At 64.3% G+C, this 112,453-nt stretch carries 103 protein-coding genes, 1 tRNA gene, 4 pseudogenes and 1 other annotated feature (2 of these 109 running past the window's edge); of the genes and pseudogenes, 43 read left to right on the top strand and 65 right to left on the bottom strand.

The features are described 5' to 3' along the window. A protein-coding gene (hrpA, locus tag ACWV14_RS18285; RefSeq protein ID WP_454906012.1) for an ATP-dependent RNA helicase HrpA crosses the window boundary here: on the top strand, positions 1–2,964 show its 3' portion. The gene continues 822 nt to the left of window position 1, outside the view; only the last 2,964 of its 3,786 coding nucleotides appear in the window; its start codon lies beyond the left edge, outside the window; it ends in the stop codon at positions 2,962–2,964. Between the two features lie 68 nt (positions 2,965–3,032). Here the strand turns inward: hrpA and ACWV14_RS18280 are convergent, their stop codons facing one another. From ACWV14_RS18280 to lptF, 6 genes are all read right to left on the bottom strand, one after another. Then, a complete protein-coding gene (locus ACWV14_RS18280; RefSeq protein WP_013541242.1) occupies positions 3,033–3,191 on the bottom strand; it encodes a DUF3309 family protein in 159 nt (52 codons plus the stop codon). A 162-nt stretch (positions 3,192–3,353) separates the two neighbouring features. Beyond that, on the bottom strand, positions 3,354–4,520 hold the full coding sequence (locus tag ACWV14_RS18275; RefSeq protein ID WP_454902948.1) for a pyridoxal phosphate-dependent aminotransferase: 1,167 nt from the start codon (positions 4,518–4,520) through the stop codon (positions 3,354–3,356). Positions 4,521–4,680: 160 nt separating this feature from the next. Further along, a complete protein-coding gene (locus tag ACWV14_RS18270; RefSeq protein WP_007832298.1) occupies positions 4,681–5,622 on the bottom strand; it encodes a CysB family HTH-type transcriptional regulator in 942 nt (313 codons plus the stop codon). Between the two features lie 63 nt (positions 5,623–5,685). Beyond that, the gene (locus tag ACWV14_RS18265) at positions 5,686–6,072 is read right to left on the bottom strand and encodes a sirohydrochlorin chelatase (protein WP_454902947.1); all 387 of its coding nucleotides are present in this window, start codon (positions 6,070–6,072) and stop codon (positions 5,686–5,688) included. After that, positions 6,069–7,181, bottom strand: coding sequence for an LPS export ABC transporter permease LptG (lptG, locus tag ACWV14_RS18260; protein WP_455342661.1), 1,113 nt, complete (start codon positions 7,179–7,181; stop codon positions 6,069–6,071). The genes ACWV14_RS18265 and lptG overlap by 4 nt, the downstream gene beginning before the upstream one ends. Beyond that, the gene (lptF, locus tag ACWV14_RS18255; RefSeq protein ID WP_454902945.1) at positions 7,178–8,302 is read right to left on the bottom strand and encodes an LPS export ABC transporter permease LptF; all 1,125 of its coding nucleotides are present in this window, start codon (positions 8,300–8,302) and stop codon (positions 7,178–7,180) included. The genes lptG and lptF overlap by 4 nt, the downstream gene beginning before the upstream one ends. Positions 8,303–8,323: 21 nt before the next feature. Here lptF and ACWV14_RS18250 point away from each other — a divergent pair, with 21 nt between their 5' ends. From ACWV14_RS18250 to ACWV14_RS18235, 4 genes are all read left to right on the top strand, one after another. Next, positions 8,324–9,826, top strand: a complete 1,503-nt coding sequence (locus ACWV14_RS18250) for a leucyl aminopeptidase (protein ID WP_454902944.1) — start codon at positions 8,324–8,326, stop codon at positions 9,824–9,826. After that, positions 9,823–10,263, top strand: coding sequence for a DNA polymerase III subunit chi (locus ACWV14_RS18245; RefSeq protein WP_454902943.1), 441 nt, complete (start codon positions 9,823–9,825; stop codon positions 10,261–10,263). Before ACWV14_RS18250 ends, ACWV14_RS18245 begins: the two co-directional genes overlap by 4 nt. 1 nt (position 10,264) lies before the next feature. Continuing rightward, positions 10,265–10,663, top strand: coding sequence for a hypothetical protein (locus ACWV14_RS18240; RefSeq protein ID WP_422086857.1), 399 nt, complete (start codon positions 10,265–10,267; stop codon positions 10,661–10,663). A gap of 136 nt (positions 10,664–10,799) precedes the next feature. Further along, on the top strand, positions 10,800–12,017 hold the full coding sequence (locus tag ACWV14_RS18235; protein ID WP_454902942.1) for a branched-chain amino acid ABC transporter substrate-binding protein: 1,218 nt from the start codon (positions 10,800–10,802) through the stop codon (positions 12,015–12,017). 67 nt (positions 12,018–12,084) lie between these two features. Here the strand turns inward: ACWV14_RS18235 and ACWV14_RS18230 are convergent, their stop codons facing one another. The 5 genes from ACWV14_RS18230 to ACWV14_RS18210 all read right to left on the bottom strand — a co-directional run bounded on the left by ACWV14_RS18230 (position 12,085) and on the right by ACWV14_RS18210 (position 14,635). Beyond that, a complete protein-coding gene (locus ACWV14_RS18230) occupies positions 12,085–12,474 on the bottom strand; it encodes a response regulator (protein ID WP_081270538.1) in 390 nt (129 codons plus the stop codon). A 100-nt stretch (positions 12,475–12,574) separates the two neighbouring features. Then, entirely contained in the window at positions 12,575–12,931 is a 357-nt protein-coding gene (locus ACWV14_RS18225; RefSeq protein ID WP_454902941.1) for a hypothetical protein, read from the bottom strand. A 195-nt stretch (positions 12,932–13,126) separates the two neighbouring features. Further along, positions 13,127–13,217: transfer RNA gene (locus ACWV14_RS18220), tRNA-Ser, on the bottom strand. Positions 13,218–13,242: 25 nt separating this feature from the next. After that, entirely contained in the window at positions 13,243–14,172 is a 930-nt protein-coding gene (locus tag ACWV14_RS18215; RefSeq protein ID WP_093054740.1) for an SPFH domain-containing protein, read from the bottom strand. A gap of 37 nt (positions 14,173–14,209) precedes the next feature. Next, complete coding sequence (locus ACWV14_RS18210) at positions 14,210–14,635, bottom strand: NfeD family protein (protein ID WP_422086854.1); 426 nt, start codon at positions 14,633–14,635, stop codon at positions 14,210–14,212. 206 nt (positions 14,636–14,841) lie between these two features. Here ACWV14_RS18210 and ACWV14_RS18205 point away from each other — a divergent pair, with 206 nt between their 5' ends. Beyond that, positions 14,842–17,145 carry an arginine/lysine/ornithine decarboxylase gene (locus ACWV14_RS18205; RefSeq protein WP_285410274.1) on the top strand — a complete coding sequence of 768 codons (2,304 nt, stop codon included), beginning with the start codon at positions 14,842–14,844 and terminating at the stop codon, positions 17,143–17,145. A gap of 37 nt (positions 17,146–17,182) precedes the next feature. Here ACWV14_RS18205 and ACWV14_RS18200 read toward each other — a convergent pair whose 3' ends face one another. Both ACWV14_RS18200 and fabI read right to left on the bottom strand, forming a co-directional pair. After that, the gene (locus ACWV14_RS18200; protein ID WP_454906010.1) at positions 17,183–18,025 is read right to left on the bottom strand and encodes a DNA ligase; all 843 of its coding nucleotides are present in this window, start codon (positions 18,023–18,025) and stop codon (positions 17,183–17,185) included. Positions 18,026–18,090: 65 nt separating this feature from the next. Further along, positions 18,091–18,873: an enoyl-ACP reductase FabI gene (fabI, locus tag ACWV14_RS18195; protein ID WP_130424770.1), complete on the bottom strand. Its 783-nt coding sequence runs from the start codon at positions 18,871–18,873 to the stop codon at positions 18,091–18,093. Between the two features lie 37 nt (positions 18,874–18,910). On the opposite strand from fabI, the gene ACWV14_RS18190 reads away from it, so the two are divergent. The 11 genes from ACWV14_RS18190 to typA all read left to right on the top strand — a co-directional run bounded on the left by ACWV14_RS18190 (position 18,911) and on the right by typA (position 34,391). Then, positions 18,911–20,734, top strand: coding sequence for an extracellular solute-binding protein (locus ACWV14_RS18190; RefSeq protein ID WP_454902940.1), 1,824 nt, complete (start codon positions 18,911–18,913; stop codon positions 20,732–20,734). Positions 20,735–20,752: 18 nt separating this feature from the next. Then, entirely contained in the window at positions 20,753–21,793 is a 1,041-nt protein-coding gene (locus ACWV14_RS18185) for a microcin C ABC transporter permease YejB (RefSeq protein WP_454902939.1), read from the top strand. Between the two features lie 156 nt (positions 21,794–21,949). Continuing rightward, positions 21,950–22,990 (top strand): ABC transporter permease, encoded by a 1,041-nt coding sequence (locus ACWV14_RS18180; RefSeq protein ID WP_454902938.1) that lies wholly within the window; start codon positions 21,950–21,952, stop codon positions 22,988–22,990. Then, a complete protein-coding gene (locus ACWV14_RS18175) occupies positions 22,990–24,630 on the top strand; it encodes an ABC transporter ATP-binding protein (protein WP_454902937.1) in 1,641 nt (546 codons plus the stop codon). Before ACWV14_RS18180 ends, ACWV14_RS18175 begins: the two co-directional genes overlap by 1 nt. 16 nt (positions 24,631–24,646) lie before the next feature. Next, positions 24,647–25,843 carry a YbfB/YjiJ family MFS transporter gene (locus ACWV14_RS18170; protein WP_454902936.1) on the top strand — a complete coding sequence of 399 codons (1,197 nt, stop codon included), beginning with the start codon at positions 24,647–24,649 and terminating at the stop codon, positions 25,841–25,843. Positions 25,844–26,032: 189 nt separating this feature from the next. After that, positions 26,033–26,680, top strand: a complete 648-nt coding sequence (gene rimP / locus ACWV14_RS18165) for a ribosome maturation factor RimP (protein ID WP_454902935.1) — start codon at positions 26,033–26,035, stop codon at positions 26,678–26,680. Positions 26,681–26,695: 15 nt separating this feature from the next. Further along, positions 26,696–28,189, top strand: a complete 1,494-nt coding sequence (gene nusA / locus ACWV14_RS18160) for a transcription termination factor NusA (protein ID WP_454902934.1) — start codon at positions 26,696–26,698, stop codon at positions 28,187–28,189. Between the two features lie 24 nt (positions 28,190–28,213). After that, positions 28,214–31,204, top strand: a complete 2,991-nt coding sequence (gene infB / locus ACWV14_RS18155) for a translation initiation factor IF-2 (protein ID WP_454902933.1) — start codon at positions 28,214–28,216, stop codon at positions 31,202–31,204. Positions 31,205–31,225: 21 nt separating this feature from the next. Beyond that, positions 31,226–31,597: a 30S ribosome-binding factor RbfA gene (gene rbfA / locus ACWV14_RS18150; protein WP_081270552.1), complete on the top strand. Its 372-nt coding sequence runs from the start codon at positions 31,226–31,228 to the stop codon at positions 31,595–31,597. A gap of 2 nt (positions 31,598–31,599) precedes the next feature. After that, on the top strand, positions 31,600–32,556 hold the full coding sequence (gene truB, locus ACWV14_RS18145) for a tRNA pseudouridine(55) synthase TruB (RefSeq protein ID WP_454902932.1): 957 nt from the start codon (positions 31,600–31,602) through the stop codon (positions 32,554–32,556). Continuing rightward, the gene (typA, locus tag ACWV14_RS18140) at positions 32,553–34,391 is read left to right on the top strand and encodes a translational GTPase TypA (protein ID WP_454902931.1); all 1,839 of its coding nucleotides are present in this window, start codon (positions 32,553–32,555) and stop codon (positions 34,389–34,391) included. The genes truB and typA overlap by 4 nt, the downstream gene beginning before the upstream one ends. Before the next feature lie 121 nt (positions 34,392–34,512). On the opposite strand, the gene ACWV14_RS18135 is transcribed toward typA, so the two are convergent. From ACWV14_RS18135 to smpB, 6 genes are all read right to left on the bottom strand, one after another. Beyond that, positions 34,513–35,985, bottom strand: coding sequence for a hypothetical protein (locus ACWV14_RS18135; RefSeq protein WP_454902930.1), 1,473 nt, complete (start codon positions 35,983–35,985; stop codon positions 34,513–34,515). Positions 35,986–36,086: 101 nt separating this feature from the next. Then, entirely contained in the window at positions 36,087–36,473 is a 387-nt protein-coding gene (locus tag ACWV14_RS18130) for a COG4315 family predicted lipoprotein (protein WP_422086842.1), read from the bottom strand. 88 nt (positions 36,474–36,561) lie between these two features. After that, entirely contained in the window at positions 36,562–37,389 is an 828-nt protein-coding gene (locus ACWV14_RS18125) for an anti-sigma factor family protein (RefSeq protein WP_454902929.1), read from the bottom strand. A gap of 13 nt (positions 37,390–37,402) precedes the next feature. Next, the gene (locus ACWV14_RS18120; protein WP_454902928.1) at positions 37,403–37,918 is read right to left on the bottom strand and encodes an RNA polymerase sigma factor; all 516 of its coding nucleotides are present in this window, start codon (positions 37,916–37,918) and stop codon (positions 37,403–37,405) included. Between the two features lie 12 nt (positions 37,919–37,930). Next, entirely contained in the window at positions 37,931–38,311 is a 381-nt protein-coding gene (locus tag ACWV14_RS18115) for a COG4315 family predicted lipoprotein (RefSeq protein WP_454902927.1), read from the bottom strand. 100 nt (positions 38,312–38,411) lie between these two features. Continuing rightward, positions 38,412–38,888, bottom strand: a complete 477-nt coding sequence (gene smpB, locus ACWV14_RS18110; RefSeq protein WP_422086838.1) for an SsrA-binding protein SmpB — start codon at positions 38,886–38,888, stop codon at positions 38,412–38,414. A gap of 63 nt (positions 38,889–38,951) precedes the next feature. Between smpB and ACWV14_RS18105 the strand changes: the two genes are divergently transcribed. Continuing rightward, positions 38,952–39,398: a type II toxin-antitoxin system RatA family toxin gene (locus ACWV14_RS18105; protein ID WP_422086837.1), complete on the top strand. Its 447-nt coding sequence runs from the start codon at positions 38,952–38,954 to the stop codon at positions 39,396–39,398. Beyond that, entirely contained in the window at positions 39,398–39,733 is a 336-nt protein-coding gene (locus tag ACWV14_RS18100; RefSeq protein WP_454902926.1) for an RnfH family protein, read from the top strand. Before ACWV14_RS18105 ends, ACWV14_RS18100 begins: the two co-directional genes overlap by 1 nt. Positions 39,734–39,752: 19 nt before the next feature. On the opposite strand, the gene ACWV14_RS18095 is transcribed toward ACWV14_RS18100, so the two are convergent. Further along, positions 39,753–40,286 (bottom strand): DUF4124 domain-containing protein, encoded by a 534-nt coding sequence (locus ACWV14_RS18095; RefSeq protein ID WP_422086835.1) that lies wholly within the window; start codon positions 40,284–40,286, stop codon positions 39,753–39,755. Between the two features lie 128 nt (positions 40,287–40,414). On the opposite strand from ACWV14_RS18095, the gene guaB reads away from it, so the two are divergent. From guaB to ACWV14_RS18070, 5 genes are all read left to right on the top strand, one after another. Next, entirely contained in the window at positions 40,415–41,884 is a 1,470-nt protein-coding gene (gene guaB, locus ACWV14_RS18090) for an IMP dehydrogenase (RefSeq protein WP_422086834.1), read from the top strand. Between the two features lie 77 nt (positions 41,885–41,961). Further along, positions 41,962–42,210 carry a type II toxin-antitoxin system Phd/YefM family antitoxin gene (locus ACWV14_RS18085; protein ID WP_454902925.1) on the top strand — a complete coding sequence of 83 codons (249 nt, stop codon included), beginning with the start codon at positions 41,962–41,964 and terminating at the stop codon, positions 42,208–42,210. After that, a complete protein-coding gene (locus ACWV14_RS18080) occupies positions 42,207–42,641 on the top strand; it encodes a type II toxin-antitoxin system VapC family toxin (RefSeq protein ID WP_172839940.1) in 435 nt (144 codons plus the stop codon). Before ACWV14_RS18085 ends, ACWV14_RS18080 begins: the two co-directional genes overlap by 4 nt. Before the next feature lie 11 nt (positions 42,642–42,652). Then, the gene (guaA, locus tag ACWV14_RS18075; protein WP_081270567.1) at positions 42,653–44,272 is read left to right on the top strand and encodes a glutamine-hydrolyzing GMP synthase; all 1,620 of its coding nucleotides are present in this window, start codon (positions 42,653–42,655) and stop codon (positions 44,270–44,272) included. A 293-nt stretch (positions 44,273–44,565) separates the two neighbouring features. Continuing rightward, complete coding sequence (locus tag ACWV14_RS18070) at positions 44,566–45,822, top strand: tyrosine-type recombinase/integrase (protein ID WP_454902924.1); 1,257 nt, start codon at positions 44,566–44,568, stop codon at positions 45,820–45,822. On the opposite strand, the gene ACWV14_RS18065 is transcribed toward ACWV14_RS18070, so the two are convergent. The 14 genes and pseudogenes from ACWV14_RS18065 to ACWV14_RS18000 form a co-directional block, all read right to left on the bottom strand. Continuing rightward, positions 45,800–46,171 (bottom strand): helix-turn-helix transcriptional regulator, encoded by a 372-nt coding sequence (locus tag ACWV14_RS18065; protein ID WP_454902923.1) that lies wholly within the window; start codon positions 46,169–46,171, stop codon positions 45,800–45,802. The two genes, ACWV14_RS18070 and ACWV14_RS18065, sit on opposite strands and share 23 nt — an antisense overlap. A 95-nt stretch (positions 46,172–46,266) precedes the next feature. After that, a complete protein-coding gene (locus ACWV14_RS18060) occupies positions 46,267–46,530 on the bottom strand; it encodes a DUF2274 domain-containing protein (RefSeq protein WP_454902922.1) in 264 nt (87 codons plus the stop codon). Then, entirely contained in the window at positions 46,527–47,813 is a 1,287-nt protein-coding gene (locus ACWV14_RS18055; RefSeq protein ID WP_454902921.1) for a TrbI/VirB10 family protein, read from the bottom strand. The genes ACWV14_RS18060 and ACWV14_RS18055 overlap by 4 nt, the downstream gene beginning before the upstream one ends. After that, a complete protein-coding gene (trbG, locus tag ACWV14_RS18050; protein WP_454902920.1) occupies positions 47,810–48,835 on the bottom strand; it encodes a P-type conjugative transfer protein TrbG in 1,026 nt (341 codons plus the stop codon). Before trbG ends, ACWV14_RS18055 begins: the two co-directional genes overlap by 4 nt. Further along, positions 48,832–49,536, bottom strand: coding sequence for a conjugal transfer protein TrbF (gene trbF, locus ACWV14_RS18045; protein WP_454902919.1), 705 nt, complete (start codon positions 49,534–49,536; stop codon positions 48,832–48,834). Before trbF ends, trbG begins: the two co-directional genes overlap by 4 nt. Positions 49,537–49,556: 20 nt before the next feature. Then, a complete protein-coding gene (gene trbL / locus ACWV14_RS18040; protein ID WP_454902918.1) occupies positions 49,557–50,939 on the bottom strand; it encodes a P-type conjugative transfer protein TrbL in 1,383 nt (460 codons plus the stop codon). Positions 50,940–50,941: 2 nt separating this feature from the next. Then, positions 50,942–51,214 (bottom strand): EexN family lipoprotein, encoded by a 273-nt coding sequence (locus ACWV14_RS18035; RefSeq protein ID WP_454902917.1) that lies wholly within the window; start codon positions 51,212–51,214, stop codon positions 50,942–50,944. Between the two features lie 10 nt (positions 51,215–51,224). Continuing rightward, complete coding sequence (trbJ, locus tag ACWV14_RS18030; protein WP_454902916.1) at positions 51,225–51,953, bottom strand: P-type conjugative transfer protein TrbJ; 729 nt, start codon at positions 51,951–51,953, stop codon at positions 51,225–51,227. Then, on the bottom strand, positions 51,950–54,388 hold the full coding sequence (gene trbE, locus ACWV14_RS18025; protein WP_454902915.1) for a conjugal transfer protein TrbE: 2,439 nt from the start codon (positions 54,386–54,388) through the stop codon (positions 51,950–51,952). The genes trbJ and trbE overlap by 4 nt, the downstream gene beginning before the upstream one ends. 10 nt (positions 54,389–54,398) lie before the next feature. Continuing rightward, entirely contained in the window at positions 54,399–54,662 is a 264-nt protein-coding gene (locus ACWV14_RS18020) for a VirB3 family type IV secretion system protein (protein ID WP_454906008.1), read from the bottom strand. A 14-nt stretch (positions 54,663–54,676) separates the two neighbouring features. Beyond that, the gene (locus ACWV14_RS18015; protein ID WP_319426046.1) at positions 54,677–55,009 is read right to left on the bottom strand and encodes a TrbC/VirB2 family protein; all 333 of its coding nucleotides are present in this window, start codon (positions 55,007–55,009) and stop codon (positions 54,677–54,679) included. Next, positions 55,006–56,040: a P-type conjugative transfer ATPase TrbB gene (gene trbB, locus ACWV14_RS18010; RefSeq protein ID WP_454902914.1), complete on the bottom strand. Its 1,035-nt coding sequence runs from the start codon at positions 56,038–56,040 to the stop codon at positions 55,006–55,008. The genes ACWV14_RS18015 and trbB overlap by 4 nt, the downstream gene beginning before the upstream one ends. Then, positions 56,037–56,546 carry a CopG family transcriptional regulator gene (locus ACWV14_RS18005; protein WP_454902913.1) on the bottom strand — a complete coding sequence of 170 codons (510 nt, stop codon included), beginning with the start codon at positions 56,544–56,546 and terminating at the stop codon, positions 56,037–56,039. The genes trbB and ACWV14_RS18005 overlap by 4 nt, the downstream gene beginning before the upstream one ends. Further along, a pseudogene (locus ACWV14_RS18000) lies at positions 56,543–57,439 on the bottom strand (type IV secretory system conjugative DNA transfer family protein); the annotation flags it as partial. The gene ACWV14_RS18005 and the pseudogene ACWV14_RS18000, both read right to left, overlap by 4 nt. A 64-nt stretch (positions 57,440–57,503) precedes the next feature. Here ACWV14_RS18000 and ACWV14_RS17995 point away from each other — a divergent pair. Continuing rightward, positions 57,504–58,702, top strand: a protein-coding gene (locus tag ACWV14_RS17995) for an IS3 family transposase (RefSeq protein ID WP_454902123.1) whose coding sequence is annotated in 2 segments (ribosomal slippage) — positions 57,504–57,771 and positions 57,771–58,702 — 1,200 coding nt in all. Because the reading frame shifts where the segments join, the coding sequence is not laid out codon by codon here. A 39-nt stretch (positions 58,703–58,741) separates the two neighbouring features. Here the strand turns inward: ACWV14_RS17995 and traG are convergent. The 4 genes and pseudogenes from traG to ACWV14_RS17975 all read right to left on the bottom strand — a co-directional run. Then, positions 58,742–59,851 (bottom strand): annotated as a pseudogene (gene traG, locus ACWV14_RS17990) (IncP-type conjugal transfer protein TraG); the annotation flags it as partial. Positions 59,852–60,132: 281 nt separating this feature from the next. Next, positions 60,133–61,020, bottom strand: coding sequence for a LysR family transcriptional regulator (locus ACWV14_RS17985; RefSeq protein WP_454902911.1), 888 nt, complete (start codon positions 61,018–61,020; stop codon positions 60,133–60,135). A 460-nt stretch (positions 61,021–61,480) separates the two neighbouring features. Then, complete coding sequence (locus ACWV14_RS17980; RefSeq protein WP_454902910.1) at positions 61,481–62,458, bottom strand: Bug family tripartite tricarboxylate transporter substrate binding protein; 978 nt, start codon at positions 62,456–62,458, stop codon at positions 61,481–61,483. Further along, entirely contained in the window at positions 62,455–63,705 is a 1,251-nt protein-coding gene (locus tag ACWV14_RS17975) for an amidase (RefSeq protein WP_454902909.1), read from the bottom strand. Before ACWV14_RS17975 ends, ACWV14_RS17980 begins: the two co-directional genes overlap by 4 nt. Before the next feature lie 126 nt (positions 63,706–63,831). Here ACWV14_RS17975 and ACWV14_RS17970 point away from each other — a divergent pair, with 126 nt between their 5' ends. Then, the gene (locus ACWV14_RS17970) at positions 63,832–64,728 is read left to right on the top strand and encodes a LysR family transcriptional regulator (protein ID WP_454902908.1); all 897 of its coding nucleotides are present in this window, start codon (positions 63,832–63,834) and stop codon (positions 64,726–64,728) included. 164 nt (positions 64,729–64,892) lie between these two features. Here ACWV14_RS17970 and ACWV14_RS17965 read toward each other — a convergent pair whose 3' ends face one another. From ACWV14_RS17965 to ACWV14_RS17920, 10 genes and pseudogenes are all read right to left on the bottom strand, one after another. Next, positions 64,893–66,836, bottom strand: a complete 1,944-nt coding sequence (locus ACWV14_RS17965) for a DUF3363 domain-containing protein (protein ID WP_454902907.1) — start codon at positions 66,834–66,836, stop codon at positions 64,893–64,895. A 387-nt stretch (positions 66,837–67,223) separates the two neighbouring features. Then, a complete protein-coding gene (locus ACWV14_RS17960; RefSeq protein WP_454902906.1) occupies positions 67,224–67,757 on the bottom strand; it encodes a S26 family signal peptidase in 534 nt (177 codons plus the stop codon). Next, a complete protein-coding gene (locus ACWV14_RS17955) occupies positions 67,754–68,272 on the bottom strand; it encodes a DUF2840 domain-containing protein (RefSeq protein ID WP_454902905.1) in 519 nt (172 codons plus the stop codon). Before ACWV14_RS17955 ends, ACWV14_RS17960 begins: the two co-directional genes overlap by 4 nt. Beyond that, positions 68,269–68,532 carry a ribbon-helix-helix protein gene (locus ACWV14_RS17950; RefSeq protein ID WP_454902904.1) on the bottom strand — a complete coding sequence of 88 codons (264 nt, stop codon included), beginning with the start codon at positions 68,530–68,532 and terminating at the stop codon, positions 68,269–68,271. The genes ACWV14_RS17955 and ACWV14_RS17950 overlap by 4 nt, the downstream gene beginning before the upstream one ends. Next, positions 68,529–69,278, bottom strand: coding sequence for a ParA family partition ATPase (parA, locus tag ACWV14_RS17945; RefSeq protein WP_454902903.1), 750 nt, complete (start codon positions 69,276–69,278; stop codon positions 68,529–68,531). Before parA ends, ACWV14_RS17950 begins: the two co-directional genes overlap by 4 nt. A 233-nt stretch (positions 69,279–69,511) precedes the next feature. Further along, positions 69,512–70,330 (bottom strand): annotated as a pseudogene (locus tag ACWV14_RS17940) (replication initiator protein A); the annotation flags it as partial. Positions 70,331–70,350: 20 nt separating this feature from the next. After that, the gene (locus ACWV14_RS17935; protein ID WP_454902902.1) at positions 70,351–70,647 is read right to left on the bottom strand and encodes a helix-turn-helix transcriptional regulator; all 297 of its coding nucleotides are present in this window, start codon (positions 70,645–70,647) and stop codon (positions 70,351–70,353) included. Between the two features lie 92 nt (positions 70,648–70,739). Next, positions 70,740–71,312 carry a DNA -binding domain-containing protein gene (locus tag ACWV14_RS17930; protein WP_454902901.1) on the bottom strand — a complete coding sequence of 191 codons (573 nt, stop codon included), beginning with the start codon at positions 71,310–71,312 and terminating at the stop codon, positions 70,740–70,742. Beyond that, the gene (locus ACWV14_RS17925) at positions 71,197–71,619 is read right to left on the bottom strand and encodes a transcriptional regulator domain-containing protein (RefSeq protein ID WP_454902900.1); all 423 of its coding nucleotides are present in this window, start codon (positions 71,617–71,619) and stop codon (positions 71,197–71,199) included. Before ACWV14_RS17925 ends, ACWV14_RS17930 begins: the two co-directional genes overlap by 116 nt. 20 nt (positions 71,620–71,639) lie before the next feature. Beyond that, positions 71,640–71,981 (bottom strand): DUF2958 domain-containing protein, encoded by a 342-nt coding sequence (locus tag ACWV14_RS17920; RefSeq protein ID WP_454902899.1) that lies wholly within the window; start codon positions 71,979–71,981, stop codon positions 71,640–71,642. Positions 71,982–72,157: 176 nt separating this feature from the next. Between ACWV14_RS17920 and ACWV14_RS17915 the strand changes: the two genes are divergently transcribed. After that, positions 72,158–72,448 carry a helix-turn-helix domain-containing protein gene (locus tag ACWV14_RS17915; protein ID WP_093303043.1) on the top strand — a complete coding sequence of 97 codons (291 nt, stop codon included), beginning with the start codon at positions 72,158–72,160 and terminating at the stop codon, positions 72,446–72,448. Positions 72,449–72,493: 45 nt separating this feature from the next. Here ACWV14_RS17915 and ACWV14_RS17910 read toward each other — a convergent pair whose 3' ends face one another. Beyond that, complete coding sequence (locus ACWV14_RS17910) at positions 72,494–72,841, bottom strand: DUF2958 domain-containing protein (RefSeq protein WP_454902898.1); 348 nt, start codon at positions 72,839–72,841, stop codon at positions 72,494–72,496. A gap of 581 nt (positions 72,842–73,422) precedes the next feature. Between ACWV14_RS17910 and ACWV14_RS17905 the strand changes: the two genes are divergently transcribed. Further along, on the top strand, positions 73,423–74,091 hold the full coding sequence (locus ACWV14_RS17905; RefSeq protein WP_454902897.1) for a DUF6988 family protein: 669 nt from the start codon (positions 73,423–73,425) through the stop codon (positions 74,089–74,091). A gap of 53 nt (positions 74,092–74,144) precedes the next feature. Here ACWV14_RS17905 and ACWV14_RS17900 read toward each other — a convergent pair whose 3' ends face one another. The 7 genes from ACWV14_RS17900 to ACWV14_RS17870 all read right to left on the bottom strand — a co-directional run bounded on the left by ACWV14_RS17900 (position 74,145) and on the right by ACWV14_RS17870 (position 81,741). Beyond that, positions 74,145–74,450 (bottom strand): DUF736 domain-containing protein, encoded by a 306-nt coding sequence (locus ACWV14_RS17900; RefSeq protein WP_076196773.1) that lies wholly within the window; start codon positions 74,448–74,450, stop codon positions 74,145–74,147. 589 nt (positions 74,451–75,039) lie between these two features. Then, entirely contained in the window at positions 75,040–75,489 is a 450-nt protein-coding gene (locus ACWV14_RS17895) for a thioesterase family protein (RefSeq protein ID WP_454902896.1), read from the bottom strand. A 240-nt stretch (positions 75,490–75,729) separates the two neighbouring features. Further along, on the bottom strand, positions 75,730–77,736 hold the full coding sequence (locus ACWV14_RS17890) for a ParB/RepB/Spo0J family partition protein (protein WP_454902895.1): 2,007 nt from the start codon (positions 77,734–77,736) through the stop codon (positions 75,730–75,732). 638 nt (positions 77,737–78,374) lie between these two features. Continuing rightward, positions 78,375–78,884, bottom strand: a complete 510-nt coding sequence (gene radC / locus ACWV14_RS17885; RefSeq protein WP_454902894.1) for a RadC family protein — start codon at positions 78,882–78,884, stop codon at positions 78,375–78,377. Between the two features lie 451 nt (positions 78,885–79,335). Beyond that, positions 79,336–80,109: a hypothetical protein gene (locus ACWV14_RS17880; protein ID WP_454902893.1), complete on the bottom strand. Its 774-nt coding sequence runs from the start codon at positions 80,107–80,109 to the stop codon at positions 79,336–79,338. Further along, complete coding sequence (locus tag ACWV14_RS17875; RefSeq protein ID WP_454902892.1) at positions 80,106–81,152, bottom strand: nucleotidyl transferase AbiEii/AbiGii toxin family protein; 1,047 nt, start codon at positions 81,150–81,152, stop codon at positions 80,106–80,108. Before ACWV14_RS17875 ends, ACWV14_RS17880 begins: the two co-directional genes overlap by 4 nt. Beyond that, complete coding sequence (locus tag ACWV14_RS17870; protein ID WP_454902891.1) at positions 81,145–81,741, bottom strand: DUF6088 family protein; 597 nt, start codon at positions 81,739–81,741, stop codon at positions 81,145–81,147. The genes ACWV14_RS17875 and ACWV14_RS17870 overlap by 8 nt, the downstream gene beginning before the upstream one ends. 124 nt (positions 81,742–81,865) lie before the next feature. Between ACWV14_RS17870 and ACWV14_RS17865 the strand changes: the two genes are divergently transcribed. The 3 genes from ACWV14_RS17865 (at position 81,866) to ACWV14_RS17855 (ending at position 84,703) form a co-directional block, all read left to right on the top strand. Further along, positions 81,866–82,114, top strand: a complete 249-nt coding sequence (locus ACWV14_RS17865) for a type II toxin-antitoxin system Phd/YefM family antitoxin (protein WP_454902890.1) — start codon at positions 81,866–81,868, stop codon at positions 82,112–82,114. Positions 82,115–82,272: 158 nt separating this feature from the next. Next, entirely contained in the window at positions 82,273–83,859 is a 1,587-nt protein-coding gene (locus ACWV14_RS17860) for a restriction endonuclease subunit S (RefSeq protein ID WP_454902889.1), read from the top strand. Next, positions 83,849–84,703, top strand: coding sequence for an AAA family ATPase (locus tag ACWV14_RS17855; protein WP_454902888.1), 855 nt, complete (start codon positions 83,849–83,851; stop codon positions 84,701–84,703). The genes ACWV14_RS17860 and ACWV14_RS17855 overlap by 11 nt, the downstream gene beginning before the upstream one ends. A 50-nt stretch (positions 84,704–84,753) precedes the next feature. Here ACWV14_RS17855 and istB read toward each other — a convergent pair whose 3' ends face one another. Continuing rightward, positions 84,754–85,557, bottom strand: coding sequence for an IS21-like element helper ATPase IstB (gene istB / locus ACWV14_RS17850; RefSeq protein WP_454901618.1), 804 nt, complete (start codon positions 85,555–85,557; stop codon positions 84,754–84,756). Beyond that, a complete protein-coding gene (gene istA / locus ACWV14_RS17845) occupies positions 85,547–87,136 on the bottom strand; it encodes an IS21 family transposase (protein ID WP_454901620.1) in 1,590 nt (529 codons plus the stop codon). The genes istB and istA overlap by 11 nt, the downstream gene beginning before the upstream one ends. A 58-nt stretch (positions 87,137–87,194) precedes the next feature. Here istA and ACWV14_RS17840 point away from each other — a divergent pair, with 58 nt between their 5' ends. Then, entirely contained in the window at positions 87,195–87,626 is a 432-nt protein-coding gene (locus ACWV14_RS17840; RefSeq protein WP_454902887.1) for a hypothetical protein, read from the top strand. A 146-nt stretch (positions 87,627–87,772) separates the two neighbouring features. Here ACWV14_RS17840 and ACWV14_RS17835 read toward each other — a convergent pair whose 3' ends face one another. The 3 genes from ACWV14_RS17835 to ACWV14_RS17825 all read right to left on the bottom strand — a co-directional run bounded on the left by ACWV14_RS17835 (position 87,773) and on the right by ACWV14_RS17825 (position 89,942). Continuing rightward, complete coding sequence (locus ACWV14_RS17835; protein WP_454902886.1) at positions 87,773–88,618, bottom strand: hypothetical protein; 846 nt, start codon at positions 88,616–88,618, stop codon at positions 87,773–87,775. Positions 88,619–88,639: 21 nt separating this feature from the next. Then, the gene (locus ACWV14_RS17830) at positions 88,640–89,095 is read right to left on the bottom strand and encodes a hypothetical protein (RefSeq protein WP_454902885.1); all 456 of its coding nucleotides are present in this window, start codon (positions 89,093–89,095) and stop codon (positions 88,640–88,642) included. Positions 89,096–89,357: 262 nt separating this feature from the next. Continuing rightward, positions 89,358–89,942 carry a hypothetical protein gene (locus tag ACWV14_RS17825; protein WP_454902884.1) on the bottom strand — a complete coding sequence of 195 codons (585 nt, stop codon included), beginning with the start codon at positions 89,940–89,942 and terminating at the stop codon, positions 89,358–89,360. Between the two features lie 383 nt (positions 89,943–90,325). Here ACWV14_RS17825 and ACWV14_RS17820 point away from each other — a divergent pair, with 383 nt between their 5' ends. Both ACWV14_RS17820 and ACWV14_RS17815 read left to right on the top strand, forming a co-directional pair. Then, positions 90,326–91,132 (top strand): hypothetical protein, encoded by an 807-nt coding sequence (locus ACWV14_RS17820; protein WP_454902883.1) that lies wholly within the window; start codon positions 90,326–90,328, stop codon positions 91,130–91,132. A 36-nt stretch (positions 91,133–91,168) separates the two neighbouring features. Continuing rightward, a complete protein-coding gene (locus tag ACWV14_RS17815; RefSeq protein WP_454902882.1) occupies positions 91,169–91,351 on the top strand; it encodes a hypothetical protein in 183 nt (60 codons plus the stop codon). A 232-nt stretch (positions 91,352–91,583) separates the two neighbouring features. On the opposite strand, the gene ACWV14_RS17810 is transcribed toward ACWV14_RS17815, so the two are convergent. Further along, positions 91,584–92,815, bottom strand: a protein-coding gene (locus tag ACWV14_RS17810) for an IS3 family transposase (RefSeq protein WP_454902881.1) whose coding sequence is annotated in 2 segments (ribosomal slippage) — positions 91,584–92,527 and positions 92,527–92,815 — 1,233 coding nt in all. Because the reading frame shifts where the segments join, the coding sequence is not laid out codon by codon here. Beyond that, positions 92,421–92,537: a sequence feature (AL1L pseudoknot), on the bottom strand. It overlaps the preceding gene by 117 nt. Before the next feature lie 463 nt (positions 92,816–93,278). Between ACWV14_RS17810 and ACWV14_RS17805 the strand changes: the two genes are divergently transcribed. From ACWV14_RS17805 to ACWV14_RS17765, 9 genes and pseudogenes are all read left to right on the top strand, one after another. Beyond that, the gene (locus ACWV14_RS17805) at positions 93,279–94,121 is read left to right on the top strand and encodes a hypothetical protein (protein WP_454902880.1); all 843 of its coding nucleotides are present in this window, start codon (positions 93,279–93,281) and stop codon (positions 94,119–94,121) included. Positions 94,122–94,332: 211 nt separating this feature from the next. Further along, a complete protein-coding gene (locus ACWV14_RS17800) occupies positions 94,333–100,284 on the top strand; it encodes a hypothetical protein (RefSeq protein WP_454902879.1) in 5,952 nt (1,983 codons plus the stop codon). Positions 100,285–100,295: 11 nt separating this feature from the next. After that, positions 100,296–105,077, top strand: a complete 4,782-nt coding sequence (locus ACWV14_RS17795; RefSeq protein ID WP_454902878.1) for a hypothetical protein — start codon at positions 100,296–100,298, stop codon at positions 105,075–105,077. Between the two features lie 862 nt (positions 105,078–105,939). Continuing rightward, on the top strand, positions 105,940–106,338 hold the full coding sequence (gene tnpA, locus ACWV14_RS17790; protein ID WP_454902877.1) for an IS66-like element accessory protein TnpA: 399 nt from the start codon (positions 105,940–105,942) through the stop codon (positions 106,336–106,338). Further along, positions 106,335–106,682, top strand: a complete 348-nt coding sequence (gene tnpB / locus ACWV14_RS17785) for an IS66 family insertion sequence element accessory protein TnpB (RefSeq protein ID WP_116914203.1) — start codon at positions 106,335–106,337, stop codon at positions 106,680–106,682. The genes tnpA and tnpB overlap by 4 nt, the downstream gene beginning before the upstream one ends. An 84-nt stretch (positions 106,683–106,766) precedes the next feature. After that, positions 106,767–108,347, top strand: coding sequence for an IS66 family transposase (tnpC, locus tag ACWV14_RS17780; protein ID WP_454906007.1), 1,581 nt, complete (start codon positions 106,767–106,769; stop codon positions 108,345–108,347). 56 nt (positions 108,348–108,403) lie between these two features. Further along, positions 108,404–108,901 carry a hypothetical protein gene (locus tag ACWV14_RS17775; protein WP_435497498.1) on the top strand — a complete coding sequence of 166 codons (498 nt, stop codon included), beginning with the start codon at positions 108,404–108,406 and terminating at the stop codon, positions 108,899–108,901. A gap of 363 nt (positions 108,902–109,264) precedes the next feature. Then, positions 109,265–109,432: pseudogene (gene mhpB / locus ACWV14_RS17770) on the top strand (3-carboxyethylcatechol 2,3-dioxygenase); the annotation flags it as partial. A 166-nt stretch (positions 109,433–109,598) separates the two neighbouring features. Continuing rightward, a complete protein-coding gene (locus ACWV14_RS17765; protein ID WP_454902876.1) occupies positions 109,599–110,624 on the top strand; it encodes a LysR family transcriptional regulator in 1,026 nt (341 codons plus the stop codon). On the opposite strand, the gene ACWV14_RS17760 is transcribed toward ACWV14_RS17765, so the two are convergent. The 3 genes in view from ACWV14_RS17760 to ACWV14_RS17750 are tightly spaced (at most 9 nt apart) and all read right to left on the bottom strand, a layout consistent with a single transcriptional unit that may run on beyond the window. Then, positions 110,515–111,048 (bottom strand): GAF domain-containing protein, encoded by a 534-nt coding sequence (locus ACWV14_RS17760; protein ID WP_454902875.1) that lies wholly within the window; start codon positions 111,046–111,048, stop codon positions 110,515–110,517. The genes ACWV14_RS17765 and ACWV14_RS17760 overlap by 110 nt on opposite strands. A 9-nt stretch (positions 111,049–111,057) precedes the next feature. Continuing rightward, on the bottom strand, positions 111,058–112,059 hold the full coding sequence (locus ACWV14_RS17755; RefSeq protein ID WP_454902874.1) for a Bug family tripartite tricarboxylate transporter substrate binding protein: 1,002 nt from the start codon (positions 112,057–112,059) through the stop codon (positions 111,058–111,060). Positions 112,060–112,061: 2 nt separating this feature from the next. After that, positions 112,062–112,453, bottom strand: partial view of a Bug family tripartite tricarboxylate transporter substrate binding protein gene (locus tag ACWV14_RS17750; RefSeq protein WP_454902873.1) — the 3' portion only. Its footprint extends 601 nt past the window's final position; 392 of the gene's 993 nt are visible here — the last part of the coding sequence; the start codon falls outside the window, past its right edge; it ends in the stop codon at positions 112,062–112,064.

The raw sequence follows: 112,453 nt of genomic DNA, 5'->3' as shown, positions 1-112,453 counted from the left end.
CTGGCCACCAACGTGGCCGAGACCTCGCTCACCGTGCCGGGCATCCGCTACGTGATCGACACCGGCACCGCGCGTGTCAAGCGCTACAGCTTCCGCAGCAAGGTCGAGCAGCTGCTGGTCGAGCCGATCAGCCAGGCCGCGGCCAACCAGCGCGCGGGCCGCTGCGGGCGGGTGGCGAACGGCATCTGCATCCGCCTGTACGACGAGAAAGACTTCGAAGGCCGCCCGCGCTTCACCGATCCGGAAATCCTGCGTTCGTCGCTGGCCGGCGTCATCCTGCGGATGAAGTCGCTGAGGCTGGGCGACGTGGCGCGCTTTCCGTTCCTCGAGGCACCGTCGCCGCGCGCGATTGCCGATGGCTATCAGTTGCTGAACGAGCTTGGCGCGGTCGATGACGCCAACGAACTCACGCACACCGGCGCCGAACTGTCGCGGCTGCCGCTCGATCCGCGCGTGGGCCGCATGATTCTGGAAGCCCGCGCGCGCGGCGCGCTCGAAGAAGTGCTGATCATCGCGTCGGCCCTCAGCGTGCAGGACGTGCGTGACCGCCCTATGGACGCCCAGCAGCAGGCCGACCAGGCGCACTCGAAATTCGACGACGAGAAAAGCGAGTTCAGCGGCTATCTGCGGCTGTGGAAATGGATCGCCGACGCGCGCGGCGGCCACGGCGACACCCACAAGCTCAGCAACCGCCAGTACGAGCAGTTGCTGCGCCAGAACTTCATCAACATCCGGCGCGTGCGCGAATGGCGCGACATCCACTCGCAGCTGCTCACGGTGGTCACCGAGCACAAGTGGCGCATCAATGCCGAGCCCGCGGGCTACGAGCCGCTGCACCTGTCGATGCTCGCCGGCCTGCTGGGCAACGTGGGCTGGAAGCTCGAGGACGACGAGGCGTACCTGGGCGCGCGGGGCATCAAGTTCTACAAGCACCCGGGCGCGCACCTGAAGAAGAAGCCGGGCCGCTGGATCGTGGCGGCCGAACTGGTCGAGACCACGCGGCTCTTCGGGCGCGGCATTGCCAACATCGAGCCGCAGTGGCTCGAGCAGGTGGCGGGCCACCTGCTGAAGAAGCAGCTGCTCGACCCGCACTGGGAGAAGAAGGGCGCGCAGGTCTCGGCGCTGGAGCGCGCCACGCTTTACGGCCTGGTGGTCTACAGCGGGCGGCGCGTCGACTTCACCAAGGTCGATCCGGTCGCGGCGCGAGAGATCTTCATCCGCGAGGCGCTGGTCGGCGGGCAGTGGGAGAGCAAGTTCCCGTTCCTCACGGCCAACCGCAAGCTGGTGCGCGAGGTCGAGGGGCTGGAGCACAAGTCGCGCCGGCAGGACGTGCTGGTCGACGACGAGCTGATCTTCGCCTTCTACGACGCGCAGTTGCCCGCCGACGTGGCGAGCGGCATCACTTTCGAGAACTGGTATCGCCATGCCTCGAAGGAGCAGCCGCGCCTGCTGTACCTGACGCGCGACGAGCTGATGCGCCATCAGGCGGCGGGCATCACCACCCAGTCGTTCCCGCCGACGCTGCGCCTGGGCGGCGTCGATTGCGCCGCGAGCTATCTGCACGAGCCGGGCGACGCAAAGGACGGCCTCACGGTCAGCGTGCCGCTGTTCGTGCTCAACCAGGTGAGCGAGGAGCGCTGCGAGTGGCTGGTGACGGGCATGCTCAAGGACAAGATCCAGGCGCTGCTCAAGAGCCTGCCGCAGCGCCCGCGTTCACGGCTGGTGCCGCTGCCCGAATCGGCCGGCAAGCTGGCGGAAGAGCTGTCGGTGCCCGAGCTGTTCGGCACCGGCTCGCTGACCGACGTGCTGCTCAAGCGCGTGCGCGACATGACCAGCATCGACGTCAAGCGCGCCGACTTCAAGCTCGACATGCTGCCGCCGCATCTGTTCATGAACCTGCGCGTGATCGACGAGCACGGGCGGCAGTTGGGCATGGGGCGCAATCTTGGTGCGCTGAAGGCCGAACTCGGTGCACAGGCGCGCGGAGCGTTCCAGGCGCTGGCGGGGCTCAACGTGAAGGCGTCGCCTGAGAAGAAAGACGGGGCCTCGTCGGACCAAGGCTCCAAGGCGCCTGCGAAAGCCGCCAGCGCACCCGCGCCCGCCGCATTGCCGGCCGGCCAGCGCTACACCAGCTGGACCTTCGGCGAGTTGCCCGAACTGATGGAAGTGCGGCGCGGCTCGCAGTCGCTGATCGGCTTTCCGGCGCTGCGCGACGAAGGGGACGCCGTGACCATCGAGGTGTTCGACGAGCCGGCCGTGGCCGCCGCCAAGCACCGCGCCGGCCTGCGCCGCCTGTTCGCGCTACAGCTGAAAGACGCGCTCAAGTACCTCGAGAAGAACATCCCCGACCTGCAGAAAATGTCGGTGGCCTACATGCCGCTCGGCACCTCGGAGGAGCTGCGCACCCAGATCATCGACGTGGCGATCGACCGCGCATTCCTGCAGGAGCCTCTGCCGACCGACGAATTCGCGTTCAGGAAGCGGCTGGACGAAGGCCGTGGCCGGCTCACGCTGATCGCGAACGAGGTGGCACGGCTGGCTTCGACGATCCTCGTCGAATACGCCGCCGCCGCACGCAAGATCAAGGACACGAAGATCCAGCCCGACGCGGTGCAGGACGCCGCGCAGCAACTGCAGCGCTTGGTCGGCAAGCGCTTCATCGCCGATGCGCCGTGGACGCAGCTGCAGCACTTCGCGCGCTACCTCAAGGCTATCGTGCTGCGGCTCGACAAGCTGCGCGCGGACCCCGCGCGAGACGCCGCGAAGCTCGCCGAACTCAAGCCGCAAGACCAGCGCTACTGGCGTCTGGTGGCCGAGCGCAAGGGCGTGGTGGACGACCGAATGCTCGAATTCCGGTGGCTGCTGGAGGAACTGCGCGTGAGCTTCTTCGCGCAGGAACTGCGCACGCCGCAGCCGGTAAGCGTGAAGCGGCTGGACAAGGCCTGGGCGCAGCTGCAGGCCTGAGCGCCAAGGGGCGCGGCGGACGAAAAAAAGCCCGCGGATGCGGGCTTTTTTTCATGGGCCGCTCGTGCCTATATGCGTCCCATGAGCACGAGGATGACGACGATCAGCACGATCAGGCCTACGCCGCCGCTGGGACCATAGCCCCAGGACCGGCTGTAGCCCCAGCTCGGCAGCGCGCCTATCAGTATCAGGATCAGAACGATCAGCAGAATGAACGAGAGCGACATGTTTTCTCCAGGGCGTTGTTGTGATGAGCTTTCATGCTCACCCCGCCATGTCGCGAGCAACGCCGGAGAGCCGCCCCTTCGGCGGTCAGCCAAAGTCCTACCGCCGGTGTCGGCGCCTTGCCGGTCAGGCGGCAGGCGACGGCACCGCGGGCCTTGCCGGCGTCAGAGGCGCGCGAGCCGCTCCAGGGCGCAGAGCAGGGTCTCGTCTTTCTTGGCGAAGCAGAAGCGCACCACGCGCTGGTCGAAACCGTTGCCGTAGAAGGCCGACAGCGGGATCGCCGCCACGCCGATCTCGCTCGTGAGCCAGAGGCAGAAGTCGGCTTCGGACAGGTCGCTCACCGCCGAGATGTCGACGCACTGGAAGTAGCTGCCTTCGCTGCGCAGCAGCCTGAAGCGCGTCTTCTCGGCCAGGCCGGCGGCGAACAGGTCGCGCTTGCGCTGGTAGAAGGCGGGCAGCTCCAGGTAAGGCGCGGGCTCGGCCATGTAGCGTGCGAGCGCGTGCTGCATCGGCGTGTTCACGGTGAACACGTTGAACTGGTGCACCTTGCGGAACTCGGCCATCAGCGGCGCGGGGGCCGCCACGAAGCCGACCTTCCAGCCGGTGACGTGGTAGGTCTTGCCGAAGCTGCTGACGATGAAGCTGCGCGCCGCCAGGCCCGGGAAGCGCGCCACGCTTTCATGGCGCGCGTCGTCGAACACCATGTGTTCGTAGACCTCGTCGCTGATCACGAACACGTCGGTGGGGGCGAGCAGTTCCTCGAGCTTGCGCATCTCGGCCTCGGTCCAGACCGTGGCGCTCGGGTTGTGCGGCGTATTGATGATGATGGCGCGCGTGCGCGGCGTGAGCGCGGCGGCGATCTTGTCGAAGTCGGGGCGGAAGGTGCCGGGCACGAGGGGCACGCGCACCACGCTGCCGCCGGCCAGCTCGATGTTGGGCACGTAGCTGTCGTAGCAGGGCTCCAGCACGATCACTTCGTCGCCCGGGCGCACCACGGCAAGGATGGCCGTGATGATGGCCTGCGTGGCACCGGCGGTGACGGTGATTTCCGTGGCCGCGCTGTAGCCGTGGCCGTACAGCGCCGAGATCTTGGCGGCGATGGCCTCGCGCAGCGCCGGAATGCCCGGCATCGGTGGGTACTGGTTGTGGCCCGCGGCCATGGCGGCCGTTACGTCCTCGAGCAGCTTCGGGTCGCAGTTGAAGTCCGGAAAGCCCTGGCCCAGGTTGACCGCGTTCTTCTCGGCCGCCAGGGTCGACATGACCGTGAAGATGGTGGTGCCGACGGAGGGCAGCTTGGTGCCCACTTCGGGCGTGCGCGGGGACGTGCTCATGATGTTCGTGATTTCTTCAACTGTTGTTCAGCATGCCACTTGCTCGTCGCTGCCCCTTCCGGAAACACCGCGGAACCGGCTTTGCCGGGCCGCCGGTGTTGCCCCCGGAAGGGGGATGGCGAAGCGACACGAAGTGCGCGAAGCCTGGGGGTGATCCTGTTTACAGCTCGTAGTCTTGTTGGTGGCCGCTGAGGGCTTTGGCGATCAGGTTGCGGTCCAGGCGATCGGAGAGCAGCTCGGCGAACTTGAAGACGAAGTTGCGCAGGTAGGCGCTGCGCTTGAAGGCGACGCGGGCAATATTCTGGCCGAACACATGGCCCATGGGGCGCACCACGAGGTCGGCGTTCGACTCGTCGCGCACGGCCATCTCCGCCACGATGCCCACTCCCAGGCCAAGGCGCACGTAGGTCTTGATCACGTCGGAGTCGATGGCCTCCAGCGCGATGCGCGGCGTGAGCTTCTTCTGTGCGAAGGCGTGGTCGATGCGCGTGCGGCCGGTGAACGACGGGTGGTAGGTGATGATCGGCTCGCTCGCCAGGTCTTCGAGCGAGATGCGCTCCTTGGCCGCCAGCGGATGGTCCTTGGGCAGCACCAGCACGTGCTGCCATTCGTAGCAGGGCAGGGTCACCAGTTCGGCGTAGCCGTCGAGCGATTCCGTGGCAATGCCGATTTCGGCGATCTCGTCGATCACCATGCGCGCCACCTGGTCGGGCGAGCCCTGGTGCAGGCTCACGTTGACCTTGGGGTAGGCCTCGCGCAGGTTGGCCACGGGCACCGGCAGCACGTAACGCGCCTGGGTGTGGGTGGTGGCGATGGAAAGGGTGCCGCTGTCCTGAGCGCTGAACTGCTCGCCGATGCGCTTGAGGTTGCCCACCTCGCGCATTATGAGTTCGATGCTGGCAATGACATGCTGGCCCGGCTCGGTGACGCGCTTGAGCCGCTTGCCGTGGCGCGCGAAGATTTCAACGCCCAGTTCTTCCTCGAGCTCGATGATGGCCTTGGAGACACCGGGCTGCGAGGTGTGGAGCGCCTTGGCTGCCTCGGTGAGGTTCAGGTTGCGCCGCACGGCTTCCTGAACAAACTTGAACTGATGCAGATTCATATCAAATTCCGTCTTATTGCGGAATTCATTATGCCTTCGGAATCTATCGAAATTGCTGGATCTTCAGTTTTTGATAGCAATTTTGGCCAGCAGGTCGACCAGTTCAGGCTCTTCGCCCACGATCCGGGCCAGCGAGATGTCGATGGCAGGCCAGCGCTGGCGAAGCTCTTCGACCTGCAGCGGCAGGTCTTCGCGTGCGTGCTTGCCCATGCCCAGGAAGAGTGGAACGAGCCTGATGGCCGTGGCGCCGGCGGTCACCAGGGCCGCTACTGCGGTGGGAAGGTCGGGGGCGGCCAGTTCCATGTAGGCGCAGGCCACCAGCGCGTCAGGCGTGCGGCTGGTCACGCGCGCGGCCACGGCCTCGATGGGTTCGCGCCAGCGCTCGTCACGCGAGCCGTGCGCCAGCAGGACGATGCCCTGGACCTGCCTGCCTCGTGCCGGCGCCGTCATCGCCGAAGCACCAGCCAGCTGAAGGCCGTCAAGGACATCACCGAGTAGATCAGCCCCGGCGCCGCCGCCGTGAGCCACGGCGACCAGTTGCCGAGGTTGCCGAGGTAGCCGAACACGTTGTTCAGCAGGAAGAAGCTGATGCCGATCATCACGCCGCCGAACACATAGGTCGTGATGCCGGCCTGGCGGAAGTGCAGGTAAGCGAAGGGCAGGGCGAGCACCACCATCACCAGGCACGACAGCGGATAGAACACCTTGCGCCAGAACTCGATCTCGTAGCGCTGGGCGGTCTGGCCGTTGGCGTCGAGGTGGCGGATGTAGTCGAACAGGTCGATCGTGCTCATGCGGTCGGGGCGCAGGAGGGCGACCGACACCATTTCGGCGGTCAGCGAGGTCGGCCAGTTCAGTTCGGGGATCTTGGTGCTGACGATATGGGCCTGGTCGGCCGAGCCCTGTGTGTCGTACTTCTGCTGGTCGACGTCGGTGAGGATCCAGTGGCCGTCGTCGCCGATGCGGGCGGAGGCCGCGAGCGTCTGCGTCTTGATGTAGCCCTTGTCGTCGAACTCGAAGATGCGCGGGCTCTTGAGCGAGCCGCCGCGGTCGATGGCCAGCACATTCACCGCGTACGAGACATCGCCGCGCTTTTCCATGAGCCACGCGCCGGTGTTGCCCGCCAGCGAATACGTGCCCTGGTAGCGCGCCTTGAGCAGTTGCCCGGTGCGCTCCGAGTTCGGCGCCACATAGTCGCCGACCGCGAAGGTCAGCACGACGAAGCTCAGGCCCAGCAGCAGCAGGGTGCGCAGCGCGCGCCACGGGCCCAGGCCGCTGGTGCGCAGGATGGTGTATTCGGAGCTTTGCGCGAGCCGCGCCATGACGAAGATGGAGCCGATCAGCACGGTGATCGGCAGCAGCTCGTACAGGTGGCTAGGGATCAGCAGGGCCACGTAGATCAGTGCCTGCACGGGCCCGTAGTCGAGGCTGTCCGGCTTGCCGATGGACTGCAGTTCATCGACGAAGTCGAAGAAGAAGAAGAGGCTCAGGAAGCCGAGCGTCACGAACGCGACGGACTTCAGCACCTCCACGTAGATCAGGCGTCTTATCGTTTTCACGCGGTGGGTTCGATCTTGGGAGTGGTCGCAGGCGTGGCGGCGCGGACTTTCTTCGCGCGGCGGCCCCAGTTGTTCTGGCGCGCGCTCAGCCATGCGAGGTTGATGAGGAGCACGCCGCCGTGCAGCACAAGCATGAAGCTGCCCATGCTGAAGCGGCCCGAGCTGATCCAGCTCTGGCCCAGGTTGAGCATGTTGTAGTAGACGACGAAGGCGAACAGCGCGAGCAGCATGTTGCCGCTGCGGCCGACGCGGGGATTGGCGCTCGATACGTTCAGCGCCAGCAGCACGAAGTTGATGGCGGTCAGCAGCATGCCGATGCGCCAGGCCAGTTCGCCCCGGCTCATGTCGCTCGGGTCGGTCAGCAGCGACAGCGTGGTGCGGGCGCGCGAAGGCGTGGCGTCGTTGGTGAGCCCGTCGCTGCCGCCGGCGCGGGTGCCGTAGGTCTTGAATTCGCTGATCTTCAGCCCGGTGTTGACCATCGGCTGCTCCAGGCGCTGGCCGTTGTTGAGCAGCAGGTAGCGGGAGTTTCCGATGTTCTCGATGCTGCCGCTGCGCGCCGAGGTGGTGATCTGCATGTTGCGCTCGACCGACCAGATGAAGACGTTGGTGGCCTTGGAGTTGTCCGGCGTTTCCTTGTCGATGAAGAACACCCGCACCCGGCCCGCGGATTCGCGGAATTCACCGGGCGACACGCGCTCGATGTCGCTGCGCTGCTCGTACTGCTTGCGCATGCCGATGGTCTGCGAGTTGGCCCACGGCCAGCCCACCAGCGCCATCACCGCGATCAGGATCAGCACCGGCCAGGCGAAGCGGAACAGCGGCTGCACGAAGTCCATGAGGCCGCGGCCGCTGGAGAACCAGATGATCATTTCGCTGTCGCGGTACATGCGCGAGAGCGTGCCGACGATGGCGATGAACAGGCTCAGGCTCAGGATGGTCGGCATGTAGCCGAGCACCGTGTAGGCCATGACCAGGAACACCTCCTGCGGGTTCACACTGCCCTTGGACGCGAGCCCGAGGGTACGGATGAGCATCATGGTCATCACGATGGTGACCAGAACCACGAGGGTCGCTCCGAAGCTGCGGGACAGCTCCTTGCGTAGGGAAGAATGGAATAACATCGTTCGAGGAAAAAAAGGATTATGGACTTTCAACTCAAGACCCTCACCGTCGCCCAGGCTGCAGCCGAGAAATCCGATGTCCTGATCGTGCTCGTCGGCAGCGCTCCGCTCACCACCAAAGACCCGCTTTCCGTGCTGGCCGCCAGTGCCCGCAAGGCCGGAGACCTGCCCGACAAGGCCGGAAAACTGCTCACGCTCTACCGTCCGGACGACGTCGTGGCGGCCCGCGTGGTGCTCGCGGCCATCGGCGACGGCAAGCCCGGATCGGTGCGCAACGGCGTCGCCGCGGCGGTCAATGCAGCCAAGGCCCACGGGCCGAAGCGGGTGGTCGTGGTGTTCGCGCAGCCCGCGGACGGCGCCGCGGTGGCTTGCGCCGTCACGGCGGCGGCCGACGCCAGCTATGTCTACACCACCACCAAGTCGAAGGCCGAGCCGCGCAGCATCCGCCACCTGACCGTCGGCGTGACCGACGCAACGGCTGTTACCGGCGCTTTCAACGATGCCCGCGCCACCGTGCAGGGTATCGAGCTGGCCAAGGAGTGGGGCAACCGCCCCGCCAACCATGCCACGCCCACGCTGCTGGCCGAGGCCGCCAAGGGGCTGGCCAAGCTGCCGAAGATCAAGTGCGAGGTGCTGGGCCCGAAGGAAGTCGAGAAGCTCGGCATGGGTTCCTTCATGGCCGTGGCGCAGGGCTCGGCCGAGCCGCTGCGCTTCATCGTGCTGCGCTACCAGGGCGGCCCCAAGGACCAGGCCCCCGTGGTGCTGGTCGGCAAGGGCATCACCTTCGACACCGGTGGCGTCTCGCTCAAGCCGGCGGCCGAAATGGACGAGATGAAGTTCGACATGTGCGGCGCGGCGAGCGTGCTCGGCACCTTCCGGGCGCTCGGCGACATCCAGCCCGCGATCAACGTCGTCGGCCTGATCCCGTCGTGCGAGAACATGAACGACGGCCGCTCGGTCAAGCCGGGCGACGTGGTCACCAGCATGAGCGGCCAGACCATCGAGGTGCTCAATACCGACGCCGAAGGCCGCCTGATCCTGTGCGACGCGCTCACCTATGCCAAGCGCTTCGACCCTGCCGCGGTGATCGACATCGCCACGCTGACGGGCGCCTGCGTGGTGGCGCTAGGAGGCGTGCGCAGCGGCCTGTTCTCCAGCGACGAAACGCTGGCCGCCGCGCTGGAAACGGCCGGCGAAGCCTCGCAAGACCGCTGCTGGCGCCTGCCGCTCGACGACGACTACGCCGAGGGCCTCAAGAGCAACTTCGCCGACGTGGCCAACATCGCAGGCCGTGCCGGCGGTGCCATCACCGCGGCCAAGTTTCTGCAGCGCTTTGCAGGCGACTTCGCCTGGGCCCACCTCGACATCGCAGGCACGGCCTGGAAGAGCGGGGCGGCCAAGGGTTCGACCGGCCGGCCGGTGGGGCTGCTGGTGTCGTACCTCACGAGCCGTGCCGCGAGCGGCGCTCCCAGGGCCGCGGCAGCGCCCGGAACCCCGGCTCGAAAGGCCCGGTCCGCCAAGTGACGGAAATCGGCTTTCACTACAACGCGCCGGACAAGCTGAACTACGCCTGCAGGCTGGTTCGAAAAGCCGTCAACGCGCGTGGCCTGCGCGTGGTGGTGATTGGTGACGCGCGTGCGCTCGACCTGGTGGATGCCGCGCTCTGGCAGCTCTCTCCGGTCGACTTCATCGCGCACTGCCGCGGTGACGCACCGGCCCATGTTCTGGCGCGCACGCCCGTCATTCTTTCTTCCGATGGCGCCGACGCAGCGACGCTGCCGCACCGCGAGATGCTGGTCAACCTCGGCCTCGAGGTGCCGGCCGGCTTCGAGCGCTATGAGCGCCTCATCGACATCGTGAGCGACGAAGGCAACGACCGCCAGGTCGGCCGCTCGCGCTGGCGCCATTACGCCGATCGCGGCTACGCCATCCAGCCGCACGACTTCGCAAAGAGTTCCTGACATGGCCAGCACGCTGCGCACGCCGCCCCGTTTCGTTCCCACCCTCACCACGGTGCTCGAGATCCCGGCGGAGCCCGCGAGCCCCGAGCCGCCAGAGGCCCCGCCGGCGACGCAAGCCGACCCCGCAAGCACCATGGCATTGCCACCTGCCGCGCAGCTGTCGCAGGCGGAAATCGTCAGCCTCGAAGAGCAACTGCTGCATCGCGTGCTGCAGCGTGTCGACCTCTCTTTGGAAGAGCGTTTGAGCGACACCGTGTCAGCTGCCGTTCAGCATCAACTCGATGCAATGGTGCCGCGCTTGCGCAATGAAATCGAAGCTGTTCTGCGTGCTCTGGTGATCGAGGCAATGGCCGCCGAACTCAGCGAAAACACAGGGTCTACGCCAGCTTCCGGCGCATAAATCCTCGGCTAAACTGCGCCGCAGGTCGGAAGGGCGTGAGGGTGCCGCTGGTCCGCGGCGCGAAACTTGCGAGGTCTAGCCGCCCGGATCACACGACCGGTTTTTTATTCTTTTCATCCAAGTTCTGGAGGTTCTCATGCAATTGAAATGGACTGCGGTCGCACTGGCTGCAATCACGCTTGTGGCTTGCGGCAAGAAAGAAGAAGCCGCTGCTCCCGCTGCAGCGCCCGCGCCAACCGCCGCTGCTCCGGCTGCCGCACCTGCACCAGCACCTGCCGGGGACACGCTGGTCGTCAAGATCGGTCACGTTGCACCTACCAGCGGTCCCATTGCCCACCTGGGCAAGGACAACGAAATGGGCGCCAAGATGGCCATCGAGGACCTGAACGCCAAGGGCGTCAAGATCGGCGACAAGACCGCCAAGTTCGAACTGGTCGCCGAAGACGATGCAGGCGATCCGAAGCAAGGCACCGCAGTGGCTCAGAAGCTCGTCGACGAAAAGGTCAACGGCGTGGTCGGCCACCTGAACTCGGGCACCACCATCCCCGCCTCCAAGCTGTACAGCGACGCTGGCATTCCCCAGATCTCGCCTTCGGCCACGAACCCCAAGTACACGCGTCAAGGCTTCAAGACCACGTTCCGCGTGGTGGCTGACGACACGCAACTCGGCGGCACGCTGGGCAAGTACGCAGTCGACACGCTCAAGGGCAAGAACATTGCCGTGATCGACGACCGTACCGCCTACGGCCAGGGCGTCGCAGAAGAATTCGAGAAGTCGGCCAAGGCTGCCGGCGCCACCATCGTGGGCCACGAATTCACCACCGACAAGTCGACCGACTTCAACGCCATCCTGACCAAGCTGAAGGCCGCCAAGCCCGACGTTCTGTTCTTCGGCGGCATGGACGCCGTCGGCGGCCCGATGCTCAAGCAGGTCAAGCAACTCGGCCTGAACGTCAAGTTCATGGGCGGCGACGGCCTGTGCACCGGCGAACTGCCCAAGCTGGCTGGCGATGCCATCGGCGAAGACATGGTGGTGTGCGCTGAAGCCGGCGGCGTGGACGGCGACTTCAAGCAGCCGCTGGAAGACTTCAAGGCCAAGTTCAAGACCAAGAACGGCGTGGAAGTGCAGATCTATGCACCGTACGTGTACGACGCCGTCAACGTGCTGGCCGAAGCCATGGTCAAGGCCGGTTCGTCCGACCCCGAGAAGTACCTGCCGGAAGTCGGCAAGGTGCAATACAAGGGCGTGACGGGCCCGATCGCCTTCGACGAAAAGGGCGACATCAAGAACGGCGCGCTGACGCTGTACACCTACAAGGGTGGTGTGCGTACGCAGATCGCCGTGGTGCGCTGAGCCGCGCGGCCGCCGCAAAAGAGAAAGGGCCTTCGGGCCCTTTTTTCATGTCCGCACCAAGGCGGGGTCAGAGCGGCGCGAGACCTGACGGCCGGTCGGCGTTGCAGTACTCGATGAAGGCGTCGAGGTCGCGCGACTTGTCGAACACGGCATCGGCGCCCAGCGCACCGCACCGCGCCCGGATGTCAGCGGTGACGTAGTTGCTCAGCACCACGACCCGCTGGCCGGGCTTGCGCGTCTTGCAGCCTGCCAGCACGCCCAGGCCGGAGCCTTCCTTGAGGAACAGGTCGACGATGAGGAGTTGCCAGTCGTCCGGATGCGCCGCGATCCAAGCCAGTGCGTCCGACTCGGTTTCGGCGAAGCCGACCACGCGGCCGTTGACCAGGTCCTCCAGTGCCGGGACCAGGTTGTCCCTGATGGTCTTGTTGTCCTCGACGAGGAACGTGATGAGGGCCATGCCGTGGTTTCGCTTTGAGAACCAATAGCGTAGCGTGCCTGATGCCGGGGCGGCGTAGGAGAAGGGAGACGGACGGAGAGAGCGGCGCGCGATGCGACGTTCAGTCCGTCTGTCCCGAGCGGATCTTGGCCTTGAGCTTTTCGGCCAGCGCCTGGCTCTCGTCGCGCTCGGCAGTCACTTCGAGACGCTTCTCGATTTCTTCGCTCAGGGCCGCGTTGACCTCGGCCAGCTTCTCGGCGGACTTGGCCAGTTTCTCCTCGAGCTGGCTCGTGTGTTCGATGGCCTGCGCCACTTCTCCGACCTGAACCTCTTCAGGCAGTTCTTGTTCGAGCACTGTGTTCACCACGGCGAGGTTGTCCGATGCCCGCTGCACGTCTGCGGCCACCTGTTCGCTCTTTTTCAGGGTGCTATCCAGCGATGTCTTGCCACGCGGCGAGGGTTGCGGTTGTCCAGCCATCGAGGCTCCTTTGCGGGCTTGAAAGTAAAACCTTTGGATCGTACGCCAGACGAAAGTGCCTGGGGTGCCGAAGCAAGTTGTTGTAACGCAACGCTCCGGCCCGTCTTGCGGACGACAAAAAAGCCCGAGCGCTTGTGGCGACTCGGGCTTTTCCTGATCAGCAATGTTCGCGAACGGTTACGAACAAACAATCTCTGGCGGAGCAGGCGGGATTCGAACCCGCGGAGGGCTATTAACCCTCACACGCTTTCCAGGCGTGCGACTTAAACCGCTCATCCACCGCTCCTGAGCCCACGATTGTAGCAGTCTGTTCAGGTCGGATTCGAAGGTTTGCCTGCCTGGACCATGCGCATTGCCGAAGCGATGAGCGCGGCGGTCTCCGACATGTTGCTCGGCACGATCAGCGTGGTCTTGGAATCGGCCGCCACCTTGCCGTAGGCATCGACTGCGCGCTCGGCCACCTTGAGCTGGACTGCCTGTTCACCGCCCGGCTGGCGGATGGCCGCCGCCACGCGTTCGATGGCATCCGCCGTGGCGGTGGCCACCGCCGTGATGGCGGCCGCTTCGCCCTGCGCATTGTTGATCTGCGCCTGCTTCTCGCCCTCCGAGCGGGCGATGAAGGCCTCGCGTTCGCCGGTCGCGATGTTGATCTGCTCCTGGCGGCGGCCTTCGGAAGCCGCGATCAGCGCGCGCTTGCCGCGCTCGGCGGTGATCTGTGCCTGCATCGCCAGCAAAATTTCCTTCGGCGGCGTCAGGTCCTTGATTTCGTAGCGCAGCACCTTCACGCCCCAGTTGAGCGCGGCCTCGTCGATGGCGGCCACAACCTGGGCATTGATGACGTCACGTTCCTCGAAGGTCTTGTCGAGCTCGAGCTTGCCGATCACGCTGCGCAGCGAGGTCTGCGCGAGTTGCGTCACTGCCACGATGTAGTTCGACGAACCGTAGCTCGCGCGCATCGGGTCGGTCACCTGGAAGTACAGGATGCCGTCGACCTGCAGCTGCGTGTTGTCGCGCGTGATGCAGATCTGGCTGGGCACGTCGAGCGGGATTTCCTTCAGGCTGTGCTTGTAGGCCACGCGGTCGATGAACGGAATCAGGAAGTTGGGGCCGGGCGTCATGGTGCCGTGGTACTTGCCCAGGCGCTCGCGCACCCAGGCGTTCTGCTGCGGCACGAACTTGACCGATTGGCTGATGAAGATGATCGCGATGACCAGGATGATGAGTGGGACCGAAAATTCCATGGTGCGCTTCCTTTTCTGAGTTCTACGGACGTACTGACTAAACCTTGTCGACAACGAGACGGCTGCCGATCATCTCGACCACGCGGTGCTCGCCAGTCGAAGGCGCGCGGCCCGCGCGGGGCACCACCGTCCACTGGGCGCCCCGGTAGCGCACGGTGGCCGTGCCGTCGGCGTTCCATGCCTCCACGTGCACGATCTCGCCGATGTCGAGGTTCAGGTCGGGGTTGGCGCCACTGGGTGGGGCGGGCGGGCGCTTGCGTTGAATGGAATACCAGACCAGCACGGCCCCCACGCCGATCACCGAGGCCACGATCAACTGCGTGACGATGTCGAAGCCCAGGTGTGCCGAGATTGCCGCCCCGGCAAAGCCCGCGGCCAGCAACAGCAGGTAGACCGTGCCCGAAAGCAGCTCGGCCACGATGGCCGCCCCCGCGATCAGCCACCAGACGGTGGAATTCGCCATGTTGTCGACTCCTCTTCTTGCTTGTTCGATGCGCGCCATTCTGCGGCATTGCCCCCAAGCGCTTGTCCTGCGTAGGGGTACTGGCGCCGGGTCGGCGCGGCCCTTGCCCGCCTGCAGCGGATGGCTTGCGGCAAGCTGACCGGATTCTTCATCTGAATTCCGTACACTTCGCGCCTCGTCTCATTGCCTGACCCGGAGCCCCGCTCATGAAATTCCGCTTTCCCATCGTCATCATCGACGAGGACTTCCGCTCCGAAAACACTTCGGGCCTCGGCATCCGCGCGCTCGCGCAAGCCATCGAGACGGAGGGCTTCGAGGTGCTGGGCGTCACGAGCTACGGCGACCTGAGCCAGTTCGCCCAGCAGCAAAGCCGCGCCAGCGCCTTCATCCTGTCGATCGACGACGAGGAATTCACCGTCGGCCCCGACCTCGACCCGGCCGTGCTGAGCCTGCGCAACTTCATCGGCGAAGTGCGCCGCAAGAACGCCGATGTGCCGATCTACATCTACGGCGAGACCAAGACCTCGCGCCACATTCCGAACGACATCCTGCGCGAGCTGCACGGCTTCATCCACATGTTCGAGGACACCCCCGAATTCGTGGCGCGCCACATCATCCGCGAGGCCAAGAGCTACCTCGAAGGCGTGCAGCCTCCGTTCTTCAAGGCGCTGATCGACTACGCGGAAGACGGCTCCTACTCGTGGCACTGCCCGGGCCATTCGGGCGGCGTGGCGTTCCTTAAGAGCCCGGTGGGCCAGATGTTCCACCAGTTCTTCGGCGAGAACATGCTGCGCGCCGACGTCTGCAACGCCGTGGAAGAACTGGGCCAGCTGCTCGACCACACCGGCCCGGTGGCGGCCAGCGAGCGCAATGCGGCGCGAATCTTCAACGCCGACCACTGCTTCTTCGTGACCAACGGCACCAGCACCAGCAACAAGATGGTGTGGCACCACACGGTGGCGCCGGACGACGTGGTGGTGGTCGACCGCAACTGCCACAAGTCGATCCTGCACGCGATCATCATGACCGGTGCGATTCCCGTGTTCATGAAGCCCACGCGCAACCACTTCGGCATCATCGGCCCCATTCCCAAGAGCGAGTTCGAGCAGAGCGCCATCAAGGCCAAGATCAAGGCCAACCCGCTGCTGGCCGACGTGGACCCCGACAAGGTCAAGCCGCGCGTGATGACGCTCACGCAGTCGACCTACGACGGCGTGATCTACAACACCGAGACCATCAAGAACATGCTCGACGGCTATGTCGACACGCTCCACTTCGACGAAGCCTGGCTGCCGCATGCCGCCTTCCACCCGTTCTACGGTGCCTATCACGCGATGGGCAAGCGCCGCGTGCGCCCGAAGGAATCGCTGGTGTTCGCCACCCAGTCCACCCACAAGCTGCTCGCCGGCATCAGCCAGGCCAGCCACGTGCTGGTGCAGGACTCGCAGAACCGCCAGCTCGACCGCGACCTCTTCAACGAGGCCTACCTGATGCATTCGTCGACCAGCCCGCAGTACGCGATCATCGCGAGCTGCGACGTGGCCGCCGCCATGATGGAGCCGCCCGGCGGCACCGCGCTGGTGGAGGAGAGCATCCTGGAGGCGCTCGACTTCCGCCGTGCCATGCGCAAGGTCGAGGAAGAATTCGGCAAGGACGAGTGGTGGTTCAAGGTCTGGGGCCCCGAGAAACTCGTCGACGAGGGCATCGGCCGCGCCGAAGACTGGATCATGCACGGCGAGAAGAATGGCCCGTCCAAGGCCAAGAGCAAGAAGTCGCCGCGCAACTGGCACGGCTTCGGCGAGCTGGCCGACGGCTTCAACATGCTCGACCCGATCAAGTCGACCATCGTGACGCCCGGCCTCGACCTTGAAGGCAACTTTGCCGAGACCGGCATTCCCGCCAGCGTGGTCACCAAGTTCCTGGCGGAGCACGGCGTGATCGTGGAGAAGACCGGGCTGTACAGCTTCTTCATCATGTTCACCATCGGCATCACCAAGGGCCGCTGGAACACGCTGCTCACGGCGCTGCAGCAGTTCAAGGACGACTACGCGCGCAACCAGCCGATGTGGCGCATCCTGCCGGAGTTCTGCCAGCAGCACCCCGGCTACGAGCGCCTCGGCCTGCGCGACCTGTGCCAGCACATCCACCAGCTGTACGCGCGCTACGACGTGGCACGCCTCACGACCGAGATGTACCTGAGCGACCTGACGCCGGCCATGAAGCCCAGCGACGCCTTCGCCCACATTGCCCACCGCAAGACCGAGCGCGTAGAGATCGATGAGCTAGAGGGCCGCATCACCACCAGCCTGATCACGCCGTACCCGCCGGGCATTCCGCTGCTGATCCCGGGCGAAGTGTTCAACAAGAAGATCGTCGACTACCTCAAGTTCTCGCGCGAGTTCAACCTGCAGTGCCCGGGCTTCGAAACCGACATCCACGGCCTGGTGGCGCGCGTCGACGAGACGGGCAAGAAGCGCTACTACGCTGACTGCGTCAAGCAAGTGAAGTAGGGCCCAGCCTGCCGGCCGGACCGATCGAAGTGCTGGCCTAGCCTTCGCGCACCCGCATGAAGCGGGCGAAGCGGGGCAGGCCCTTCGTGGTGGTGCCGTTGTAGCGGTAGGTCACCCAGCTGCCGATGGCCGGCGGATTCTCACGCTCGGCGTCGGTCAACCCGGTGCCGAGTTTGAAGCGCTTGCCGTCGGCCGTCTCGACCAGCAGCGCGCCCAGCCGGCCGGCATGCTTGCCTTTGCCTGGCACGTGCTCGACCACGCGGGCCTCGGCGTCTTCGTACGGCTTGACCTTCAGCAGATCGTTGTTGCGCTCGCCACGGTACTGCGAGCTGCCGCGGTGGAGCATCAGCCCCTCGCCGCCCATCTTCACCGTCTTGTCGAGCAGCGACTGCAGTTCTGCGTGCGTGGTCGCGCGCTCCTGCGGAACGGCCACGACCCACGGTGCGTCGGTGATCGGCAGCAGCTTGCGCAGTGCGCCCAGCCGCGCAGTGAAGTCGCCGGGCTGGTTGGGCAGGTCGAACACCATGAAGCGCATCTCGTGCCATGCGATGTCGTTGGGTGTCTGGCTGCGCACCGTCGCCACCGCATGCGCGAACCGGCCTCGTCCTGCCCACAGCTCGCCATCTAGCGGCTGCGCCGGCAGCGCAGCGGTGAACCATGCGGGGGCCGCGATCCGCTCGCCGCTGCGAGTCCAGAGTTGCTTGCCGTCCCAGTAGCCGCGCACGCCGTCGTACTTCTCGCTCACCCAGTAGTCGTGCAGCGACATGCCGGGGCGATAGACGTCGGCCAGCATCAGCGAGGGGGCCGCCGCGCGTGCGAACGCGGCGGGCGCGGCAACGAGGCCGAAGGCGGCAAGAAGCAGGGAGCGTCGGTTCAGCACGATGCTATGAAATGAATAGCGAGCCACGGCCATCTGGTGGCCGTGCCGGGTCTCAATGGCTGGATTTACTCGGCCATCCCGCCGACGACGTTGCTGAAGCCGCCGTCCACATAGGTGATCTCGGCGGTCACGCCGCTGGCCAGGTCGCTCAGCAGGAAGGCGGCCACGTTGCCGACTTCCTCGATCGTCACGTTGCGGCGGATCGGCGAGGCGTCGGCCACGGCCGCGAGCATCTTGCCGAAGCCCTTGATGCCGCTGGCCGCCAGCGTCTTGATCGGGCCGGCACTGATGCCGTTGACCCGCATGCCCTTGGGGCCGAGCGAGGCGGCCGTGTAGCGCACCGAAGCTTCGAGCGAGGCCTTGGCCAGGCCCATGGTGTTGTAGTTGGGCAGCGCGCGCTCGGCGCCCAGGTAGGTCAGCGTGAGCAGGGCCGACTTGTCGTTGAGATAGGGCAGGGCCGACTTGGCCATGGCCGGGAAGCTGTAGGCACTGATGTCGTGCGCGATCTTGAAGCCTTCGCGCGAGAGCCCGTCGAGGAAGTCGCCGGCGATGGACTCGCGCGGCGCGAAGCCGATGCTGTGCACGAAGCCGTCGAACTTGGGCCAGGTCTGCGCCAGATCGGCGAAGAGCTTGTCGATTTGCGCGTCGTCGCCCACATCGCAGTCGAAAATGAGTTTCGAGCCGAAGTCTGCGGCATATTCGGTGATACGGTCCTTGAATCGCTCGCCGACGTAGCTGAAGGCGAGCTCCGCGCCCTGTTCATGACAGGCCTTGGCAATGCCATAAGCAATGGAGCGATTGCTCAATACACCAGTGATCAGCAGTTTCTTGCCGGAAAGAAAGCCCATGAAGTTGCCTCGTGAAAATCTTGGGCAGAATTCTCGCATGCGGTTTCTCTGGGCCTGGTCGTTGATGGTGTGTGCGGTTCCCGCGTGGGCCGCGCATGGTTATGCACTCTGGGACGACCTGAAGTACGCGCCCGATTTCAAGGCCTTCGATTACGTCGATCCGGCGGCGCCCAAGGGCGGCGAACTGCGGCTGGTGAGCAACCTGCGCGTTTCCACCTTCGACAAGTACAACCCGTTCACCATCAAGGGCTCGGCGCCGGCCTACCTCGACAGCCTGCTGTTCGACACACTGCTGACCGGCTCCATGGACGAAACCGCCTCCGGCTACGGCCTGCTGGCTGAAGACGTCACCGTGGCGCCCGACCGCCGCAGCGTGACCTTCCGCTTGCGGCCAGAGGCCCGGTTCCACAACGGCCTGCCGGTCGAGGCGGCCGACGTGAAGCACAGCTACGACACGCTGATCGGCCCCTACACCTCGCCCGGCTACAAGACGCTGCTGCAGGAGGTCGACGGCGCCGACGTGGTCAATGCCCGCACCATCCGCTTCCGGTTCAAGACGCCGAACCGCGAGCTGCCCCTCATCGTCGGCAGCCTTCCGGTCTTCAGCCGCGCATGGGGCGTGGAGAACGGCAAGGCCAAGCCCTTCGACCAGGTGGTGATGGACATCCCCATCGGCAGCGGCGCCTACAAGATCGGCCCGGTGCGCTTCGGCAAGGACATCACCTACGTGCGCGACCCCGGCTACTGGGGGCGCGACCTTCCCGTGAATCGCGGTTCGCACAATTTCGACCGCATCACCGTGAAGATCTACAAGGACAACACGGCCCGGCTCGAGGCGCTGAAGGCCGGCGAGTTCGACATGATGAGCTTCTACTCGGCCGGCGACTGGGCAAGGCGGGTCAACGGCAAGCGCTTCAACACCGGGGAACTGATCAAGCGCGAGTTCCAGCACAAGAAGCCCGCGGGCTTCCAGAGCTTCGTGCTCAACAGCCGCCGCGAGAGGCTGAAAGATCCGCGCGTGCGCGAGGCTCTGGGCCTGGCGCTCGACTACGAATGGATGAACCGGCAGATGTTCTATGGCGGCTACCCGCGCGTGAAAGACCTGTTCGGCAACACCGACTGCGAGGCCCAGGGCCTGCCGTCGCCGGAAGAAAAGGCCTTGCTCGAACCCTGGCGCGGCAAGATCCCCGACGCGAGCTTCGGGCCGATGTACACGCCGCCCGTCACCGAGGGCGAGGGCCATTCGCTGCGCAACAACCTGCGGCGCGCGCGCGACCTGCTGAAAGAGGCCGGCTGGGAGTATCGCGATGGCGCCCTGCGCAACGCCAAGGGCGAGGCCATGACGCTCGAGTACCTCGACAGCAAGGAAGGCGGCGTACGCACCGTGTCGCCGTGGGTCCGCAACCTCGAGAAGCTTGGCATCACGCTGAATTTCGCGACGGTCGATTTCGCGCTCTACCAGGAGCGGCTCGACCGCTTCGACTTCGACATCACCACCATCAACTTCCCGGGCACGAACAACCCGGGCCAGTCGCTGCTCGAAATCTTCGGCAGCAAGGCCGCCAAGACGGAGAGTTCGGGCAACTACATGGGCGTTTCGACCCCGGCGGTCGATGCCCTGCTCAAGGACATCGTCGATGCCGACACCAAGGCCGACCTGATGCCCGCCTGCCGCGCGCTGGACCGCGTCATCATGCACAGCCACTACCTGATTCCCCAGTGGACGCTGACCTCGCACCGCATCGTCTACGACGACTGGCGCCTGGCGTTCAAGTCCCCGATGCCGCCCTATGCCGGCGGTGAAGACTGGGTCATGGGCACCTGGTGGGCCAGGCAGCCGCAGAAGCAATCGAACAAGTAGAAGAGAAGGAAACAGCCAGTGCTCTCCTATGTCCTCAAGCGATTGCTGTTGTTCATTCCGACCCTGCTCGGTGTGCTGCTCGTTACTTTCCTGGTCATCCAGTTCGTGCCTGGCGGGCCGGTCGAGCAGTACCTGGCCGAGGCCAAGACGGCGGGCCGCGGCGGAGGCGGCGGCGGTTTCGAATCGGGTGGCGGCAGCTACCGGGGCAACCAGGGCGTGGACCCGAAGCGCCTGGAGCAGATCAAGGCGCTGTATGGCTTCGACAAGCCGCCGCACGAGCGCCTGTGGCAGATGCTCGGGCAGTTCGCGCGATTCGACCTCGGCAAGAGCTTTTTCCAGAACAAGGATGTCTGGACGCTGATCCTCGAGAAGCTGCCGGTGTCGATCAGCCTGGGCTTGTGGACCTTCTTCATCAGCTATGGCGTGGCGGTGCCGCTGGGCGTTGCCAAGGCTGTGAGGGCGGGCACGCGCTTCGACCTGATCAGCACGCTGATCGTGCTGATCGGCTATGCCATTCCGGGCTTCGTGCTCGGGGTGGCGTTGCTGGTGATCTTCGGCGGGCAACTGCAGTGGTTCCCGCTGCGCGGGCTGACTTCCGCCAACTGGGACGAACTCTGCTGGGGGGCGCGCATCGTCGACTACCTGTGGCACATCACCCTTCCGGTGACGGCCATGGTGCTCGGCAGTTTCGCGGTGACGGCGATGCTCACCAAGAACGCTTTCCTCGAGGAAATCCGCAAGCAATACGTGCTGACCGCGCGGGCCAAGGGGCTGGGCGAGAGGCAGGTGCTCTGGAAGCACGTGTTCCGCAATGCGCTGATCCCGATCATCACGGGCCTTCCATCGGCCTTCATCGGCGCCTTCTTTGCGGGCTCGCTGCTCATCGAGACCCTGTTCTCGCTCGACGGCCTGGGCCTGCTGGGCTACGAGAGCGTGATCCGCCGCGACTATCCGGTGGTGCTGGGCACGCTGTACCTCTTCACGCTGATCGGCTTGGTGACGAAGCTGATTTCCGATCTCTGCTACGTATGGGTGGACCCGCGTGTCAAATTCGAATGAACATGGGCTCGCCCCCAGGCTGCGCGCACTTCGTGCCGCTTCGCCGTCCCCCTGCCGGGGGCAACACCTGAGGCCCGGCGGGGCCGGTTCCTCGGTGTTTCTGGAATGGACTCTGCGGACTGCAGGCGCGGTGGCATCAGTGGGGCTGATGTACCCATGGTGAGCAGCTCGACCCATGTCTCGCCCGGCCGCCGTGCCTGGCTTCGCTTCAAGCGCAACCGGCTCGGTTACTGGAGCCTGGTGCTCTTCACCGTGATGGTGGTGCTGAGCCTGTTCGCCGAGGTGCTGTCGACTGACAAGCCGCTGGTGCTGCGCTATGAAGGCCGCACTTATTTCCCCGTGCTGCGCGACTACTCCGAGAAGACTTTCGGCGGCGACTTCGAGACGCCCGCCGACTACCTCGACCCGTACATCCGCGACCGGATCACCAAGGGCGACAACTGGGCGATCTATGCGCCCAACCCGTACGGCCCGAAGACGCTCAACTACTTTGCAAAAGCGCCCAGTCCGGCCGCTCCGACGGCCGACAACATCTTCGGCACCGACGACCGTGGCCGCGACCTGCTCGCGCAGCTGATCTACGGTTTTCGCGTGAGCGTGCTGTTCGGCCTGGCGCTCACGGCCATCGGCACGGTGCTGGGTGTGGCCGCTGGGGCGGTGCAGGGCTATTTCGCGGGCAAGATCGACCTCGCGTTCCAGCGCTTCATCGAAATCTGGAGCTCCATGCCGGAGCTCTACCTGCTGATCATCTTCAGCGCGATCTTCGCGCCCAGCGTGGCGCTGCTGCTCATCCTGCTGAGCCTGTTCGGCTGGATGGGGTTGGCCGACTATGTTCGCGCCGAGTTCCTGCGCAATCGCCAGATGGACTACGTGCGTGCCGCGCGTGCCCTCGGCGTGAGCAATCTGCAGATCATGTGGCGGCACATCCTGCCGAACAGCATGGTGCCGGTCGTCACCTTCCTGCCGTTCCGCATGAGCGCGGCCATCCTGGCGCTGACTTCGCTCGACTTCCTGGGCCTGGGAGTGCCGCCCGGCACGCCGTCGCTCGGAGAACTGCTGAGCCAGGGCAAGGCCAACATCGACGCCTGGTGGATTTCCATTTCCACCTTCGGCGTGCTGGTCGTCACGCTGATGCTGCTGACTTTCATGGGCGATGCGCTGCGCGATGCGCTCGATCCGCGCAAGGCTGACAAGTGATGAGCGACAACAACAACAAAACCGGCCAGCCCCTGATCGATGTGAAGGGCCTGCGCGTCGCGTTCGGCGGCAAGGAGGTGGTGCACGGCATCGACTTCCAGATCGCCACCGGTGAAAAGCTGGCGCTCGTCGGCGAGTCGGGGTCGGGTAAGACCGTCACCGCGCTGTCGCTGCTGCGGCTGGTGCAGAACGCTGATGTAACCGGCGAGGCGCGGCTCTTCGGCGCAGAGCGCCAGCAAGCACCGCGCGATCTGCTGTCGATTCCGGAGCGCGAGCTGCGCGGCATCCGCGGCAAGGAGATCGCGATGATCTTCCAGGAGCCGATGACCGCGCTCAACGCGCTCTACAGCGTGGGCGACCAGATCGCCGAGGTGCTCGAGCTGCATGAAGCCTTGTCGGCCCGCGCCGCGCAGGCCGCCGCCGTGCAACTGCTGGCCGACACCGGCATTCCCGAGCCGGCGCGGCGGGCGAGGGCGTTTCCGCACCAGCTGTCGGGCGGCCAGCGTCAGCGCGCGATGATCGCGATGGCGCTCGCCTGCAAGCCGCGCCTGCTGCTGGCCGACGAGCCGACCACGGCGCTCGACGTCACTGTGCGCGCGCAGATCCTGGAGTTGCTGGCGGATCTCCAGCGCAAGTACGGCATGGCCGTGCTGCTGATCACGCACGACCTGAATCTGGTGCGCCGCTTCGCCGACCGCGTGGTCGTCATGGAGAACGGCCACATCGTCGAGCATGGCGCCGTGGCCCCGGTGTTCGACGCGCCGCAGCATCCCTATACGCGCAAGCTGATCGACAGCCATCCGACGCGCGACGTTGCCGCGGTGGCGGGCAGCCCTGGCACCGTGCCGGTGCTCGAGGCCAAGGCGCTGCGCGTGATCTATCCGGTGCCGAAGCCCGGCATCAGCGGCTGGTTTCGCAAGGGCGAATTCGTTGCTGTGCAAGGGGCGGATTTCCGCATAGTGCCGGGCGAGACGCTCGGAGTTGTCGGCGAGTCTGGCTCGGGCAAGTCGACGCTCGCGCTGGCGGCGCTGGGCCTGCTGAAGCACCAGGGTGCGCTGAAGATCGCCGGCAAGGACTGGGCTGTCGACCGTGCGTCCGACCTGGGGTTGCGCCGGTTGATGCAGGTCGTGTTTCAGGACCCGTTCTCGTCGCTGTCGCCGCGCATGACGGTGGAGCAGATCGTGGGCGAGGGGTTGCGCGTGCATGCGCCCGAACTCGGCGCCGAGGCGCGCCGGACCCGTGCGCTCGCTGCGCTGGCCGACGTGGGGTTGACCGAATCGCAGTTTCCGTCGCTGCTCGACCGCTATCCGCATGAGTTCTCGGGCGGCCAGCGACAGCGGCTGGCCATTGCGCGGGCGCTGATCGTCGATCCGCAACTGCTGGTGCTCGACGAGCCGACCAGCGCGCTCGACGTGACGATCCAGAAGCAGGTGCTGGGCCTGCTGCAGCGGCTGCAGCGCGAGAGGGGGCTGAGCTATCTGCTGATCACGCACGACGTGGAGGTGATCCGGGCCATGGCCCATCAGGTCATCGTGATGAAGGACGGGGCCATTCTGGAAACCGGGCCTGTCGAGCGCGTGCTCGACAAGCCCGAGCATCCCTATACAAAAAAACTGGTGGCCGCCGCGCTGCTGGAATAAACGGAGCAAGCAAGAAATGTCGGAAACCGGACGCGACCGGCGCGAGGCCTGGCGCGCGGCGCTGGCCTGCATGGTCACTCTTGCGGTGGCAATGGGCCTGGGGCGCTTTGCTTTCACGCCCATGCTGCCCATCATGCTTCACGAGGGAAAGCTGGAACTGGCGGCCGGCGGGGTATTGGCGTCGCTCAATTACCTGGGCTATTTCCTGGGCGCGGTCACTTGCGCGGCCATCGGCATCAAGGCGTCGACCATGGTGCGCGGCGGGCTGGTCGCCACGGCGCTGCTGCTGATCGGCATGGGTCTGTTGCACAGTTTCACCAGTTGGGGCGTGCTGCGCTGGACCGCGGGCGTTATGAGTGCGTGGGTTTTCGTCTTCGCGTCGGGTTGGGGGTTGCGAAGGCTGGCCGAGACAAACTCGCCCATGTTGGGTGGCGTGATCTACACCGGTCCCGGCATCGGAATCGCGATGACTGGCTTGCTGGGCGGCGCGCTCGGACGGTGGGGCTCCGAGGCCGGGTGGATCGGACTGGGCCTGCTGGCTTTTGTGCTGATCGCGGTGATCTGGCGGGTTTTCGACGATGGGCAACTGGCGTCAGGCAAGGCGGCCACGTCGGCTGCCGCTGCTTCGGGCGCGACGGCGACGGGTACGGATCGCAGCGATGCGATCTGGCTGGTATCGCTCTACGGGCTGGCGGGCTTCGGCTACATCATCACGGCCACTTTCCTGCCGGTGATTGCGCGCCAGGCGCTGCCTGACTCGTCGTGGCCGGACTATTTCTGGCCGCTGTTCGGGCTGGCCGTCATTCCAGGGGCATTGATCGGCGCCCGCGCGCCGACGCATTGGGACAACCGGCTATTGCTGGCCGTGGCCTATGCGCTGCAGGCGCTTGGCGTGGTGCTGTCGGTTGCCTGGCCGACGATCGTCGGTTTCGCGTTCGGCAGCTTGCTGCTAGGCATGCCATTTACCGCCATCACGCTTTTCGCGGTGCGGGAAGCGCGGCGGCTGCGCGGAAATGCGGCGGCAGGGTTGATCGGCTATGCCACGGCGTCATATGGAGTGGGGCAGATCGTCGGGCCGCTCTTCGCGGCGCCGCTTGCGCAACGCACCGGCTCTTTCGAGCTGCCTTTGCTGGTCGCGGCGGCTGCTTTGGCGCTCGGATCGGTCTTATTTGCAGTGGTCTGGTCCAAATCTCGCCGTCTGATGACAGTTTGAATGGTCGAGGCCCTTCATTTATCACGTGAATAGCATATAATTCGAGGCTCACGACCAAACGGGCGGGTACCAACCGCCCGTTTTTTTTGGTCTATGCATTCTCGAGCTTTCTGGCTTTCTTCATGCAGGTGGCACTCACGGCGGGCGGGTGACACGGAAACCGATTCTTAAAAAGGCTTTTTCGAACACGTGGCATTGCAGCAAATAGTGGAACAAACCGTAGCCGGTCTTGGCTACGACCTGGTAGAGATCGAGCGCTCCGCCGGGGGATTGCTGCGCGTGACGATTGATTTGCCCTGGACGGTCCCCACCTCCGAAGATGTGGCTGCCGGCGTGCCCGAGCCCTTCGTGACGGTGGAAGACTGCGAGAAGGTGACCCGCCAGTTGCAGTTCGCGCTGGAGGTCGATGGTGTCGATTACAAGCGGCTCGAGGTGTCCTCGCCGGGTATTGACCGTCCGCTGCGCAATGAGCAGGATTTCGAACGTTTCGTGGGCGAGGTGATCGACATCACGCTCAAGGCGCCCATGGGCGCCGCCGCGGCGGGCCAGGTGTCGGCCAACCGCAAGAAGTTTCGCGGCACGCTGGAGCGTGCTGCAGCGGCAGAGGGGGCTGACGCAGCCCCGGGCTGGCAAATCGTGTGGAGCGAGGCGCCGGAACCCAAGCCGGGTCAAAAAGTGAGCAAGAAGCGCGCGCCTGCACCGTTGCATGCGCTGGGCTTCGTGCTGGACGAGCTGCGCGAGGCGCGGCTCGCGCCCATTGTGGATTTCAAGGGCCGCAAGGCCAAAACCCAACCGGGTTTTTCGGATATTGACGACGGAACGCAAGTTCCGGAATGACAGAGGAGTGGTGGCATGAATCGCGAAATGTTGATGTTGGTGGATGCGATCTCGCGCGAGAAGAACGTCGAGCGTGACGTTGTTTTCGGCGCGGTCGAGTCCGCACTGGCGCAAGCCACCAAGAAGCTCCATCAGGGCGACGTGGACATCCGCGTGTCGGTCGACCGCGACAGCGGCGACTACGAAACCTTCCGCCGCTGGCACGTCGTTCCGGACGAAGCCGGCCTGCAACTGCCCGACCAGGAAATCCTGCTTTTCGAAGCCAAGGAAGAAATGTCGGACATCGAGGTCGGCGAGTACATCGAGGAGGCGGTCGAATCGGTGCCGATCGGCCGTATCGGTGCCATGGCTGCCAAGCAGGTCATCCTTCAGAAGATCCGCGACGCCGAGCGCGAGATGCTGCTCAACGACTTCATGTCGCGCGGCGACAAGATCTTCGTGGGCACCGTCAAGCGACTGGACAAGGGCGACATCATCGTCGAGGCCGGCCGTGTCGAAGGGCGCCTGCGCCGCAGCGAGATGATCGCCAAGGAGAACCTGCGCAATGGCGACCGCGTGCGCGCCATGATCATGGAAGTCGACCTGACGCTGCGCGGCGCGCCGATCATCCTGTCGCGCTCTGCTCCCGAGTTCATGGTCGAGCTGTTCCGCCAGGAAGTGCCTGAAATCGAACAGGGCCTGCTCGAAATCAAGAGCTGCGCCCGTGACCCCGGTTCGCGCGCCAAGATCGCCGTGCTCTCGCACGACAAGCGTGTCGACCCGATTGGCACCTGCGTCGGCGTGCGCGGCACCCGCGTGAACGCCGTGACCAACGAGCTCGCCGGCGAGCGTGTTGACATCGTGCTGTGGAGCGAAGACCCGGCCCAGTTCGTGATCGGTGCGCTGGCCCCGGCCAACGTGTCGTCGATCGTGGTGGACGAAGAAAAGCACGCCATGGACGTGGTAGTCGACGAGGAAAACCTCGCCATCGCCATCGGCCGCGGCGGCCAGAACGTGCGCCTGGCTTCCGACCTCACCGGCTGGAAGATCAACATCATGGACGCCAACGAGTCGGCCCAGAAGCAGGCGACCGAGACCGACGCCAGCCGCAAGCTCTTCATGGAAAAGCTCGACGTCGACGAGGAAATCGCCGACATCCTCATCTCCGAAGGCTTCAACAGCCTCGAGGAAGTCGCGTACGTGCCGATTTCCGAAATGCTGGAGATCGAGGCATTCGACGAAGACACCATCAACGAGCTGCGCGCGCGTGCCAAGGATGCGCTGCTCACCATGGAAATCGCCAAGGAAGAGGGCGTCGAGGCCCAGTCGCAGGTTTCCCAGAACCTGCACGACCTCGACGGGCTCGACCCCGAGCTGATTCCCAAGCTGATCGCAGCGGGTGTGAACACCCGTGACGATCTTGCCGACCTCGCGGTCGATGAACTCACCGAGATCACCGGCCAAAGCGCCGATGACGCCAAAGCCCTCATCTTGAAAGCCCGCGAACATTGGTTCGCCGGCCAAGAGTGACGGTCATGGAGGCACGAAACCAATATGTCCAGTACCACTGTCGCCGAGTTCGCGAACGAGCTCAAGAAGACTCCCGAAACCCTGCTTGACCAGCTCAAGAGCGCAGGCGTGCCCAAAGCGGCCGTCACCGATGCGCTCACCGAGGCTGACAAGCAGCGCCTGCTTGGCCACCTCAAGGCCAGCCACGGCACTGTCGAGCCTGAACGCAAGAAGATCACGCTGACCAAGAAGTCGACCAGCGAGATCAAGCAGGCCGACGCCACCGGCCGCGCCCGCACCATCCAGGTCGAGGTGCGCAAGAAGCGCACCTTCATCCAGCGCGAAGACGGCCATCCGGCTTCGCCCGAGGCTGCACCGCAAGCGGCGGAAGCGCCCGCCGCGGCACCCGCCGCTCCCCGCGTCGATGAGGCCGAACTGGCCCGCCGCGAGGAAGAAGCGCGCCGCCAGGCCGAACTGATCCGCCGCCAGGAAGAAGAGCTGGCCGAAAAGCGCCGCCTGCGCGAAGAAGCCGAAGCCCGCGAACGCGAACAGGCCGAGAAGGCCGAGCGCGCAGAGAAGGCTGAGCAGGAAGCCGCACGCGCGGCCGCCGAGAAGAAGGCCGCCGCCGAGGCAGCCGCTGCCGCAGCGGCCGCCAAGAGCACTCCCGCCAAGCCGGCTGCGCCCGCACCCGCTCCCGCAGTGACGGCAGCGGCCGCCGCGGCAGCCGCTGCCGAGCAGCAGGCTGCCGACACCAAGCTCGCCGCGCAGAACGCCGCCGCGCAAGCCAAGGAAGACGCGAAGGCCAAGGCCGCCGCCGAATCGAAGGCCCGTGCCGACGAAGAAGCCGCTCGCGCCAAGGACCTCGACGAGCGTCGCCGCAAGGCCCTGGCCGAAGCCGAAGCCATTCGCGCCATGATGAACGCACCGGCCCGCGTGCTGGTGCCGCACAAGGCGCCCGAGAAGCCGCAGCCCGAGAAGGCCGCGGTCAAGGGCACGCTGCACAAGCCGGCCACGCCTGCGGCCCGCCCTGGCGCGCCCGCGGCGCCCGGCGCTGCAGCCGCACCCGGCGCAGCCGCCGGTGCCGGCAAGGAAGTCAAGTCCGCCAAGCTCTCTTCGAGCTGGGCTGGCGATCCTGCCAAGAAGAAGGAAATCAAGACCCGCGGCGACGCCAGCGGCGGTGTCGGTCGCGGCAACTGGCGCGGAGGCCCGCGTGGTCGCCGTGGCAACGACCGCGGCGGTCACGACGAGCAACACGCACCGGCAGCACCGGTCGAGGCGCGCATTCTCGAAGTGCACGTGCCCGAAACCATCACCGTGGCCGAACTCGCGCACAAGATGGCCGTCAAGGCACAGGAAGTCATCAAGCAGCTGATGAAGCTCGGCCAGATGGCGACCATCAACCAGTCGCTCGACCAGGACACCGCAATGATCCTGGTGGAGGAAATGGGTCACAACGCGGTGGTTGCCGCGCTGGACGATCCGGAAGCCTTCACCGACGAGGACGTGTCGGCGCAAACGGCGGAAGCACTGCCGCGCGCACCGGTCGTGACCGTCATGGGCCACGTCGACCACGGCAAGACCTCGCTGCTGGACTACATCCGCCGCGCCAAGGTCGCAGCGGGCGAAGCCGGCGGCATCACGCAGCACATCGGCGCGTACCACGTGCAGACCGAACGCGGCATGGTGTCCTTCCTCGACACCCCGGGTCACGAGGCCTTCACGGCCATGCGTGCCCGCGGTGCACAGGCCACCGACATCGTGATCCTGGTGGTGGCGGCCGACGACGGCGTCATGCCCCAGACCAAGGAGGCCATCAAGCACGCGAAGGCGGCGGGTGTTCCGATCGTGGTCGCGATCAACAAGATCGACAAGCCCGATGCCAACCTGGACCGCGTCAAGCAGGAACTGGTGGCCGAAGAGGTCGTGCCTGAAGAGTACGGCGGCGACGTTCCGTTCGTCGGTGTGTCGGCCAAGACCGGCCAGGGCATCGACGACCTGCTCGAGCAAGTGCTGCTGCAGGCCGAAGTGCTGGAACTCAAGGCGCCGGTGGATGCCGCCGCCAAGGGCCTGGTCATCGAAGCCCAGCTCGACAAGGGCCGCGGCCCGGTCGCTACCGTGCTGGTTCAGTCCGGCACGCTCAAGACCGGCGACGTGGTGCTGGCCGGCTCGACCTATGGCCGCGTGCGCGCCATGCTGGACGAAGACGGCAAGTCGACCAAGGCCGCTGGCCCGTCGATCCCGGTCGAAATCCAGGGTCTGACCGAAGTGCCGCAGGCGGGCGACGAGTTCATGGTGATGAGCGACGAGCGCCGTGCGCGCGAAATCGCGACCTACCGTGCCGGCAAGTTCCGCAACACCAAGCTGGCGAAGGCGCAAGCCGCGAACCTGCAGAACATGTTCACCGACCTGTCGGCCGGCGAAGTGCAGACGCTGCGCATCATCATCAAGGCCGACGTGCAGGGCTCGCAGGAAGCGCTGGCCCAGTCGCTGCTCAAGCTGGCGACCGACGAGGTCAAGGTTCAGATCGTGTACGCCGGCGTGGGTGGTATCAGCGAAAGCGACATCAACCTGGCCATCGCCTCGAAGGCGGTCGTTATCGGCTTCAACGTGCGCGCCGATGCCGGTGCGCGCAAGCTGGCCGAGGGCAATGGCATCCAGCTGAACTACTACAGCATCATTTACGACGCCGTGGACGAGATCAAGGTCGCGATGTCGGGCATGCTGGCACCGGAGCGCCGCGAGGAAATCATCGGCTCGGCCGAGATCCGCACGGTGTTCGTTGCCTCGAAGATCGGTACCGTTGCAGGTTCGTACATCACCTCTGGCTCGGTCAACCGCAGCGCGCATTTCCGCCTGCTGCGCGACAACGTGGTGATCTACACCGGCGAAGTCGATTCGATCAAGCGCATGAAGGACGATGTCCGCGAAGTCCGCGAAGGTTTTGAGTGCGGTATCAAGCTCAAGAACTACAACGACATCAAAGAGGGCGATCAGCTCGAATTCTTCGAGATCAAGGAAATCGCCCGGACGCTGTAAGCGTTCGACGCGAAAGAGTCCATGCCGAAAAGAAAAGCCGCCGCCCCCAACCGCGCGTTCAAGGTCGCCGACCAGATCCAGCGTGATCTGACGGAACTGATCGCGCGCGAGTTGAAGGACCCGCGCGTGGGCATGGTCACGATCCAGGCTGTCGAGGTGACGCCCGACTATGCGCACGCGAAGGTCTTCTTCAGCATGCTCACGGGCGACGTGACCGAGACCACCGAAGCGTTGAACCAGGCCGCGGGCTTCCTGCGCAACGGCCTGTTCAAGCGCCTGCATATCCACACCGTGCCCACGCTGCACTTCTTGTTCGACCGCACTACCGAGCGTGCGGCCGACATGAACGCGCTCATCGCGCAAGCCGTCGCTTCGCGCTCGAAAGACGACTAGCCATGAACGCGCCACGCACACGGGTGCAGCGGCGCCCTGTGCATGGGGTGTTGTTGCTCGACAAGCCGCTGGGACTCTCCAGCAACCAGGCCTTGCAGAAGGCCAAGTGGTTGTTGCGCGCGGAAAAAGCGGGCCACACCGGCACGCTCGATCCGCTCGCGACGGGCGTCCTGCCGCTGTGCTTTGGCGCGGCCACCAAATTCAGCCAGCTCCACCTGGACGCTGACAAGACCTACGAGGCCACGGCCCGCCTGGGCGTGAAAACCGCGACCGGCGACGCCGAGGGCCAGGTCATCGCCGAGCGGCCCGTGCACGTCACGCCGGAAGACCTGGCGCGCGTCGAGGCGCAATTCACGGGCCCGATCAGGCAGGTGCCGCCGATGCACAGCGCGCTCAAGAAAGACGGCAAGGCGCTGTACGAATACGCCCGCGAAGGCGTCGAAGTAGAGCGGGCGCCGCGCGACGTGGTGATCCACAGGCTCGCGATCGGCGCGGTGGGCGACCACGTCATCCGCATCCGTGCCACCGTCAGCAAGGGCACCTACATCCGCACCCTCGGCGAGGACATCGGCGAGGCACTGGGCTGCGGCGCGCACCTGACTTCGCTGCGCCGCATTGCCACCGGCGATTTCGTCGAGGCGCAGTGCATCACGCTCGAGGCGCTGGAGGCCATGGACGAAGACGAGCGGCTTGCGCGGCTCCTGCCGGCCGAGGCGCTGGTGGACGGCCACAGCCGCGTCACGCTTGGCGCGGAAGATGCTGCACGCTTTCTTTCGGGCCTGCGCCGCCGTGGCAGCTGGGCCGACGCCGGCGAGGTGGCCGTTTTCGGCGCCGAGCCTGCCGCCTTTCTCGGGACGGCCCATGTCACCGGCGGCGAACTGATTCCGGGGCGCTTGCTGAACCCCATCGAAATCCAGCAAATTCTTTTGAACGCACAACAGACCGAAGCGACACCATGAGTACCAAGCAAATTCGCAATATCGCCATCATTGCCCACGTGGACCATGGCAAGACCACCATGGTCGACCAGCTGCTGCGTCAGTCGGGCACCTTCGCCGATCATGAGAAAGTGGTCGATACGGTGATGGACAACAACGCGATCGAAAAAGAACGCGGCATCACCATCCTGGCCAAGAACTGCGCCGTGACCTGGCAAGGCACGCACATCAACATCGTCGACACCCCGGGCCACGCGGACTTCGGCGGTGAAGTGGAACGCGCGCTGTCGATGGTCGACGGCGTGGTGCTGCTGATCGACGCCCAGGAAGGCCCGATGCCGCAGACGCGCTTCGTGACCAAGAAGGCACTGGCCCTCGGCCTGAAGCCCATCCTGGTGGTGAACAAGGTCGACAAGCCCGGCGCCAACCCCGACAAGGTGGTCAACGCCGCCTTCGACCTGTTCGACAAGCTCGGCGCGACCGACGAACAGCTCGACTTCCCGGTGGTGTATGCCTCGGGCATCAACGGCTGGTCGTCGCTCGTAGAGGGTGCGCCCAGCGAGCAGTGGGGCCCCGACATGTCGGCCCTGTTCGACACCATCCTGAAGCACGTGCCGTCGCAAAAGGGTGACCCCGCCGCGCCGCTGCAGCTGCAGATCTCGGCACTCGACTTCTCGACCTTCGTCGGCCGCATCGGCGTGGGCCGCATCAGCCAGGGCACGCTCAAGCCCATGACGGACGTCGTGGTCATGGAAGGTCCGGACGGCAAGTCCATCAAGGGCCGCGTCAACCAGGTGCTGACGTTCCAGGGCCTGGACCGCGTGCAGGCCACGGAAGCCGGCCCCGGTGAAATCGTGCTGATCAACGGCATTACTGACATCGGTATCGGCGTGACCATCACCGATCCGGCCAACCCGGCTCCGCTGCCGATGCTTAAGGTCGACGAGCCCACGCTGACGATGAACTTCTGCGTGAACACCAGCCCGCTGGCCGGCCGCGAAGGCAAGTTCGTCACCAGCCGCCAGATCTGGGACCGCCTGCAGAAGGAACTGCAGCACAACGTGGCCCTGCGCGTGAACGAGACCGACGAAGAAGGCATCTTCGAAGTCATGGGCCGCGGCGAACTGCACCTGACCATCCTGCTGGAAAACATGCGCCGCGAAGGCTACGAAATGGCCGTCTCGAAGCCGCGCGTGGTGTTCCGCACCATCGATGGCGAGAAGCACGAGCCGATCGAGCTTGTGACTGCCGACATCGAAGACCAGCACCAGGGCGGCGTGATGCAGGCACTGGGCGAGCGCAAGGGCGAACTCGTCAACATGGAACCGGACGGCCGTGGCCGCGTGCGCCTGGAGTACCGCATTCCGGCGCGTGGCCTGATCGGCTTCACCAACGAATTCCTGAACCTGACGCGCGGCTCGGGCCTCATCAGCAACATCTTCGACAGCTACGAGCCGCACAAGGGCGACATCGGCGGCCGCAAGAACGGCGTGCTGATCTCGATGGACGACGGTGAAATCTTCACCTACGCGCTGGGCAAGCTGGACGACCGCGGCCGCATGTTCGTGCGCGCCAACGACCCGGTGTACGAAGGCATGATCGTCGGCATCCACAGCCGCGACAACGACCTCGTGGTGAACGCCACGCGTACCAAGCAGCTGACCAACTTCCGCGTGAGCGGCAAGGAAGACGCGATCAAGATCACGCCCCCGATCGAACTCACGCTCGAATACGGCGTGGAATTCATCGAGGACGACGAGCTGGTCGAAATCACGCCCAAGAGCGTTCGCCTGCGCAAGCGTTTCCTGAAGGAACACGAGCGCAAGCGCGCCGGCCGCGACACGTCGCAGGGCTGATCGCCTTTGCCTTGCCGTGCGTCCTGGCGCACGGCAAGGCGTGCCCCAAAGTCACCATCCGGTGCGGCTTCTTCCTGAAGCTGTCACCGCTGGTGACTTTTGCCGTCTGGGGCCTTGCTTCTCAACGGGGTGGCTTGGGCGGGGCCGGGAACGCGGGCATGGCGATATCGGTGGCGCCGATCTTGCGCATGCGAGCCTCGACCACCTTGCGCATGAAGGTCTGCGTGAAATCGTCGCCCACGCGCCAGGTGCCGTTGTCCTGCACGAAGGTGAATTCGCCGGTCAGCGGCAGCGACGTGCCGCCGTTGCCGGCAAGGGCGCCCAGCAGGCGATCGTTGTATTCGACAACCAGCGGGCAGGCCTGCTGACCTGCGCCGCCGTCGAGTGCCCGGCAGGAGCCCGTGAGCTCGATGTCGGCGATTTCGCGCGTGCGGTCCGGGTCGAGGTCCGGCAGCCCCGAGGCGGCGCGCTCCTGGGCACGCATGCGTGCCAGCGCGCTGGACTGTGAACGCGCAGACAGCGATTCGGCGCCTTCGCGGAAAGCCTTTTCCATCGCGTCGCGCCCGATGGGTTCGGCGTTGAAAAGCGGCTTGCCGCTCGCGTCCAGGTGGCCGAAGCGTGCCTCGACGATGTCCGCATCCGCGCCGCGCACCACCATTTCGTCACTCTTGGGCGATGTCGCGCCGATGGTGAAGGCCATCGTGTCCTTGTCGTCGCCCTGGGTCAGGGTCGCGATGCAGCCGCGCACGCGCTGGTCCTTGCGGTAGCCGACTTCGCGGATTCCGCCGAGCGAGGGCGTGTGGATGTCGGCGCGTTTCTCGGCATCGAAGGTGCGCATGCGCACGTCCATGGTCACGCGGAACATCATGTTGTTCAGCGTCTTGCGCGTGGAACTGGCGTCGCAGGCGGGCACGCTGTCGGGTGCGAACAGATACCAGCCCAGGCCGCCGCCGATCACGAGCACCGTCAGGATGAATTTCCATGCGCCGATGCGGCCTTGGCGTTGCGAGCGCGATTTCCATTCCGCGATCGTCCGGTCTTCGGCCTCGATCAATGCCTGGGCCTCGGCGACGATGCGGGAGCGTTCGGCCGCCATTGCAAAGGCGGGTTCGGCGGCAACCTGTGCGCGGGTGGCGTCGAAGCGCTCCCGCTCGAGCGGGCCGTCCGTCACCAGCCAGGCGAGCGTGGCGCCCAGCGCGGCGGGAACGGTGCCCGCGACCGGCGTTTCTTGCAGTGCCATGTCGCGCGTTTCCGCGTCGATCAGGCCGTCGCGGTAGAGCGCCTGGACCGCCTCGTGCGTGATTCCGCGCTCGGCGCATTCCATGAGGTCGTCCGCGTCGATGGCGGTGTCGGCCGCGTCGTCTGCGTTCGGGTCCGGGGGCGTTGCGGCTTCGATCCGGTCGAGCGCCGCATTCTGTTCTTCTTCGGTGACGAGGCCTTTCACGCGCATCCAGGCGAGCGCGTGGCCCGGGCTCGGAAGCGGGGGGAGGGTAGGGGTCTCGGGGTGGGCGAGCACTGCGTCGTGCTGCGAGTCGGTGATGAGGCCCTGGCTCAGCAGGGCAAGGAACGCGTCCGGATTGGCGTCAGAAATCATGCGGGGATTCTGCCGTGGGTGCCCAGGGCCTTCGCGTGGTCAAAGCGGACAAAAAAACGCCGGCGGGTGCCGGCGTTGTCTTGCGTCAGGTTCCGATGGAATCAGGGACGGGCGACTTTCCATGCGCCGTTGAGGACGCCGTCACCGGTCTTGTCGCCAGGCTTGGCGTCCTTCGACCAGTAGTACAGCGGCCAGCCCTTGTAGGCCCATTGGCGCTTGCCGTCTTCGCGAATGATGATGGTGTAGCCGCCCATGGGCTTGGCGGTTTCGGCCACGCCGAGCGCGGGCCAGTTGGTGGCGCACTGGGCGTTGCAGGCGGAGGTGCCGGCGCCGGCCGTGTCCTTGGCGAAGGTGTACAGCGTCATGCCGTTCGGGCCGACCAGGATGCCGTCGGCGGTGCGGGTGGGCGTGTCGGGGGCGGCCGGGGACATGCTGCCGCAGCCGGCAAGCAGTGCCGCTGCGAGGATCGAGGCGCTGAGCAATTTCATGCAGTTTCTCCTTCAGTTGATGAATCGCGAAAACAAGGCCGGGGTGACTGGCCGGGGTGGTTGCGCGAGCCGGCAGTTTATGCGCTGATCAAGACAGATCGCGGTAGGCCAGCGTCGCGAGTTTGAGCAAAAGGTCATGCGGCAGCTTGCCGGCAATGGCATAGCCGAAGCCCTGGTCGACCCAGTAGAAGCTGGGGACGGGGCCTTCGGAGGCGAAGCGGAAGGCAGTCGCACGGGCAGCGATGGCACCGGTGGCATTGGCGTCGAGGGTGCCGATGTAGAGCGTCACGCGCTCGCCGGCGGCATCTTCGAACATGAACTGGGCGCGCGCGCCGGTTTCCCCGGGCAGCAGGCGGCCGCCGACCAGGGTGTAGCCCTGGGCGGAGAAATCGGGCACCTTCAGCGGCCGGTCGAGGCGTTTCGACAGCCATTGCACCAGGTGCTGCTGCTCGGCGGCAGTCACTTCGACCGGGTGTCTTTTCTCGGGTGTGTAGACGGCATGCGCGATCGATGCGTCATGCACGAACTCTCTCAGCGCCGGGGCGCGAGCCAGTTGCTGCTGCTGTGCACCGCCGCGCGGCGCGGTCCATTGGGCATTGCCCAGCCAGCCAGCGACAAAGGCCACCAGCAGGCCGGCCGCCATGCCGCCCAGGCGCATCCACGCGCCGCGTTGGGCGTGGCGGGGCTGGTTGCGGTCAAGCGCGCCCATCAGCGCTTCTGGAACCGGGGCATCTAGCAGCTCGCCGTGCAGCCGGCGCAGGGCGTCGCGCTGCGTGTGCCAGGACGCGATCCTGGCGGCCACGGCGGGGTCGCGGGCGATGGCGTCTTCGACCGCGCCATGACGGTCCGGGGCCAACTGGCCGTCGACCCAGGCGTGCAGTTCGTCGTCGGTGGGGGGCGGGACGGGGCGATTCATGGTGCGGCGGGTTTCATTTGAGGCGGCGCAGGCCGGGGCGGACCGGCGCCGAGGTGCCGTCCATCAACTCCTGGAGCCGCACGCGGGCGCGCGACAGGCGCGACATCACTGTGCCGGCGGGAATGCCCAGCACCTTGGCCACTTCGGCATACGACAGGTCTTCGAGCGTCACGAGCAGGAGCACTGCGCGCTGCTCCTCGGGCAACTGCATCAGGCAGCGTTGCAGGTCGAGGCTGGTGTCCTGCCCGCGCCCGGGGTCGATGCTGCCGTGCAGTTCGTGCGGCAGGTCGTCGAGGGGCACCACAGCGTGCGGCGGCGGCGTGCGCCGCACCTGGCTTGCGAAGATGTTGTGCATGACGGTGAAGAGCCACGCGCGCAGGTCGCTGCCCACCGTCCACAGCCGCCACTTGCCGCAGGCCCGCTCCAGCGTGTCCTGCACCAGGTCGTCGGCCGCCCACGCATTGCCGGTGAGCGCACGGGCGTAGCGGCGCAGGCTCGGGATGTGCTCGACCAGCAGGCGGGCGTCCATGGGGTCAGTGTGTCAGGGCTTGGCGGTCTTCCAGGTGCCGTTGACGCCGTCGCCGGTCTTGTCGCCCGGCTTGGTGTCCTTGGCCCAGTAGTACAGCGGCCAGCCCTTGGCTGCCCATTGCTTCTTGCCGTCGTCGCGCGTGACGACGGTGAAGTCGCCGGTGGGCTTGTCGCTCTCGGCGGCCATGAATGGTGGCCAGTTGGTGGCGCAGGCGCCGTTGCACACCGACTTGCCGTTGCCGGCCGTGTCCTTGTCGAAGGTGTACAGCGTCATGCCGTTGGGGCCGACCAGCGCGCCGTCGGCGGGCTTGGGCTGGGCGAGGGCCGGCAGGGCGAGCACGCCGCTCAGCAGGATGGCGGCAAGGCCGGCGGAAGAGGCACGAAAAGGCGACATGAAAGGGCTCCTGGGGTGGTTGGCTTGCCACCGGCGATCCGATGACAACCGCACAAACGCCCGCAGCCCGCCTTTTATTCCATCGCGTGCAAAAAAAGTTTCAGCGGTTGCGGCTCTTCATGGCGCGCTCGACCTCGCGCTTGCCTTCGCGGTCCTTGATGGTGTCGCGCTTGTCGTGCTCGGCCTTGCCCTTGGCCAGCGCGATTTCGCACTTCACCTTGCCGGCCTTCCAGTGCAGGTTCAGCGGCACCAGCGTGTAGCCCTTTTGCTCGACCTTGCCGATCAGGCGGCGGATTTCGTCCTTCTTCAGCAGCAGCTTCTTGGTGCGGACCGAATCGGGGTTGACGTGGGTCGACGCACTCTTGAGCGGGTTGATCTGGCAGCCGACGACGAACAGTTCACCATTGCGGATCACGACGTAGCCGTCGGTGAGCTGCACCTTGCCTTCGCGCAGCGATTTGACTTCCCAGCCTTCGAGGACCATGCCGGCCTCGAAGCGCTCTTCGAAGAAATAGTTGTACGAGGCCTTCTTGTTGTCGGCGATTCGGGAGGAGGTATCTTGTTTCTTTGTGGCCATGACTCGGGAATGTTGGGGCTGCATGGCTTCAATACAATCCATCGCGCACGCTGTGCCGATTCTATGAAAACAGTCAACAAGTCCGTCCTCATCTGGTACAGCGCCGAAGAGATGTATGCGCTCGTCACCGATGTGGCCAAGTATCCGCAGTTTCTTCCCTGGTGCGACAAGTCGCGAGTCATCGAGCAGGACGAGGCCGGCATGACCGCCGAAGTCGGCCTGGCCTTTGCCGGACTGCACCAGAGTTTCACCACCCGCAATACGCATGTGCCGGGGCGCGAAGTCCAGCTCAAGCTGGTCGACGGGCCCTTCTCCAACCTCGATGGCAAGTGGAAATTCGTGCCCGTGGGCGAAGAGGGCGAGCGCGCCTGCCGCGTCGAACTGCACCTGAGCTACGGCTTCAGCAACTTCGCATTGCAGGCGCTGGTGGGGCCGGTGTTCGACACCATCGCATCGAGCCTGGTCGAGGCCTTCGTCAAGCGCGCCGAGCAGGTCTACGGCAGCGCCTGATGATCGAGGTCACGCTGAGCTGTTCGCCCGCTGCGCGCGAGGTGTTCGAGCAGGTGCTGCAGCTCGCGCCCGGTGCCACGCTGGTCGAAGCGGTGAAGGCGAGCGGCCTTTCCGCGCGCTTTCCCGAACTGGACTGGCGCCACGCAATGACGCCGGGCATCTGGGGCCGCGTGGTCGAGTGGGAGCAGGCACTGAAAGACGGCGACCGCATCGAGCTGTGCCGGCCCCTGGCGGTCGATCCCAAGGTGGCGCGGCGGGAGCGTTTCCAGCGCCAGGGCGCGAAGGGCACCGGCCTTTTTGCAAACCGCCGCAAGGGCGGCAAGGCCGGCTACTGAAGCCGGCGGGGCCGGCGCCTTACTTGCAGTCGGAGTCGATCACCGATTGCACGCGCTTCTGCTCGGCGGCACGCGCCGTGTCATCCATGATTTCGCGCTCGCCCTGCGCATTCACACGCGCAATGCGCATGCCGCTGTCGACCGTGGCCTTGGCCTGACGGGCACGGGTGCAGTTCTCTGCCTTGGCCTGGGCCACCTTGGCGGCTTCCGCGGTCTGCTTGGCCTTGGCGTCGGCCTCGGCTTTCTTGGTCTTTTCCTCGAGTTCCTTGTCGACACCGGTCGGCTTGGGGGCGGCTGCGGCCTTTGCGGGAGTTCCCGCAGCGGCATCGGCCGCGCCTTCGGCCGGTGGTGCGTCTACGTTCGGGTTTGCCGTGGAGCGCGCCCCGGGCTGGGGGCCGACGCGGCGCAGGATGTTCTTCTCGGGCACGTCCGGCGGCGGTGCCTGGTCGCTGAAGACCTTCTTGCCGTTCTTGTCGATCCATTGCCACTGCGCGCTTGCAGACAGCGGCATCGCAACGACACATCCCAATAGGAGCCAGTGCACGAATTTCATGCCTGAAGTTTAGCCTTGCCTTACTTTTTGCAACATCCGGATTGGGTGGTTTTGCAACGTTTGTCAAATGCCTGCGCCAGCAAACCCCTCGAGGGCCTCGTTACAATCCGTCTTTTGGAGCTTCACCCATGCGCCTTCTCGGCAAAGCGCTCACCTTCGACGACGTGTTGTTGGTGCCAGCGTTCTCCCAGGTCCTGCCCAAGGACACCTCCCTCGCCACCAAACTCTCCCGCAACATCACGCTGAACCTGCCGCTCGTCTCGGCGGCCATGGACACCGTGACTGAAGCCCGCCTTGCGATTGCCATCGCGCAGGAGGGCGGCATGGGGATCGTGCACAAGAACCTCACCGCACAGCAGCAGGCCGCGGAAGTGGCCCGCGTGAAGCGATACGAATCGGGCGTGCTGCGCGACCCGGTCGTGATCACCCCGACGCATTCGGTGCGCCAGGTGATGGCGCTTTCCGACCAGCTCGGCATCTCGGGCTTCCCGGTGGTGGACGCCGGCAAGGTGGTCGGTATCGTCACGGGGCGCGACCTGCGCTTCGAGAACCGCTACGACGTGCCCGTCAGCGAAATCATGACGCGGCGCGAGAAGCTCATCACAGTGCCTGACGGCACCACGCTGGCCGAAGCCAAGGCACTGCTCAACAAGTACAAGCTCGAGCGCCTGCTGGTCATCAACGGCGACTGGGAGCTCAAGGGCCTGATCACCGTCAAGGACATCACCAAGCAGACCAGCTTCCCCAACGCCGCACGCGACGCCAACGGCCGCCTGCGCGTGGGCGCCGCGGTCGGCGTGGGCGACGGCACCGAGGAACGCGTAGAGGCGCTGGTGAAGGCCGGCGTCGACGCCATCGTGGTCGACACCGCACACGGCCACAGCGCCGGCGTGATCGAGCGCGTGCGCTGGGTCAAGAAGAACTATCCGCAGGTCGACGTCATCGGCGGCAACATCGCCACCGGCGACGCCGCGCGTGCGCTGGCCGACGTCGGCGCCGACGCGGTCAAGGTCGGCATCGGCCCTGGCTCCATCTGCACCACCCGCATCGTGGCCGGCGTGGGCGTGCCGCAGATCATGGCGGTCGACAGCGTGGCCACCGCGCTGCAGGGCACTGGCATTCCGCTGATTTCCGACGGCGGCGTGCGCTACTCGGGCGACATCGCCAAGGCCATCGCGGCCGGCGCCAGCACCGTGATGATGGGCAGCATGTTCGCCGGCACCGAAGAGGCGCCGGGCGAAATCGTGCTGTACCAGGGCCGCAGCTACAAGAGCTATCGCGGCATGGGCTCCATCGGCGCGATGCAGCAGGGCAGTGCCGACCGGTACTTCCAGGAATCGACCACCGGCAACCCCAACACCGACAAGCTGGTGCCCGAAGGCATCGAAGGCCGCGTGCCCTACAAGGGCTCGATCGTCTCCATCGTCTACCAGATGGCCGGCGGCGTGCGCGCCAGCATGGGCTACTGCGGCTGCGCGACCATCGAGGACATGCAGAACAAGGCCGAGTTCGTCGAGATCACCACGGCCGGCATTCGTGAGAGCCACGTCCACGACGTGCAGATCACGAAGGAAGCGCCGAACTACCGCGCTGAATAAGTGCATTCTGGCCAGACCTTGAAAGTCAGGCCACATCGGGTTTAGAATTTGGGCCAGATTTAAAACTTCTGGCCCAAATGCAATCCATCGGTATCGCTGAAGCCAAGAACAACTTCTCGGCCCTGATCGACTCGGTCGAAAAGGGCGAGGAGGTTCGCATCACCCGCCACGGCAAGGAAGTCGTGCGCATGCTGCCGGTGCGCCGCAAGCCGGTCATCACCGACGAGCAGATCCAGCGCGAACTGGGCCAGATCGACGCGCTGCACGCCACCATCCAGTCCGGCCCGTCGCCGAGCGCCTTGCGGGCCGAAGGGCGCCAGCCATGACCGCATTCGTCATGGACGCCTCGGTCACCGCCGCCTGGCTGCTGCCCGACCACGCCACCGAACACACCCGCAAGCTCTACGCCGCCATTCGCCGCGACGAGGTCGAGCCGCAGGCGCCCAATGTTTGGCAATGGGAGTGCGCCAACATCCTGGCCAACGGCGTGCGAAGCGGCCGCATTCCATCGTCCGCGGTCGAAGGGCTGTGGAGCGTGCTCGACGCCATTCGCCACCGCGTCGAACTGCACGAGCTTGCGCCGGCGCAGCACAAGGCAGTGCTCGCCGTGGCCATAGACGCCGGTGTGTCCCAGTACGACGCGGGCTATCTCTGGCTCGCAAAATCGCTCAATCTTCCGCTCGCCACCTTCGACGAGCGCCTCATCCAGGCCGCGCCTCAAGCAGGCGTCAGGCTGTTCGACATTTCAACGCTCTGAGTCCTTCCGCCATGCAACACGACAAGATCCTCATCCTCGATTTCGGCTCGCAAGTCACCCAGCTGATCGCACGCCGCGTACGCGAAGCCCACGTGCTGAGCGAAGTGCACCCTTGCGACGTCACCGACGAATGGGTGCGCGAATACGCCGCCGACGGCCACCTGAAGGGCGTGATCCTTTCGGGCAGCCACGCCAGCGTGTACGAGGAAACCACCGACAAGGCACCGCAAGCCGTGTTCGACCTCGGCGTGCCGGTGCTCGGCATCTGCTACGGCATGCAGACCATGGCCCACCAGCTCGGTGGCAAGGTCGAGGGCGGCCACAAGCGCGAGTTCGGCTTCGCGGCCGTGCGTGCCCATGGCCACACCGCGCTGCTCAAGGACATCGCCGACTTCACCACGCCGGAAGGCCACGGCATGCTCAACGTGTGGATGAGCCACGGCGACAAGGTCACCGAACTGCCGCCGGGCTTCAAGCTCATGGCCAGCACCGACAGCTGCCCCATCGCCGGCATGGCCGACGAAGCGCGCCGCTACTACGCGCTGCAGTTCCACCCCGAAGTGACGCACACCGTGCAGGGCAAGGCGATCATCGAGCGCTTCGTGCTCGGCATCTGCGACGCCAAGCCCGACTGGGTCATGCGCGACCACATCGCAGAAGCCGTGCAGAAGATCCGCGAGCAGGTGGGCGACGAAGAGGTCATCCTGGGCCTGTCGGGCGGTGTCGATTCGAGCGTGGCCGCCGCGCTCATCCACCGCGCCATCGGCGACCAGCTGACCTGCGTGTTCGTCGACCACGGACTGTTGCGCCTGAACGAAGGCGACATGGTCATGGAGATGTTCGAAGGCAAGCTGCACGCGAAGGTGATCCGCGTGGACGCCAGCGAGCTGTTCCTCGGCAAGCTTGCCGGCGTGAGCGACCCCGAAGCCAAGCGCAAGATCATCGGCGGCGAATTCGTCACCGTGTTCAAGCAGGAAGCCGCCAAGCTCAAGGCGGGCGACGGCGGCCACAAGGGTGCGACCTTCCTGGCGCAAGGCACCATCTACCCCGACGTCATCGAATCGGGCGGTGCCAAGAGCAAGAAGGCCGTCACCATCAAGAGCCACCACAACGTGGGCGGCCTGCCCGAGCAGCTCGGCCTGAAGCTGCTGGAGCCGCTGCGCGACCTGTTCAAGGACGAAGTGCGCGAACTGGGCGTGGCACTCGGCCTTCCGCCCGAGATGGTGTATCGCCATCCGTTCCCAGGCCCGGGCCTGGGCGTGCGCATTCTTGGCGAAGTGAAGAAGGAATACGCCGACCTGCTGCGCCGCGCCGACGCGATCTTCATCGAGGAACTGCGCAACTTCACCGACGCCGAAACCGGCAAGACCTGGTACGACCTCACGAGCCAGGCCTTCACCGTGTTCCTGCCGGTGAAGAGCGTGGGCGTGATGGGCGACGGCCGAACCTACGACTACGTGGTTGCGCTGCGTGCGGTGCAGACCAGCGACTTCATGACGGCCGACTGGGCCGAGCTGCCTTATGCGCTGCTGAAGAAGGTGTCGGGGCGCATCATCAATGAAGTGCGCGGGATCAACCGTGTGACTTACGACGTATCGAGCAAGCCGCCCGCGACGATCGAGTGGGAATGATTTTCCGCTCTTCGCGGACAATCGACAGCTATCGATAAACCGGCGTAAGTTGTTGATTTATAAATATTTTCTTCTCGACATCTATCGACAGCGATTGGTGGCAAGCAACTCAGATTGTCGGTTGATCTGTCGGTAGCCAAAGTTCGTTTAACTGGTCTAAAATTTCTACCGTCAGCCCGTTTCGACGCATGACGGTAAAAAAGAAGGCGAAAAGCTAGGTTTCATGCGGGTTCCGGGCGTGTTTGCAGTTTGAGCGTGCTTGACGGTAAAGGCGCTCTCACCCAGGAGAACGCATGCTCACCGACACCGCGCTCAAGAACCTCAAGCCCAAGGCGGCGCTCTACAAGGTGACCGACCGGGACGGGATGTACGTCACCGTGTCGCCGGTTGGAACTGTCACTTTCCGCTACGACTACCGCATGAACGGTCGCCGTGAGACCCTGACGATCGGGCGTTATGGAGCGGACGGCTTGTCGTTGGCCAGGGCCCGCGAGAGGTGCATAGACGCCCAGCGCGCGGTGTCTGACGGTAAATCTCCGGCGCAGGAGAAACAGCGCGAAAAGCGCCGTCTGTCGGAGGCAAAGAACTTCCAGGAATTCACCGACAGGTGGGCCAAGGGCGCCAGGATGGCGGACAGCACTCGCTCGATGCGCAAGAGCATCCTCGACCGCGACATCCTGCCCGTCTTCAAGAACCGCCTCTTGACCGAAATCACGTCGGACGACCTGCGCGACCTCTGCAACAAGGTCAAGGGCAGGGGGGCCCCGGCTACGGCCGTCCACGTGCGAGACATCGTCAAGCAGATCTATGGGTTTGCCATCCTGCACGGCGAGAAGGTCGCCAATCCGGCCGATGACGTCGGGCCGTCCTCGATCGCGACCTTCGTGCCGAAAGACCGCGCCTTGTCGCCTGTCGAAATCCGACTGATGCACCATCAGTTGGAAACGGTGGCGTCGTACCCGACCATCCGTCTGGCACTCCGGCTCATCCTGCTTACCCTCGTGCGCAAGGGTGAGCTGATCCATGCCACCTGGAACGAGATCGACTTCGAGAACGCGCTGTGGACCATCCCCAAGGAGCGCATGAAGGGTTCCAAGGCGCACAACGTCTATCTGTCGCAGCAGGCGCTCGACATCATGGTCGCGCTGCGCACTTGCGCTGGCGGTTCCAGGTACGTGCTGCCTTCGCGTTACGAGCCTGACAAGTGCATGTCTAATGCGACCCTTAACCGCGTGACGCAGCTGGTGGCCGCGCGAGCGAAGGAGAAGGGCCTGCCCTTGGACGGCTTTACCGTGCATGACCTGCGCCGTACCGGCTCGACCATCCTGAACGAACTGGGCTTCAACAGTGACTGGATCGAGAAGTGCCTCGCCCACGAAGACGGCCGCTCGTCGCGCGGGGTCTACAACAAGGCCGAGTACGCCGAGCAGCGCCGGCACATGCTGCAAGAGTGGGCGGACATGATCGACGCCTGGGTGGCAGGCAAGTCCCACACGCCCACCTTGCTGCCGCCGTCGATGAAGGTCATCACGACGCAAGCATTGCTTTGACCGGACGGCGCTTGCGCTGACGCACGTCGGGGGAGGGCGCACGCTTCATCTGCGCGGCGTCCGAGACCTGGCGGCGTGTCTCGATCCAGGCCTCGACCTCTGCAAGATCCCACACCACGCAGCGCGAGGTCAGGTTGAAGCGGCGCGGAAACTCGCCTCGACGCTCCATGTCGTAGATCGTGGTGCCGGAGAGCGGCACCATCTTGTGCAATTCCGTCCGCCGGATCGTGCGCCGGAAGGACACGGCGCTTGGAACCTCCAATTGGGGTCGCTGTTCGGGGCTCTCCAAGCGTTCGACGTGCCCGCGGTGAAAGGCCCCGACAGCGGCTGACTCTTCGCCTTTTCTCATGATCGACTCCATCCGTGCCACAGCGTCACGGAAGTCCGGTCACGCTGATTGCACTGCAACTGTTAATGCCCTCATCGTGCAGGAGTCGACATCTATCAAGAACCTGCTGCAGCGTGCCCGGTCGTAGTTTGGGGCGGCGGTCGCTTGCCAGCGCCTCTGCTGAAAGCGCGATCGCGTGCCATGAAGGCTTCCAGCATGTGCGGAATGAGAGAAGCTGCGTCAACCGGCTCGCCGTAGGCCTGCGAATGCTGAGCCGCATAGCGGTCGAGCTTGTCCTTCAGGTCGGCAGGCATGGTCACGGCAAGCTTCACCGTCGTTGCCTTTGGCAATGGTCCAAGGCGGAGCTTGGCTGCGCTCATTGCGACGATCCCCGCTGAAAAAACAGCGGCTGATACGGCCGCAGCACCAAGTCCTTGCTCACCATCACCCGCATCGGAAACCCCGGACGGATGGTCAGCGTGGGCTGGATGCTCGCGTTGCGCTTCGTAATCTCCTGCCCGACCTGGTTGATCGAGTCCTGCGTGCCCTCCCGAATGGCGATCACCGTTCGGTCGCCGTTGTGGTCAGTACGACCCTCCGGCGCTGCCAGCTCTGCCCCCACGCCCAGTAGCGTCGACAGGGCCGCGCCGGCCAGGATGCGGTCCCAGTGCCAGTCGATCCCATCCTCGAGCCCGGCATAGCCCGCTGGATCGATGCCCGGCAAACGGTCCAGCGCCACTGACGACGTGTCTGGCAGGATCAGCCGCGTCCACACCAGCAGCACGCGCCGTTGGCCAAACGAAATCTGGCTGTCGTAGCGCCCAATCAGCCGTGAGCCCTGCGGGACCAACAGATGCCGCCCCGTGGCGGTGTCGTAGACCGCCTCCGTCACGTTGGCGATCACCTGTCCCGGCAGATCCGAATTGATGCCCGTCACCAGCGCTGCAGAAATCACGGTGCCCGCCATTACCTGGTACGGCGATGCGGGCAGCTGCAGACTTCCTGGATTGCGCGTGGCGTCGTCTCCCGCTTTCGTCAAAAAGGCCTCTTTCGAATCCTGCCGGTTCTGCGCTGCAGTCGGATCGGTCGGCACCGCGGGCAGCGTGCCGCCGGCCGTTGCATTGAACGGATTCTGGGTCGGAGCGGCCATGCCTGCATTCGGATTGGCTGCTGAAGTCGTAGGTGGAGCGGCAACCACCGGCCTGGCGCCACCGGCCCCGCTTCCGGCCCCCCGGAAAAACACCGACGACCGCGCCGCTTCTTCGGCGGCCAGCTGCGCTGGATCGGTACCAGGCGGCGCCATCCGCTGTTCCATCGGCTGCTGCGATTTCACGATCGCCGGCCCGAGATCGCCGGGCAACGGTTCGCCCAGCACGGGCGGCGCAGCCTTCGGCACCGGCGGAAATGCCGCATAGTCCTTGGGCAGCCTGTCCAGGCTCTCCGACTTCGCAATGCGATCAACGTTGAACAACTCATTCGCAGGAGCACGGGAGCGCTGCTGCGACTGCAACGACCAGAGCGTGCCGCCCAGGACCGCCGCGGCGAGCGTGCCGGCTCCTACTGCCAGCACGCGGCGATTCAGGCGAACGACAGGGCGCGGCTGCGCGCGCAGCGCCAGCGTTTCAGGATCGGCCTTGATGGATGCTGCGCCGGCCTCGCTCACGATCCGCTCCCGCGTTGAGCGCCATCTGTGCGCTCGATCCGTACGACCTCGGCCTTGCCGCCCTTGAACCCACCCAGCCGTAGTTCGGCAGCGCCGAAGAGCCGATCGACGACATAGTAAGGCGACCGGAAGCGGTAATTCACGAGCTGCCCATCCCCCTGCGGCCCAATCACGAACAGGGGCGGCAGCTCGCCCTGCGCAATACCGCCCGGGAACTGAATGTAGACCCGCTGCCCGTCGTCGAACGCACGTAGCGGCTTCCACGAGGGCCCGTCGCCCGAGATCGAATAGCGGAACTTGATCTGCTCCAGCGACAGGCCCGAGTCCACCGGCGTGGCCGCCTGGGCTTCGCGCGCCTGCTTCTGCAGCGCGAGCATCCGATCCTTCGGATAGTCCCATGACACCGACGCCATCCAGGCTTGCGGCGTCGAGGACAGCTCCAGCAGGTAGGTGCGCCGGTTCGTGGTGACGACGAGATTTGTCTTCAAGCCGATCCGCGTTGGCTTCACCAGGATGTTGACGCGCAGGGTCGTGCCAGCGCCACTGGCCGTGTCGCCCACGATCCATCGCACCGTGTCGCCGGCGGAGACCGTCACCAATTCCTCACCCTCCTGCAGCGCGATCACTGTGACACGACCCGGGCTGGTATACACCTGATACAGCGCTCCGTCCGCGTAGGGCCAGACCTGGATCGCATTCACGTACCCCTCGCGCGTCGGCGCGATGCGGGCTTCCTCATTCGCTCGGGAGACACGCACCTTGTCGTCGGCCGGCTCTTGCGCCGGCTTCAATTCCGTCTCGGTCGGCAGCGCCTTCATCTGCTCGGGCAACGGCAAGGGCTCCGGAACAGCCACCACTTCGATGGGCTTCGCAGGCTCAGGCAAGACCTTTGCAGCGACGGCCACGGGCTCGTCGAGCGAGATCACCGGCGGCGGCTTGCCCTGCGTGGCGCAGCCTGCGACAGACGCCAGCGTGGCCAGCAGGATCAGCGGCGATGTGGTTCTACGGAATTGTGGCTTCACGGTTTTGCTCCTTGCGTTGCTTCGAGTTCACGGCTCCAGGACAGGCCATTGACGTAGATGCCTAATGGGTTCTTGCGCAGCCGCTCTTCGGTGCGCGGCGGCTGCAGCACGACGGACAGCACCGCCGTCCACCGCTCGGTGCCCGAAGGCGACCCATTCGTGTAGCTGCGCTCTATCCAGCGCACCTGGAACGAGGTGTCGCTGGCTCGGACCACGCTGGTCACTTCCACGGCCACCGAGCTCTGCCCGATGCGAGAGAACGGATCGTTCGTTCGCGCGTAATCGTTCAGCGTCGCGGCACCGCGGTCCGTCGTGTAGTCGTAGGCTTCGAGCCAGTTGCGGCGGACCACGATCGGGTCGATTGACAGCGACCGCACGTCGCCGATAAAGCGCGCCAAGTGGAATGCGATTTGCGCATCGGCCGGCTTGTACGGTGCGGCGGCTTCGCCGACGGCCCGCACTTGGCCGGCGTTGTCCACCTCGATGACATAGGGCGTGACGATGGACTGCGCCGAGCGCCAAACCAGGCCACCGGCCATCAACAGCGCCAGCGACAGACTGCCGAAGGCCATCAAGCGCCAGTTCTTCGCCTGCACGCGGCTGTCGCCGATGCGCTGGTCCCAGACCTGCGCGGCGGCTTGATAGGGGGTGACGGGCTCGGGCGTGTCCGAGTACCGCACCTGGGGTCGTTTGAAACGCATGGGTTCTCCTGAATAGTCGATCAAGGGTTGGAGCTGTCGCGCAGGCTGGGACCAGTCCCGCCGCCTGCGTGGTCGCCTGAGCGCAGCACGTGGGCTGCAGTGGTGGCTGCCTGCGTGACCTGCTGCTTGCGGCGCATGCGCTGCGCCCACGCGGGCTCGGAGGCCGAAGGGGCTGATGCACTACCTTCGGCAGCTGAGCCAGAGGCGAATGCAGAAGGCGATGCCGACGCGGTCGCATCGCCCACGAAGTTCGCCGCGCGGTCCTTGACGGCCTTGGCGCCGGAAGCGACGCGCTGGCCGGCTGCATTCGCCCCGGCCTTGGCGACGTTGGCGAGCCCGGCACCGGCAGCACGCACGCCGCTACCGCCCGATGCAGCAGCGCCCGCCTGGTAGGCCGACTTCGCACCGCTGCCCATCGCGCTGGCCGAGCGCGCGGCCGTCGCGCCGCTGCCGATGGCCGCGCGCGTCGCACCAGGGGCCATACGCGCACCGGCCGCGACCGCGGAACCGGCGCCAGCCACGGCCGCACCTCCAGCCACGGCCAGCCCTGCTGCACCCATCGCGGTGCCCGCCGCCGCACCTGCGCCCAGCTGCGGCGCACCAGATACCAGCCCCGTCGCGATCCCCGGCCCGAAGATCCCCAGACCGAGCATCGCAAGCGACGCCAGCATGATCACCAGGGCATGGTCGATGTTCGGGTCCGCACCGGGTGGTACCGTGAACTCCGCGAAAAGCCCGGAGCCGATGCCCACGATCACCGCGAGCACCAGCATCTTGATCCCCGAAGACACCACGTTGCCCAGAACCTTTTCGGCCAGGAACGAGGTTTTGTTCCACAGCGCGAACGGCACCAGCACGAAGCCCGCGAGCGTGGTCAGCTTGAACTCGATCAGCGTGACGAAGAGCTGCACCGCCAGCACGAAGAACGCCACGATCAGTACGAGCCACGCGAGGAACAGCACTGCGATGGTGTCGAGGTTCGCGAACACTTCCGGGAATCCGGTCATGGTGCTGATCTGCTCCATGATCGGCCGGCCGGCGTCAATGCCAACCTTGGCGAGCTGGCCCGGCTGCAGCAGTTGCGCCTGGCTCATGCCCGAACCCGAAGCCGTCAGGCCCAGGCCAGCGAACGATCGGAACAGAATGCCCGCCAGACTGTTGAAGTTGCCGATGATGTAGGCGAAGGCTCCGACGTACAGCACCTTCTTGATGAGCTTGGCGATCACGTCATCGCCTTGGCCGGAAGCATGGCTCATGGCCCAGAACAAGCCTGCAAGCGTCATGTCGATCGCGATCAGCGTGGCCGTAAGGAAGGCCACCTCACCGCGCAGCAGCCCGAAGCCCGAGTCAATGTAGCGTGAGAAGACGTCGAGGAACCGGTCGATGACCGCCACGTCCTGCACGGCTATTCCTTCGGCGCCGGCGATGCTGGCGATGAAGCGGGCGGCGTGTACGTCGGGCCACCGCTCCCGAAGAAGCGCCGACGCGTGGCCTCGGCCACCGCGTTGCACTGCGCATCGCCGACCTTGGCATGGTCAGCCTTGCACTGCGCGCGCAGTTCCTTCAGCCGTTCAGGGTTCGCCACGAGCGATTCGACGGATTCGATGGATGCCGGCTTGCCGCAGGCCGCCATCAGCAAGGTTGAAGCCACCGCTGCAAGGATGAAGAGCTTGTTCATGGCTCGCCCCTTACTCGCTGTAGAAATTCACTGGGGCAGGCGTGTATGGCGTGCCCGCACCCATGAAGCGGCGGCGCACCTCGCGCGCACGCTCCTGGACGGCAACTTGCCGTGCCTGTTCCAGCGCCGCCGCCCGGTCCTGCGTGATCTGAAGCTGCTGCGCTTGGATTGACTGCCGGGCCTGCAAGGCCAGCAGCTGATTGGTCGCCTGCGTGGCCTGCAGGGCACCGACGGCCGACTGGCTGCGGTTCACCAGATCCGTCAGCGTCGATTCGTCCGAGGCGAAGTTCTGCACCGCCTGAGACTGCACCTTGGCCGCGGTGCGAAGCGCGTCGAGCGTGTTCGTCCAGCGCTTGCGCGCATCGAGCACCATCTGACCACTGGAGACCGTGGCACTGAACGATTCAGGATACAGCTGCTGGAACTGCGTCTCCATCTGCTGCACATTGAAGGCCAGGCCCTGTGCCTGCTGGATCAATCGATTCGTCGCCGACAGCGCGGCGCGCAGTTCGTTCAGGGCGCTGAAGTCCAGACCGGTCAGGTTTTTCGCCTGGTTCATCAGCGACTGCGCCTGGTTCTGCAATTGCTTGATCTGGTTGTTGATCTGCTCCAGCGTGTTGGCAGCCGTCATAAGGTTCTGCGCGAGGTTCGTGGGGTCGATCACGACCCACTGCGCATGCGCAGCGGGCAGCGCGCTCATCAAGGCCGCTGTGGCGACGGCAAGCAAGGTCTTCTTCATGGGGTGTTCTCCTGAGCTGTGGACGAAAAGGGTGGAAACGAGGGGATGAGATCGGCCGCCCACCCGAGGCCGCGATGGCGCAACCAGGTGGCGGCGAATGCACCGGCATCGCCCTCGGCAAGCACCGCATCGATGGCGCGCTGGTCTTCCGGCGAGGAGGCCCCGGCGAAAGCCAGCGCCGCCGGCCCCAGGCCAAGGTCGAAGACCCGGTTGCCGAGCCGCGACTGGTAGTAGTAGTCCCGCTTCGGCTGCGAGGTCGCGACGATTTCGATCTGCCGTGTGTTCAGGCCGAAGCCCTCGTAGATCGAGCGGATCTGAGGCTCGGTGGCTTGTGAGTTCGGCAGGAAGATGCGGCTCGCGCAACTCTCCACGATGGCCGGCGCGATCGACGAGTTCTGGATGTCGGCCAGCGACTGCGTGGCGAAGACCACTGAGACGTTCTTCTTGCGCAGCGTCTTGAGCCACTGGCGGATCCGCGATGCGAACACAGGGTCGTCGAGGAACAGCCACGCTTCGTCGAGGATCAACAAGGTCGGCGCCCCGTCGAAGCGTTCATCGAAGCGCGCGAACAGATAACCCAGAACGGCGAGCACCGCGGCCTTGCTCTGCATCAGTTCTTCCATCTCGAAGCACTGGATCGAACCCGTGCCGAGCCGGTCCGAGTCCGCGTCGAGCAGCGTGCCGTGCGCACCATCCAGCACGTAGGGCTGCAGCGCCTGGCGCAGCGCGTTGGACTGCAGCAGCACCGACAGGCCGGTCATGGTGCGCTGTTCGACCGGCGCGCTCCCCAGGCTGTTGAGCGCAGACCACACGGCGTCCTTCTCGGCCGGCCCGACAGCGACGCCTTCCTGAACCAAGCGTCCTTCGATCCACTCGGCTGCCCAGGTCCGGTAGGCGTTCTGGTCGATGCGAGCCAAGGGCTGGAACGCAATGGCTCCGTCCGCACCAAGGTCGTAGTGTTCGCCGCCAAGACCGAGCACGGTGGCGCGCATCGAGCGCCCCATGTCGAAGACGAGCAACTGGGAACCTGCGTAGCGCCGGAACTGCATCGCCAATGTGGCGAGCAGCACCGACTTGCCCATGCCGGTCGGCCCGACCACCAGCGTGTGGCCCACATCGCCTATGTGCGTGACCAGCCGGAATGGTGTCGCGCCATCGGTACGGGTGACGATGAGTGGAGGGCCATCGAGATGTGCATTGCGCTCAGGCCCAGCCCAGACGGCCGAGACCGGCATCATGTGTGCCAGGTTCAGCGTCGAGACGATGGGTTGGCGCACGTTCGCATAGGCATGGCCGGGGATCGACGACAGCCAGGCATCGACCGCATTCAGGGTCTCCGGGATCGTCACGAAGCCACGTCCCTGGATCGCACGCTCCACCTGCCGCAACTTCTCATCGGCTGCGGTTGCATCGGCATCGAGCACAGTCACCGTCGCAGTGACGTAGCCGAACGCTACCTGGTCGCTGCCCAGCTCCTGCAAGGCTGCATCCGCGTCCGACGCCTTGTTCGATGCATCGCTATCCACAAGCGGCGATTCCTGCTGGAAGATCGTTTCGCGCAGCAGTGCGACGATGTTCTTGCGTTTCACGAACCATTGCCGGTGCAGGCGGCTCAGTTCCTTCTCCGATTCGGCCTTGTCCAGGCAGATGAACCGCGTGCTCCAGCGGTAGGCAAAGCCGAAGCGGTTCAAATCGTCGAGCAGACCGGGCCAGGTCGAGGTCGGGAAGCCGCGCACGGTCAACACCCGAAGGTGCGAACCGCCCAGCATCGGCGCCAGTCCGCCCGTGAGCGGCTCATCCGCCAGCAGCGTGTCGAGGTGCATCGGCACCTCGGGCACTGCGACGGTGTGTCGGCGCGTCGAAATGCACGCATGCAGGTAGGTCAATGTCTGGCTGTCGTCGAGCCAGCGGATCTCCGGCATCACGCCTTCGAGCAGGCCGAAGAAACGTTCGGTCTCGGACACGAAGGTTCCCAGCCGTTCACGCCAATCTACGCCTTCGGTTTTCTGGTTCTCGTAGAGCAGCCGGCCCGCACGCGCACGCGATTCCTCCGGCGGCAGATACAGCAGCGAGAGGTGGTAGCTACTCTCGAAGTGGCTGGCGTCTTCCTCGAAGGCGGCGCGCCGCTCTTCGTCGATGAGCCAGGAGAGCGGTTCGGGAAACGAGCACTCCGGGTAGTCGGCAGCTTCGCGCCGCTCGGCCTCGACGAACAGCGCCCAGCCCGAGCCGAGCCGGCGCAGTGCGTTGTTGAGGCGCGCTGACGTGGCGACCAGCTCGCCCTGTGTCGCGCTGTCCAGGTCTGGCCCGCGGAAACGCGACGTGCGCTGGAACGAGCCGTCCTTGTTGAGCACGACTCCGGGAGCGACAAGCCCTGCCCAGGGAAGCCAGTCGGCCAGCAGCGCCGGACGCTTGCGGTATTCGGTGAGGTTCATCATCGTGATGTCCTCACACGTCCAGCAGTTGCCGGTGTTTGATGTGCCGCGCGAACACCTGCATGAACTGCGGGTCCATGCGGGCGCCCCAGACAGCGAGTGAGTGCCCGACGAGCCATAGTGCGATACCGGGCAACCAAAGCTGCAGCCCCAGCCCGACCGCTGCGGCCAGCGTGCCGTTGGCGATCGCCACGGTACGCGGCGCGCCCCCCATCAGGATCGGTTCGGTCAGCGATCGGTGCAGCGGCACCTCGAAGCCCGGCGCCGAGCCATGCATCTGTGCAGTGGCATTCATGCCAACACCGCTCCGCCCGTGAAGCTGAAGAAGGTCAGGAAGAACGAGGAAGCCGCGAACGCGATTGACAGACCGAAAACAATCTGGATCAGCTTGCGGAAGCCTCCAGAGGTGTCGCCGAACGCCAGCGCCAGCCCGGTGGCGATGATGACGATCACCGCGACGATGCGCGCCACCGGTCCCTGGATTGAATCGAGGATGGATTGCAGTGGTGCCTCCCAGGGCATGCTGGAGCCGGCCGCGTGCGCGGGCAGCGCAACGGTGAGCAACACCGCCGCAGCAGTGGCAGCGAACAGAAGCGGCTTTACGGAAGTACGCAGATTCGTCATGTTGGTTCTCCTGTGGATGACGGGTTGGGGGAAATCGAAGGAAAGCCCGGCCCAAGCGAGGTGTCGAGCTGGTAGCCATGACTGTCGAGTCCGATCACGCGCGCGATCTCACGCACGCGGCGCGCGCGGCCGCGGCCGGCGATGAAGACGATCACGTTGACCGTCTCGGCGATGAGGGCGCGCGGGACGGTGACGCTCACCTCCTGCACGAGCTGTTCGAGCCGCGTGAGCGCGCCAGCGGCGGAGCCGGCGTGTACGGTGGCGATGCCACCCGGATGCCCGGTGCCCCAGGCCTTGAGCAGGTCCAGCGCTTCGGCGCCGCGCACTTCGCCGACGACGATGCGGTCCGGCCGAAGCCGCAGGGTCGCGCGCACCAGGTCCGCCATGGTGCTCACGCCGGGCTCTGTACGCATGCCGACGTGGTCGTCACTGCGGCACTGCAGCTCCACCGTGTCCTCGAGGATCAGCACGCGATCGCGCGTCTCGGCGATTTCGTCTAGCAGCGCATTCGCGAGCGTTGTCTTGCCTGTACTGGTCCCGCCCGCGACGACGATGTTCAGCCGGTCGTGCACCGCTGAGCGCAGGAATGCCGCCTGATCGGCCGTCATCACGCCGTCTTCCACGTAGCGTGCGAGATTCATGATCCGCCGAGCCCGCTTGCGAATAGCGAACGACGGAGCCCGAACAACGGGCGGCAGCACACCCAAGAATCGCTCGCCCGTCTCTGGCAGCTCGGCAGATAGGATCGGCGCGCCCGCATGCACCTCCGTGCGAACGTGCGCAGCCACGAGCCGGATGATCCGTTCGGCCACCGGTGCAGGGAGCGCGGTGCCGGTCGGCGCGCGGCCACTGCCAAGACGGTCCACCCACAGCGATCCATCGGGGTTCAGCAGCACTTCAACGATCTCCGGGTCGTCGAGCGCCGCCGCGATCTCCGGCCCCATGGCCGTGCGCAGCATGCGGATTCGGCGGCCGGCGGATTCGCCGCCGTCGCCCGTGGCCCCGCCCTGCGCGTCGCTGATGCGCCTCATGGTTTTTCTCCTTCACTGGACATGGCTGGGTCGTCTCCATGAATCGCGCCATCGGAGGAGGGCGGTTGGTGGCCTTCACCTGTTTGCTGTGCCGGTGCAACCGGCTCGATCTCTTGATGAATCTCGCGAACCAGGCTGCGGCCGCGCTGGATGTGGCGGGCCAGTTGTTCGATGAACTGCGCATAGCGGGCGCGGCCCTGGGCGCGCATGGCCTCTTGCTGGTGCTCGGGCACCGGCAGCGCCACGGTCAGGTAGTGGCGCAGGTACAGGGCGACGGTCTCGATCAGCACGCCCTGGTCGCGTTCCAGACGGTCGAACTGCCGCGAGAGGCGGTCCAGGCGTTTGGCCAGAGCCGCTTCGCGCTGGTCCTCGCCGTCCGGCGAAAGGAACGACGCCAGTGCCGCCGCGATCACGGCGGACTTCGAAACCCCTTTGTGCGCGGAGACCTGGTCCAGGCGCTTGGCATGCGCCGGCTCGATGAAGATGTTCAGGCGTGTGCGGGTCATAGGGCGATCCCGTCGTCCGGGTCCATGGCGGCAAAACGTGCGCTGCGCGTGAGTTGCCGGTCCACGTCCTGCGGACGCAGTGGCATGTCGTCCTCATCGTCGAGCACCAACAGGCCATCGTCCGCCGGAAGGATCGGCGTGTCGGGGGCCACTTCGAGTTCGGGCTTGAGCTGGTGACCTCCCTCGTCGGCAAAGCCACCTTCTTCGCCACTGAAAGAGGATTCGCTCACTGCGAGCGGTGCCAACCCGCTCCAATCGTCAGAGCGCGCTGCAGGTCGGTCCACATAGACACCTGATGCCAGCACTGGCGGCGGAAGCACGCGCGCAATGAAGTTCCGATCCTGGTAGTAACGAAGCTTCTTCGCCTTGATCGGCGGGTGGCCCGAGACCATCACCACCGAATCATCTGGCGGAAGCTGCATCACTTCGCCCGGCGTGAGCAGCGGCCGGGCGGTCTCCTGCCTCGATACCATGAGGTGGCCGAGCCATGGTGCAAGCCGGTGGCCCGCGTAGTTGCGCTGCGCTCGCAACTCGGTGCCGGTGCCCAGTGCTTCCGAGATGCGCTTGGCCGTACGCTCATCGTTCGTCGCGAACGCGATGCGCACATGGCAGTTGTCCAGGATCGAATGGTTCTGGCCGTAGGCCTTGTCGATCTGGTTCAGGGACTGCGCGATCAGAAAGGCACGCAGGCCGTAGCCGGCCATGAAGGCGAGGGCGCTCTCGAAGAAGTCGAGCCGTCCCAGTGCCGGGAACTCGTCAAGCATCAAAAGCAGCTTGTGCTTGCGCGCGATACCGTCCGAGCCGTCGAGCGACTCCGTCAATCGCCGGCCGATCTGGTTGAGGATCAGACGGATCAGCGGCTTGGTGCGGCTGATGTCCGACGGCGGCACGACTGAGGTTGCCCCTGAAAAGTGGAGTTCTTAACCCTTGTTGAAAATACCGACAAGGAGTTCAGAGATGAGTGACAAGCAGGTGCGTGCGCAGTACACGCGAGAGTTCAAGCAGGAGGCTGTTCGGCAGGTCCGCTCGGGTCAGGCGATTGCGGTGGTGGCCAAGGTACTGGGCATCCCCAAAGCGAGCCTGGGCAACTGGGTGCGGCTGTCAGCCAAGGGAGAATTGGACGGTGCGGGCGGTGGTGACAAGAGCATCCAAGTCTCGCCCGAGCAGATGGAGATAGCCCGGTTGCGTGCAGAGAATGCTCGCCTTCGCATGGAGCGCGACATCGCAAAAAAAGCCGCGGCGTACTTCGCGCAGGACACGCTGCGAGGTACGCCTGGATTCACCAAATGAGAAAGCTGTACCCGGTGAATGTGTCCTGCGGGGTGCTGGAGGTCAGCGCCAGCGGGTACTTCAACTGGCTGCGCCGGCGTGATTCTGGCCACGGTAGACCTGCCAGGCGTCACAGCGACGAAGCCCTGCTGGCGTACATGCGCGCCATCCACGCCGAGGTGAAGGGGGAATACGGTTGGCCACGCATGCACAAGGAACTGCTGGCCCGGGGCATCCGAGTGGGCAAAGACCGGGTGCGCAAACTCATGCAGCAGCACGGCATCAGGGCCAAGACCAAACGCAAGTTCGTGGTGACCACCGATAGCCGCCACAGCCTGCCGGTGGCGCCCGACTTGGTACAGCGGCGCTTCAACCCCGAGGCGCCCAACCAGCTCTGGAGTGGCGATATCACCTACATCCAAACCGACGAGGGCTGGCTTTACCTGGCTGCGGTCATCGACCTGTTCAACCGTCAGGTGGTGGGTTGGAGCCTGCAGCCGCACATGCAGGCCAGCCTGGTCAAGGACGCGCTGGCCATGGCGTGGTGGCGCCGCAGGCCGCCTCCTGGGGTGATATTCCACAGCGACCGGGGCAGCCAGTATTGCAGCCATGAGTTCCAAGATGCCTTGAAGGGCTGGGGCATGCGTTCATCGATGAGCCGCAAAGGCAACTGCTGGGATAACGCACCGACCGAGAGCTTCTGGGGCCGGCTGAAAACAGCCAGCGTGCATGGGCACAAATTCGCTACCCGTGAGCAGGCCAGGCAGGCGGTGATGGACTGGATGGCCTTCTACAATCACCGCAGGCTGCATTCATCGCTGGACTACCTCAGCCCGATGCAGTACGAGCAGCGCTGGTACGAGGCACAGCGTAAAAAGGCCGCGTGAATCGTGGGTTAAGAGCTACACGAAACAGGGGCAAGGTCAGACCAAGTAAAGCGAGACGGGATGCTCCGCGGAGATCAGGTCAGCGATGCGCCAGTCGCAGCGCGAGGTGACCTCGGCCACCGTGGGGTCCCGGTACAGGCCCAGGAAGCTCATGGCGGTGGACAGGACCCCAGACCGCTCGTTGTCGCTCTTGTTGAGCACTTCGCGGGCGGCCGAAGCGACGACGGGATGCACCCCGTCTTCCCCATCTCTACCCAGATGCTTCGTGGTCATCATCCGATGCAGCGTCACCTCGAACGGGCATGCCGGGTCGGACAGGAAGTTGGCAACGCCACGTAGCGTCTTGTCCTCGCTCGCGTAGAGCACGTGCAGGATCGCACCGACGAGTAGTGCATGGCTGGTCTTCTCCCAGTGATTGCGGCGTTCCAGCGCGCCCTCGGGGTCGACCAGGATGTCTGCGATGTTCTGCACGTCGCGCACTTCGTGCATGCCGCGTCGTACTTCGAGCAAGGGGTTGTACGCCGCCGACTTCGCGTCCGTGGGATTGAACAGCAAGCAGTGGCTGAAGCGCGTGCGCCAGCCCGCAGTAAGGTTCCAGTTCTCGCCCTTGATGTCGTGGATCACGGCGGATCCGGTCCAGGACAGCAGCGTGGGGATGACGAGACCGACACCCTTGCCTGAGCGCGTGGGGGCGAAGACCATCACGTGCTCGGGGCCGTCGTGGCGCAGGTATGCGAGAACCCTTCCGCTCAGCTTGCCGAGGAATACGCCCGTGGCGCCGATCAGGCCAGCCTGCTGGATCTCATCTGCATCGGCCCAGCGGGCCGACCCGTAAGTCGTGACTCGCTTGGCCAGACGTGAACGCCAGACCGCCATGCCGATGGCCGCGCCGGTGGCGAGCAGGCCGCTCGATGCCGCGATGGTGCCGCCGCGAAGGAAAACATCGGGTGCGTAGGCATCGTAGAAGTACCACCACTCGAAGAGCTTCCAGGGCTCGTAAACGGGCACGCCGGACATATCGAACCATGCAGCTCCGAGCCGCGGCTGATGGCCCAGCGCATGAGCCGTCCACTGTGTTGCCGACCACACGCCGCCGAAGGCCACACCCAGCACAACGAAGATTTGTCCGAAAAGGATGCCTGTGGGCATCGTCCACCCCTTTCACGTCTTGGTTCCGTCTTTTTTTGCGTCCTGGTTCCAGCACGCATGTGCCGCAGCGGCACAAGTGCTTGAGTCTGGAATCGGATTGCCGCGACGCACACCCAACAGGGCGTGGCACGGCGTACGCTGGCGGATACGTGGAAACGCAAGTGGCTGGCCCGATCAACGCGGCCTAAAGGCCGCCGAGCCTGCAGCATTGCAAGAGATGAGCAGCTTGTCCAAGGCCGATGGCGCGACGCATCGCTGCGATACGGCCGGCCTTGTAACGATCAGTGCAGCGTCTTGGCGTGGGTCAGGAAGCGCTGCAGCTCCTCAGAAAGGCCGAAGCGCTGGTGCTTGTGAAGCACCCAGGTGATGATGCGCTCGTCCTCTTGGAGCGGTACCGCGACCACGTCGGTGCGGTGCAGTGTGGCGACATGACCGGCATCTGCCAAGCCGACACCCATGCCGGCGGCGATGCGTGTGACGTAGCCGGCCAGGCTGCTCGCTTCGCTGGTGATCGTGAGTTCCGTCCGATGGCGCCGCACGATGTCCCGCATCTGCTGCACCAGGCCCGGCTGCCGGTCAGCCCTGCATGAAATCAAAGGGAAAGCCAGAAGGTCGGCCAGCGCCACATTCTCCAAGGACGCGAGCTCGTGCCCAAAGGGCAGCATCGCCACCAGCGGGTAGTTCCAAGCCGGCTCCTGGGCAATGGCCTCGTCCTCCGGCAAACCAAAAGATACGCCGGCATCGATCTCTTCGCGCCGCAACGCGGTGGCCAGTTCATCGGCGCTCATTTCCGACAACTCGAGTGGCGTCTCTGGTGCCAACGCTTTCCAGCCCGCGAAGCACTCCGACAGCTTAGGTTGGGCTATGCCGTCTGCGATACCAATGCGTAGGGGCGCGCGGTAGCGCGCATCGGTTGCACGTACGACGCGCCGGGTACGTTCCAGCCGGATGAAAAGCTTGTGGGCTTCCTTGAGTAGGCGCATGCCGGCGGGTGTGAGGCGCAGCTTGCGCGGCATGCGGACGAACAGCGATACACCAAGCTGATCCTCCAAATCTCTGATGGTGCGCGATAGGGGAGTTTGATCGATGTGAATGCGCTCGGCGGCGCGGCGAAAACTCAATTCTTCGGCAACGGCTATGAAATGACGCAAATGTCGTAATTCGATCATTGAAGCCTCGCCGTTGAGCGGAAGTAGGTTGTCACGGTGAGATGGGGCTCACGACGGGACGGAGATGAGACTTCACCTGCTTGCTACAACCTTGAGCGGGTGATGTGCATCTTGCGCATTGCGGGAACAATGTAGGCAATGCGGTCGGCGTAGACTCAAGCCTCGTCGGGCTTCGTTAGCGCCTTGATGAGGCGTAACCCGAGCCTCGGAGTCGATCTCAGACCCGTCGGTGCAGGATGGATGAAGCCGTTGGCCTCAGCACCTCGTAGGCACGGAACTTTCGCCCGTTTCTGCACAGCCTCGCCCTGAGGCGGAGATCGCGTTATCCCGCCCCGTCAAGTCCGCAATTTGCTCGCACAGTTCTCGCGGTTCTGCAGCCGCGCAGTTGGCCCGCGCACCAGCCCGCAGCGAGGCAAGCCTCGTCCGAACCGAGACAGTTTCTACGATCTTCGCCGACGGGTTAGTCTGCTGTGGCTCCCGAAACCTGAACGATCTGCTTCCATCGCTGGAACTCCACTTGTTGACGCTTGTCAAGCTCTGCAGGACCGTCGTGCATCACGGTCACGCCCAACTTCTCGAACCGCTGCTTTACCTCCGGTGAAGCCAAGGTGACCTTCACAGCTTCGTAGAGCTTTCCGACAATCTCCTGCGACGTACCTTTAGGCGCATAGAGCGCAACCCATAGGTCGCCGCTAAAGCCGGGAATTTGATCCGCAATAGCTGGTACGTCTGGCAGCAGTGGCGAGCGTTGCGAACTGCTGACGCCCAGCGCACGGAGCTTGCCTCCCTTCACTGCCTCGAGCGCAGAAGGCAGACTGGCGAACAGAATCGGGAGCTGATTGCCCATGACATCAGTCATGGCTGGTGCAACGCCCTTATAAGGAACGTGCTGCAGTTTCAAGCCGCCCTGCTCGTTGAGCATTTCACCAAGAAGATGATTGAGCGTGCCACTGCCGGCGGACGCGTACTGATACTTTCCAGGATTAGCCTTCACTTCCGCGATGAAGCCCTTCATATCCTTTGCAGGGAACGATGGATGCACGCACAGCACGTTCGGTACGACCCCAAGCGCAGCAATCGGCACAAAGTCCTTGATGGGATCGAACTTAACGTTTTTATAGACCCAAGGCACGATGAGTTGGTTGCTGTTGGCAGTAACCATCAAGCTGTACCCGTCCGGCAGTTCGCGTGCCATGAATTGCGTGCCAACGACCCCCCCAGCGCCTGCGCGGTTGCTGATGACGAACGGCTGTCCCAGCGCTTTGGAGACCTGCTCGGCGACGATTCGCGCGACGATGTCGACCGTTCCGCCAGGCGCGGTGGGAACGGTCACGGTAACCGGCCGGTCTGGATAAGCGGCGAGCGTCGGCGATGCGCCCAATGCCGCCAGCGACGCACAGAACGCCAGACTGAGGGCTTGCCGGAGGGATTTCTTCATGGTTTGACTTTCGGTTGGTGGAAGACAGGGGGAACTTCGCAACTGCGCTGGTCGATGATTTCGTGGATTTTTCGAGCCCATTCGAGCAGGTCCAGGTCGCAACATGGCCTCGCGACCAACAGCACACCCAGAGGAAGACCATTGGTGGCAAGGGTGGTTGGCAGATGAACGCACGGCCAGCCGAGTACCGACCAACCCTTGTTGAACGCGGAGTCGCCGGTATGCCGCAGCCCCTCCGGGGCTGTGCCAAGCACGCTGGATGTCAGCACGAGGTCAGCCTCTTCGAAATGCGCTTCCCAAGATTGCTGTGCCTTGACTTGCAATTGGCGCGCGGCGACGTATGCATCGCCTTCCACCTCCCGCCCGCGGCAAACGGCATCGAGAAGGGGAGCGCTGAGACGGCCGCGATCAGCCCGCACCACCGCTTCCAGACTGCGAGAAAACTCGTAATGCATCAGTGTCGAATGGGCCTCCAGCAGTTCGGCATGCCCTGAGAATTCGGTCATACGCCGCACCCGCGCAACATGGTCCACCAAATGGCCAGCAGCGGCGGACAGTGCTGCTGCGGCGTCCTGCTGCATGCGATGACCCGGGTTAGCGTCGAGCCATGCGACCCTGAGATCCTCGAGTTTTCTGGCCCTCGTCCGCGACGAAGGAAGCAGGACGTTCCCAACAGCTTGCGCGTGCTCCACGCTGGCCCCGTACCAGCCGATGACATCCAAGGACTCGCAGGCGAGGTGCATGCCTTCGCGCGACACCAGTCCCGCGCTTGGCTTGAAGCCGACGACACCGCAGAAGGCCGCCGGTCGGATCATCGATCCGCCCGTCTGAGTGCCGAGGGCGATTGGAACCACGCCCGCAGCGACCGCCGCAGCCGAGCCGCTGGAGGAGCCTCCGGGCGTATGCATGGGTTGCCAAGGATTGCGCGTAGCGCCGGGGGTCGCGTAAGCGAATTCGGTTGTCACCGTCTTGCCGATGGGCACTGCACCGGCCGCGCGCAACTGCGCAACCACTGACGCGTCGAACATGTATACACCCCGACTCGACGCTGCCGAGCCGCATCGAGTCGGCATGCCGGCCACATTGATGTTGTCCTTGACGCCAAGCGCCCACCCCCGCAAGGGGCCGTCCGCGGCCGACTCCAACGCTGCTGCGTCCGCGAGATGCGACCACGCCAACAAGGCGGGCTCCGCCGCATGAGCTCGCGCAAGGCTCTGAAAAGCCGCATTGGGTTTCGATGCAATCACTGGACTGTCATATCCACTCGCTTCAGCCTGCAACATTGATTTGACTCTGAATTTTGAAAAGATGTGACAGATCGTAGACTCTGTGTTATGAACGGTCTATGACTTATTCATGCCACTATTAAGACGATGAGCGACATAATCGGCCTTGACCCGAAGCTGTTGGTGGCCTTCATTGCTGCGGCCGAAGAATTGCACTTTGGCCGTGCCGCGGCGCGGATGTATATGAGCCAGCCGCCATTCAGCCAACTCATCCAACGGTTGGAGAATCTCGTGGGCGCCCAACTGTTCGAACGCACGACGCGTTCAGTTCGCCTGACTCCCGCGGGCCATGCGATGCAAGACGGCGCTCGTGCAGTAGTCGACCAGTTGAACCTGATGCTCAGGGAGGTTCAAAGGGCGGCGCTTGGAGAAGCAGGTGCCCTGTGCATCGGTATGGCGCCCACGGCCGCTTGTTCCCCGCTGGCGGAAAAGCTATATGCCTACCGTCGAGCCCATCCGCAGATCGAACTCGAATTGCGGGAGATGAACTCCAATGCCATGGAGGCCGCTCTTAGGCAGAGGGTGATTGACGTCGCGTTGATGAGACCACTTCCAATGGACTCCGACATTGAGGTGGTTGAAGCGCTAGAAGAGCCCATGTTGCTAGCCGTTCGAAAAGATGGCGCACATGGCCAAAAGGACAGCATCGCTCTTGAAGAAGTTGCCGATCTTTCGCTGGTTGGGTACGTGCAGACGGTATCGCCCTACTTCCGTCAAATGCTGCAGGCGATGTTTGCAGCGATCAAGCGCCGACCTCGCATCGTGCAGGAAAGTGTGATTCCGACGATCTTGACTCTCGTGGAAGCGGGGGTAGGGGCTGCAGTGGTGCCGTGGTCGGTCTCGCGAGCCCGCGACAGCGTTCTGGTCTTCCTACCAATCTCTAATCCAGGTCTTCCACGGGCGCGAATCATCGTGGCGAAACGGGCTGGCCCAACGCAAGACGTGATTGCAGTTAACAAATTCGTCGCCGCGCTGCAGCAGTAAGTCGACGTGACCAGCCGCAAAAGTTGGGCAACTGAGCCGTTGTTGCGAATGACCGTGATGCAAGCGGCCGAAGTCTTGTCTGCGCCTCTCAGAGCCATCGAGTTGGCAAGGTGGGCCGAATAGTCGGATACCTCCCTCAAGACTGAAAACGAACGAGTGTTGCATCAGCGGGAAATGTGTCGGCCGCGCTCCAACTGCCAGTTAACGGACTGACCTCGAATGGTCGCTGAGACCTGATGCCCCAGTCGGCGCTCGACTATCGGCCTCCATGGCACTAGGCTGAAGCCCAACCCGTCATCCAACAGTGCGAAGCGGCCGCTGGTTAGTTGAATGGACCGGCTGTAGACACCGCTGGCCTGCTGGCCGTCCTGCAGCGGCCGGTAGGCTCGGGCAGTCTGGTCTTGCAGTAACTTGCCAGCGATTGTCAGTTCGCGGTCGCGCAAAGTCACCAGCAGGTTCCGCGCGAGGACCACACGCTGGCCTCTGCGTTCCGCCAGCCCCTGCTCGGCGAGGAAGTCCACGCGGGATTGCATTGCGTCGCTAACCTGCGCGCCGAAGCCCTGGTTCGCCACGCCGTCATCGACTAACAGATTCCGGTCCAGCCAGGTCGCCCCGTTGGCGCGCACCTGCTGCTCGATCGGCAGATGCGAGCGTAACTCGATCACCCGGCCCGCAGTCTTCCGTGCATCGTGCTGCTGCGCTCTCTGCCTCAGGTCGTTCGGAATCTTCCAAACGCCATCGGCGATGCGCTCCACTACACCAGCGCGACGCAGGGTTTCCAACCGGCGCACGTGAGCAACGACAGTTGCCTGCGGATCACGACCTCCGGCATGCCTGAGCTGCTCCAGGTGACTGGTGGTGCTGTAGATGCCGTCTTTCGATGCCGTCAGGATGTTGCGGTCCACCGCCTTCTCCTGCCCCGGTGGCTTGGCCTCCACGATGGCATGCATAGGGAGTTTTGCCAGGTCGGAACCAGCCGGAAGCTTCAGGTAGTGCGCCCGGCCATCGATGCCATCGACCACCAGGTAGCCACGGTCGTTCAGTTCGTCGGCCAGCCCCTTGCCGGCGACGCGGCCGACGACGGGCACGGCGTTGGCGACATCGGCGTCATGCACCACCAGTTCGCGCTGCTGGCCCTTCAGGGCACGGCGCATCGTGTCCAGCGCGTCCTTGCGTTCGCCCATGGCGTTGAGCGTGGCCGACATGCCTGGTTGCAGTTTCCATCGGTTCGCATCCACCCGCTCGGCCAGCCCCATCCCTTCAAGCCGCTGCAGCCGCGCGCGCAGAACGTTTTGGCGCTGCCGATCCGATGGATTGCCCGTGAGGTCGATGCCGTCCGCACCTGCCTGCCGGATTAACGCCCGATCAAGGCCGGTCAGCCGCTGCTGGTCCACCTCGCGCAGCAGGCTCTGTCGCATCTCCGCTTCCGTGCGCGGCCCCAGCCACTCGGTGGCGATTTCACTGGCTCGCATACGCATGCCGTGGGACATGTAGTCCGGCGCAATCACCAGATCCTCCTTGCTGGCGGTCCGCCCGTTCAACACAATGTGGGTGTGCGGGTTGTCCGTGTCCCAGTGATCGACGGCCACCCAGTCCAGCCGGGTCTCCAGGTCGATCTCCATGCGGCGCATGAGCTGGCGGGTGAATCGCTTGAGGTCTTCCAGTTCCACCCCGTCCTCGGGCGAGACGATGAAGCGGAACTGGTGGCGGTCGCCCTGGCCGCGTTCCTGGAATGCCTTGAGGTCCGCCGCATCGGTGTCCTGCCCGTAGGACTGCCCCTTCTGCCCATCGCGCGTGACGCCATCGCGTTCGATGTAGCGCAGGTGGACAGCGACGGAGTTTGGACTGACGCGCTGGAGCACGACAAAGCGGCTCTTGATGATGACGCGCCGGGCGTTGGCACCCAAGTGCTGGCCGGCCATGCTGGCTGCAACACGCCCTCGGCCGAACGTGTTTGCAGGCCGGCCGATGTTCTTGCCGGACCGCTTCGCACTGGCCTTCGACATCTCCCTGAGCACCTGAGAAACGAAGCGCTGCGAGTCCGGCCCAGCACGCGATTTCGGCGCCGCGGGCTTGACGCGAAAACGATCATCGTCACGTCCGGCCATGGCGAAGCCCCCAGCGCACTACGGCGCACGCTATCGCAAACGGCACACGGCAAACGCCGCAGCCATGCGGGTTCCCGTGTCGGCAAGGCATCCGCGAAATTCCTCGCGGTGCCGCCGCCAACCCACGTGCAGACTGGCTTTCGGGAGCACGGCGTGCCGCCCCCTTTATCTGGCCCTCCCTGAACCCCGGCGATTTCGCCTTCCGCATCCTCTCCCGGCTCCGAGCTGCCGCCAGCCGCGCACCGGCTGCGCAGCGCTGCTCGAGGGGCAGCGGCGACGCAGCGCGCGCTGCACGCTGGCGGCGGGCTCCCTGCACGACGGAGTGCAGCGCATGCGCATGCCCGGCTGCAGTCCGGTGGCCTGTTGGGTGATGCGAAGAGGCAGACCTCATGGTGGGTTCCAGGTCCACAGCGGCCGCGCGATGCCCAGCACGGCAGACGTGGCAATTGGACCGAAGTAGCGGCTGTCGAATGATGCCGGGCTCGTGTCGCTGAGCAGGAAAAGTTCGCCGCTGGCGAGGGGGCGGCAATGCTGCCAAGCGTGCAGCGGCCGGCGCGCACCGTCATGCGTGCGTGCGGTCGCTGCCACTGCGCCATCAATCAGCACGACCTGTTCTCGAACGCACACCGACTGCGGTGAAATGGCGCCGATACGCTTGAGGATCGGCACACCGCTCGGCAGGTAGCTGCGTTGTGCTGCGAAGGCCGCCACGTCGACAGGAAGCCTGGCGAGCACGACGCTGCCGACGTCTAGTGCAGCTGCGCTGCCGATGCTGCCGACCTGGTACCAGCCGCGTGGAACGCTGTCGGTCGGGTTGTAAACCAGAAACACTCGTTCATGCAGCGACATCGGCATGAAGGCCGGCGCGCACAGCGCAGCCAGGCCGATGCCGATGGCGGCAAAAAGCACCCGCCGGCTCATCGCAGCGCCCCGCGCGCAAGATGCGCCGCATGACGCTCGCTGGTGTAGTCCGGCAGCGGCTGGCGCGCAGCCAGCCGGTTGCCGACGGTGTGCCAGTACGTGGCGGCAACAGTAGCCGGTTCGATGTCCAGCGTTTCGACGGCGTCAATCTTTTCGAGCACCGCCTTGACCTGAGGCTCGCCATCGGCGCGCAGCAGGATGCGCGCGCCCGGCACCACGCCGGCGATGCGCTGTGCACCATCGAACGGCATCGGTGCCTGCAGCACCATGAGCTGCCAAAGCGCCGTGCCGTAGTCGTTGCCGATCCATTTGACGCGGCAGCACACCGCGCCGGGCTCGAAGATTGCCACGCGCCGCCAGCGGTCAAGCACCGTCTCGCGCACCGGCTGGCCGAAGCGCAGCCAGACGTTCACGCGATGCTCGACGAAGGCGAGCGAGACGCGCATAGGGGCAGGCCGGGGCGGCAGCGCTGCGTGGGGCCAGGTCTGCGCGGCAATGGGCGACGGCTGCGTCATGACTGGCCTCCGTCGTACTCGCGCTCCAGCAGCTCGCGCAGCATCTCGGCCGCCGTGACGCCACGTTCGAAGGCCATCACCTTGATGCGGCCCCGCAGCGCCGGCGTCACGTCGATGGTGAGGCGCGCGGTGAAGATCGATGCCTTCGCGACGTTCTCCGGTGCATCGGCCTGGCGCACCCAGGTCGATGCCGGGTCGGCGGCAGGTTTGCGGCCGATGGATGCCCGCTTCGGCGTTGAGGATGACACTGAACCTGTCATCGCAGCAACTCCTGCACTGCCTGCGCCAGCGCCGCGATCTCGCGCGCGGCGGCGCACTTCGGCGCGGCCTCGCATGCGAGCCGGCCGGCGGCCACGCTGTCCGCGAACACGATGCGCTGCGAGACTTCGGTCCGCAGCGCGGCAAAGGGCTGATCGGCCAGGGCGGCGCGCGCTTCGCGGCCGATCACCGTGCCGACCACGCGCCGGTTGATCACGAAGGCCGCGCGAAGCTGCGGCCTGAACACCCGGGCTTCGGCGATGAGCGTCACCATCTCGTGGCTGGCCCACACGTCGTAGGCGCTGGGCTGGACGGGGATCAGCACCAGGTCAGCGGCCAGCAGCGCGGAGCGCGCAAGGGCCGCCACGCGGGGCGGCCCGTCGATCACCACGTAATCCGCCTCCAGAGCGATCTGCGGCGCCTCCTGGTGCAGCGAGTCCCGGGCCAGTCCGAACACGCCGTAGAGCCGTCCCTGGCCGTTTTGAAGGCGCCGTTGCGCCCAGTCAAGGGCCGAGCCCTGCGGATCGGCGTCGAGCAGCGTCACGCGGCTTCCCGCCATCGCCAGTTCGCCGGCCAGATGCGTGGCGAGCGTGGTCTTGCCCGCGCCGCCTTTCTGGTTGAGCAACGCGATCACCTTGCCGGGCCGGTCTTGTCTTCCTGGCAAGCGGTTTTCGGATGTTCGGACTGCCTCCTGTGAGGCGCTGCCCGCTTTTTGGGCAGCTTCGGTTCGCGCGCGCGTGACTTCCATTTATGTATCCCTTTAGATGTTTAGGGAGGCCCGAAACCTTTACTGGGCGCGGGCTGCGGGACGTTTTGCGCCGGTGATCCACCGATGTTTGCGCCGGTGATCACCCGAGTCGCGCGCCGGTGATCCACCGAGCTCGTCCCCATGAAATCCACAGGTTCTTCAACAGAAGCTGTGGATAAGTCCCGGTCGACACCAGGAGTGGATAAGTCGCTTTTCGGGGAGTTGTCGATGCAAGGGTGGAAGGCCAACCACTCGATTCCGCCCGTGCGTTCGACGGACAAGCGATAGCCCGGCAGCGCCTGGCGCAGTGTCAGGCCGCGCACGTGGGCGGCGAAGTCGCGCGAGCGCTGGAGCGCGCCGGACTTCAAATACAGGTGCCGCATCTCGAAGCGCCAGCCATTGGGCTGCCGCCCGCCGTGCTTTCGCACAAGCCGGTACAGCCAGCGTTCGATGCCGCCTGAAAGCCGGAAATACGTGGGATCAAGCGTGAGTACGAGCGCTTCTTCCATCACGCCGGTGAAGAACCAGTCGGCCAGGATCAGCTCGATGCCGTCGGAGCGTCCATCCGGCCGGATGTACTCCTTCCACTCGTTGATCCACGAGAAGCGGTGCACCCGTTTGCCGCCGTTTGGGCGCTCGCGCTGGCGCAGCGTGGTGGCGACGGTGGTGGACTGCAGGCGGTCCAGCGCGGCGCGCAGCGCGAGGTAGTCGCTGCGACCGGTGCCCCGCTGCGCAAAGCGCAGGATCTCGTGGGGCGTAGCCACCATCAGCCGCGAAGGCGGGATGCCTTCTTTCTTGGCCTGGATGATCTGGCTGGCTGCCCAGATCAGCACGTCGGCGTCCCAGATGGTGGCGATGCCGTGCTCGGGCACGCCCTCTACGGTGAGCGAAATGCCACCAGCCTCGAAGCGGATCGGCACGATGCGCGGCGACTTTGCCAGCGAAAAGAAGGGGTAGGCCATCAGGTCCTGCGCATCACGCAGCGCCATGCCGTCGTGCGGCAGCGCGCGGAACAGCGAGAGCTGTTCGCGTTCGCTCATGCGCTTGGACATGCGGCGTTGCCCAAAGTCTGTCAGCGGACGGAGTCGCGCTGCACGTAGCCCGGATCCGAGGTCATGCCGTAGGTGTGGCTGTCGGCCCACGCGCGCAGATCGGTGGCGGCGTAGACCACGCGCGCACCGAATTTGCGAAAGCGCGGACCGCCGCCGAGCACACGCTGCTTCTCCAGCGTCCGCGGCGACAGGCGCAGAAAGGCGCCCGCCTCGTCGGTCGTGAGGAACTCGGGATTGACCGGCGCAGCCGGAACCGCAGCAGGCTGCGGCGCAGCCGCTGCGGCCGTGCGGGAAGGAAACGAACTGCCAAAAGCCATGACGGACTCCATCGCTGTCGATGGGCCGCAAACCGTTCGCGGCCCGATGGAGGCAGTCTCGGAAATCAGGCCCAATCAAGGCAGGGAGAGATTCAGCGCACCGGTTCGTCCCCGGGGTGCTTTGCTGCGGCGTGCGATACACCGGCCAGGGCCAGATAGCCGCCAGTCATGTACGCCTCTGCCCGACGCAGCAGGTGACGCACCTGTGCGCGCAGCTCGCCGTCTTCGTGCCAGCGCAGGATGACGGCTTCCAGACCGAACAAGGCCTGGGCGATATCCCGGTGCGATGCGCCCGCCTGCGCGGCATCGAGCGCCTGCAGAGCGCGCAGATGCAGCAGCGCGGCGCGGGTGACCGCCCGCGCAGGATCGACGCGAGGCGCATGGCCTTCCAGGGCCAGTGCCTGCGCATGGAAGGCATCGAGCTGGCCCCGCAGGCGCGGCGTCAGCGGCACTGCGCTCACATAGGCGGCGCCATCAGCCACGGTGCCCGACAGCGACAAGCGCATGCGCCGTGCGCTGAGGTCGGCAGTGAGCGACAGGTCCGGGCCGTCAAGCGCCAGGCGTTTGCGGCCGGGAATGCGCCACAAGTCGAAACGGTGGGCTGCGGCGTCGTGGCCATGCGCGGCCCGCACCTGCAGCAATCCGTCCTGGAAGGACAGCCACATCGGACGCGCAGAGCGCCCGTCGAGACCTGGATCTTCGGCGACATCGCAAGCCCCAGCGGGCGAAGGACACGACGCGCCTGCGACGTGCCCATTCCAGTCCGTAGCTTGGGTGGCGGCGCAGGTACTCCCATGCGACGCCTGAGTCGTCAAGGTCCAGCACGTACAGATAGGCGGCGGTGAGCGCCCACGGGGCGCCAGGCAGATCTTCGGGGTTGAGCTTGGTCACAGGAATCCTCCTTGGAAGAAGAAACCTGCCACAGGGAAGGGCGCACAGGCTCGCTTTCGAAGCGACACTGCATCGCGCCATCGGCGACTACCTGCGATCGGTCAGTCGTTGATCGACCCGTCCCGTTGTGCGTCTGCCAGATAGCCAGAGATTGGCTGGCGCGGCTTGAAGTGTGGATCAGCCACGATGCGCATGCCGCGCGGGCCGCGGACGCCTTCGAGGGCCGAGAGGCTGACTTGCCCCAGCTCAGGGCTCCCGGTGCCGGCATCGCACAGCCCAAAGGCTTGATCCTCGTCGGCATCGAGCTCGGTCAGCAACCAGACTGCTCCAGCGTCGAGCGTGTAGAGCTTGACCACGGGCAGCGGGTCAATGGTTTCGCCACGCGTACGCGCGGCGCCGTTGGCCAGCATTCGAAGGCGCTGTTCGTCGGTTAGGAATGTCATCGTTATCGCCGGGAGGAATACGAATATAGCTTTCAGATAGAACTGTGCAAGTCGGGTAAGCGGCAGATGGAGTGCTGCAGCAAAGGCAGCTGCGCCGCCGAAGTCACGACAAGCGGGCATTTTATGAGTTAAAGATAACGTGGTTTTAATTGCTTTAAAACGTAACGCTTCTGTTCATGCAGAAGCAGGGAATACAGCGCGGGCGGCCGACCGGCGCGACGACATTTGAGGCAGGCCCTGCACGGGCATTCGGAGATGCGGTGCGCGCCTTGCGCACCGAAGATGGTGTTGCCCAGGAAACCCTGGCGCACCAGGCTGGCATCGAGCGTTCGCACATGGGCAAGATCGAGCGTGGCGAGCACATGCCGACCTTGGCCATGATCCTGAAGATCGCGCGAGCGTTGGGCCGTAGCGCTGGCGAACTGATGCTGGAAACCGAAGCACGTCTGCCCAAGGAAGAGGGTTAAGACGAGATCGGCCGCCGACCGTCGCCGGCGGCCAATTCGGCGTAGCTAGGCCACGATTCGACCGGCGAGACGTGCCTCTCGCGCATAGGTGCCCAAGCGTTTCTGCGCCGCGAAGTGCAAGTCCCGTTCAATGGGAAGCCCGAGCCGGCCGCGCACAGTTGCGATTTCCGCCAGGCTGACCCACCCCAACTCAGGGTAGCCCAAACCCAGGTCGCACAGCCCGAACGCATGGTCATGGTCGTCCGGGTCAATCTCTGCCAGCAGCCAGGTAGCACCGGCGTCCGGTGTGAACAGCTTGACCACCGGCGCGGGATCGAAGTTTTCCTGTTCGAGGGACTGCCGGCCGTTGGCCAGCAGCTGCGCGCGTTGCTCGTCCGTGATGAGTTTCGTCATGGTCTTCTCCTTGGAAGGAATCAGGGCGGGATTGCCCGAGACCGGAAGCAGCACGGCGCAGCGCAGCCGTCAGGGTTCGACAGACGGCCGCGAGGCCGCCAGCGTGCAAGGCACGCGCAGACCTTGACGGTGAGAACGGCGTGATACGGTGAAGAGAACAGCAAGCCAGCCCGCCCACCAGCGCCCACACCTGACTTGGCAAGCGCAGCGCGCAGCGCCGACTGGCGCGAAGGCGTCAGCGATGAAAGCCCGAAGGGCCGAGACGCCACCGGCGGCTCGATGCGCAGCACGACAGCGCGGCCGGCATCGCCGGAGACGCACAAAAACGCTTGGGCTGGATGACGGATATGTGGAGAGTCGTAGAGCCGGCGATCCGGCATTCAACAAACCCTCCGAAGCGCAAAGCCGCCTTCACGAATCGCCGTTGAACCGTGGAAGCGCAAAGCCGTAAAAGCGGATTGGCGAGCAGACGCAGATACGGGTGTACTCATTTGGGAACATCCGCAAAGCCGCTAGTCAGGTACCAGCCTGTGCCGATCTACGGACGGGTTTAAGCAGCACCGAACGAATACGATGCCTGTATGGCCGCCCCCCAACAAGAAACCTCCGACGATGCCCTGGAAGTGATGCTCCGTCGGTCGGACGAGCTGCACGAAGCCCTGCTGCACCTGCTCGACGGCGCCGAGTTCGATCCTTCGCCTCGTGGCGAGGCTGCCTTTGGCATGTGCTCCGTCGCGCTCGAGCACGGTCTCAGCCTGCGTGCCTTGATGGCAATGGGATTGGCCACGTCGGCGGTCGGCTTGATGCGGCTGCAGTTCGAGGCCTTGACCCGCGCCATGTGGCTGCAATATGCCGCCAGCGATCTGGCGATCGAGAAGCTCAATGCACCGCTGACCCTGCAGAGCGAGCAGGCCGCGAAGAATCTCCCCTCGGCCAGCGAGATGATCGAGCAGATCGGCAAACGTGTCGGACCGCACATGCCCGCGGCCGCGCATCAGATGCTGGCGCACTTCAAGGACGTGTCCTGGCATTCCCTGAACTCCTTTGTACATGGCGGCATCCATCCGCTGCGCCGCCAGTCCGAGGGCTTCCCGGTCCACCTGGCCCTGCAGATCCTGCGCAATTCCAATGGATTGCTCACGATGACCGCCATGACCTTGGCGGTCCTGACATGGGATGAAGCGGTCGCCAAGCCCATGAGCAAGATCCAGCCTGCGTTCGCCGACTGCCTGCCCGACCTGTTGAAGTAGCGAAGTGGCAGAAGAAAATCGCCCCGCCGGTGGCGGGGCGCCGAGGGCGACGCTCAGTCGCCCTTGCTGCGCGACCAGATCAGGTTGTGCGCGCCGTCTTCGCCTTCGACCAGGCGGGCGTAGATCGTTGCCGGGAACGACGGATCATCCAGGGTCACCGAGAGGTAGGGGCGTTCGGCCCGGCTAAGCTTCTTCCACGCCGCGCCGATCTCGAAGTTGCCGGCGACGATGCGGTAGTCAGGAGCGTTCTCGCTCTCCTTGTCGTTGGGCACGATCTTGACCTTGACGTTGAGCGTCAGGGTGCGAACCGTGCCGGTGTAGCTGTCGTTCTGTGCGGTGAAGGTGCCGATGTTGGCCATGATGAAGTCCTTTTGAAGTTGACCAGGTCGCGCCCATCGCGGCCTTGGCGTGATCCGATGGGTGAGGGTCCGGGCGCGCCGCATCCCGCAGCGAAGCGGAGGGGCCGCAGCGCAGCGCAGGACCGGGAGGCCCGAGAAATTTGCCTCGCGAGGAAGACCGCAGGTCGGGGAAATTTGTCGGGGTGGACGGTTGCGGCGAACAAGCCCGAGGCGGCGCGAAACGAAGTGCAGCGCCGCCGTGCCCTCGCCAGGATTCACGGCAAATACAAGGCCGCTGTGGGTGTGATGCTGTACCGAAAGGACCATGGCCTCAGCACCGACTCCGCCGCAACAGCGTTTCCGGCACTCCTCCGAAGCGATCCCAGTCCATGTCAGCCGCGCAACGAAAAGGGAGGAACGATCCGACCGCATCGGCGCTGCCAATGGATCGGCAATTGTGGCGTGGAAGAAGCTGCGCATCGGAACGCTCTCGGTGAGCCACCGTCGTCTGGCGGACTGTTCGCCCGCTTCATTCAGGACGGCTCGCACGACATTCGAGCGCAGCAAGTTGCGTCGTGTCCGCGCACCGCCACTGGCGGGGCGCGCATTTCTAGGTTTCAGGGCATTGGAGTGCCAAAACCTTTGTCGCGATGCGCAACTCCATCTGTGCCCGCTGGACAGCCACCAGCGTGACAGTGGCTTCGCAGACGACCTCGTGCGCATCGTGGGCCTGAACGCGGAATGTCGCGCTCCGGTCCCCCAGCCGTTCAAGCCATCCGCGCAGTCGCAGGGGGGACCCGGGTGGGATCGGCCCTCGATGGTCGATACGGATCGAACGGCCGACCACCACTTCGGCGACGGCATCGACGTGCTGCTGCATCTCACGAATGCAAATGGATTCGACCACCGCCACCAGGTAGCCGGTGGCAAGACATTCGATCAGTCGCTCCGCATACCCGCTTCCGTGCGGAAGCCGCGCGAAAAGCGACTTCGCCGTCTGGTCCGCTGGCACGGTGTAGGACTCTTCAAAGAATATCTCGCTGACGCCTTGGTGGTTCATGGGTATCCGGGTGCGGTTGTGAAGGCTCGATCAGCGCGCTGAAAGCGGGCGACCGGTGCTGTTCGATGCTCCCGTGTCCGGCAGGCATTCCCAACCCACCGCAGCGAGCACTGGCGTAGGGAGGCACGCAGGGAGCATTGGGCTTGTGCGTTCCGGAAGTCAAAACGCGCGCGGCAGGTCTGCCGCGCGCGTCGCGCCAATTTCTTGATCCCCGGCATCGCGGCCGGGGAGTCATAAGGATCACGCCGTTGCGTGCGCGTCCTCGTGGTTTTCGGCATCGGCCTGCCCCTCAGCAATCAGTTCAGCGCTTGCAACGTCGGCCGGTATTACCTCTGGGGCGCGGAACATCGCAGGGAGCCAGCCCGTGCCCGCTGCAAGCCGCTCGGCCTCGCTAGAAATCTGCGCCTTCTTGAGCTTGCCGAGCCGGTTCACTTCACCGGGTGCGAAGGCCTGCAACCCTTCCAGTGCCTTGGCCTTGGAAACGTGATCGAAGTAGCCCGCTGCGGTCGGCGTCCACCACGCGTGCATGTCCAGCCCGACGGCTTGCGCCAGCGCAGCGGCCGGGGCTTCGTCCTCACGCGAAGCGATGGCGGTCACCGTGAAGCCCACGCACACTGCCAGCAGCGACAGCAGTTCCTGCTGTGGCATTGCCTGCAACTCGGCGAACAGCGCATCCGGGTCGCTGGGCAGGCGCTTGCCCCAAGCCTCCCGCACCTGTCGCGTGCCTACCGCAGCCGGTCCCTCGGCCACGTCCGGCGCGTATTGCTCCAGACGGTCCTGCGGGTTGGCGGTGATATTGATGGGCGAACCGTAGTGCGCGTCATGGATGACGCGTAACGCAAGCCGGTGTACCACGGCCACCAGCGCCACATGCGGATGCCGGGCGACCTCGGCCTGCAGGGCGGCGGTGCGATGGGCACTCAGGCGCTTCACGAGCTTCTCCGAAATGGTGAGCTTGGCCTCCTGCCGCCCGCTGCCGTCTTCGGCTTCGTCATCCGCACTGTGCCCGTCGCGTTCCTGCTCCCGCAACGCCTTGGCATGTTCCTCGCGCAGCAGCCCGCGATGCACGATCACGCCGCCCATGTGGTCGAGTGACACCACGGCCCCGCCCGTCGCCATCCCGCGCGGCGGATAGACCACCAGCGTGCGCTCGAAGGCTTCCAGCTCATTGCCCAGGCTGTCCATCTCGTCATGCATGGCCTGCGCCTGCTCGTCCGTCATGTCATCGTTCTCGTCGTCCAGGCGGTCTTGCAGCTTGCGTTGCTGCGCTTCGAGCTTGGCGATGCGCTTGGCTTCGGCATTGCTCGGCTCGCGCCGCTTGCTGCGCATCCGCTGGAACTGGTGCAGGTCCGCGTAGGTGGCACGCGGCGCCACGTCCACCCAACCCCAACCCTCGGCCTGCACCTGCTCAGCCACCGGCATGAGCCTTTCCTTCGTCAGCGACTCCAGCAGCGCTGCATCCGTGAGGAAGATGCCGTTCTGCTCGTCCGCGAATAGGTCGCGCCGCACAGCCCCGCCAGCCTGCTCGTAGACCTCAACGCCCACAAACTTCGCGAGCGCATCGCGGCCCGCGTCGATCTCTTCGTGCGTGAGGTGGTCGCGCAGCGCCTCCGGGCTGCGCTGCCACTTCGGCGATTCATAGAACGCCGCCTCCTGCGCCGCATGGTCGTCGGTGATGGCAAGCGCCATCAACTGCTCCAGCGTGACGGCGCCATTCCGGTAATCGCCCAGCAGGCGCGGCGAGACATTGGCGAGCCTCAAGCGCCGCTGCACCACCAAGGGCGTCACGCCGAAGTCGGCGGCAATGTCCTCGATGGGGCGTCCCTCGGCCACCAGATCGGCAAAGGCCTCGAACTGGTCGGCCGGGTGCATGGCTTCGCGCTGCACGTTCTCGGTCAGGCTCACGGTGCGTGCCGCCGCATCGGACCCCAGCAAGCAGGGCACCTCGAAGTCCTTGGCGAGCTTGCGCCGCTTGACCAGCAGCTTGAGCGCGGCGAGGCGACGGCGACCCGCTACGACCTCGTAGTAGTCGCCATCGGCGGCCAGCACCACGTTGAGGTTTTGTAGCAAGCCGACGCGGGCGATGCTGGCCGCGAGCTCGGGTATTGACGTGCCGCCGCTCTTGCGCACGTTGCGGCTGGAAGGCCGCAGCCTGGACAGCGGAATCAGCAGCAGTTCCTGCGCAGCCGTGACGGCTGCGACAGCGGCGGCGACAGCGGTGGTTTCGTGAAGGGTAGCGGTGTTCATATTGAAATCTCCTGTCCCGCACTGGGACGTTGAAAGTGAAGGAAGAAAAAGAGGGAGGGGGTTCAAGGTGTCGGTGTCTGCATGCGCGGCTCTCCTGTGGTTTCCCACCCCAGCCGGATTCCAAGATTCGGAGCCCGGTGTTGGCTTCGGTGGGTTCGGCGCAGTGACCTGGGCTGGTCGCCGTTGCCGCCGTCTTTCCTGAGTTCATCGCCCGCGAAAGACCGGGCCGGCGGGGCCTGGCCGTCAAGGAAACAAGCGCAGGGTTGGTGCGGCCCGCAGCCGAAGGCGAGGACACGGCCCTGTGCGCCTTGACGGCCAGGCCCCGGCGGCTACGGTCGCGGGATCAGCGATGAAGGAGGGAAAGACGGAAACCCGGCCAACGGCCAGGGGCGCGACGAACCCAGGGCCGCGCGGCGAGCGCCCCCGCATGCCGCAGGCACGCCTAGCTGGAGGTGAACAAACGCGTAGCGCGCATCGGCACCATGCGCTGGCCGATCAGGCGCTGCCTGGTCGGCGGTATCGAGGGGCGCCAAGCCCGCGCGGCGGGGATCGGCGCCAGCCAGTCCCCTGGAGAATCCCTGCCACGCGCGCAGCGCGCACGATGACGAAAGAATCAAAGGGCCCGCAGGCCCTTTGTGTCACAGCAGCCCGCGCTCCGCAAAGCTGAGCACGTCGCAGCCAGCGACGATCAGGTGGTCCAGCACGCGCACGTCCACCAGCGCCAGCGCAGCCTTCAACGTTTGCGTCAGGTGCTCATCGGCCCGCGACGGCTCAGCAACCCCTGACGGATGGTTGTGCACCAGGACCAGCGCCGCCGCATTGCGCGCCAGTGATTCCTTGACAACCTCCCGCGGATAGACCGACGCCTGGCTCACCGTGCCGCGGAACAGTTCGACGTATTCGATCAGCCGGTTCTGCGCATCGAGCATCAACACGGCAAACACCTCGTGCTCCAACGCCCCAAGCTTGACCCGCAGGAAGTCGCGCACCACCTGCGGCGACGACAGCACCTCGCGCCCCTGCAACTGCTGTCCCAGCAGCCGCTGCGCGGCCTGCAGCACCTCGCCGGCATCGGCCGGCCGGTAGTCGCCCGCGACATCGCGAACCAGGAGAACGGAAGAATCGAAAGAGAAGAGATCGTGCGCCATCGTCGGCTCCGTGAATCGGGCGGGATTGCCCGAGACCGGTACCAGCACGGCGCAGCGCAGTGGTCAGGGTTCGAAGACGGCCGCTAGGACGCAAGCGCGCAACCGCAGGGCAGGGCAGGGCGCGCAGACCTTGACGACGAGAACGGCGTGATACGGTGAAGGGAACAGCAGCCTAGCCACCACCCTCCATCGCATGGGGCAAGCGAAGCGCGCAGGCTGGATCGCAGATGCGGCCGGAGGCGTCAGGGATCAAAGCCGGATGGCCGCGATTCGGCACGAAGCGCGGGGCGCAGCCCGCGAGCCCGGCGGCTGCATGCCGAGACGCATGGCTCCCAGTAAATATCGCCTTGGGAGTGAACAACGTTCTAGGGAAAGGGCGTTTCAGCAAGGACGCATGGGAGGCGGTTAAAGGCGCGTGGATGGGGCCACCAGCGCTCTGGGTCTCAGGCGACTACTGTTGCGCGAGACGGTTTTTGAGCAAGAACCAGCACATGTTGAGTGCAAACGAACGACCCAAGCGTGTCATCTGGTCCTCTGGGATTCCCACTGGGCGATGAGCACCAGGACTCAAAAATCCGAACACCCCGGCTAGCCCTTTTTCTTCTTCGACGGTGACCTCTCCGCTGCTGCGCAAAAACGCCAGCACTTCGCCCCACTTCGATACGTTGTACGTGGCGGGACTGGGCAAGCGCGATGCCACGTCAGCAGCTACGTCGACGGCCAATGTCTCCAGGGCCACGCGTGCATTCACCAGCGCCGCGTTGTAGTCAGGCGGGGTCGCGCGAAACGCCTGAGCCGAGTCGCCGATCTTGCCGATGATTTCCTGCGTGCGTGGCGTGCCTGAGGCCTGTAGCGCCGTAATCAAGTCATCTTCAAGCGGTGCGGCATCGGTGATCGACGGATCGATCTGAACCAACTTTCCGCTCTCGACAGCGTAACCGTCCAATAGAAGGCACTGCTTCAGGTCATGCATGCGCTCGTCGAAGCGATGCTTCGGATTGACCCGAGCACGCAAGTCTCCCTGGGTAGCCACGACTTCGGCAACAACAAGCATCAGCGTGCGTTCATCTAGGTCGCGCACCGCGTTCAGAAGTTCATACAGCAATAGTCCCGGAGATAGCGAGAGGTGTTCTATGCCGTACTTGCTGAGCAACACAATGGAGGTGGCCGGCTGTTGAAGTTCCAGGAACTGCGCGAGCGAATGTCGTGTTCTCGATCCGATCATGGCTTTTGCCTTTCTCCAGCGGGCTTGGCGGCGATGTTGACCCGCGTTGTCACTTCCGCGCACGCGTGCATCAGCTGTTCGAAGGGCAGGGCATCGCCGACCATGATCTGGTCCTCGAGCATTCTGGCGTAGTCGGATGCAAGCGCTTCTCGAGCGGCGCCTTCGGGAACGATTTGTAGCGCGCCTTCCACTGCGGTGGCATAGTCGATGACATTCCCGTCAGCGTCCTTCTCGCTGAAGAAGTAGGACTTGTGCTCGGCGACGGCGCGGGCAACGGCACGGTCGCCGATGACGCTGCCGAAGTGCGGGCTGCGCATGATTGCAGCCAGGTCGTGCCAGTGTCGCGCGTAGCGCTCGCCTCGAATGCGTCCTTGGGCACAGTAGACATGGGTCGCGGTGGCCTTTTCCCAGAATGTCCGCGCGACGCTCATCACCTGGGGAGATGCAACGGGGAATGTCACACCATTGACGCGGCCGTCCATATCGCACGCGACAGGTAACACTTGGTGTGGTTCTCCGGTCGCCCGGCCGCCGAACTCCAACGTTACGACGGGTGATACGTAGCCGGTGCCTTGCTTGATCGCCGGGTAGTGCAGCAGAAGCTTGTCGTGCTCTGCCCCGCCGATTTCCAGCCTTGTCGCCAACTGCTCCCGCTCCAGCGCTGCCTGAAGGCGCGGCTGCACTTCGCTGGTGATCCATTCGGGAAGACGGTCGCGAACAGCTTTGGTCCATTTGCTCGCTTGGCTGCGGCTTGCCGGCAGAAAGTCTTCGCCGCCGGTGAGGTCAGCGATCAGTTTGCGGATGTCGTAGGTGAGGTCGATGTCTTCGGAGAAGCGATCGATGATCTTGTAGACCTTCGAGAGTGACGTACCGCCCTTAAAGGTGAGGTCGGCAGCGAGCGACGATTCGAACAGCGCGCCGAGCGTCCAGACTACCCACACATCCTTCTCCAGGAGGTGCGTGGGCCGGCCGGTCTTTTCCCGGGCCTGCTCAAGCACTTCGCCCTGATCCTGCTTGCTGAGGGCGAAGTAGTGTTCAGACACGAAGTGCCTCTTCGCCGATGGCCCTTGCCATCCAGGACGGCAAAGCAGCACGCGCCGATGTCAGCGTCCGCCACTCGGCGGGCGGCAGTGTCCGCCGCAGGGAGTTCAACGATTCGCGCACATGAGTCGGTCCCATCCAAGCCAGTGCTCGCACAGCAGACCCTGCTTGGCCAGCGCCTAGGGCGAGCATCCAACGCGGCGCGTGCTTGACGATCACTTCGGATTTCCCAAGCTTGAGCTTGCGAGTGCGCCCCGAGGTCAGATAGACCTCGCGAATCGGCACCTGTTGCGTCAGACCCAGAGCGTTAGCCGCGTTGGCGCCGTGGGGCGTCACGACCTCGCCACTTTGCGCCGCCAACGCCTGCACCACCTTGTCAGGCGCTGGCGCACGCGTGCCAAACCGGCTGGACACCGGCGTGACATAGGTTCCACGCGCAATGCGCAGCAAATGCCCTTCTTTGGTAAGCCGCGACAGCGCCTGATCGACTGCAGCTCGGCTGCCGAGGTGCAAGAACTCCTTGGGCGACAGCACGCCTCCCTCAGATAGGGAACGGGCATGCAGCAGTATGGATTCGGGCAGGGAATTCATGGTCGGACCTGTATCAGAAGTCTATCATGGTTTCTGACATGGGCCGCCGTAGAGTAGCTCCCTGGCTTGGCTGCACGGTCAGATAATGGCTAAAATAGCTCTTTTAAGGCCAAGAGACTCTGCGATGCAGTCCATGTCAGCTCGCGATGCGAAAAATTCCTTTGGCAAGTTGATCGACATGGCGCGCGCCGAGCCGGTTGCCATTGAGAAACACGGTCGGACTGTCGTCGTTGTACTTTCCATCGAGAGCTACGAACTGTTACGGGCGGCAAACGCCGGTCACGTGTCTGCGGATTCCACCAATATGGAGCAGGCGGAGGTTGGCCTGACCACAAGAGGCATCGAAGGAAACACAAAGCGGGGAAACCAATGAGCGCGAGTAGCACCAAGCTTCCGTCGGGCTGGGCGTCGGTAAGAGTGGACGCGGCCGGAGCAGTTCGATTAGGACGTCAACGCTCCCCAGATAAGCACACTGGGCAACATGCCACGAAGTACCTTCGAGCGGCGAACATCAAGCCAGGTGGCTTGGATTTGACCGACATCCTGGAGATGGATTTCACGCCAGCTGAAAAAGTCGTACTCGGGCTGCAGGTCGGGGACATTCTTCTCACAGAAGCCTCCGGCAGTTCGAGCCAGGTCGGTCGAGCAGCACTTTGGAGCGGTGAAATTGCTGAGTGCTGCTACCAGAACACGGTCATCAGGTTTCGACCTCATGCAGCTACGCCCGAGTATGCGTTAACGGTTTTCAGGCACTACGCCGCATCCGGCACGTTCGGACGTCTCGCACGAGGCGTGGGCATACAGCATCTGGGTGCTAGTCGGTTTGCTGGGCTCGCATTCCCACTTCCGCCTTTGGAGGAACAGAAGCGCATTGCGAATGCCGTCGAAGACAGGATTCGAGAAATCCGTGATGCAGAAGCCCATCTGCGTAGCGCACTGGATCATCTCCAAGCTCAGCGTAAGGAAATCCTAGCGGCCGCCGCATGTGGCGAATTGGCGGTCTCGACACGCGCTGCGGGTGAAAGCGGCAAAGAGATTGCAAAGTCGCGGAAGAAACTGACTCAACGAACCGACAGTCGGCAAAACTCTCTTTTCGATCGTACTGAGCAGTCCAGCCCGCCATCGGACGGCAATCTTCCAGCTCTTCCTCCCGCTTGGGTATGGGTTCGCGTAGACGAGGCTGGTGTTGCACGCCTAGGCCGGCAACGCTCTCCCGAACATCATCGGGGCGAGAACCTGAGGCCATATCTGCGTGTTGCAAATGTGCTTGAGGATCACATTGACACCAGCGAAGTTCACGAAATGAACTTCACTCCTGACGAGTACGAAACATATGTACTTGAACACGGCGACATTCTTTTGAATGAAGGACAAAGTCTGGAACTCGTTGGGCGTCCAGCTATGTTCCGCGACCAGGTCGCTGGCGCATGCTTTCAGAATCACCTGATTCGCTTTCGCGCGAGTCCGGCAGTAAACCCTGAGTTCGCGCTGCTCGTCTTTCTCCACTACCTTCATGCTGGGAAATTCCGCAGTCTTGCCAGGGGTTCCACGAACATCGCAAATCTCGGACTGGAGCGCTTCCGTTCAATGCCTTTTCCTGTGCCGCCCATCGAGGAGCAGAAGGCCATTGTCAAGGAAGCGCGCCAGCGCATGGATGCAGTTCGCGATCAGGTGAGTGCGGTGCGTTCATCGATGGGTCGCTTGCCTGAAATGGAGCGCGAGTTGCTTGCGGCTGCAGTGGCCGGCGAATTGGTCACTCAGGATCCTGCCGATGAGACGGCCGCCGACATGCTTGCCCGGCTCGGAGAACCCGCGGAGATCACCGGACCGATACCCACGGGAAAACAAGATAAGGCATTGAAAGGAGGCGCAATGAAGAGAAAGTCTGGCGCAGCGAGCGCAACCAAAACTGCAGCAAAGCTAAGCGAGGTCTTGAAGAAAGCGGGGCGCCCGCTTGCCTTGCCAGAACTCTTTGCGCTGGCCGGCTACGACCGTGATGAGCCCGAGCAAGTCGAGTTGTTCTATCTTGCCCTTCGCGCCGAACTCGATCACACGATCAGGCAACTCGGCAGTGATACCGAGAACGCAATGCTGGAGGGAATCGCCGATGCGCCTTGACCAAGTCACCATCGGAGAGTTCAAGAACCTGCGTGACCTTCATATCAATTTTGATGAAAAGTCACCGTACACAGTTTTGGTGGGCGAAAACGGCGCTGGAAAATCGAACTTGATCGAAGCGCTGTCGCTCATCTTCAGGAATCTCGACCTCGATATTGAAGCGCCGTTCACCTACCAGATTCGCTATCAATGCCGAGATCACGATGTTGAAGTCCACGCCGAACGCGACCAGTTTCCGCGATTCTTGGTAAAAGCCCATGGAGGCGGTGAATACACCGAGCTCCCTAGAAAGCGCTTCATGGCCGACGATGTCGACGGCCGGCCGCTGTATCGACCGGGCTTCGTATTTGGCTACTATTCAGGCCCGAGCGACCGGCTGGCGGTGATCTTCGAGAAGCATCGGGAGCGCTACTACAACTGGATCATCAAGTCGGCGGAGCAACGCGGCAGCACCCGCATCGCGGACCCCAATAGTCTTCGCAGGCTCTTCTACGCTCAGACCCTACATGGACAGTTTGCGCTCATAGCGTTCTTCATGAGCGCGAGCAGTGGCGGTGAGGGGGATCGGGAGTTTCTCCGGGAGCACCTGCAGATTGATGGACTTGACAGCGTCCTGTTTTCCCTGAAGCGTCCCCCGTGGAAGAGGCAAGGCGGGGATGCTCGCTTCTGGGGGGCGGTGGGTGAGGTCCAGGAGTTTCTTAGTCGTCTCTTCGAGAAGGCCATGCTCCCAGCGCGCATGGACAGGCGCATTGCGATCGACCTGACAAAGAATCCCGTGGTTGAAAGTCTGTATCTTTTCCTGCCCAAGCCAGAAGCACTTCTGTTGAGTTCCATGGAATCCTGACCCGCGATTTCCATCGAATATTGACCCACCCTCTTTGCGAGCCAGCCGGCTCACGGTGTGGATAAGTTCTTGGCTTTCTCCTTTTTAGGTTGGACTGCTTGAACGGGTTGAGCCGAGCTGTGCTTGAAGCGGAAGCTGTCGTTTCCGGTCTCCAGAATATGGCAGTGATGCGTGAGCCGGTCCAGCAACGCCGTCGTCATCTTCGCGTCGCCGAAGACGCTGGCCCACTCGCTGAAGCTCAAGTTGGTTGTGATCACCACGCTCGTGCGTTCGTAGAGTTTGGACAGCAGATGGAACAACAGCGCGCCACCTGATGCGCTGAACGGCAGGTAGCCCAGTTCATCGAGCACCACCATGTCCGCGTACATCAGTCGGTGCGCGATGTGGCCGGGATTGCCACTGGCCTTCTCTTGCTCGAGTGCGTTGACCAGTTCTACCGTCGAGAAGAAGCGCACCCGGCGGTGTTGGTGCTCGATGGCCTGCACGCCCAGCGCCGTGGCGATGTGGGTCTTGCCGGTGCCCGGACCGCCCACGAGCACCACGTTCTGCGCATCGTCCATGAACTCGCATCGGTGTAGCTGACGCACCAGCGCCTCGTTGACCTCGCTGTTGGCGAAGTCGAAGCCAGCGAGATCGCGATAGGCTGGGAAGCGAGCGAGCTTCAACTGGTAGGCCACCGAGCGTACCTCCCGCTCGGCTGTCTCTGCCTTTAGCAACTGCGAGAGCATCGGTTGGGCCGCCTCGAAGGCCGGCGATCCCTGCTCGGCCAGCTCCGCGACGGCCTGGGCCATGCCGTGCATCTTGAGTTCGCGCAGCATGATCACGATGGCGCCGCTGGCAGGGTCATGTCGCATGGCGCACCTCCTGGCTACTCGACTTGGAGTTCAGCGGCCCGCGCAGGCCGCCAGCAGCGCTGGCACGCCCCCGGAGCGTGTCGTAGCGCAGCACATCGGCCTTCGGCTCGTTCATCAGGCGCAGTGCCTGCGGTGCCGTGACAGGCGCCGGCGCAATGGGCTTGGCATCGAGCAGTCGGTGCAGCACATTCAGCACATGAGTCTTGCTGGCCACGCCGGCTTCCAGCGCCAGTTCGACCGCGGTCAGCACTGCCTGCTCGTCGTGGTGCAGCACCAGCGCCAGGATCTCCACCATCTCGCGGTCTCCGCCTGGCTGCTTCAGCAGCGCGGCCTGCAGCCGCCGGAAGCCCTGCGGCAGCTCGCTGAAGGGCGCTCCGTTCCTGAGCGCTCCTGGCTTGCGTTGCAGCACTGCCAGGTAGTGCCTCCAGTCGTAGACGGTCTGACCTGCGGTGTCGTGGCGACGGTCAATGATGCGCGTGTGCTCGCACACGATCTGGCCCTCGGCCGCCACGACGAGGCGTTCGGCGTACACGCGCAGGCTCACTGGCCGGTTCGCGTAGGAGGCCGGAACGCTGTAACGGTTGCGCTCGAAGTGCACCAGGCAGGTGGGCGAGACGCGCTTGGTGTGTTCCACGAAACCATCGAAGGGTCTGGGGATCTGCAACAGTAGTGGCCGTTCCTGCGCCCAGACATCGGCTACGGTCCCTGGCAGCTTGCCGTGGACGATCTCGCCCCACAGCGCCTTGCAGCGGTCCTCCAGCCAGTCGTTGAGCAGCGCCAGCGTGGCGAACGCCGGCACAGGTTGCCACAACCGGTGGCGCGCATCACGCACGTTCTTCTCGACCTGGCCCTTCTCCCAGCCCGAGGCCGGGTTGCAGAACTCGGCCTCGAACAGGTAGTGACTGACCATGGCGCTGAAGCGCGCGTTGATGTCGCGCTCCTTGCCGCGGCGTACCTTGTCCACGGCGGTCTTCATGTTGTCGTAGATGCCGCGCCGAGGCACGCCCCCGAGTACCTCGAAGGCCCGGTTGTGCGCATCGAACAGCATCTCGTGGGTCTGCAACAGGTAGGCGCGCACGATGAACGCACGGCTGTGGCTGAGCTTGAAGTGCGCCACCTGCAGCTTGGTGCGTTCACCAGCGATGACGGCCCAGTCCTCGCTCCAGTCGAACTGGAATGCCTCGCCGGGACCGAAGGCCAGAGGCACGAAGGTGCCGCGCCCGGTCGTCTGCTGGACCTCGTGGAGATGCGCATGCCACGCTCGTGCAAAGGCCGCCACGCGGTTGTAGGAGCCCTGGTAGCCCAGCGCCACCAGATCGGCGTGCATCTGCTTGAGCGTGCGCCGCTGCTTGCGTGACTTAGACGCCTCGCTCTTGAGCCAGCCGCCGAGCTTCTCGGCGAACGCGTCGAGCTTGCTCGGGCTGATGCGCTTCGCGTAGCTGGGCGCCGCCTCGCCCTCGCGAAGGTACTTGCGGATGGTGTTGCGAGACAAGCCCGTGCGCCGGGCTATCTCTCGGATGGACAGTTGCTCTCGCAGTGCCCAACGCCTGATGACACTCAGTGTCGCCACGTCAATCACTCCTGTGCTCCTGCTGCTAAAAGCAGCAGGTTAGGGTTATCACGTGGGTCAGATTTAGATGGAAATCACCGGGCCAAGTGGGTCACTTCTGGATGGAAATCAACACACCTTTCCCGACAAAACGCGCAACAACTATCTGATCACAAACGCATGGTCGCGAGTCGAGTATCGGGCCAAGACCGGGCGCTCGGTACCAACGGAGGAAGAGGTCACCTCGGCAGAGAACATCGCTCGTCTATTTCAGGAGGTTCGTTCGCTGCAGTTCGTGATCGCTTGCGGCGTCCTAGCCCATGTTGCCGTCGCGGAATGCCAGTCGCTGTTCGGGCTCCAAGCAGTCGTCGCTAAAGTCACGCACACCTCGCGACAGGCGCTTGGCTGCCCGCGGCGGGAAGAACTTGAAGGCCGCATACAGCAATGGGCAGATTCAGTGGTCAGTCAAATTGTGCATAGCCGTGAAGTTGGAGCCGGGAAGCCCATTCGGCACGGTTGATCTTTCGGGCAGCAATTTGCAGCGCCGGAAGCCCTCGTTTCCGACGCTGGCTACTCCTGCATCGTGGACAAAAACGAATATTGGCTCAGACAACAGGACCGTAGCGCGGTTTCATAAAGCCGTAACGGCAGGCGGGGTCATGCTTCCTACTGGGTGGGCGAATGATCATTGTCGTCAATGGTGATGTTCACTTGCCATGACAACTTCTGCAGATCTAAAGTGCCTCCCGCAGCGGAAACGTGATCCAGCAATCGGTCAATGAATCGGGTGTCTAGCGGCACTCCATATACCCAGATGTCGGTCGCGCTACCACGCTCATCGACTTCATCGTCATGGCCGCGCCCTTCGAAAATGATGCCGGCGATCGAATAGTTGTCACCATCTCGGATGTCGAAAATTGCTCCCCCAGAAATTCCTCCGAAACGCATCTCAAATGCGGACGCGGGAACTTCGTCGTGGAACACAAGCTTTCGATCAGAAGAAAGCACGGATGTTACGACTATGTGGAATATTGGATGAACTGATTGCGTGTTGTTCTCTGTTCTTAGTACACCAGGGTAGCCGACCGCTAGATATTTCGCCGACTCCAAAATGGGGCACGATTCATTCGTAAGATCGACGAAGAGTTTCCCTCCTCGTGTGATGCTCTCCTCGTCAAGAAGAAAGACGGCAAGATCGAAAGGGAAGTCTGTGTCCCTAGGAGTTGACGAAAAGATGAGCCGTCCCGGCAGTGGCGTGTGCTTGTCGAGAGCGAGCATGAAGGCTGCATCTGCTCGAGGCCGGTCGACATCACCGATGACGTGCCCGTTAGTCAGGCCAAAGCATTTACCTTGATACTTCACGAAAGTGATCGTTCCCTGATCCTGAATTGCTCCCTTTGTGCCGTGAATCGCGACCTTCACCGGGTTGACGCGAAAGATCGGGGCGATATGCCTCTTTGTTGCCGCGGTGAGGGCTTTGGAGAGCTCTTCTCTGCTGGGTTCTTTTGTCATGTCTGTCTCTTCTTGTCGAGGTTAGGTCTGCTCGCCGCTATAAGGTTTGTGAGGAGCCTCTGTGGGCCACCAAGCCGGCGGCCAGGTTGCCCAGGACGGGACGGACAGACAGCGGTGGAGGATTTCGTCGGAGGGGCTTCGAGCAGCGAGTTCGGCCCGGACAACACTCACCCACACCTTCGCACGTTCGTCGAATGGTGGCAGCAGATCGGCGGAGGCCTGTTCCAACTGGTCGAGGAAAGTTTTTAATTGCCGCACGCGAGCATCTGCCTCCATCATCAGAAATGCCTGCTTCAACTGCTCCGCTCGCGCGTCACAGCACCGTTGTTCCTGCGCGCGCAATTCCGAGGCGCGCTGAGCGCTGGATTCGCGGTCCTGGCGCTCTTGGCGCAATTGAGGTTGAAGCGACGCCAACTGGAAGGCAGTGCGGACGATTTCGTCGACCAATCGCTGCAATTTTTCTTGCGTGCCTTGCATGACTTGCTGCCTTGGTATTCGGTTCCCTGAATGCTGAAAGTGAAGTTGCCGGACGGTTTTGTCTCGTATTCGCTGGCCCAGGACGATTCCTTCCTCTTCTTCGCAAGCTCAGCCGAGTCCAGGCGAATGCGCCGGTACCCCTCGGTAAAACTGATGGTGAACGTCTCGCCTTTGAATCGCATCTCTATAGCTGGTCCTTTCGATTGCTGACCTCGCCGGTCTTCGGTGGCTTCCCTTCGCTCGATCACCATGCCGCCGTCCTTCAAGCCACGCAGGACCGTCGCATGGAATCGCAGGACCCAGTCCATGGCGGCAAGAGACGCATTGATATCCAGATATCCAGATATCCACGGGATATCAGGTTGTACCGTCCATGCTGCTCGGGAGGCGGCCTATCCTGGGGTTTTTCCGTGTGCCATCCTGCAATGCCTCTTCTTTTGTATCGCTCGACCAGCGCGGGTACACGCTCACAATAACGCTGGGTGGCCTTGACCAAGCTGTGGGCGCCCTCCAGATCCGCGGCGAACTCGATCGGTGGCCGGTTCGCGGCTGTTGTTGCCACGGCCTGCAGCGTCTCAGTGCGACGACGCTCGATCGCCTGCTGCCGCTCCCGCTCTTCGGGATCGCTGGTCGCGAAGTACACGACGACGTCCAACTCAGGGGTGGGCAGCGGCGTTTGCAACGGCTTTTGACCCGCCTTGAGTTTGGCCCAGTAGCCTCTCGGTGGCGCGGGCACCGCATGGCGGCGGCAGGCTTTGGCCAAGCCCACGTCGGAGATTCCCAACTCCGCTGCCAGTTTGGTCATAGGTGTTGCCCAAACTCTTTCATACAGCTCGCTGCGCTTCATTGCCTTTTCCAGGAATTGTCTTGTCAAATTGTGACGCGAACTTCTCGGCCAGCCCGCGCAAAGCTGCCGGAGACAGCTGTCGAATCTCGGATAGCCGGCCATATTCCTGTTCAGGTCGTCGACCGGCACTTGGGCGTCATCGCCGATGCGCTGGAGGCCCTATCGTCCATGTACATCCGCATGACGGCCAGTTGGCGCAGGCCAAGACCAATGCGCTGCACATCGGAAAGCGTGTTCTGCGGTGCTAGGGTGAGCCTGAAGTAGGTAGATTGTGGCGTTTTGCGTGCCGACTTCAGATGCCCGCCCCGTCGATTCCCGGCAGGGCGGTCGCGTACGATGCCGGAGACGATCAAAGCATTGCCGCGAGAAGAGGACTACCGCAGATGAGCCGCAAAGATCTCCCGCCCCTACGGCCGCTCATCGATCTCGAGCGGCGTCACTACCGCGATGAGTTCAGGTCTGCCCGGTACGCTGCCTTGGCAGATGCTGAGGGCTTTGAGCAGATATGCTTCGCGCTGGAGGCGCTTGGCTTGCGCTTGTTGGGCCAACAGGGCGACCTCGGCCAGTACGAGGACAGAATTGCCTTCTATGCGCGGCTGTCACCCATGCTGACTGAACTAGTGAAAACGCACCCGTCGGGATTCAAGTCTTTCGAGGCGCTCTATGACACGGTACGAAAGGCCCGCAATGACAATATGCATCTGGGCGCCTATGCGCGTCATGCGACGGTCGCGGCCATCGAGTTGTGCATCGGTCTGGAGGACGCGTTGATGGTGGATGTGAAGCCCAAGGTGAGCTACGTCATGGTTAAGTCGCCGATCACGGTGGAACCCTGGCAACCTGTTGCCCATGCGCGGCAGCTAATGCTCATGCACTCTTTCTCTTTTCTCCCGGTGCGGCATCAACATGCGTGGCATCTGCTGTCCGAGCTGGCATTGGCCCAGTTCCTAAACACCAGTCAGGCAGTCCGGAGGATGCGGCTGGGAATGACGATAGAAGAGGCTGCTTGTCATACGCCAGGCCTAGCACTGGTCCTGGTGACGCAGGATCGGCTGCTCAAGGCGCAAACCACTATTGACGAAGTGCTGAAGGGCGCGAAGGCTATCGACGGCCCGACCCTTTGGCTGGTCGTGGAAGACGGGCGTGAGGAGTACCTCGCGGGCGTACTCTCGCCGTTCGAGCTGATGTAGCAAGTGCCACTTGCTCAGCCACTGGCTGCCGAACCCTTGAGCAGCAACCACATCGGCCTCGTAGGCGTGAACGGGGTCACGGCGCGAGCAAGTTGGCCGTTTCCAGTCAGCCTTTTACGCCAGCCGCCGCCGCCAATCTCAAGTGCTCATGCCATCTGCGTGTGGATGTTGCAGCGTGACAAAGTGCTCGATCGCAAGCTGTCGCAAATGCTCTTTTGAGCAATGGATTGAACGGTAAAACTGACGGTAAAGCGCCGCGGCTTTTCAGGCCCCCAAGATGATGGAGTGGGGCCACAGGGAGCCCGAGCGCGTTCTGTCGAAGCAGAGCGTTGCCGGTAACCGCTTACAGCGAACTACGACCGCGGCAAGTGCCGTGGAGTCGCAGACTTTTGTGGTCGTGATGAGCTCCAGGTGAATCGCCCCGGCTTTCATGGAGACCAGTTGGTTTAAGTCATGCCGCCGTCTTGGCGGACTGACTGGCGAGTTGCCGGTAATAGTTTGCCTCAGCTTCTGCAGGTGGGATGTAGCCGATGGGTTCGAGCAGGCGATGGTGGTTGAACCAGGACACCCATTCGAGCGTCGCGAACTCCACCGACTCCTTGGTCTTCCACGGTGCCCGGCGATGGATCAGCTCGGCCTTGTAGAGGCCGTTGATCGTCTCGGCCAGGGCGTTGTCATAGGAGTCGCCTTTGCTGCCCACTGATGGCTCAATGCCAGCCTCGCCCAGTCGTTCCGTGTACCGGATGCTGACGTATTGCGAGCCGCGATCCGAGTGACAAATCAAGCTGCCGTCGCGTTCGGGTTGACGCTCGTACAGCGCTTGCTCCAAAGCATCGAGCACGAAGTCCGTGCGCATCGAACTGCTGACCCGCCAACCCACGATGCGCCGGGCGAACACATCGATCACGAAGGCCACGTACAGCCAGCCCTGCCAGGTCGAGACGTACGTGAAATCGGACACCCATAGCTGGTTCGGACGCTGCGCACGGAACTGACGGTTGACCCGATCCAGAGGGCATGGCGCTCTGGCATCGCTGATCGTGGTCTTCAGCACCTTGCCGCGCATCACGCCTCGCAGCCCCAGGCGCCGCATCAGCCGCTCGACCGTGCAGCGGGCCACAGCCGTGCCCTCGCGTGCCAGTTGCCTCCAGACCTTGTCAGCGCCATAGACCTGCATGTTGGCCTGCCACACGCGCTCAATCGCCGGAATGAGGACATCGTCGCGGTGCGCTCGGGCGCAGCGCTTGTGCGGCTCGCGCAGCAGTGCCGCGTGCCGCCGATAGCCCGACGGGGCGACCTGCAAAACCTTGCAGATCGGCTCGACCCCGAAGGTGTCGCGATGCTTGTCGATGAAATCCCTCAGGACTTCAGCCGGCGGTCGAGCTCCGCCTGGGCGAAAAACGCGCTCGCCAGCTTCAGGATCTCGTTGGCCCGGCGCAGTTCCTTGACCTCGCGCTCGAGCTCCTTCATCCGCTGGGCCTCGCTGGTCGTCACGCCTTCTCGAACGCCGTTGTCGACCTCGTCACGCTTGACCCATTCGTTCAGCGTCTGCGGCACACAGCCGATCTTCGGTGCAATCGACTCGATCGCCGCCCACAGCGATGGGTACTCCCCACGGTGCTCTTGCACCATCCTCACCGCGCGCTCACGCACCTCGGGTGAGAACTTGTTCGACTTCTTCATGGCTCAATCCTCTCAGAGTGTTGAGCCTCCACAAAATCCGGGGCGATTCAAGGTGATCACCACGCGGCGAGATGGAGTACTCGAGTTCGCGTGGGACCGAGCGGTTGTCTCCTTGCTTGATCGCGCCGCGAGTCTTCCAGAGTCAGCTACCCCTCACCGACACCGTCAGCAAAGCGAAGGCCCTCGTTGCAGGCTTAACCGCGATTCAGGAGCTAGCAGCGCGCGTCACGACAGAAGCCAGATCCACTCACGCTTTGATGGCATCCAAAGGATCTCGGTCCGCAAGTCGGGGCTCTAGAGCCGTCAGAAGGGCGACCCGCTGCGGCGCTGTGCGGGAGTTTTCGATGCCTCCATCTTGGCCCATGTGGCGGACCGATATGTCCTGTCTACTACATTTAGGGGATGGGCTGACCACTCAGGCGGACGTACGATGGTCCATCTACTAAACGCGAGAGGAGGGGCCATGGCGGGACATGAGCTATTACAGCTGGTCGCTATCGGCGTCATCGCCGGTGCATTCGGGCAAGGGCTCCGCACCATCGTCGGCATAAAGAAGGCGAGCGACGAGGCAGCGGCGGCAGGCTCAACGCTCCGCGCCGAGGGCCTGGACGTCTCACGTCTGATCCTCAGCCTCTTCATCGGTGCCATCGCCGGCGGAATTGGCATCTTCACTATCACGGGATTCACCGCCGGCGCTGGCAACAACATCACTGCAGAGATGTTCTTCGGCATTGTGGGTATCGGTTACGCCGGTACGGATTTCATCGAAGGATTCGTTCGTACGCAAATGCCCAAAGGCGAATCAGTGGCCCGTGGTTCACACACGGGCATCTTTGCGCAGCGCGCTTCGGCCGGCCTGCTCGCTCCGACCTCCATCGCAGACCGCGTCAAACAAAGCTGCAATACGCTTTTGCAAATCCCCGCGCATGCCGCGGATTGCTCCGGGTTCGCCAAGGCCGTGGCGAAAGAGTTCTCCATCACGTTGACCGGGCAGGCCAACGACATAGTCGGGCAATTGACCTCGGCCAATGGCTGGACAGAGCTTGGCTCCGACGCCCAGGCCGGACAGCGGGCTGCCGACGCGGCAGCAAAAGGACATCTGGTCATCGGCGCTCGGAAAGAAGCGGGCAACGGGCACGTTGTGGTCGTTGTGGAAGGTACGCCCCTCGCGCATGGAAAATATCCGTTCGCGTATTGGGGAAAGCTCAATGACCCAGCCAACGCCGGCTTCAACAAGACTGTGAACTGGGCGTGGGATCAGGCTTCACGTGACAGCGTGACCTATGCAAGCCGGAGCGTTGCGTAGGCCGGTCCGCGCACGTCTGGCGCGCGGAACCCGAGAGCAATTCGAACTCTTGCTGACCCGGTGGTCGCGAGGTCGGCGACGCATGTTTCGAACGCAACGGCATCGATGCCTTTAGACCGACCATCGTCATGAAGTATGGCGATGGCAGCCGTCACGGAAGTTGGGACGGTCCGGTGATTCACCAGTGTACCCACCGAGAAAGGCAGAAGCCATGGCCACGTCTGATTTTCAGATCCCCAGCCTGTTCAGCATTCGCTCCTGGAGCGTGCAACTCGGAGGCGGCAACTCGAAGTGGGAGCAGCTGTGGAAACCCTGGCGCGATGACGACCTCGTCGGGGGTACGGAGACTAATCGCGCCATCGTCGTCGGACAATCGGAGGTGGTCGGCGGCAATGCGTCTCCCAAGCGATTCGAATTGGCGCTCGCCCGCAGCGCGACGCATCACGAGCGTTCAGGTACGGAGAATTTCCATCGGAATTTCTACAAGATGTGGGGCTACCCGGGTCGCCCCGGCAAGCTTGAGTATGGGATTTACAAGAGTGCCGATGGCCAGGGCCAGTGGCTGCAACTGCTTCCGTCCGCCGCCAATCTGGGCCGCGGCGACTATGCCGAATTTCCGCACGTAGCGGGACTGGCACCAAACCGGCTCCAGCCGCCCGACACCGTCATTTTCTATTTCGAGTCGCACGCGCTTTTCCACTCGCTGGAGAACAAGACTCTTCAGGGACCAATGCAGCCGTGGTATCTGCTGTCGCGGACGCAGTCTCTGCAGAACAACGTGGAGATCTACAGTCCTGCCAATGCATTCGATGCACTGAATCTGGCGCTGCGGGAGACGCGGGGAACCCAGTTCGCCAGTCGGCCCTTCCATGGCCTGGTGCCGTCCCTGCACCCTGTCGGAAACGGCTTTGACCCGCTCAGTCTGGTCGCGCTGGTGGACCGGTCGCGTGGCAATTTGCGTGCGTGGGGCACGCGGTTGTTGCGCCTCGACCTTGGAAACCGGGCGGTGGGACAGCAGTTGGATGCGCGATTCGACTGGTACTACTCCGACCGGGACGGCTCGACGGATGCAAGGACCGGCTTTACGGTTCGCGGCAAGATATTTGATGACGGGTCGACCCAGTTCTCCCGGGCCTGGGGTCATGGTGGACCAGAGGTGTTTCGTACCTTCGATGCGATGCTGGCGGCATGGCAGAAGGAAAAGAACGATGAGAAAAAAAGTGGCCCACCGCCGATCATTAAGTTCGAGCTGCGTGATTGCAGCGTGGGCGACGCCGGGTGGTTGCGCCTCGGCAGCCTTGAAGTCCGTCCCATGGAGATCCAGGACGCGCGCTGCACACTGACCTTCAGCGCGAGTGGCCATCTGGGAACCGGTGCTACGGGCATCTATCCACGCGTCACGCTGACTCATCTGAAGTGCCGGGTACGCAACGCCGCGGGCGCCGATTCCGAGCGCGAGACCGCGCTGGGCGACGAGGCGGATGAAGAGACCGACCTCTTGCGCCGCGAGACTACACCGATCGTGGGAAAGATCAACGACGCAGACTACCGCGAGGCCGAACTGAGGTTCACGACCACATATGAATGGGGGCGCGACGCACGCACCACCATCGAGCTGACGGTCGACATGGCGGACGGTCACAGCGGTGCGGCGGTCTGGCTGAACCTTCGCCCGTTCATGCCAGCGCTGGTTGATTTCGCCAAGCCCGAAGACTCGCATGTCGTGATAAGTTGGGATAGCAATGACCCGGACGGCGCGCAATGGCGCGTGGACAACTCTGTCGTTTCCGTCTTGTTTCCGCCGCAGGCGGTCGGCGAAGAAATGGAGCGCGGCGACCGCTTCTACGATGCGCCGGGCATACCGGATATCGACCCAAAAGTCCCCGTCCGCTACCGTTTTTCGCGGGGTACCTACCTAAAGCTCAAGCCCTCGCCCCGCTTCCAGAACCGCCGCTACGAAATCTCCCCCATCAACCTGCGCGAGATCATGCGAGGCTCCAGCATCGAGCACATGGTCTTCGAGATGGCCTACCCGCTCGAGGTCGAGTACAGCCGCAAAGACCAGTCGCGGGAGTTGCGCTTGGTGGAAGCAGGCGAGTCTTTCGGCGAGCCCGCGCAGACGCTCGCAAAGAAGATGTGGGAGGAGGGTGAGTGGTTGTCCGAAACGCTCAAGGCGTTCCTGGTTGCCCTGCCGCCTGCAAAGAAGGCCGACTGTGTCGCCGCTTTGAGTGCGCTGCGCAATCGGCAGATGGGAGTGCAGGTCAACTTTCAGTCTCGCCTGGCGGAGCTGCATGTGGAGGACCCGCTCAGGCCCCGCAACGATCTGCGCTTGGGCGGATCCGATGTGGTCAGCCGTCTGCGGCATACGCAGCAGGGCGCGAAGCCGCTTATTTCCCCTCTGCCCAACGATTCGCTCTACACGCCGAACCCAGGATCGAAAGGAGACTTCGCCAAGTTCCTGGACAACGGAAACTGGGGTACCTCCGCGCAGGGTGCCATCCGTGGTGGCTTGGTGCACTCCTTCGAGTTCGCATCGGAACTCCAGGCGGTGCTCGATTCGTCCAAGGCAGTGGGCACACTGGTCGAAGCCCTGACGCTTTCAGCGCTCGGTGCGACCGGGCGGATGGAGGCTTCGTTCGATCTGGGCAAGACCAGTTTTGCGGTGGTGGTCGAGCACGGGCAGCTTTCCAGGCTGGTGAAGTCGCGCATCGGTCGCATCGGTGCGCTGTGGAACCGCGCGCGGCACGTCGTGGTGTATGAGCGGTCGGCGGCACGGTCGGCCCAGTTCCAGGACGAGCAGAAATACACCACGGCTTTCGACCGATGGCCCATCCTGCGCAAGATGGAGGAGTACGTCGAGCCCATTGAGGAACGCCGCGACTTCCAGAGGGAGGCACAGAAGGACTCCAACGCCACGCGCTTTATCGGGGCGTCCGTCTTCGAGACGAAGCGCATCTACGTGAACGGCGCATGGGGCCGCGACCTTGGCGTCGGCCAGGGCTACGAGTTGCCCCTGTGGGACCGGACATCCGCGCGCAGCAACCCTGGCTTCTACCCGCGGCCACGCCTGTTCCTCGATTGCCACGGCGAAGAAGGCCGGATGACGCGGCTATGGTTCAGCGACCCGGATCGCATCTTCTTCTTCAGTTCGGCCGAGGAGGGAACCACCGACGATACGGACAAGTGGAATCAGCGCGCGGGCGTGGACTTCGACAATCTGCCGCGGATGCCGGTGCTCGAAGAGGTCTCGATCAAGACGGACCGGATGAACCCGCGCACGCCGGCGAACCGGGAACTGTGCACGTCCCTGCGTTTCGACCTCGCAGTCGAGGCGGAGGGCGCGGTGGACCTTGCCTTTGGCTCGGACGGCGCGCCGCAACTCGTCAAGGTGGCGCGGGTCTTCATCAGCCGGTCCTCGCAGAACGCTCCGGTTTCGCTGCAGCGCGTGAAGTCGGAGCCCGGGCTTGCGGAGGCGATCACCTCGGTCGGGTACACGGGGACGGCCCAGAAGAGCGCGGCGCACCTCGCGCCCGGCATCGCGGACCTGTCCGCGCAGCTTCGGGATCGGATCGAAAAGGAGATCTACAAGTTCAAGGGCGACCTGTCGGTGCCCAATCCCTGCAACGGGATCAAGGACGAGCTCAAAGAGTTGGTCAAGGCCGCGATCAAGGAGTTTCAGACGTCGCTGGACCCTGTGGCAAAGCTGAACCTTTCCGGGCAAATCCAGCGCAGCCGCGCGATGTGGCTTGCGGCTGCGGGCGAACTGAACGCGCAATTCAACGCGCGTGCACTGCTCGCGGAACATGTGGTGGAGGAGCGGCTGAGGACCATCGTGTCCAGTGTCGATGAACTCCACGCCAAGGTCCCCGACGATTTCAATCCCTTGCCGGCGGATGTGGTCGCGCTGCGCGGGGTATTTGTGTCCGATGTTCGTACGTTCGAGGAGGACCTGAGACAGCGCATCCACAATCAGCTGGCGAAGGTATCGGACGACATCGGTGCGGCCCTGACGGAGGCGGCGACTGGTGTGCAGGCGGCAGCGGCAGCGCTGAACCACGCAGGGGCCACCTTCGAGGAGAAATGCCGCGCTGCTTGTGTCGAACTGGCCAAGGCCGTTGTGGCACTGGAAAAGTTGCCCCCATCGACACGCCGGCTTGTCGATGCGGCCACCAACTGGTTGCGGTTCCTGTCGGAACAAGTGGCGACCCTCGCAGACCAGGCCTCCTACCTGGGCCAGCTCGCGCCCGCGGTGGCGGACCAGATCGTGCTGAAGCTGGCGGCCCTAGCGATCGTGGTCCTGGAGGTCGTGAAGATCCTGCGCACTTGGGCGACACAGCAACTCAAGGCCGCGTCGGACGCCGTCGTGGCCGAGATCGACGCCGTCGCTGACGACATTGAGGCAGAAATTGCGCGCATCAGTGTTGCTGCGACAGGACGCGATGCGCGTGCTGCCATCATGAAGTTGCGGGTCGTGGTGCAGGGCGCAGGCAACAACGTGCTCGCACGCCATCGCAATGCAGCGAGTGCGCTTCGAACGAAGCTGGACGAAGCAGCGGGCAGTGTCGCCGATGCGATCGTCGATCCCGTGACGAATCCCTTGCTGGCTGTCGCGACGGCTTGCGAGGCTGCGAGCAAACAGCTGGGCGAGCTTGCGGAGGCCTTGCGCCTGAAGATGTACGATGTGATCGACCAAGGTGCGGCCCAGTGCGCTCAGTTCGTCGAAATGATCCGCAGCGAACTGCACAAAGCCGAGTCGTGGGCCCGACGTCAAGCCGATGCCGCGCTGACCGAAGTCCTGTCGACTGAAGCCGGTCAGCGCATCGCCCAATACGTGCAGACGGCTACGACGGTCTGGGACGTGGGCAGCAAGGCCGTCAGCCTTGCACGGACCGTTGGAGATCTGCCCAACCTGCTTCCGCTGAAGTTCGACATCGACGTGGCCGCCTACGTCTTCGACGGTAAGAAGCCCGAGATCATGATGACGCCGGCGATCGCACGGCTGCAGCAGGAGGGCGAGGCGCTTCTCGATTCGCTGGGACTGTCAATTCCTTGCCAGGAACTGCGCGACCGCGTCATTCCCGACTTCACGGATTTCGACTTCAATGAAGTCTTCAACAAGTTCGCGGGAATTGACCTAAAAGGGCTGTTCAGCAAGTTCAAGCTGCCGCCGCTCGACTCCGACAAGGTGAAGGTGAGCCACGGCTTCGATCCGAAGACGCGCAGGGCGTGGGCCAACGCCAAGGTTGGATTCGAGCACAAGCCTTATGAGGAACTGTTCGCCTTCGGTCCAGTGTCGCTGGGCCTGCAGGACATGACATTCGATGCATTCACCGGCATCGACACCGCGCTGGTCGGCGCCACCGTCCAGACCCCCAGCACCAAGACCACCGCGACCTTGCGGGCCGACTGGCTGTTGCAGGGCGCCGGCCAGGCACTCGTCACTTTCAAGGACGTAGCCATCTCCTACGACGGCGCCGACGGCTTTGATTTCGACGTCTCGCCCGACAACATCGAACTGCATCCGGCACTGAAGTTCGTCACCGACATCGTCCAGAAGCTGCAAGGCGAGTTGCCGCCGGCGGTGCAGATTGAGATGAAGAACGGCCGGCCTGTCGGCGTCAGCGCGGGCACGACCATCGTGGTGGACAACCCACCCGACTTCGGCGCCGTGTCGCTCGGGCCGATCGACATCCGTTCCAGCCTGGCGCTTATGGTGGACGACGGGCGGTTCTCGATCCAGAGCGCCTTCTCGCTGGGCAGCAAGCAAAAGCCAATCTTCGTGCAGATCACCTGGCTGGGAGGCGGCTGCTGGCTGGAGGCGCGGGCGAAGTATGTTGACGGCAGGGTGACGCCCTCGATGAGCATCGGCCTGAGCGTTGGCGCGACGCGCGCCTTCAACCTCGCCAGTGTCGCGAAGGGCTCGTTCAGCGTCCTGCTGTACTGCTACATCGAGATTGAGCGCGACAGTGACAGCATTGCCATTGGGCTCTCTATCACGGGCTCGGCGCTCATCATCGGTTTTGTCAACGCGAACGTCAGCCTGCTGTTGGAAGCCAAACACTCGAATGGCCAGACGGAAGGCACGGGCCGGCTCGATGTGTCGGTGAAGATTTCGTGGTTCTACACCTTCCGCTTCAAGCAAGCGGTCAAGCACAAGTTCTGAGGAGAAGTGCCATGCGACTTTTTGGCTGGAAGGCGGGCGTCCACTATTGCCCACACCTGAGCGACGCGACGACCGCTTGGTTCGCTGGCGTGCTCGGAATGCCGTGGGCGGACGATGGTGGCGGCATGGTGCCGCCGCTGGGCCAGGCGGTATGCGAGCGGGATTTCAGCGACTGGCTTGCGCCTTGGTACAACGCACCGGTCGAATGGGTTCTCCTGGCACGCGACAGCAGCGATCCGACAGCAAAATGGACTCCCGTGGGGACGTCCAGCCCCGTGACGCAGGGTCTCGCCCTCACTGCCGCGGACCGTGGCAACCTGGTTGCCCAATGCGCCGCGCGCCTGCATGCGTACGTGCGTGGGCACACGAATGCGATGGGCGAGGAGCCGATGGGCGACGCGTCGCCGATTTTCTCGTACCCCATCATTTCACCCGGCATTGCACACCTGCCGGCCTATCTGTCCGCTTCTGCACTCGGCACATCGGCGCTGCTTAAGGTGGACCGTGCAGCGCTACCCCCCACACCCGACGTGGTGGCGGTGCCGATCTTCGCGTTGTCCGACGGTGCTGCAAAACCCTCGATGGATGTCAGCCCAGGAACGCTCGTCCCCTATCAGGGACCATCTCGCACCGTCGACCAGCAGGTCTACGCCTTCCATGGTGTCCACGTGCGCTCGCTCGCCGCAACCGACTTCCAGCACGATGCCAGCTGGACGAACGCCGCGCACCGTTTTCTCTCGGTGCGCAGCCGCACGCCGGACCGCCAGCTCTACGCGACGGTCTCGCGCGAGTATTCTCCGCTTCGCCTGTGGCTGTGGTCGGTGAAGGAAGTGGCGACGGTCGCTGCGCCGGGTTACAGCGGCAAGGAATTCTGCGCACTGCTGGTGCGGCTGCTTGGCGCGGGTGAAGACGAACTCGTAGGCCCGGTGTCGGTGGGCTCGATCTACGAGATAGTGTTGCCACGCGAGGTGTACCAAGCGCTGTTTGGCGCGTCGCACGCGGAGCGACCGGCGGCAGCCAGACAAATGCTCGCGACCTTCGAGGCCTGGATGGCCGGTGACACCGATGGCCAACGCGCACGGGACTTGCTGGAGACCTTCTCGGTCAATCTTGACAAGCTCGGGCTCGAAGACAACCGCAAGCGCCTCAAGGAACGCGTGCTGGCAGCCGCGACGGATCTACAGCCCGTGAAGGCTGACGCGATTGCTGCCGCGAGCGAAGTCTATGCATCGCTTGCGCAGCAGCATGCCGCGGCGCGTGCGGGCTGGGCCGCGTGGCTTGCGACCGTGCTGCCGCGGGTGATCCCAGCCAGCGGTGCGGGACAGCTTGTTGCGGCCATCGATCTGATTCTTGAAGGTGCCAGGAGGGGAATGCGTGACGCGACGGGAGAGGGCGCCGTCGTGGATGACGACGTGCTGCGCCTGCTCAACGGCCAGATCGACCATTCGCCCGACTTCTGGACCATCGTGCACGACCAGGCAGACGACATCGGTGCGTCATTAATGGCAGCCCGTGTGCCCTATCTGGATCCCATGATCCAGCGTGTCGCAGCCAGCCAACCGCTGGTGGCTGCCAAGCTGGGCGATGCGTATGACATGGCCAAGACGGCTGTGGTACTCGCAACGCAGGCGGACGACCCGCAAGCCGACGATCCGCCGCTGCAAATGGGCTTCCGGCCCGCGGGGGCCGACGAGGCCGTGCGCGGTTGCTTGCTCGCGCTGCGCCTGGGTGTGCCGCGTGGTGCCTCCACCGACTGGAAGCCGGGAAGATGGATCACGAATGCATGGGCGAAACCCTCGCTCGGCGGGGGGACGTTTGGGCCGGTCATGAAATCCGTGGATGGTCACAATGCGATCTTCTGCGATACGCAAGGGGCGACACAGTCGGACGGACTGGACGAGCAGGTCGCCGTGTATGGCGGCGTGCCCCTGCTTGCAGCAGAGGAGGCAGCATCGCCCAATCCGTCGATGCCGGAGCTCTCGCGTTTCCTACCGACTGACGTGGCCGTTCCCGCGCTCGCCTATGGCGCGCGCTATGGCGGCTTCAGCGTGACCGTCGACAACGCGGGCGCGATCATCGAGCCGGCGCTGCGAGGCGCACATCCGGGCGAGCCGCTGGCATCGATTCCGGCGGCGTACTTTGAATCGAATGGCAGTGCCCAGGCGACCCCGCCGTTCCAATACTTGTCGCGTCGGCCACCTGGCGCGCCTGTGTTCGTGGGTTACGACGACTGGGGCGTTAAGCAGGACACTCTGACCTTCTGTGGCGCGGCCGTCGAACCCGGGTCCCATCATGTGGCGGTTCTGTTCTCGGGCGATGGCTACCGCAGTCCCCAGCCGGGAAAACCACCTAGTCAGGCGCAGGAGGTCGAATTGCGGGCACCCTCCGTCGGACCCGGTTTCATCGAGCGATGGATGTCAGCCGATGCGCTGGTGGGGGCGGGTGATGCGTTCAGGTGGAAACGCGTCCAAGCCCTGACTATTGACGAAATCAAGGCGCTCCAGGCCGATGCCGCATCAAACCAGAAACTCGTCTTCACCCATCCGGCCGTTTCAGCGGTGGAGATTCGCGCCACCTGGTTCGCCGGCAATCTGAAAGTATCCGACCGTGCGGATACGATCAAGTGGATGGTGGAGCATTTGCGCGCAGGCCATTGGTTGCAGGCGGAGACCCTCAAGATCAGGATTCGGCAGACCTCATCTACCGATCCTCTGGAGCGGAAATTCGAGCTGGATCCGGCCGGCCATTACCTTGACATCGTCGTGCGACGCGGCGATCAGGTGCGGCTGGAAGCAAGATCCGTCCTTCCAAAGGATCTGCTAGAGGGCGACAACGCCAGGTTGCACAAGGGCGCGCTGGTCTCGTCCGATCCGAAGGTCGTACGGCCTTATGAGCCGCATGGGGCGCAAGCATATGCGAGCCGCGAAGCGCAGGTGTTGTGGATCGAAAGCCTGCCAGAAGTGCCGGTCACTGCGGATCTCTTCAACTTCAAGCCGGAGGACTTCCGACTGGTCAAGCCCACATCGGCCGCGATGCCGCAGGAAATCGCGCTGGAACTTTCTCATGCTTCGCCCCTCAGTGCGCAGTGGATCACGCGCGTGGAGTTGGAGCATAAGCGCTGGCAATGGTCGGGCTATCCAGCCCGGTTTCCCGCTTCCGGCGCGCTGGAAAAGTGGTTGCCTCTTTATTCCGGGACAAAGGATTACATGCCGGTGCTGCCGAGTGCCGGATTCACGACGGCCTGGAATGCAGGGAAATGGTTTCTCGATGCGCTCGTGATGAAACCTGTGCCCCTGCCTGCAATACGGCCGGCGAATCACATGGGCTTCGTCGTGAAGGCGGTGCCGCGCTTCGCCAAGCTTCTGGCGGACACCACGCTCGCGCGCATCGAGTACACGCACGTCTTCGACCATGTTCCGGGCATATCTCGCCTAGGCCCGCGTCTCGCCGCCCCCGTGTGGAATGAAGCGATCCCGATGCCACAAACGGTCGCCGTGGATCCGAGCAGCGGTAAACGGTCACAGGCAAGCCGCGGCAACTTTCTCGTGCTCTCGGATCCTGTCTATGACACGTCTGACACTGCCGTCTTCGGCGGCATCGCGGAACGCCTGGAATTCGATGTGGTCGCGACCTGGTACATGCCAACGCTGCCAGGCTCCGAGCGTGTCTTGGAGGCTGGACCGAACCCGGTCTTCCACGGAGCACCGCCGGCCGCGGAGCCGCAGCCTCGTTTCGAGGCGGACACGATCTTCGGCCTGACCTACGACAAGGCGCCCGGCGGGCGCGCCGCGCAGACGGCCATTGTGCTGCGGTCGTCGAACACGCAGGGCCGCTGGACGCTCGCGAAATGCCGGATACGCCGCTTTGTGCTGCCGAACCTCATGCTCGACACGAAGCTGGACGGCACAGTCACCGCTGGCCGCTGGACCGGCGGGCTTGGTCTGCGGCAGGTGGAGCAGGGCTGGGTGCCGCAGGATTTCGTGCTCTATTCCGACCAGGCGATCGCCAGCGCAGATCTGTCCAGCTATCCGATCCAGTTTCCCGTGGTGGCGGGCAATTTCGCACGGGCCTACCTCGTGACTTGGCATCGGGACCGGTGGGCGCAGGCTGAGCCCAAGTGGCGACCTTTGGTGCGCCTGTACGAGCGACACGCCGACTATGCTGAGTGGTCTATCAAGGAACAGCTCACGCCTTTCGACGCCGGAGACTTTGCGCCGCTTGGCAAGGGTGAAGGCAGCCTCATCCTCAAATACCAGGGCGACGCGACACCATACCGGATCGATGTCAGTGAATTTGCCGAGTCGCGCTGGCTCAGTTTCATTGGCAGCTTCGGACGGGAAGTGCCTGCAGGCCCCGAGCACATCGAAGTCGCGCGCTCAGGCAGTGGCTATCGCGTGCGCGCTATGGAAGCGGGCCGCATGCCTGTTCTGGGGGCCAAAGACGATTTGCGGCCTACCCTGTTGCTGATCTTCGCTCCACAGCTGGATCTGATGCGAGGCCGCGTCGAAACGGAGGGCGGCGAACTCGTCGGCGTCTACGCCGCGAACCAGGTGCAGGGCGCTACCGTCACGTTCGACGAGGCGATCCTGCCGTGCACACGCGCGATTGATGAATGCCAGGCGCTGCTCATCCAGATGCAACACCACAACGTCGAGATATCTGAGCACATCATCGCCGCGGGAAAATGGGCAGAGCTGGTCGGTGGACTTTTCCCGCAGGAGGAAGAACAAAAGGAAGCGACGATACGCTTCCTGCCGGAGTACATCGGCCCGATGAGGATTCTTGCGCAATGACCGCGCCGCACGGTCCTGTCGTTGATCGTGTTCGACCACGCTGACCGGAACAAGACGGTCTTGGGCATCACCGCCTCGACGTTGCGCGACGCGGCGCAGACCCGCATCTGCGACGAACTGGCGGAGCGCCTCTAGGTTCGCAGCGAGGGCTATGCGTGACCACTGGACGCTGCCTGGCGTGGCCCAGGGCTTGCTCATCGATTCGTGCGCCATCATCAGGATCTGCCCGCACGTCGATCCGCATACTTCGACTCTTGGTAGCGGGTCGCTCCCTGCTCAGGAAAGCCGTGGCATGACTCTGCACTACGATCGCAGGCTCTGACTATGAGCACAGTGCTGCTCAGGCAAGTGCGGTCGTACGTAAGCGGGCCACATCGGGCATGACCGGATTAATAGACGCAACGACGGTAAAAGCGACGGTAAAGCACGATGTCCCGACCTCACAAAGCTAGCATTCATGCGGGTTTCCGGACCTCGGAAACCATCGAGTGGGAGTGAGTGCTGTAGCGCAGTCGGTACGTGCATGTCGTAGCACGTAGTGCCTCACCCAGCATTCGCGTTAACTTGAATTGCTTGGCATTGCGTAAGGAGCGCGTCGAGACTCGCACTCTTATCGAGCGTGGTGAAATGACTTTCACGCAGTCGACGTCAGAAGAATTTGAAAGCTTCCTGGCTGTGGATCTACGGCAGTTGAAGGCGCTGATGACCAATCCTCGCTTGCACTTTGACGTGAATTGAGCCGTCGGTAAGCGGTAATAGTCCGACGAAGGCCGTCCTTGCCTGACGCGCTGGCTGCGGGAAGCATCTGACCCGAATCGCAGACCCGCTTGTAGGTGTGCGCTAAATGGAGATGGTGCACACCATGAAGAGTGAGCAAGACGCAGGGAAGGCGAGCCGGCGACATCACGACCGAGCGTTCAAACATGAGCTCGTACAACAAAGCTTGGAGCCGGGCGCGTCCGTGTCGGCGATCGCGCTGCACGGCGGCGTCAACGCCAACATGCTGTTCAAGTGGCGCAGGGAGCATCTTCGGGCTGCTGGCGGCGCGTCGGCGGCTGTACTGTTGCCGGTGACTGTCGCGCCGGCGGCCGAGGTCATGACGGTTCCCGCGTCAGGCGAGCATGCTGTGGCGCCACCGAGGTCGGCTCTGCGCAGCGGCGTTATTGAGTTGGAGTTCGCCGGCGCCCAGTTGCGCTTGCGCGGGCCGGTCGACGAAGACAGCCTGCGCCGTGTCCTGCGCGCGCTGCGCCAGAGCGAATGATCGGCCCGCGCGCTGGCACTCGGGTGTGGCTGGCCGCCGGTGTGACGGACATGCGCTGCGGCATGGACACGCTGGCGGCGAAGGTACAGACCGCGCTGAGCGAGGACCCGTACGGCGGTCATGTCTTCGTCTTCCGCGGTCGCCGAGGCGATCTCGTCAAGCTGCTGTGGAGTGACGGCGATGGCATGTGCCTGCTGGCCAAGCGGTTGGAGCGTGGCCGCTTCATCTGGCCGCAGGCAGAAACGGGCTCGATCTCGCTGAGCGCTGCACAGCTGTCGATGCTGCTCGAAGGCATCGACTGGCGACGGCCCGAGCGTACCTGGCAGCCGCGCGCGGCAGCATAGGCGGCCTTCTGCAGTTGACAGGGCAACTCCCGCTGTGGAAATGGGTGACGACAGGCACAGTCGCACCCCATGACCTCCGAGGAACTGCTGGTTGCCAACGCCGCTCTTAGCGGCGAGGTACAGCGCTCGCAAGAGGCATTGAAGATTGCACTGCTGACCGTCGAGAAGCTCAAGGTGGAGGTGGCTTACCTGCGGCGCATGAAGTACGGGCGCTCCAGCGAACAGCTCGAGCACGCGCAGCTTGAGCTCGTGGGCGGTCAACTCGCGCAGCCGGCGGTGCCCGCTGAAGGCGCCGATCATCCCTCCAACGTCACGTCCATCGAGCAGGCTCGCAAGAAGCGGCAGAAGCGACAGCGCACCGGTGTACGGGACTTGCCGGATCACCTGCCACGGCGCACTGTGGTGCACACTCCGCAAAGCGGTTGCAACTGCGAAGCCTGTGGCCGCGGCCTTCGCGAGATCGGACAGGACGTCTCGGAGATACTCGACTACGAGCCGGGCACCTTCCACGTCGTGCGCCACGTTCGCCCCAAGCTCGCTTGCGCGGCCTGCAGCACGATCATGCAGGCACCGGCGCCGAGTCGGCCGATCGACCGCTGCATGGCCGGCACCGGCCTGCTCACGCATGTGCTGGTGAGCAAGTACTGCGACCACACGCCCCTGTACCGGCTGTGCCAGATCTACAGCCGTGAAGGCGTCGAACTGCAGCGCTCGACCCTGGCGGACTGGGTAGCGCAGGCGGCACGCCTGCTGAGCCCGCTGGCCGAAGCGATCGGCCGCTACGTGGTGGCGGCCGATAAGGTCCACGGCGACGACACGCCGATCCGCGTGCTCGGCGGTGCGGGCGCCAAGGCCCGCACCGGGCGCCTGTGGGTGTACGTGAGGGATGACCGCCCCAGCGGCGACACAGCGCCGCCGGCGGTGTGGTTCCAATACTCGGTGAACCGCAAGGGCGAACACCCCGTTCGTCACCTGAGGCACTTCAAGGGAATCCTGCAAGCGGATGCCTTCGCTGGCTACCACCCGCTGTACGAAGACGGCCGTGTGGTCGAGGCGGCTTGCTGGAGCCATGCACGCCGCAAGGTGTGGGACATCCACGAGCGTCAGCACAAGCTGGCCGGAACGCTGGCGCACCAGGCGTTACAGCGCATCGGCAAGGTGTTCGGCGTCGAGGCCGACATCCGCGGCAAGACGCCGGATGAGCGAATGCGGGTTCGCCAGGAGCACACTGGTCCCATGCTGGATGAATTGAGGGAGTGGTTCAACACAACGCTAGCGCAGGTCTCGGCAAAGTCGCCGATGGCGCTGGCGATCGGGTACTCGCTGAGCAACTGGACGGCGCTGACGCGCTTCGTTGACGACGGCCGCATCGAGGCGCACAACAACGCTGCCGAGCGCGCGCTGCGCGGCGTCGCTATCGGACGCAAGAACTATCTGCACCTCGGCTCCGACGCCGGCGGCAGCAGCGCTGCAGTGATCTACACGCTGATCGGCTGCGCCAAGCTCAACGGAATTGACCCACAGGCCTACCTGCGACACGTGCTCGAGCGCATTGCTGACCACCCGAGCAACCGCATCGACGAGCTACTGCCGTGGGCCGTCGCCGGTGAGCTCGTCAAGGCTACGCCCACGACATCAGCGACGGCAGACAAGCTCGCGGCCTGAGCGTTGCCGCTGGCAAAATTGCCGACATGCGTGTCGAGCAGATCAAAGACCTTCCCATGGCCACCAGCGCCGAGCTGTACCAGCTCAGCTGGGTCATCGAGCAACTCATGGCCGACCCCCGACGCATCGTGCAAGCGCGCTCGCAGCTGCACATGGGCCAACTGGTGCAGTACTGGGACTGGGGCACTGGCAAACTGCGCAGGGCCCGCATCGTGGCCATGAAAGACCGCCAAGCCACGCTGGTCGACGAGCAGAGCAAAGAGCGCCTGAACGTGCTGTATGCGGCCATCGTGCCGGCGGAGGAACAGCCGAATGCTTCGGATGCCAGATCAGCGTCAGCGGCGCCTGCGGCGCCGCTGAGGCCGCCGCCGGAGATCAACAGGAAGGAGGACTTCCGTGTCGGCCAGCGCGTCAGCTTCGTCGACCAAAGCCTCAAACGTCAGGTCGGAGAGATCAAGCGCCTCAACCAGCGCACAGCCACCGTTCACTGCGACGGCCGGGCCTGGCGCGTGGGCTTCGGCCTGCTCCAGCACGTGGCCGACATCACGCCATAAAGCACCCGGCCGTCAACGACGGCCTTGAGCGGACTATTACGGTAAGCGCGCGGCGGGCGCGACTTGTCGTTCATGTGAAGCTGATCTCTGACACGCGCGCTTTCTGGCGGAGCATCTGTTGTGCGCTGCAGTCCCCTATCGTCGTCGCTCATCGAGCGTTGCCTTCGTCCGGCCGATCTCTGCCGCCTCCGGCGCTCATTGCGGGGTAAAGGCATAGGCGCCCCGAGCCGGTTCCGGCACAGGGGGCCGCGCAGCATGCACCACCAAGTCTGCTTGAACATCGGTCCGCTGCCCTTTGAGCTCCGAGGCGGATAGATCTAGATGCTCGACGCGCAGATGGAAGCGGTGCGCGAGGGGCCGCGGGCCTTTGCGCCTGAGCTGGTGGTGCTCTTCACGCCCGATCACTTCAACGGCTTCTTCTACGACCTGATGCAGCCGTTCTGCATCGGCACCGCGGCCTCGGCAATCGGCGACTTCGGCACGGTGGCGGGAGAGCTGCCGGTGCCGACCGCGCTGGCTTCGGCCCGCGCCGCCCGCATCGCGGGCGACTCCGCGCACGAGGTGCGAACCTTTAAGCGGACGTTTCGTTTGGAGCTATCCGCTCTATAGGTGAAAGACTACTGAAGTCCAGAGCAATCACTGCTTGCCGAAAAAGGGACAATCGCTGTTCAACTTTGCGTCAAGCAGTTCTCCTTCCATGGATATCCGGCAACTCCGCTATTTCGTCAAGGTCGTCGAGTTCAAAAACATCACGACCGCAGCGGAGGCTTTGTTTATTGCGCAACCTTCGTTGAGCCAGCATATGACCAATCTGGAAGCGGAACTGGGCGTAAGCTTGCTGGAGCGCAGCGTTCATGGCACAAAGCCCACCGCCTTGGGTGAGGTGCTCTACCGGCACGCCAAGACTCTTTTACGGCAATTTGAGGACACGCGATCCGCCATTCGGCAGGAAAGCGAATCGCCGTCGGGGCGGGTGGGTATCGGTTTTCCGACCAGCACATCACGGATGATTGCAGCGCCTCTTTTGGAGCGGCTGCAGGAGCGGTATCCGCTGATCGAACTGGAAATGGTGGAGGCATCGAGCGGCGACTTGGTCGGGCAAGTGGCGAGCGATCGGTTGGCGTTGGCCATCACCATGGACGCACGCGCCGATGCGAGGTTGCGCATCGAGCCCATCCTAGAGGAAGAACTGTTCGTCGTGCTTCCCGCATCGCAGACCGCGCCGCGCACCTTGAGTGTCGAAGCGTTCGCCGCACTCGCGCTGATGCTGCCGACGCACCCGAATTCGGTGCGCGTGGCGACGGAGCGGCTGCTGCGCGATCGGCAACTGAAGTTCCATCTGGTGGCGGAAACCAGCGCGGTAGAGATCCTGATCCTTTCCGTAGAGCGAGGGCTGGGCGCCACGGTGCTGCCCAGTGCGGCATTCGCGTTGGCACAGGAGCACGGCCGCGTGCGCGGCGTGCCGCTCAAGGGACGGCCCTTGGTGCGCGAACTCTCGCTGAGCCTATCGGTCTCGGCGGCGCGCAGCCCGGCCGTCCAATGCGTTCGGGAACTGCTGCTTCGGGTGATCCAGGAAGAGATCGCGCAAAAGCGCTGGCACGGCGTGCGGCTGTTCAGCGATCTGGAGCTGCCGCGAGGAAAGCCGGCGCCGACAGCTGCGCCCAAGCCGCGATCCGCGGCAGGTCGGCCTCGCCGTAGCGGCCCTGGGCGTGCAGCAGGTTGATAGTACCGAGCACCTCGGAGCCCCAAAGCACTGGCATGTTGACGATGCTCTCGCAGCCCATCGCAAGCAGCGTTGGGTGGTCGGCGTAGTTGTCGATGATCTCCTGGCGGCCGCGGCCGATGAACGGCTGACCTGAGGCCAGCACCTGCCGCATGCGTGGCGCCTGACCTAGCGTCTTGCGGCCACCCACAGGATACTCGGCCGGGCGGCTGCTGTAGAGCCGCTGCGACTGTCCCTGATCGTGGTAATAGCGCAGCACCGTCAGCAGGATGTGGCCGGGCGCTACAGCCAAGCCGGCGCTCATCGCCTGAAACAGCGCCAGCGAAGGATCTTGCGCGCCGTGGGCCGCCAGCAACGCCGGCAGCGCCTCGGCGCCCACCGCACGTTGGGCACGTTCGATTGCGTGCAGATGGTCGTCGGTCATGACCTGTTCTCAGTCTGGCTTCGCACCGGATTGCTCGACGACCCTTTTCCAGCGGATGATCTCGCTGCGGATCAGCGTGCGGAACTCGGCGGGGGTGCTTGCGATCGCGGGCCCGCCCTGGGACTCCAGGGTCGCGCGCATCTTGTCGCTGTTGAGCACGGCGCTGAAGTCGCGCCACAGCCGTTCCAGCACTGCCGGTGGCGTGCCGGCAGGCGCGAACAGGCCATACCATCCGAGCACCTCGAAGCCCGGATAGCCTTGTTCCGCCACCGTCGGGACATCGGGCAGCAGTGGCGAGCGCTTCAGGCTGGTGATGCCCAGCGCCTTGAGCCGGCCGGCCTTGATCTGCGGCAGTGAAGTGAGAACAACGTCGAGCATCAAGTCCACGTGGCCAGCGCCCACGTCGGTGAGTGCGGGCCCGGAGCCCTTGTAGGGAATATGGTTCAGTGCGATGCCGGCGGCCGACTTGAGCGACTCGGTCGCCAAGTGGTTGGAGCTGCCGGAGCCGCTCGACGCATAGGTCAGTTGTCCCGGCTCCTTCTTGGCCAGCGCGATCAGGTCGGCCAGTGTGCTGACATTGGCCAGGTGCGGATTCTGCGAGCTGGCCACGATCACGTTGGGAATGGCTGTGATCTCGGTGATCGGCGCGAAGTCCTTCAGGGGGTCGTACGGAAGCTTCGGGTAAAGCCCCACCGCTGTTGCGTGCGAGCTGATGGTGCCCAGCAGCAGCGTGTAGCCGTCTGCAGGCGCCTTGGCGACGAAGTCTGCGCCGATGGTGCTGCCGGCGCCGGGCTTGTTGTCCACCACGAAGGGCTGCCCGGTTCGCACTGTCATCTCTTGCGCGAGCTGGCGTGCCACGAGATCGGTCGAACCGCCTGCAGAGAAGGGAACGACCAGCTTTACCGGGCGACTGGGGTAGGCGCTCTGTGCGTGGGCCGCCGTGCCGGCAAAGGCCAGCAGGGTCGCGCAGAGCAGGGCAGCGCGCCTGTTCAGGCTGAAGTTGCTTTGCATGGCTATTCCACCCGAATGTTGTTCTTGGTGATGAAGGCACTCCAGTACGCCTGGTCGTCGATGGCGCGCTGTCGGATCTCCGCTTCGCCGCCGCTCATCGCCGGCAGCGAGAGTTCGGCCAGCTTGGCCTTCACCGCGGGATCGGCCATCACCTTGTGGAGCGCGGCGTTGAAGATCGCGACAATCTTCGGATCCAGGCGAGCCGGGCCGGCAATGGCATACCAGCCGGGCATCGGCGGCACGTCCAGACCGGCTTGCTTGACCGTGGGCACCTGCGGCCACTGCACCACACGCGTGGCGCCTAGCACGGCGACCGCTTGCACCTTGCCCGCCTGGATCTGCGGGAGGGCGGGGCCCACCACGCTGACCATGGCGTCGACCTCGCCGGCCAGCA

Source organism: Variovorax durovernensis, assembly GCF_977011995.1.
Note: the sequence above shows the minus strand (reverse complement) of the source record. Positions and strands in the feature narration are given on the sequence as shown.

Excerpts from the sequence above, each read along its gene's own strand:
- ACWV14_RS18215 (WP_093054740.1), bottom strand. The coding sequence starts at position 14,172 with ATGGAATTTTCGGTCCCACTCATCATCCTGGTCATCGCGATCATCTTC.
- truB (WP_454902932.1), top strand. The coding sequence starts at position 31,600 with ATGAACGCGCCACGCACACGGGTGCAGCGGCGCCCTGTGCATGGGGTG.
- ACWV14_RS18135 (WP_454902930.1), bottom strand. The coding sequence starts at position 35,985 with ATGATTTCTGACGCCAATCCGGACGCGTTCCTTGCCCTGCTGAGCCAG.
- ACWV14_RS18115 (WP_454902927.1), bottom strand. The coding sequence starts at position 38,311 with ATGTCGCCTTTTCGTGCCTCTTCCGCCGGCCTTGCCGCCATCCTGCTG.
- ACWV14_RS17775 (WP_435497498.1), top strand. The coding sequence starts at position 108,404 with ATGGCCACCAGCGCCGAGCTGTACCAGCTCAGCTGGGTCATCGAGCAA.
- ACWV14_RS17880 (WP_454902893.1), bottom strand. The coding sequence starts at position 80,109 with ATGATCGGATCGAGAACACGACATTCGCTCGCGCAGTTCCTGGAACTT.
- ACWV14_RS17955 (WP_454902905.1), bottom strand. The coding sequence starts at position 68,272 with ATGACGCAGCCGTCGCCCATTGCCGCGCAGACCTGGCCCCACGCAGCG.
- ACWV14_RS18080 (WP_172839940.1), top strand. The coding sequence starts at position 42,207 with ATGACCGCATTCGTCATGGACGCCTCGGTCACCGCCGCCTGGCTGCTG.
- ACWV14_RS17910 (WP_454902898.1), bottom strand. The coding sequence starts at position 72,841 with ATGACGAAACTCATCACGGACGAGCAACGCGCGCAGCTGCTGGCCAAC.
- ACWV14_RS18035 (WP_454902917.1), bottom strand. The coding sequence starts at position 51,214 with ATGAACAAGCTCTTCATCCTTGCAGCGGTGGCTTCAACCTTGCTGATG.
- ACWV14_RS17920 (WP_454902899.1), bottom strand. The coding sequence starts at position 71,981 with ATGACATTCCTAACCGACGAACAGCGCCTTCGAATGCTGGCCAACGGC.
- ACWV14_RS18085 (WP_454902925.1), top strand. The coding sequence starts at position 41,962 with ATGCAATCCATCGGTATCGCTGAAGCCAAGAACAACTTCTCGGCCCTG.
- ACWV14_RS18250 (WP_454902944.1), top strand. The coding sequence starts at position 8,324 with ATGGACTTTCAACTCAAGACCCTCACCGTCGCCCAGGCTGCAGCCGAG.
- ACWV14_RS18280 (WP_013541242.1), bottom strand. The coding sequence starts at position 3,191 with ATGTCGCTCTCGTTCATTCTGCTGATCGTTCTGATCCTGATACTGATA.
- ACWV14_RS17755 (WP_454902874.1), bottom strand. The coding sequence starts at position 112,059 with ATGCAAAGCAACTTCAGCCTGAACAGGCGCGCTGCCCTGCTCTGCGCG.
- ACWV14_RS18235 (WP_454902942.1), top strand. The coding sequence starts at position 10,800 with ATGCAATTGAAATGGACTGCGGTCGCACTGGCTGCAATCACGCTTGTG.
- trbF (WP_454902919.1), bottom strand. The coding sequence starts at position 49,536 with ATGCGTTTCAAACGACCCCAGGTGCGGTACTCGGACACGCCCGAGCCC.
- istB (WP_454901618.1), bottom strand. The coding sequence starts at position 85,557 with ATGCGACATGACCCTGCCAGCGGCGCCATCGTGATCATGCTGCGCGAA.
- ACWV14_RS18120 (WP_454902928.1), bottom strand. The coding sequence starts at position 37,918 with ATGGACGCCCGCCTGCTGGTCGAGCACATCCCGAGCCTGCGCCGCTAC.
- ACWV14_RS17905 (WP_454902897.1), top strand. The coding sequence starts at position 73,423 with ATGGCCGCCCCCCAACAAGAAACCTCCGACGATGCCCTGGAAGTGATG.
- nusA (WP_454902934.1), top strand. The coding sequence starts at position 26,696 with ATGAATCGCGAAATGTTGATGTTGGTGGATGCGATCTCGCGCGAGAAG.
- ACWV14_RS17890 (WP_454902895.1), bottom strand. The coding sequence starts at position 77,736 with ATGAACACCGCTACCCTTCACGAAACCACCGCTGTCGCCGCCGCTGTC.
- guaB (WP_422086834.1), top strand. The coding sequence starts at position 40,415 with ATGCGCCTTCTCGGCAAAGCGCTCACCTTCGACGACGTGTTGTTGGTG.
- ACWV14_RS18060 (WP_454902922.1), bottom strand. The coding sequence starts at position 46,530 with ATGAGCGCAGCCAAGCTCCGCCTTGGACCATTGCCAAAGGCAACGACG.
- ACWV14_RS17970 (WP_454902908.1), top strand. The coding sequence starts at position 63,832 with ATGAGCGACATAATCGGCCTTGACCCGAAGCTGTTGGTGGCCTTCATT.
- ACWV14_RS17895 (WP_454902896.1), bottom strand. The coding sequence starts at position 75,489 with ATGAACCACCAAGGCGTCAGCGAGATATTCTTTGAAGAGTCCTACACC.
- ACWV14_RS18240 (WP_422086857.1), top strand. The coding sequence starts at position 10,265 with ATGGCCAGCACGCTGCGCACGCCGCCCCGTTTCGTTCCCACCCTCACC.
- ACWV14_RS17965 (WP_454902907.1), bottom strand. The coding sequence starts at position 66,836 with ATGGCCGGACGTGACGATGATCGTTTTCGCGTCAAGCCCGCGGCGCCG.
- infB (WP_454902933.1), top strand. The coding sequence starts at position 28,214 with ATGTCCAGTACCACTGTCGCCGAGTTCGCGAACGAGCTCAAGAAGACT.
- ACWV14_RS18270 (WP_007832298.1), bottom strand. The coding sequence starts at position 5,622 with ATGAATCTGCATCAGTTCAAGTTTGTTCAGGAAGCCGTGCGGCGCAAC.
- ACWV14_RS17855 (WP_454902888.1), top strand. The coding sequence starts at position 83,849 with ATGCGCCTTGACCAAGTCACCATCGGAGAGTTCAAGAACCTGCGTGAC.
- ACWV14_RS17925 (WP_454902900.1), bottom strand. The coding sequence starts at position 71,619 with ATGGCGCGATGCAGTGTCGCTTCGAAAGCGAGCCTGTGCGCCCTTCCC.
- ACWV14_RS17930 (WP_454902901.1), bottom strand. The coding sequence starts at position 71,312 with ATGTGGCTGTCCTTCCAGGACGGATTGCTGCAGGTGCGGGCCGCGCAT.
- ACWV14_RS17950 (WP_454902904.1), bottom strand. The coding sequence starts at position 68,532 with ATGACAGGTTCAGTGTCATCCTCAACGCCGAAGCGGGCATCCATCGGC.
- ACWV14_RS17835 (WP_454902886.1), bottom strand. The coding sequence starts at position 88,618 with ATGACAAAAGAACCCAGCAGAGAAGAGCTCTCCAAAGCCCTCACCGCG.
- ACWV14_RS17820 (WP_454902883.1), top strand. The coding sequence starts at position 90,326 with ATGAGCCGCAAAGATCTCCCGCCCCTACGGCCGCTCATCGATCTCGAG.
- ACWV14_RS17830 (WP_454902885.1), bottom strand. The coding sequence starts at position 89,095 with ATGCAAGGCACGCAAGAAAAATTGCAGCGATTGGTCGACGAAATCGTC.
- ACWV14_RS17800 (WP_454902879.1), top strand. The coding sequence starts at position 94,333 with ATGGCCACGTCTGATTTTCAGATCCCCAGCCTGTTCAGCATTCGCTCC.
- ACWV14_RS18105 (WP_422086837.1), top strand. The coding sequence starts at position 38,952 with ATGAAAACAGTCAACAAGTCCGTCCTCATCTGGTACAGCGCCGAAGAG.
- fabI (WP_130424770.1), bottom strand. The coding sequence starts at position 18,873 with ATGGGCTTTCTTTCCGGCAAGAAACTGCTGATCACTGGTGTATTGAGC.
- ACWV14_RS17935 (WP_454902902.1), bottom strand. The coding sequence starts at position 70,647 with ATGGCTTTTGGCAGTTCGTTTCCTTCCCGCACGGCCGCAGCGGCTGCG.
- radC (WP_454902894.1), bottom strand. The coding sequence starts at position 78,884 with ATGGCGCACGATCTCTTCTCTTTCGATTCTTCCGTTCTCCTGGTTCGC.
- lptF (WP_454902945.1), bottom strand. The coding sequence starts at position 8,302 with ATGTTATTCCATTCTTCCCTACGCAAGGAGCTGTCCCGCAGCTTCGGA.
- ACWV14_RS17960 (WP_454902906.1), bottom strand. The coding sequence starts at position 67,757 with ATGAGCCGGCGGGTGCTTTTTGCCGCCATCGGCATCGGCCTGGCTGCG.
- ACWV14_RS18275 (WP_454902948.1), bottom strand. The coding sequence starts at position 4,520 with ATGAGCACGTCCCCGCGCACGCCCGAAGTGGGCACCAAGCTGCCCTCC.
- trbJ (WP_454902916.1), bottom strand. The coding sequence starts at position 51,953 with ATGAAGAAGACCTTGCTTGCCGTCGCCACAGCGGCCTTGATGAGCGCG.
- ACWV14_RS17795 (WP_454902878.1), top strand. The coding sequence starts at position 100,296 with ATGCGACTTTTTGGCTGGAAGGCGGGCGTCCACTATTGCCCACACCTG.
- ACWV14_RS18175 (WP_454902937.1), top strand. The coding sequence starts at position 22,990 with ATGAGCGACAACAACAACAAAACCGGCCAGCCCCTGATCGATGTGAAG.
- trbE (WP_454902915.1), bottom strand. The coding sequence starts at position 54,388 with ATGATGAACCTCACCGAATACCGCAAGCGTCCGGCGCTGCTGGCCGAC.
- typA (WP_454902931.1), top strand. The coding sequence starts at position 32,553 with ATGAGTACCAAGCAAATTCGCAATATCGCCATCATTGCCCACGTGGAC.
- ACWV14_RS17825 (WP_454902884.1), bottom strand. The coding sequence starts at position 89,942 with ATGAAGCGCAGCGAGCTGTATGAAAGAGTTTGGGCAACACCTATGACC.
- ACWV14_RS17980 (WP_454902910.1), bottom strand. The coding sequence starts at position 62,458 with ATGAAGAAATCCCTCCGGCAAGCCCTCAGTCTGGCGTTCTGTGCGTCG.
- ACWV14_RS18180 (WP_454902938.1), top strand. The coding sequence starts at position 21,950 with ATGGTGAGCAGCTCGACCCATGTCTCGCCCGGCCGCCGTGCCTGGCTT.
- ACWV14_RS18020 (WP_454906008.1), bottom strand. The coding sequence starts at position 54,662 with ATGCATGGCTCGGCGCCGGGCTTCGAGGTGCCGCTGCACCGATCGCTG.
- ACWV14_RS18070 (WP_454902924.1), top strand. The coding sequence starts at position 44,566 with ATGCTCACCGACACCGCGCTCAAGAACCTCAAGCCCAAGGCGGCGCTC.
- ACWV14_RS18095 (WP_422086835.1), bottom strand. The coding sequence starts at position 40,286 with ATGAAATTCGTGCACTGGCTCCTATTGGGATGTGTCGTTGCGATGCCG.
- ACWV14_RS18100 (WP_454902926.1), top strand. The coding sequence starts at position 39,398 with ATGATCGAGGTCACGCTGAGCTGTTCGCCCGCTGCGCGCGAGGTGTTC.
- trbB (WP_454902914.1), bottom strand. The coding sequence starts at position 56,040 with ATGAGGCGCATCAGCGACGCGCAGGGCGGGGCCACGGGCGACGGCGGC.
- ACWV14_RS18190 (WP_454902940.1), top strand. The coding sequence starts at position 18,911 with ATGCGGTTTCTCTGGGCCTGGTCGTTGATGGTGTGTGCGGTTCCCGCG.
- ACWV14_RS18230 (WP_081270538.1), bottom strand. The coding sequence starts at position 12,474 with ATGGCCCTCATCACGTTCCTCGTCGAGGACAACAAGACCATCAGGGAC.
- ACWV14_RS18265 (WP_454902947.1), bottom strand. The coding sequence starts at position 6,072 with ATGACGGCGCCGGCACGAGGCAGGCAGGTCCAGGGCATCGTCCTGCTG.
- ACWV14_RS17865 (WP_454902890.1), top strand. The coding sequence starts at position 81,866 with ATGCAGTCCATGTCAGCTCGCGATGCGAAAAATTCCTTTGGCAAGTTG.
- ACWV14_RS17765 (WP_454902876.1), top strand. The coding sequence starts at position 109,599 with ATGGATATCCGGCAACTCCGCTATTTCGTCAAGGTCGTCGAGTTCAAA.
- ACWV14_RS18225 (WP_454902941.1), bottom strand. The coding sequence starts at position 12,931 with ATGGCTGGACAACCGCAACCCTCGCCGCGTGGCAAGACATCGCTGGAT.
- rbfA (WP_081270552.1), top strand. The coding sequence starts at position 31,226 with ATGCCGAAAAGAAAAGCCGCCGCCCCCAACCGCGCGTTCAAGGTCGCC.
- parA (WP_454902903.1), bottom strand. The coding sequence starts at position 69,278 with ATGGAAGTCACGCGCGCGCGAACCGAAGCTGCCCAAAAAGCGGGCAGC.
- ACWV14_RS18065 (WP_454902923.1), bottom strand. The coding sequence starts at position 46,171 with ATGAGAAAAGGCGAAGAGTCAGCCGCTGTCGGGGCCTTTCACCGCGGG.
- ACWV14_RS17915 (WP_093303043.1), top strand. The coding sequence starts at position 72,158 with ATGCAGAAGCAGGGAATACAGCGCGGGCGGCCGACCGGCGCGACGACA.
- ACWV14_RS18205 (WP_285410274.1), top strand. The coding sequence starts at position 14,842 with ATGAAATTCCGCTTTCCCATCGTCATCATCGACGAGGACTTCCGCTCC.
- smpB (WP_422086838.1), bottom strand. The coding sequence starts at position 38,888 with ATGGCCACAAAGAAACAAGATACCTCCTCCCGAATCGCCGACAACAAG.
- ACWV14_RS17760 (WP_454902875.1), bottom strand. The coding sequence starts at position 111,048 with ATGACCGACGACCATCTGCACGCAATCGAACGTGCCCAACGTGCGGTG.
- tnpA (WP_454902877.1), top strand. The coding sequence starts at position 105,940 with ATGAAGAGTGAGCAAGACGCAGGGAAGGCGAGCCGGCGACATCACGAC.
- ACWV14_RS17805 (WP_454902880.1), top strand. The coding sequence starts at position 93,279 with ATGGCGGGACATGAGCTATTACAGCTGGTCGCTATCGGCGTCATCGCC.
- ACWV14_RS17900 (WP_076196773.1), bottom strand. The coding sequence starts at position 74,450 with ATGGCCAACATCGGCACCTTCACCGCACAGAACGACAGCTACACCGGC.
- ACWV14_RS18210 (WP_422086854.1), bottom strand. The coding sequence starts at position 14,635 with ATGGCGAATTCCACCGTCTGGTGGCTGATCGCGGGGGCGGCCATCGTG.
- ACWV14_RS18125 (WP_454902929.1), bottom strand. The coding sequence starts at position 37,389 with ATGAATCGCCCCGTCCCGCCCCCCACCGACGACGAACTGCACGCCTGG.
- tnpB (WP_116914203.1), top strand. The coding sequence starts at position 106,335 with ATGATCGGCCCGCGCGCTGGCACTCGGGTGTGGCTGGCCGCCGGTGTG.
- ACWV14_RS18130 (WP_422086842.1), bottom strand. The coding sequence starts at position 36,473 with ATGAAATTGCTCAGCGCCTCGATCCTCGCAGCGGCACTGCTTGCCGGC.
- ACWV14_RS18015 (WP_319426046.1), bottom strand. The coding sequence starts at position 55,009 with ATGACGAATCTGCGTACTTCCGTAAAGCCGCTTCTGTTCGCTGCCACT.
- ACWV14_RS17840 (WP_454902887.1), top strand. The coding sequence starts at position 87,195 with ATGGAAATCACCGGGCCAAGTGGGTCACTTCTGGATGGAAATCAACAC.
- ACWV14_RS17985 (WP_454902911.1), bottom strand. The coding sequence starts at position 61,020 with ATGATCGAATTACGACATTTGCGTCATTTCATAGCCGTTGCCGAAGAA.
- ACWV14_RS18005 (WP_454902913.1), bottom strand. The coding sequence starts at position 56,546 with ATGACCCGCACACGCCTGAACATCTTCATCGAGCCGGCGCATGCCAAG.
- ACWV14_RS18170 (WP_454902936.1), top strand. The coding sequence starts at position 24,647 with ATGTCGGAAACCGGACGCGACCGGCGCGAGGCCTGGCGCGCGGCGCTG.
- guaA (WP_081270567.1), top strand. The coding sequence starts at position 42,653 with ATGCAACACGACAAGATCCTCATCCTCGATTTCGGCTCGCAAGTCACC.
- ACWV14_RS17870 (WP_454902891.1), bottom strand. The coding sequence starts at position 81,741 with ATGAATTCCCTGCCCGAATCCATACTGCTGCATGCCCGTTCCCTATCT.